Here is a 111,804-nt window from a genome sequence, read left to right on the forward strand (position 1 = left end):
CGGCCGACGGACAGCGCATCCGACGGCTCGCACGCCGCCCCTCCTGAGTGCCTGCTCAGCAGAGGCGCGACAGCAAACAACAACCCACCCCGCAGGGGTCTCACCGGGCTGCCCGCTTCGGCGGCACGTCCGGCCATGAGTCCTGCCCACAAGGAGGTTCACTCAGTGTCCAGCAACACCACTACGCCGTCCGCCGCCGCGACGCTCACTCGCTGGTTGCGTGAGCGGGAAGCAGCCGAGGTCACCGGCTTCGCGTCCGGCACGCTGCGCCAGTGGCGGCACCACGGCCGAGGCCCCGCGTTCCACCGGGTCGGTCGCACCGTGCTGTACGACCGCGCAGAGCTACACCGCTTCGTCATGGCCGGGCGGGTCGAGATGGCGATCGCAACGTGACCGTCACCGATGCTCCGCCTCGCAGGCACCTGCCGGAGACCATCGAGTCCGCTCGCACGTGGGATCGCATCCGCAACGCCTACGCCACCGCTGGGCTGTGCACCGCCGACGCTGCCGCTGCTGCATGGGGTCACGCCGAGGGCTGGACGCGGGTTACGCACGCACCCTGCGTCGCCTGTGCGCCCATCGTCGCCACCTTCCCCGAAGACACCGCCCACGGGTTCTGGCGGAAGCATCCGCGAGGCCGGGCAGAAACGGCGTCAGCGGGGTCCACAGCGTCCGGGGGTGCTGCCAGGTCCACCGAGCTGGCGACCACGTTTACGGGCGCCCTGACCGCGTGGCGCGTGTTCGGTGCCGTGTCGACCTCGGCCTGCGCGCGGGCCGAGGTGTCCCGATGACAACCTCGCGGAACCGACTGCAGACCGACATCACCACGGCCGTGGCAGCCTCCACCGGGGCTGGTCTGCGGTTCCGGGACGTGTTTGACCCGGCAGACTGGCCAGAACTGGAGCGGGAGCCCCACCTCATCGCCGGACTGCTGTCCACCACGCTCACCGTGCTGTCCGGTGCGCCGACTGCCGGGAAGACGCACCTTGCGGTCGGCATGGCTGCGGCGTTGCTCAACGGTGAGCGCGAGTTCCTGGGGCGCGAGCTATCCGGGGAGCTGAATGCCGTGGCGTTCGTCTGCACCGACGCAGACGGAGCAGCATCGGTACGCCGCCGCATCGCGCCACTGGTCGCCGCCCCAAGCCGCAAGCGGGTACGGGTGGTCGACTACTCCGCAACAGGGGATGCCGAGTGGACCGCACTCGTGCATGCGGTGACCGGACTGGCACCGGGTCTGCTGGTCGTGGACAACGTGCTGGGCGTCGTGGACGACGTCCACGACAACGGGCAAGCCAGGCGGATGATCGGACCCCTCCTGCGGCTGACTCAGCAAGGCACGGCGGTCCTACTGCTTACCCACACGGGCGAGCCCGGACCCACGGGGCCGGCTCATGGCGTGAACGCGCCCATCGGAGCACGGACGTGGACTGTTGCGGCTCGGGTGAAGGCGGTCCTGACTAGCCGGGAGAAGGACCATCGCAGGCAACTGGCCGTGCGCAGTAACGACGGCGAGCCGGTGGCCTTGAACGCCTCGCTGGACGTCATGGGAGATGCGCCGGTTTGGACTTTGTGGACTGGCGACGGCGAGCGGGAGCAGCGGAGGGAGTCAAGGACTGCACCGGCTGTCACGTGGGATGCGCTGGCTGACCGGGTGGTGCGTGAACAGCCGCGCGCGAGGTCTTTGTCTGCCCTAGGTGATCACTACGCCGCGTCTGTGAACCGTTCGCCGGTCACCGTGCGGACCTCCCTGAAGGGGCGCGTGCGGCTTTCCGGCGACCGCTGGGAGCGGACTCCCTAGCGACGGCGAGGGCCGCCGTTGGTGTTGATGGTTCCCCCTTATAAAACCCCCTCATCAACACGTGCCCAGCACTACAGCAACACAGCAACCCAGCAGGGCAGCTACCGAAGTCGGCCCCCTCCGGGGCCGGTGCATCGGCACAGCTGACAGGACTTGACCCGGGCGGACTCCGTCCGCCCCATCGGGTCAACACCAACGGCTGACCAGGTATCGGACCCGTGAGGGTCCGCCATCAGTCATGCCCGCGAACCGGCCTTCGTCATCAGGGCGAGGCCACTACCAAGGAGATCAACCCGTGAGCAACACCACCCGCAAGACCCGTACCACCCCGACCGCCGCTGAACTGTCTCGCATGGCGGTCGCGGAGGCACGGGAGTTGTACGCGATGCGTCGGGCCGCGAAGCAGCAGGCCGAGGAGGCAGCCGAGGAACTGGTCGTCCGTCTCGCCATGGGCGATGAGACCCCGACTGCTGTGGATCTGTCGCAAGCGGAGCACGAAGTCAAGCGCGCCGGTCTGCTGGTCCAGGCCGCCGAGACCAAGGTCAAGCGCGCAGAGCGTGCACAGATCAACGACGACACCCAGCTAGCCGAGCTGCTGCGCAGCGTCCTGGCGGACCTCTACGGCAAGGCTGTGCCCATCGTCGTGACTGGCGTTCCCGCTGAAGCCATGGCTGACCTGAGCGGTCAGCCGGTGCTGTACATCGTCCAGCCCAAGCCCACTACTACGGCAGGTGGCGTGCTGTCCGGGCTGCTGGACATCGTCCTGTATCGACCGTTCCTGTACGCGCCACTGGACGCCGGCCGGGTGGATGAGTCCTGCAGGACGCTCGGCTTCGCCGTCCAGACGCACCAGCTCAGCACGTCCACCACTGGCGACCTACACCGGGACGACCTGCGGCTAACCGTCAACCGCGCGTTTCACCCCGTGCCCGTTCTGGCAGCCGAGCCGACGGACGAGACGGTCCGCGAGTTTGCGCTCACCCTGAACGGCGATCTGCTGGCCTCGGTCACGACGGCCAGCCCACGACCCACAATCACGGGCCAGCCTGTTCCCGGACGGGCTTCCAGCCTCCTGCGAGATGCACGGGTGACGTCCACAGTGCCCGGCGAGGGCGGCACGGTGCGGGTCACTGTGACCACCTCGCATGAGGTCACGCGGAGCGCGGGCCTGCCAGAGCACTACGCGAACCTGCGGTTGCGTGCCGCCGTCGCTGCGCTGGACGGGCGGGTCGCCGACGGAGTCGGCCGCGTGGTCGCCGCTGAGGCGGTGGCCATCGACATGGGCAACCCCGCTCGTCCGGATGCCGCGCGGATGCCTTGGAACGTGACCACTCGGTTCGTGCTGGAGCACCGGCTTGCCTGACTGCGACCGGCACGCCAAGCCCGAGCACGTGAAAGGTGGCGAAACCCCGTGAGGGGTCTGGGTGGGGTGGCTCCCCGCCTGCTGATGAGCCAAGCCTCGTTCAGGATTCGGACCGACGCTTCGACAGGCTGACGTTTCGGGTTATTTGTCACGACTGCCGGTCCGCCTACGGCCTAGCGAACCCCCACGTGAGAGCCTTGCTTGGCCGCTGCGGCCGCCGATCCATGAACTTCCTAACCGTGGCGCGCCCGGAGCTGCTATCACGGGACGGTCTTCCGACAGACCCTAGGGGATTAGGCCCCACCCGACCTAGACACAAGGGACGCGAGAAATAGGGGAGCACCTGCTACATGCGGACTGGTTGAGTACCGCGATCATTGCGGCGAGCTTCGAGTGGCGCGAAGTAACCGGCGTTCCCCAGAAGCGTTTACGACTCCCGAAGAGACGCGCAACCCAAGTCAACTAGGGTCGGAAGCCTCATCCGGCACATCATCCACTGTTGGATTTGCCCCATGCGAGGGGAGCCCGTAACGGCTCCGATGAAAGTACACAAGCCAACCGAGCGGCGTAATGGTAGCCATAGATCGCGACGCGTTGTCGGGGTCTACGCTCCTACTGACAAGCCTAGCCTCATCGAGGGCTGTAATAGCGTTGCTCATATTCTGCTGTCGCGAAAAGTACGCCTCCCACTCACTCAATCGACACGTGCCGCCGGCTTCAGCGAGTTGATCAAAGAATTGCCAATGACGCCTTTGTATCCCCCGCGCGTCAGTGTGGGCCGCATCCGCTAGATCGGCAAGCCAAGTTGCCAACAGCGAGGCGCGTCTTTCTGTGCTCGGCAAGGGCTCCATTGGCACTATGTACTCACCGTAAAGCCACTCCGAGAATTGTTGGGCATAAGCCATGGCATCCCGGAGGTTTCGATTCAAAGCTCGATATATGAACTCGAAGCTCTTGGGTGGGACTGGAGCATAGGCACCGTCGGACCCATACTCTTCAAGTCTCCTTTCTACAGCCAAGAGAGACGAGTGATATGTCAGCGGGCCGACTCGCAGCGGAGCCTCGAAGATTCCACTGAGGCGTTCAGACCGAGCCCGCGACACAATGCCCCGGGAGCCACACAGGACCCAGCGAGTCCCTGAAAGATTGAATACCCGGTCACGCAAAGCTTCCAAGGTAGTGCGGGCCTCGCTGGTCGTCTGAAGTAGCTCAAGGTTGTCTACGAGGCAGACCATGGCGCCTGCGCCTGGCCCAGGCAAGCATCGATCTAGCTCCGCACGTACAGCCTGAGGGAAGCCTGAGCTTGCGAAGCCTTCAGAGGTATTCGGCGCCGCGCCACCCCCAGCACCAAACCCCAAGGCTGAACCTTGAGCTTGTCGGAAGGTCGGATCATTTAACCAATTGTTTAGGCGAGCCACGTCCGGGACGGTTAGACCAGCGACCCGGAAAGCGTCTACATTGGCAATCATCGCCTGAGCTATACCAAAGAAGGCTTGCGTCTCAAATTCGGCAATTGACGACGTTGCCTGCATGCTTGGCACGGGGAGGAAGAGCGTGCCCGCTTTTGCTCGCACACACTCTCGTAGCATTCGGTAGCAGGCCACCCCGATAAGGCTAGACTTGCCGACGCCAGCTGGTCCTTCTACCGTTGGGTGGGTCCCCATAGAACCAATCCGCCGCTGAAGTTGGCCGACCTCCTGGTCCCTGCCTACAAGGAGTCGATCCCCAACTGTATCGCCCGGCAGATTAAGGTTGCTGTACGGGTTCTCAGCGAACCCGAACTGGGGCCAGATGCTAAACGGATTACTCACGGCCGAGTCCTTCCGGGGGCCGGCACGGGCACCGCAGATATTAGCGATACCTCTCTTCGGTCAGCGAGCTTACGGCAGCATTACCCACGCCACAGTGACTGTGGCGCCTTTTCGCGGACTAGCCCTATTGCGCCTGACGGCAAATCGAAGAGCCGGCGCCCTCGCTGCGCAAGCCAAAATCCGCCATGCAGGCGAGGTTGTCGGGTGCAACGTCAAGGCCAGAACGTGTCCAAATCGCGGTGCCCGCAATGCTCCAGGCGTTCACGGGCCCATCGACGCACACTGGCAAGCTCGTTATCGAGCAGGTTCCGGACTCGCGTAATCCCAGGACGCGACCCCTGATATCGAACTGCGGTCCCAGTCCCGTATAAAATCCTGTAGGCGCGCTCTACCGAGCTGTAATGCCGTCGCATGGTGTAATTGGTGCCAGGCTTGTAGAGATCTACACCTGAGTGATTACTAGGGTGTCTGAACTGCGGATGAAGTTCGTCGTCCGCAGCAAACACTGCATGGGCCAGTTCGTGGGCAGCGTAGAAGATCGCAACTGCGGCCCAGGAAACGGCTACGTGCGCACCTAGCATCGCTTCCGCCGACTCAAAGTGGCTCAGTCCTCGTGCTACGTGCTCCTGAGAGTCTGACACGAGGTCAGATCTTACGCCCTGGAGGCGCCGCACTCCCCCTCGTACAAGTAGCTAGCGTCTACCAAGACTGTGAGGCGACATTCGTCCTCGAAGTGCGATAGAATCCCCGATACCCCATCACGGAGTCGCGCGTCCGCGTCACGTGGTAGGACCAGCACGACGGTGAGGACGTTACGGCTCGAGTCGTGCGATGCCTCGATGACGTCCACGTGAAGCTCTTTAAGCTTCGGCACGGTATCGTTGCCGAACGCAGCCATGATGGCTGTATCTTGTATGTCCTCTATCATGGGGCTCCCCAGCACGCGGCGGACTCTACCCGGACGGGCGTTGACTGCAACCTAGGTCCGCTACATCGGCGGGCCATGCCGTGGACTTGAGGTGCTGGTCGGGTGTGCCGTCGCTCTTCGGGGTGACCTGTGACCCCCTGCAGCCGGTCCGACGCCCCTGCATCTTTGAGGCGGACGGTGAGGGCCGCGCGCAGTGGCTGCGTCCTCCGACGGCCATCCGAACGCGACGTGAGACCGCGAGCTCCCGCGCAAGGCCAACCCCGTTGCGCGTAGTGACCGCCCTGGCTACGTCCGGCGTCCGCCATGGCGGCGGTGAGCTATTGGGCCGCAGAGCGTCAAGTGTCTGTATTCGACCGATGCTCGGCCGACTTCTCAGGCAGCGTAGCTCAACCCACGAGAAAAGCCCGATACTGGCTCGGGACCAGATCGAAAACCGCCGACAATGGGCCCGGAATACGGTAACACCCAGCGCTTTTGTTCCGCGAATCATACTGGAAGACCCGAACCAGTTCGAAGCTGTCCGGGTGCGCTTCGCTGAAGGCGACTTCATTCGGGCTAACAAAAAAGGCCGACGCGGCACCGTTGCGGGTTGTCTTCACCTCTAAGTGGCGCGCCCGTCCGTCTTCGGCAAACGACCTGATGTCGTAGCCCGCACCATCACCCTCTATGACCGACACGTGCACGACTCGTGAGGCGAGGTCGGGACGCCCTGCCTCTTTCAGCCGCCGGCGCTCGGCATGTAAAACGAGTTTCTCGCCGGCCTGGCCAAGGGCCTTGTTCCGCGCGTCCTGGTCAGGGTGCAACGCTATCTTAACGGCTCTGAATTGCACTGTCTTGGAGGGCCCTGGCGTGCTTCCAGCGGGGGGAGCGTGCTCAATTAGTCTTTACAAGGCGCCTTAGATGTCCTGCGGCGGGGAGGTAGCGGGCGAAGGAGGCTCACCCGTGGCGATGAGCTGTAAGCCCATGTAGCGGATCGTCTCCCGCGGCACCGGCCAACCCAGGAGCTGCCACTGGAAATGAACTGGCTGTTCCCTGTCTCCATCATGGGTCAGGTATGCCAAAGGTCCCATGTAGGTATAGGGAGCACGTGCTCGCGTTCGAAGAAACAGGTGTATTGTCTCACACCGATCGTCGTGCTCGATTAGGCTCTTCACGATTGGACTGTCCAGCCGCTGTTGAGGTTGCGACTGCCATGACAACACCCCGTCTTCTGTGATGGACTCATCGAAGGCATACTCCCCTTGCACACGTCCGAAGGTTACGAAGAACACGAATGAGTTGGGCCCCTCCGGAAGCCGCACGATGCCGTGCAAGCCCCAGCTCCCGGATTGAGGCGTGAATGTCGTGTCGGGCGAGAAGATGTCGTGAACTTGCTCCCGGGTGTAGGTCTGCCAAAGCTTCAAGGTTTTCATGCCTTACCTCCATCACGTCGAACCGCATATGCCAGGACATCTATCCACACCGCGTGTTTCTTTACCTATACAGGAACTACCTCCTGGACGTACGTCGCTGGGGCGTCTCCGCTGGCGAAGGGCTCAGGTTCTGGGAGGTCGGTATGCCATCAAGTCCACGGTCGAGCGTGCCTTCGTCGCGTCGTTGGCGCGAGGGGGCGACGCTTCAAAGGCCCAAATCCTGCCCCATACGGCCAGGCCAGGTCAGGAGGACGCCGGCTGCTGCGCAGACGTGGACCCAGCGAGGGTCCCGTGGGGCTCGCTCCGTTACGAGAACAGCCTTCACCGTCATGTTGGGCCGCGCTGCGCAGTAGCTCCAGTGATAGTCGAGCACCTGGCCGAGTCCGAGCCTGATTTGGTCAGCCTCGTTGTCTGCGGTCAAGCTCTTGACCTCCGCCACGTACGTGCAGGCGGACGTCATCCAGCTGATGTCGAAGTTCAACCCACCGTCCGGGTACAGCGGCTCTCCTCCGTTCGCCTCGATAAGTCGGTGAAGCGTGCGAACGACGGTCTGATGAGCCGCCGTGCCCCGCTCCAGCGCCTCCCAGTTCGGCGTGAACGTCTCGCTCCGCTGGCTCAATCCGTTGATCTCGGGAGGCGGCCCTGTGCGCCCGATCGCCCCGGAGCCGGGCGGCATCGTCCCCGAGGAACCAACCCCGCGCGTGCCGCACTTTGCCCATCGGTTGACGACCGGGTATGGGCGAGACGCCGGGTAAGACTCCATCAAAGACCGCTCGAGCGGTCGTCCCGAGCGCCGTCATGTCATGAAGCTGAGCCCAGGATGCCGCAAAGTCAGATAGAACACCTCGTAAAACGCCGGTCCACGGGCGTCTGCCTTTGGAACGAGTTGGAAGTCGCGCAGAGAGTAAATGTAGTCCCAGTCTGCGCCGCTCGGCCAAATAAAGCTGTTGCCTGGCCAGTGAACCTTCGAGGTCACGAAGCCGTAAGCGTAGACCTGGCCGTTGCCGTAGAAGAGGACAAGGTCGTCCGGCTGGATGGCGGGCCACACCCGCTGGCCGATGTGGTTGTTGCTTAGAGCCCAGATGTGGGCGGCCCCTGTGGGGTGTGCGCGGAGGAAGTTCGTGAGTGACACCTGGCCGGCGGCCTGCTGCTGGACGGCGCCCGCGAGATCGAACGGCTGGTGCAGGGTCACGAGGAAGTTGTCCTGGGCCGACAACTTCTGTTCAGGGCGACCGTAGGGCTGGGTCAAGACGTTGACGGGCACTGCGACTACTCCCTCGCGTCGTCGCCACCTGCGGCAGGTAGCTGGGTGTACTTCTCACTGTTGCCTCGGCTGCGTTCCACCGGGTAGCGGGCACGGTTCTTCGCCAGTTTCCGTCGGATGGCCGAGGTGATGTCGACACCAGTTACATCGGCAAGCCTAAGCGCGTAGATGAACACGTCGGCGAGTTCGTCTTCGAACCCGACCCGTCTCGCGGGCAAGGCAAGGTGCTGGTCAACTTGCGCGTCGGGGACCCACTGCAGCTCTGCAGCGAGTTCCCCACCTCGCCGACAAGGGCGAGGACGAGGTTCCGCGGAAGGTGGAACTGCTCCCACTCCCGCTCACTGGAGAGGGCACGGATCTCATCGAGGAGGACGCGGAGCGTTTCGTCGGAGGCCACAGTTCATGTGTAGCCGGCGACCTTCAATGTTCGGCGTGCGCACAGTCGAGGGAGCCGAAGTGGCTCCCTTGACTGTGCCTGAGCCAACGAGGTGCGTGTCCGCCGGTCAGATCTGAGCTGGCAGGCTCAGCTGATCGGGCTCGATGGCCTTGCCGTTCCAGTCGTAGACGAGCTCCTTGTCGTTGACGAGCGTGTGGCGCGCCATCCGAAGGTCGTCGAGGAGCTCGTTGCGCACCTCGACGGTGAGAGCGTCGTGGAGAAGGTGCCGGAGCAGCAGCACGGCGGTGTGCTTGCGGTCGGTGGCCATGGTCCCGCGGTAGGGGTCATAGGTGACGCCGTACCAGGGGCTGATGGGGCTGCTGACGTTGCCAAAGCCGCCGGCGCGGTCGTAGTTGTCGAGACGGGTGAACAGCTTGTTCAGCGTCTCCTGCGGCCCGTTGGGGTGGTTGTGCATGTGGCCGAGGGCGGCGGCGAGGATCTGCTGACCGATCGGGCGCAGCAGCAGGTGCCCGTCGCCGTTCGGCGGGAAGTCCCGCAGGCTGTCGATCTTGGTGCCGCTCGCGATGGCCTTGAACGCCGGCAGCTGACTGATGTGGTCGAGGAGGTCGTTCATCTCCAGGACGGCGTCGTTGATCTCGTGCTCCATCGGCCGCAAGGGGACCTCCTTGGGGCTGTCTGGCACCCAGGAGGCGTAGGAGCCGGTGGGCTTGAGGTAGTCCTCGACCATCGCGATCAGGGTGACGCTGCTGGTGATCCAGTGGCTGCCGGCCGGTAGGGCGTTGGTCTTCCAGTTGATGCGGTCGCCGGGGTGATCCTTGCGGAACAGCTTGTGATTGAAGGCCAGCCGCTTGGCCACGAGGGCGAAGCCGTTGTCCTCGTCGAGGATCGAGATCTCCCCCTTGGTGGGGGGCTGAGCGGTCTTGTTGACGTGGACGAACACCGAGCGGACCCGGATGCGGGCGTCCTCGCGGGTCTCGCCCTCCAGGACAGCGGGGATGAACTCCACGCCCATGGACTCGTCCATGATGCCGGCGATGTCGGCGTCGTCGATGCGGTAGAGCTCCATCAGGTCGTCCTTCTTTCGGACCTTCTTCCCTTCGGTGCCGTCGGCCTTCTTCTCGACGAGCATCCCGGTCATGGTCAGCTCCTCGAGCCCCTTGATGCCGAGGTAGCGGTGAGAGCCGTCGATGACGTAGCAGGTGACCCCCTTGGCCAGATCGAGAACGGCGACGCTGCCGTCCGGGGTGAGGAAGTCGAGCGGCATGGAGGTCCTCCGGGCGCGCCCCTCCTCGTCCCACTCGGGCGCCTCGAGGTTGTCGACCCAGTGCTCCTGAACCACGACGAGCATGGGCGGGAACTTCCGGCGGGGCTGGCGGAAGAGGTAGAGAGTCATCATGGTCTGGCGTAGCCAGTTCGGAGCCCGCTGCTGCAAGTCCTGGACGGACTCCTCGTCGATCTTGAACTTGCCGGACTTCTTGTCGACGTACTTCTTGAACAGCGGGAGCTGGGTGAACAGCAGCAGGTTCTGCGCGATCCAGCGGAACGAGACGCCGCCGATGTAGGAGGCGGCGCGGCCCATCTCGAGCCGCTGGACCAGGAAGCGGCTCTGGCCGCGCAGCTTGTCCTGCAGGATCGCCTGCACGATCTGGGTCTTCTGCTTTTCGGCCTCCGCGATCGCGTCGAGGTCGAATGCGGACAGGGGGTCGGTCTTGGGCATGAGACGTACCTCTTCTCTCAGTTGTGGTTGACCGTGGTGGACGGTCAGTTCTTGCGGCGGCGGTTGCCGGCGCGGCGGTTCGCGGCGGGCTTGAGGGCGTCGATGAGGTCGGCCTCGATCTCGTCCAACTCCTCGAGGGGCGCGGCGGTCCACCAGAACTCGCAGCTCTCCTGGTAGCGGAGCGCATCAAGTCCCGGGTTGGGTTCCGACCAGTGGTTGTGCTCGACGTAGCGGCGGCGGAGGTTGTTGCTCTGGCCGGCGTAGAGCCACTCGCAGGTCATCGGGAGGCCGTGGATCTTGCTGACCTTGGCGATCACGTAGATCCCACTGCTCGCCGGCACGGCACCCTCAAGGCCGGCTCCGTACTGGCAGGTGTGCCAGCGGAGCCTGCGCCGCGGCCGGGACGTGGCGGCGCTCACCACGACACCAGGCCGTGGGCCGCGAGGTAGTCCATCTCGGCGGCGAGGACCGCGAGGGTCTCTTCCTGCGGGATGGCGAGCGTGGCCTCGACGTGCGCGGCGATCTCGTCGTCGTTGACCTCAGGGGGGTGACCCCTGAGGTCGTCGCGGTCGTACCAAAGCCAGGCCGGCTCCGGGCCGTCGATCAGGCCGAGCGCGTACATGTACTCGTGCTCGACGGCCAGGACAGTGGTCACTAGGACGGGCTCCAAGCCTGTCGCGCGGACCACATATTCAGCGAGGGCCTCGGGGTTGATCGTCTTCATCGCATACCTCCACGCTAGTAGCTCGACGACGGTAGCTAGCAGTGAGATGTGCACTCTTTGCGCTAGCAAGACAACAGTGGCACAGCTCTTGGCCCTCGTCAAGCATTTGTGACAGCTCGGCGCGTCCTAGCGCTAGGATTGTGGCTCCTGAGGCGTGTCGACCGCCGCCCCTAGGTCACCCTGCGTCAGCTAGCCGACGCCCAGTTGGGGACGCCCGGTAACGTGCTCCCGGGCTAGGCCGCCTCGTTGGTCGTGATCGCGGATCTCGCAGGCCGCACTGGGTCGGTCGCGCGATGAGCACGTTTCAACGGGTATGACTGCTCACCGAGTAGACACGGGACACGTCCCGTGGTGGCACGTGGTGCTACCTGACTACCCGTTACCCCCGTAGCGTCGGCTGCCATGGGCAGAAGGGCGCTGAAGCTAGGGGAGCGCGGCGAGGTTGAGGTCACCCCTCAACGCCGCGACGAGTCGGGGAAGTGGAAGAAGGCCTCGAACAGTCGAAGTGCGCAGCGGTGGCGTGCGCGCTGCTACTACCGGGGGTACGACGGAGTACAGCGTGAACTTTCCCGAGTCGCCGCCACGAAGACCAAGGCACTGGCAGCGCTGGACGTCGGCATCGCCGAGCGGTTGAACAGCGTCGGGGACGTACCGATGAGCGCGGCGATGCCTTTTGTGGCCGCCGGGAACGTGTGGCTCGCCGGCATCCGGCGCACCGACTCCGGTCTAAGTCCTCGCACCGTCGAGGACTACGGGCGCACCTTCATCCGATACGTCGACAAGGCCGGTTCCTCGGTGCGCGGGCTGACCTTGACCGAGGCCAACAACCCCCAGCGACTCCGCACCTTCCTGCAGACCGTTGCCGACAACCACGGCACCGGGGCGGCCGCAGCCGCTCGGTCCGTGCTGATGGGCATCCTGAACCTCGCCGTCGACAACGGCACACTGCTCACCAACGCCATGCGCCAGGTTCGCGTCGTGAAGTCGCAGAGGGTTCACCGGCGACGGGAAGGCCGCGAAGCTCGCGACATGACCCGGGCCTTTACCCGTGAGGAACGGGATTCGCTCATCGCCCACGGTGACAAGCACGCCCTTGCGGAGGACGTGCTCCCACAGACGGCCCGGAAGCGTCAGGCCGTCGCGGACCTAGCGGCCTTCATGGCCTACACCGGTGTCCGCATCACCGAGGCCCGTTCCCTCCGGTGGGAAGACGTGGACCTGGAGTCGGACGGGCCGGGGCACCAGCCGAGCGTCCTGATCAAGGGGACGAAGTCCAAGTCTTCCCGGCGCCGCCTACCCCTGCCCACGAGTCTGGCTGTCAGGCTTCGTCGGCGTACGGAACAGGCCGGTGGAACCGGCTACGTTTTCGCGTCTCCTCACATGGCAGACACGGAGCGGGCGTGGGACCAATCGAACTGCGCCAAGGCGCTGGCGCAACTGTTCCTCGAGGCCGGACTCTCGTGGGCGGTTCCGCATACCTTCCGCCGCACCGTGGCCAGCCTGCTCCACGAGCGCGGGGTACCACTGGTGCAGATCGCTGATCAGCTCGGCCACGCCGACCCGGCCATGACTGCTCGGGTGTATCTCGGGCGTGACCTGATGGGTGACGGGCAGTCGGTCGCCGAGGCCCTTGATGGGTAACTATTACGGTAACGAACTATGGCTTAGCCACTCGTCGTCCACAAAACGCCAGACGGAAAGCCCGGAGGCGCGCCCGGCAGGGATCGAACCTGCGACCAAGTGCTTAGAAGGCACCTGCTCTATCCGCTGAGCTACGGGCGCTCGGGCGCCGATGATGACACCTCCCGGCGACCGGCCGCGCCCCGCCACCGACACAGCGGGGTCGTGCCGTCCACAGGGCCGGCCCCGTCCACAGCCCGCGCGCGGTGCCGCCCGCGGGCTCCCGGCGGGGTGAGGGTCGACCCGGGCCGGCGCGGTGCCGGTCCCCGAGGAACCGAGGAGCACCGTGAACGACACGCACGTCACCATGGTCGGCAACGTCGTCGACTCGCCCCGCCGCGTCAGCCTGCAGAACGGCGCGGTCACCAACTTCCGCCTGGCCTCCACCGCCCGGCGCTTCGACAACCAGAGCCAGGCGTTCGTCGACGCCGGCACCTTCTGGGTCGACGTCGAGTGCTGGAACGACCTGTCCGGCAACGTCTCCGGCAGCGTCAGCAAGGGCGACCCGGTCATCGTCCAGGGCACGCTCACCACGCACAGCTGGGAGGGGGAGAGCGGCCGGCGCAGCACCCCGCGCATCCGCGCCCTGGCCGTCGGCCACAACCTGTCCCGCGGCACCGGGGTGTTCCGGCGCACCCGGTCGGAGCGGCCGGGTGCGCCGCTGCCCGCGGGGGACGGCGACCTGCGCGGCGGCGACCTGCGCGGCGACGACCTGCCCGGCGACGCCCTGCCCGGCGACGCCCTGAGCGGGCACGAGGCCGGCCTCGTCCGCGGGCGGGACTACGAGACGGCCCCCGAGACGTTGCACGACCTGGACACCCGCGACCTCACCGCGGAGCCCGCGCACGTCTAGTCGCCCGGGCTGGGAGGATCGGCGGGGAGAACGCACGCGGGCGGGCCGGCACCCCCGGCCCGCCCGCCACTCGCGAATCGACGGAAGGCCCCCAAGCCAGTGGCTCAGTACATCTACTCCATGGTCCGTGCCCGCAAGGCGCACGGCGACAAGGTGATCCTCGACGACGTCACCCTGTCGTTCCTGCCCGGCGCGAAGATCGGCGTCGTCGGGCCCAACGGCGCCGGCAAGTCCACGGTGCTGCAGATCATGGCCGGTCTGCAGCAGCCCTCGAACGGCGACGTGGTGCTCGCGCCCGACGCCACCGTCGGCATCCTGCTGCAGGAGCCGCCGCTCAACGAGGAGCTCGACGTGCGCGGCAACGTCGAGGAGGCGGTCAAGCCGCTGCGCGACGCGCTGACCCGCTTCGAGGAGGTCAGCGCGGCGATGGGGGAGCCCGACGCCGACTTCGACGCACTGCTGACCGAGCAGGGCGAGCTCATGGAGGTCATCGAGCAGCACGACGGCTGGGAGCTCGACGCCCGCATCGAGCAGGCGATGGACGCGCTGCGCTGCCCGCCCGGCGACGCCGACGTCACCGTCCTCTCCGGTGGCGAGCGCCGCCGCGTCGCGCTGTGCCGGCTGCTGCTCGAGGCGCCCGACCTGCTGCTGCTCGACGAGCCCACCAACCACCTCGACGCCGAGAGCGTGGCGTGGCTGGAGCAGCACCTGGAGAAGTACGCCGGCACCGTCGTCGCCGTCACCCACGACCGGTACTTCCTCGACAACGTCGCCCAGTGGATCCTCGAGCTCGACCGCGGCCGGGCCTATCCCTACGAGGGCAACTACTCCACGTACCTCGAGACCAAGGCCGCCCGCCTGAAGGTCGAGGGCGCCAAGGACGCCAAGCGGCAGAAGCGGCTCAAGGAGGAGCTGGAGTGGGTCCGCTCCGGCGCCAAGGCCCGCCAGGCCAAGAGCAAGGCCCGCCTCGCCCGCTACGAGGAGATGGCCGCCGAGGCCGACAAGTTCCGGAAGCTGGACTTCGAGGAGATCCAGATCCCGCCGGGCCCGCGCCTGGGCAACGTCGTCGTCGAGACCGCCGACCTCACCAAGGGCTTCGGCGACCGTCTCCTCATCGACGACCTGACGTTCACGCTGCCGCGCAACGGCATCGTCGGCGTCGTCGGTCCCAACGGCGCCGGCAAGACCACCCTGTTCAAGATGCTGGTCGGTGAGGAGAAGCCCGACGACGGCGACATCAAGGTCGGCGAGACCGTCAAGATCGCCTACGTCGAGCAGAGCCGCGGCGGCATCGACCCCAGGAAGACGCTGTGGGAGGTCGTCTCCGACGGGCTCGACCACATCAAGGTCGGCAACGTCGAGATGCCCTCGCGGGCCTACGTCGCGGCGTTCGGGTTCAAGGGCCCCGACCAGCAGAAGCCGGCCGGTGTTCTCTCCGGCGGTGAGCGCAACCGGCTGAACCTGGCGCTGACCCTGAAGCAGGGCGGCAACCTGCTGCTGCTCGACGAGCCCACCAACGACCTCGACGTCGAGACCCTGACCAGCCTCGAGTCGGCGCTGCTGGAGTTCCCCGGCTGTGCCGTGGTGGTCAGCCACGACCGGTGGTTCCTCGACCGCGTGGCCACCCACATCCTCGCCTACGAGGGCGAGTCGAAGTGGTTCTGGTTCGAGGGCAACTTCGCCGACTACGAGAAGAACAAGGTCGAGCGGCTGGGCCCGGAGGCGGCGCGCCCGCACCGCGCCACCTACCGCAAGCTGTCCCGCGACTGAGGAAGGACCCCTCCGCCCCACCGCCCGCACGCTCGCGGCGGGCCCCTGCGGAGGGGCCGTTCCAGCAGGTCGCCAGGTCGGCGGCGGGCCCTCGCGGAGGGGCCCATCCAGCACCTCACCGACGGCCGGTCGGAGCACGCGCTCCGGCCGGCCGTCGGCGTCTCGTCGGCATGCCCGACGGCAGCCAGGGTGCGGTGTGTGCACGTCCCGCGGTCGGATCGGGTCCGAGGGCGCGGTACGTGCACACCGCGTCGTCCCAGCGTCCACGACGGCACCGTGGGCGCAGTGGGCCCCTCCGGCGGGATGCGGCAGGGTGGGCGCCGTGCGGTACACGGTGCAGGTCCCGATGCGCTGGTCGGACATGGACGCCTACGGCCACGTCAACAACGTCGTCCACCTGCAGTACTTCGAGATGGCGCGCGTCGCGCTCTTCTTCGAGCGCGCCTCGCTGGAGGAGCGCACCGGCCTGCGCCGGGGGACGGTCGTCGCCGCCCACGACATCCAGTACAAGCGGCCGGTCGTCTACTCCGCGCGCCCGCTGGACGTGCAGGTCTGGGTGTCCGGCATCCGCGCCGCCGCCTTCACCTGCCACTACGAGGTCTTCGACCACGAGCAGCTCGCCGTCACCGGCAGCACGCTGCTGGTCCCGTTCGACTTCTCGATCGACCGGCCGCGGCGGCTGACGCCCGACGAGAAGGAGTTCCTCACCCGCTGGGCCGACGGGCCCGCCGCCCCGTGACCGCGCAGCCGCCGGGCGCGCGCCCCCCGGTCGTCGACGTCTCCGCCGCCGCGGACCCGGTCGCGGCCTTCCTCGACGCCGCCGAGCGCGGCCACCTCGTGGCCCTCCGGACGTCGGGCACCACCGGCCGGGCGCGGGCCGTCGTCCGCACCCCCGCCTCGTGGACCCGCTCCTTCCCGCACGTCTCCCGGCTGGCCGGCCTGGACGCCGGAGCCCGCGTGTGGGTCCCCGGCCCCCTCGCCGCGACGATGAACCTCTTCGCCGTCGTGCACGCCCGCTGGGTCGGCGCCACGGTCGTGGCCGCACCGGAGCAGGCCACGCACGCGCACCTGACCCCCGCCGCGCTCGTCGCCGCGCTGGCCGCCGGGACCGACCTGCGCGGCCGCACCGTCGTCGTCGCCGGTGACCGGCTGGCCCGGCGGGTGGCCGACCGCGCCGCCGCGGCCGGCGCCCGCGTCCACCACTACTACGGAGCGGCGGAGCTGTCCTTCGTCGCCTGGGGCAGCGCCGAGGACGACCTGCGGCTGTTCCCCGGCGTGACGGCGCAGGTGCGTGCCGGCCGGCTGTGGGTGCGCTCGCCCTGGCTCGCGCTCGGCTACGACGGCCCCGACGGCCCGTTCGAGCGGGACGACGACGGGTTCGCCACCGTCGGTGACCGCGGCCGCCTCGACGGGGCGTCGCTCACCGTCCGCGGCCGCGGCTGCGACGCCGTCGTCACCGCCGGTGCGACCGTGCTGGTCGACGACGTCGAGTCGGTCCTGCGCCACGCCACCGGCGGCGACGTCGTGGTCGTGGGGGTGCCGCACCCGCGCCTGGGCGCGGTGGTCACCGCCGTGCTCGCCGACCCCGCCCTGCTGCCGGCCGCCCGGGCCGCTGCGCGCGCCGGTCTCGCGCCGGCCGAGCGGCCGCACCGGTGGCTGCACGCGCCCGCCTTCCCGCTCACCCCCGGCGGCAAGGTCGACCGGGCCGCGCTCGCCGCGCTGGCGGCCTCCGGGGCACTGGCGCCGGCGGCCCGGGCGTGAGCGGGCCCGCCACCGACCTCCCCGTGCTGGTGGACGCGCTGCGGACGCCGATCGGCACGGCCGGCCGGTCGCTGGCCCGCCTGACCGCCCCGGACCTCGCCGCGCCGCTCGTCGCCGCCCTCGCCGGCCGGCTGGACCGGTGCGGGATCGCGCCGGGCGACGTCCGGGACGTCGTCCTCGGCAACTGCACCGGTCCCGGCGGCGACGTGGCCCGGGTGGCCGCGCTGCAGGCCGGCCTGCCCGTCTCCGTGCCCGGTCTCACCGTCGACCGGCAGTGCGGCAGCGGGCTGGCCGCGATCGCCGTCGCCGCGGCGCTGGTGCGCGGCGAGCCGGGCGTGGTCCTCGCCGGGGGCGTGGAGTCGGCCTCGACCGCGCCGTGGCGCTCCTGGCCCCCGGAGGACGGCGGCGGGCCGGTGCGCTACGAGCGGGCACCGTTCGCGCCGGCCGCCCTCGGTGACCCGGACATGGGCCCGGCGGCCGACCTGCTCGCCCGGGACCGCGGCGTCTCCCGCGAGGAGCAGGACCGGTACGCGGCCCGGTCGCACGCCCGCGCCGTCACCACCCGGCGCGACGGGGGCTTCGACGACGAGATCCTCCCCGTGGCCGGCGTCACCCGCGACGACCGCCCCCGCGCCGGGCTGACCGTCGAGCGGCTGGCCCGGCTGCGCCCCGCCTTCCGGCCCGGCGGCACCGTCACCGCCGGCAACGCCTGCGGCGTCAACGACGGGTCCGCGCTGGTCGCCGTGGTCGACGCCGGCACGCACCGCCGGCTGGGCGTCCCGGGTCTGCGGGTGCTCGCCACCGCCACGGCCGGGGTGGACCCGACCCGGCCGGGGCGCGGCCTGGTGCCTGCCACCCGGCTGGCGCTCGACCGGGCCGGGGTGACCCTCGACGAGATCGACGTCGTCGAGCTCAACGAGGCCTTCGCCGGTCAGGTCCTCGCCTGCTGCACCGAGCTGGACCTGGACCCCGAGCGGGTCTGTCCCGAGGGAGGAGCACTCGCCCTCGGCCACCCGTGGGGGGCGTCCGGTGCCGTCCTCGCCGTCCGGCTGTTCTCCCAGCTCGTCCGCCGCCCGGGCGGCCGGCTCGGCCTGGCGGCCATCGCCGTGGGCGGCGGCCAGGGCGTCGCGATGGTCGTCGAGGCCTGCGGCTGAGGCCGCCGGCCGCCCCCACGTGCCGGCTCAGCGGGCCGGCGCCCCCTGCACCACACCGCTGCCGGCGTGCAGCCAGTCGCGCGGCGGCGCGGTGTCGACCACCCGCTTGCCCAGCGGGAACAGCCCGACGGCGGCGAGCTTGAACGACGCGATGCCGAACGGGATGCCGACGACCGTCAGGCAGAAGCCGATGCCGGCCAGGACGTGGACGAGCGCCAGCCACCAGCCGGCCACCAGGAACCAGACCAGGTTGCCCAGCGCCGAGGGGACCCCCGCGCCGGGCGCGCGCACCGTCGTCCGCCCGAAGGGCCACACGACGAAGCCCGCGAGGCGGAACGCGGCGATGCCGAACGGGATGGTCACGACGAACACGCAGGCGACGACCCCGGCGAGGGCGTAGGCCAGCGCGAGCAGCCAGCCCTGCAGGACCAGCCAGACGAGGTTGAGCAGCGTGCGGAGGGTGTCCACACCTGTTCCACGGGCCGGCGGCACGGGAGGTTCCGCACGCGCAGGGTGGCGCGCACCGCCCCCGCGGTGGCCGGCGGCCGCCTCCCTCAGCCGGCCACCGGGCGGGGGACCGGCCGGTCGGCACCCGTGGGCGCGCCGCGCTCGGCCGCCTCCTCCTCCGGCACCGGCCGGACGGCGGCGCCCTCGGCGATCCGGGCGCCGACGAACACGCCCGCGTTCACCCCGCCGCGGTGCACCATCGCCTTGACCAGCCGCGCGCCGGTGAGCCGCTCGAGGTGGGTGCACGGCGGGCAGCGCTTGGCACCGAAGAGCAGCGCGTCGCCGACGGCGAACCAGCGGCCCACCAGGGAGGGCAGGTCGACGCCGGTGGTCACCAGGTTGCGGCGGGTGTCGCCGGGCGTCAGCGGGGCGCCCACCTCGGCGGCGACCGCGGCGACGTCGGCGGCGTCGATCAGCGTCAGCTGCTTCTCCAGGTCGGGGTACTGCGCCCACGTGCCGCCGCCGAGGGCGTAGCGGTCGCCCTCCAGCCCGCGGCCGGCCAGCAGCCGCGCGGAGGCCACCCGCCGCATCGGCGCGGCCGCCGTCGGGGTCAGCCAGATCTCGGTGAGCGTGCCGGTCACGGGGCCTCCTGGGGGCGGTGGCGGGGGGACGGGTCGTCGTCGGCGCCGCGGGCGTCGAGCGCCTCGCTGACGTCGTGGGCCATCTGCAGCACCTGCACCAGCAGCGGCGCGACCGTCGTCCGCAGGGCCCGGACCCCGCGGGCGGAGCCGCCGCGGGCGGCCTGGGCGGCGCGGATCCGGTCGGCGCGCTCGACGAGCACCGGGATGAACCGCAGCGCCATCGCGACGGCCAGCCCCACCCGGGCCGGCCGGACGCCGACCAGCCGCAGCGGGGTGCACAGCGCCTCGACCACCCGGACCATCTCGCTCACCCGGGTCGTCGCCGTCACCACGGCCGCGGCCAGCACCAGCGTGAGCAGCCGCAGCGCGACGTGCGCGCCGGTGCGCAGGTCGGTGGTCAGCGCGTGCACCGCCAGCAGCGCTCCGAGCCACCACACCACCGCCCGCGCCTGCCGGGCCAGCACGGCCACCGGCAGCCGGGCCACGAGCAGCCCGACGGCGACCACCCCCGCCAGCGCGGCGCCGGCGGCCGCCACCGAGGGCAGCGCGAACAGCGCGACCGCCAGGACGACGAGGGCGAGCAGCTTGACCGCGGCCGGGAGCCGGTGCACCACGCCGGCCCCGGGGACGTAGAGGGCGAGGGTCACCGGAGCGCCATCAGCGCGCGGTAGGCGGCCACCGCCGGGCCCGGTGCGGCGTCCTCGACCACGCGGCCGCCGTCGACCACCAGCACCCGGTCGAACCCGTCCAGCAGGTCGAGCTGGTGGGTCACCACGACCACCTGCTGCTCGAGCCCCGCGATCACGTCGGCCACCCGGCGGGCGTTGATCAGGTCCAGCAGCGTGGTCGGCTCGTCGAACACGACGCGGGCCGGGCGCATGACCAGCACCCCGGCGATGGCCAGCAGCTGCTTCTGCCCGCCCGAGAGCAGGTGCGCGGGGTGGTCGGCGTGCCCGGCCAGGCCGTAGCGCGCCAGCACCTCGGCGACGCGGGCGGCGCGCTCGCCGGGCGGCACGCCCTGGTTCTCCAGCCCGTAGGCGACGTCCTCGGCCACCGTGGGGTGCACGATCTGCGCGTCGGGGTCCTGGAAGACGAAGCCCACGCGGCGCCGCACGGCGCGCACCTGGGTGCGGGTGTCCAGCCCGTCGACGAGCACCCGGCCCTCGGTGGGCACGACCAGGCCGTTGAGCAGCCGGGCGAGGGTGCTCTTGCCCGACCCGTTGGCCCCGACGACCCCGACCCGCGCCTCGGTCAGCGTCAGGTCGATGCCGTCGAGCACCACCCGCTCCCCGTACCGGTGCCCGACGCCGCGCAGCTCGATGCCGCGCGCGGGGTCGGCGGCGTCGTCCGCGGCGGGCGCCGCGCCGGGACGGCGGAACCTCACCGGGCGCCGGCGGCCCGCCGGGGACGCTCGATGACGGGGTAGCTGCGCCGGACCACGTCGGCGATCGCCGCGGCGACGAAGGCCTTGAACAGGTCACCCGGGACGAACAGCGCGGCGCCGGTCCAGAGCGCCTCGCCCCACGCCAGCCCGGTGACGACCTTGAGCACGGGGACGCCGACGGCGTAGATGACGACGATGCCGCCGACGACGTTGACCAGCGTGCCGACCAGGACGTTGTAGCGGTCCCAGGTGCGCTCGGTCAGCCGGCCGACGACGTACGCGGCGACCGGCCAGCTGAGCAGGTAGCCGGCCGTCGGCCCGGCGAGGACACCGAGGCCGCCCCGGCCGCCGGCCAGCAGCGGCAGGCCGGCCGCCACCAGCACGAGGAACAGCAGCACGGCGAGGAAGCCGCGGCGACCGCCCAGGACGGCGCCGGCCAGCATCACGCCGAGCGTCTGCGCGGTGATCGGCACCGGGCCGACGGGGATGGCCGGCAGGGTCCCCAGCACCGCGAGGATCGCGGCGAAGAGGGCGACGTAGGCGAGGTCCCGGGTCTTCACGGTGTCTCCTCCACAGGCAGCGGGCAGGGCCCGCGCGGACTCGGCGGAAGGTACCCGAGGGCCGAGCGGCGGCGGTCGCCGGGCACGTCCCGGGACCGCCCGGACGCGGTCGCCGACGGTGGCGGGGCGCTCACCTGCAGACACGCCGGTCGGTTTGCCGGGCCCGCCCGGCCCGTGTTGTCTGGGGTTCCCGAGCCCCTCGGCGAAGGCGGGACACGGCATGGCAACCGGGTGGTGGGCGTCCCTGTGGTCCCGGGGGCGCTCCGCACCGAGCGAGCTCCCCCCGGGGCCGCCTCGGGAGCCCGAGGGCGGGACACCGCCGGCCACGGCTCCCCGCCCGCTCTCCGCCGACGCCGAGGTGACCGCGCACCGCGCCCCGGCCGGGGCGACGCGCGTCCGGGCGGCCCCGGCGCCGCCCGTGCACACCGCCCGCCGACAGACGTCCGGTCCGTCCGGTCGAGCCGGGTCGCCCGCCGACCCGGTGAGCAGCACCCCGCTGCGCTTCCCCCTCCAGAGGACAGGAGCTCCATCCGTGGCACAGCTCGACAACGTCATCGCCGACCTGCTCGCCATCGAGGGCGCCAACGGCGCCGCGATCGTCGACATCGACAGCGGCATGGCCCTCGCCGCCGGCGGCACGCCCGGTTTCGACCTCAACGTCGCCGCCGCCGGCAACTCCAACGTCGTGCGCGCCAAGCTGCGCACGATCAACGACCTCGAGCTCAAGGACGAGGTCGAGGACATCCTCATCACCCTGCAGAGCCAGTACCACCTCATCAACGTGCTCAAGGGGCAGGGCAACGCCGGCCTGTTCATCTACCTCGTGCTCAACCGGGTGACCGCGAACCTGGCGCTGGCCCGGCACAAGCTGCGCGCGGTCGCGGCCACCGTGGCCGTCTGACGGTCCTCGGCACCCGCCCCGGACGGGGCCGGGGCGGGTGCCGGACGGCAGGCCCGGCGGAGCCGGCTACGCGGCGGCGGTGGCGGCCTCGACGATGCGCTCGCGCACGGAGTCCAGGGCGAGCTCGCCGGTGTCGATCCACCGGGCGACGCGGCCGCCGGCCACGATGCCGACCCGGTCGCAGCACTCGGCCAGCTCGTCGGGGTCCACCGACACCACGACGACCGAGGTGCCGTGCGCGGTGGCGTCGTCGAGCAGCTGGCGCACCTGGCGGCGGGCCCGGACGTCGAGCCCGCGGGTGGGCTCGTGCAGCACGACCACGTCGCGCGCGGAGGACATCCAGCGGGCCAGCGCCAGCTTGTGCTGGTCGCCGCCGGACAGCGCCCCGAAGACGGTGCGGATGCTCAGCGTCTTGACGTCCATCTGGTGCACGGTCCGGATGACCTCGCGCAGCGTCGCGATCTCCTTGCGCAGGTCGGTGAGCGAGCCCCAGGCCTCCTGGGTGAGGGTGCGGGCGATGGTCTCGCCGGGGTCGACCCCGTAGGCGTCCTCGTCGGGGCGGTAGACCGGCAGCCGCAGCGCCCCGGTGTCGGCCGAGGGCTCACCGTGCAGCTCGATCTCGTCGGTGATCGCCGGCAGCTCCCCGGACAGCGCGTCGGCGATCTCGCGGACGCCGGAGGAGCGGTGCCCGGTCAGCCCGACGACCTCGCCGCGGTGCAGCAGCAGGTCCACGCCCTCGACGCGGCCGGGCACGCGCAGGTTGCGCACCCGCAGGGCCACCTCGTCCGACGGCACGGGGCGGGCCGGTGCGGGTGCCGCGACGTCGTCGGGCACCGCGGCCACGGTCTCCCGGCGCACCGGGACCGACACCGGCTCGCCCACCGTCTCGGCGGCCAGCCGGACCGGGTCGAGCTCCCCGCTCGGGCTGTCCAGGGCGATCCGCCCCTCGCGCAGCACCAGCACCCGGTCGACGACCTCGAGCATCTCGGGCAGCCGGTGGCTGATGTAGAGCACGCCGCGGCCCTGCCGGCTCAGCCGGCCGGCGACGGCGTGCAGGCCGGTGACCTCGGAGGGCAGCAGCGCCGCCGACACCTCGTCGAGCACGACCAGCCGGGTGTCCTCGGCCAGCACGCGCGCGGTCTCGATCAGGCCGTGCACGAAGTGCGGCAGCTCGCCGACGAGGGTGTCGGGGTCGACGTCGAGGGTGACCTCGGCCAGCAGCACCTGGGCCTGCCGCCGCAGCTCCTCCTGCGGGCGGCCGGCCTGCGCCGTGCCGCGGAAGACGGCCCGGGCGACGGTGAGCGACGGGTCGATCCGGACCAGCTGCTCGACCACGCCGACGCCGACGTGGCGGGCGTCCGCGGCCGACAGCGGCGCGTAGGGGTGGCCCAACAGCGTCATGCGCCCGGAGTCGGCGGGGGTGATGCCCGCCACGATGTCGCCGAGGGTGGACTTGCCCGCCCCGTTGGTGCCGACGAGGCCGACGATCTCGCCCTCCGCGATGCCGAAGGACACCTCCCGCAGGACGCGGCGGGCGCCGAACGACTTCGTCAGGCCCTCGACCTGCAGCAACGTCATCGACGAGCGGACCTCCCCCGACAGGGCCACCGAACAGGCGTCGGCCGACCGTGCGTCAGCGTCCCCCGCGACGCTCCGTCACGGGACGCATGCTACCCGCGGGCCGCCGGGCCGGCTCCGTGATCAGGCCGGCACGGCGCCTACCGGTTCTGCATGCTGTGCGCGGCCATCTCCATGTACCCCCAGAGCGTGGCGTCCTGCTCCTCGGTCAGCCCGAGGGAGTCGACGGCGTCGCGCATGTGCCGCAGCCACGCGTCGCGCTCCACCGGGCCGATCGCGAAGGGCGCGTGCCGCATGCGCAGCCGCGGGTGCCCGCGCTCCTGCGAGTAGGTGGTGGGCCCGCCCCAGTACTGCTCGAGGAACCGGCGCAACCGGGTCTCGGCACCCTCCCAGTCGTCCTGGGGGTACAGCGGGGCGAGGACGGGGTCGGACCGGACGCCGGCGTAGAACCGGGCGACCAGCCGCCGGAAGGTCGGCTCGCCGCCGACCTCCTCGTAGAAGGTCCGTGCCGAGGGCAGGGACCGGCTCGCCTGGCTCATGACACCGATGGTCCCCCAGCCGGGCCGTCCCCTGCCACGGCGGGCCGGGTGCGCGCGAAGCCCAGCAGCGGCGGGACGACGGCGATCAGGCCGAGGCCACCGGCCAGCGCGACGACGGCGCCCGGCGGCACCCGCTCGGCGGCCAGGCCCGCGCTGAGGGCGCCCAGGCCCTGGACGCCGTAGAGGCCGCTCACGGCCACCCCGAAGGCCCGCCCGCGGTAGGCCGAGGGCACCGCCTGGACGAAGGAGACGTTGAGCGGGATGGACCACGAGGCGCCCAGCCCGGCCACGAACAGCAGCGCGACGACGAGCGTGTAGACCCCCCGCCCGGGTCCGGCCGCGACGGCGACGAGGCCGGCCAGCAGCAGCGGCGCCAGGGACAGCGCCACCAGCACCGGCATGAACCGCTCGCTGCGCGCCGTCCCCAGCACGCGGGCGACCACCAGCCCGCCGATGGTGACGCCGAGCGGGTTGGCCGCCAGCAGCACGCCGAGCTGGGCGGGCCCCTCGCCGAGGGAGTCGGTGAGGGGGACGGCGATGCCCTCGGCGGCGTTGGCGAACATGGTGCCGGTCCACAGCAGCGCGATGATCGCCAGCAGGCGGGGGTTGCGGCCGATGAGGCGCAGGCCCCCCGCGGTGTCCTGCCACACCGACGACGGCTCCGCGGCGTCCCCGACCGGCGTGGGCCGGCGGTCGAGCGTGGCGGCGAGCCAGACGGCGGAGACGACGAAGGTGGCCGCGTCGAGGAGCAGCACGACCGACGGGCTGAGCACGGTCACCAGCCCGCCGGCGACCACGAAGCCGACCACCTGCGCCACCTGCAGGCTCACGTTCGTCAGCGACGTCGCCACCGCGTAGCGCTCGCCCTCGAGGACGTCGGCCATCAGCGCCGAGCGCGCCGACTCGAACGGCGGGCCGAGCAGCGAGACCAGCAGCAGCAGGCCCAGCAGCACCGGCAGCGGCGTCCCGGGGACCGCCATCCCGGCGACCAGCACGGCGCGGACGACGTCGCTGGCGATGAGGACCCGGTGCCGCGGGAACCGGTCGGCGACGGTGGACAGCACCGGGCCGCCGACCGCCCACGGCAGGAAGCTCATCGCGAAGGTCAGCGCGGCCAGCAGCGGCGAGTCGGTGCGCTGGTAGACCAGGACGGTCAGGGCCACGCGGGCGAGCTCGTCACCGATCGTCGACAGCGTGTAGGTGCCGAACAGCGGCCGGAACTCGCGGACGGCGAAGACCTCCCTGAAGGTGGCCGGCCGTGGGTCGGCCTCGCTCACCGGGCGCCGGCCGCGGTGCTCGCGGCGCCGATCAGCGGCGGCGGCGTCCGGATGCCCTCGGCGACGAAGCGCTCCTTGAGGCGCATGCGCAGCTCGCGGCCGACCCGCCACTGGTCGGCGTTGGTCGAGCGCACCTGCACCCGCATGAAGACGCCCTCCGCGGTGATCTGCTCGACGCCCAGGGACTCCGGCTCGGCCAGCAGGACCGCCGCCCACTCCTCCTCGCCGTACATCGCGTCGGCGACCTCCTGCATCACCCGGCGGCAGCGCTCGAGGTCGGTGTCGTGGGCGACGGGCATGTCGATGACCACCTGGGCGTAGCCCTGGCTCTTGTTGCCCACCCGGAGGATCTCGCCGTTGCGGGCGTACCAGACGACGCCGTTGACGTCGCGCAGCCGGGTGATCCGCAGGCCCACCGCCTCCACGGTGCCGCTGGCCTCGCCCAGGTCGACGACGTCCCCGACGCCGTACTGGTCCTCGAGGATGATCCCGATCCCGGCGATGAAGTCCTTGATGAGGTTCTGCGCGCCGAAGCCGAGGGCCACGCCGACCACGCCGGCGCTGGCCACGATCGGCGCCAGGTTGATGCCCAGCTCGCCGAGGACGAGCACGACGGCGATGCCCATGATCACGAACGAGGCGAAGCTGCGCAGCACCGAGCCGATCGCCTCGGCCCGCTGCGTGCGCCGCGCGGCGATCTGCTCCAGCGGGTCGGCCGCGCCGGCCGAGCGGTTGCGCAGCGGCCGCAGGATCGTCGGCATCGCGCCGGTGGCGGTGCGGTCGGTGAGCTGGCGGACCGCCCGGTGCACGAGGTGGCGGACGCCGAACGCGAGCAGCAGGACGAGCAGGATCCTGGCCGGCTTCTCGATCAGCGCCTCGGCGTTGTTGGCCAGCCAGTCCAGCCCGGACAGCTCGTACACCTTGGCGCACAGCGTCGTCGGGTCCTCGACGCAGTCAGGGACGCTCTCGGCGAGCGCGCTGTCGGCGGCCATCACGGACGGTAGAGCAGTCATCACTCACCATCGTGTCAGAGGGATCCGGTACTGCCAGGACCCGCCGCGCCCCAGTCGGTCACACCGGTGGCGGCGGCGAGGAAGGCCAGCTGGTCGGCGGCCAGGCCCACCGTGCGGCTCACCGCCCGGGCGCCGTGGCCCACCGCCGTCTCCCGGCGCAGCACCACCGGCGCCTCGGCGGAGGTGGCCGCCTGCAGCGCGGCGGCGAGCTTGCGGGCGTGCAGCGGGTCGACGCGGGTGTCGGACTCGAAGGTGGTGAACAGCGTCGCCGGGTAGGCGGTGCCCTCGCGGACCGCGTGGTACGGGGAGTAGCCCAGCAGCCAGCCGAGCTCGACCGGGTCGTCGGCGGTGCCGTACTCGTCGTTCCAGGTGCGGCCCAGGCCGAAGCGCTCGTAGCGGACCATGTCCAGCAGCGGCGCGCTGCAGACCACGCCCGCGACGAGGTCGGGCCGCTGGGTGAGCGTGGCGCCCACCAGCAGCCCGCCGTTCGAGCCGCCCATGACCGCCAGTCGCGCGGGCGTCGTCCAGCCCTCGGCGACCAGGTGCTCACCGGCGGCGGCGAAGTCGTCGAAGACGTTCTGCTTGCGCTCGCGCATGCCCGCGCGGTGCCACTCCTCGCCGTGCTCGGAGCCGCCGCGCAGGTTGGCCACCGCCCACACCCCGCCGGCGGCGACCCAGGCCAGCGCCTGCGCCGAGTAGGCCGGGGTGAGGGACACGTCGAAGCCGCCGTAGCCGTAGAGCACCGTCGGCCGCGGGGTGTCCGGCGCGCCGGTCGCCGACAGGACGAAGAGGTGCACCGGCGTCCCGTCGCGCGAGGTGGCGTGCGTCTCGACGACGGTCACCTCCGGCACGTCGCCGGCGACGGGCGCGCGCTCGTCCTCCACCAACGCCGTGGGCGCAGCGGCGTCCCAGCGCAGCACCGACGGCGGGGTGGAGTAGTCGGTGTAGCCGACCCACGCCGTCGTCCCGCCCTCCGGCGGTGCGCTGACGCCCGAGACGCTGCCCGGCGGGAGTCCGCTCACGTCGGCCAGCCGTCCCGAGCCGTCACCGGCCCAGACCGAGAGCCGGTCGGTGGCGTCGACGGAGTGGACGGCGAGCACCTGCAGCGACCCGTCGGCGCCGTCGACCAGGGCGACGTCGGAGAGCACGCCCTCGCCTGACTCCGGGACGACGTCGGCCCAGCGCTCCGGGGTCCAGGTCGCGGGGTCGGCGGGGTCGGCGACGGCCAGCCGCCAGCGGGGGGTGCCGCGGTCGCTCATCAGCCACAGGCGGCCGTCGCGGGCGACCCAGGCGGCGGTCTGCGCGTCGACGCCGACCTGCAGGTCCCGCAGGCTGCCGTCGCCGGCCAGGTCGGCCAGCCACACGTCGTCGCGCGGCGCGGTGCCGGCCGAGGCGGAGACGACCAGCCAGCGGCCGTCGGCGCTGACCCGGACGCCGTAGTAGTTGGTCGGGTCGAGACCCTCGCCGTGCACCAGGACGTCGCCGGCGGGGTCGGCGCCGACGTGGTGGCGCCACACCCGCCGGTGGAACTGCTCCTCGCCCGCGGGGACCTGGTCCGGGGCGAGGCGGCGGACGTAGTACAGCTCCTCGCCGCCGGGCAGCCAGGCGACGGGGGAGTAGCGGCAGCGGTCCACCGGGCCGTCGAGGCGCTCGCCGGTGGCGACGTCGAGCACGAACAGCCGCGACTCCTCGTCGCCGCCGGTGGACAGCTGGTAGGCCAGCCGGTCGCCCTCCCAGGACGGCGACCAGGCGTCGAGCGTCGTCGTCCCCGACGGGTCGACCGCCATCGGGTCGACGAGCACCCGCACGGTGCCGTCGGGCTCGCGGACCCGCAGCACCGCGTGCTCCTGGCCGGGGTCGCGGCGCGTGGAGAAGGCCCGGCCGCCGCGGTGCACCGGGACGCCGACCGCGCCGGCGTGCACGAGCCGCTCCAGGCGGGCGGCGAGGCCCGCGCGGGCCGGGAGCCTGCCGAGGACGTCGGTGGCGAGCGCGTCCTGGGCAGCCGTCCACGCACGGGTGCGCGGGTCGTCGGGGTCCTCGAGCCAGCGGTAGGGGTCGGCGACGCGGTGGCCGTGCAGGTCCTCGACGAGGTCGAGCCGCTCGGCGTGGGGAGGGCGCACCCGGCCCACCGTAAACACCGTCCGGCGGGGTCCCGGGACGTGCCACCGGCTCCCCCGCGCGCCGGAGGGCCTGGCCAGGGCAGGATGGGGAGGCCCGCGGGCCGCCCCGGTACGGCGGTCCGGGGCGTCCGGAGGTGATCCGTGCCGCGTACAGCGCCCGGGTCGGTCGTGGGCCAGCCAGGTCCGCGCCGCGACCCCGTCCCCCGCCCCCGGCTGCCCGTGCCCTCGTCCGGCACGACGTCGGCGACGCTGCTGCTCAACGCCACCTACGAGCCGCTGTGCGTGGTCTCCAGCCGCCGCGCCATCGTCCTCGTGCTGGCCGACAAGGCGGTGCCGGTGGACACCGCCGCCGAGGTCGTGCACGCCGAGCGGGTGAGCCTGGCCGTGCCCGTCGTCGTCCGGCTGACCCGGTACGTGCGGGTGCCCTACCCGGCGCAGGTGCCGCTGTCGCGCCGCGCGGTGTTCACCCGCGACGGGCAGACCTGCGTCTACTGCGGCGGGTCGGCCACGAGCATCGACCACGTCGTACCGCGCAGCCGCGGCGGCACGCACACCTGGGACAACGTGGTGGCCGCCTGCCGCCGGTGCAACCACACCAAGGCCGACCGGTCGCTGGCCGAGCTCGGCTGGAAGCTGCCGCACCCGCCGCACACCCCCAGCGGCGCGGCCTGGCGGCTGCTCGGCGCGCGCACCGTCGACCCCCGCTGGCGCGAGTGGCTCGGCGTGCCCGAGAGCGTCTCCGCGTGACCAGCCCCGGCACCGCGCGGCGGCTGTGGGCGCTCGGGGAGCCGTACCACGCGGTCACCTACTTCGCCGACGAGGCGCGGGCCGCGGGCGGGGCCACCGGCCTGCGCGGCTTCTGGTCGGTCTACTTCGCGCAGCGGGCGGCGCCGCTCGGGCCGGTCGGCGCGGAGGTGGTGACGGCGACCTTCTACAACTTCGCGCCGTCCTTCGTCGCGCGGCGGGTGCCGGACGTGTGGTCCTCGACCACTCCGGCCGCGGCGCTGGAGGCCCGGCTGAGCGGGGTGGACGGCGCCGTCCGCCGCGTGCTGGGGGAGTGGGCCGACTCGCCGGAGGCCGCCGAGGCCGCGCGGCTGGCCGGTGCCGCGGCCGCCGCGGTGGACCTGCCGGGGCGGCCGCTGGCGGCGGCCAACGCCGGGCTGGAGGTCCCCGGCGAGCCGCACCTGGCGCTGTGGCAGGCGCTCACGACCCTGCGCGAGCACCGCGGCGACGGGCACAGCGCGGCACTGCTGGACCGTGAGGTGTCCGGGGTCGGGGCGCACGTGCTCGCGGCCGCGGCGGGCCGCAGCGACCGCGAGTGGCTGCAGCGGGCCCGGGGCTGGGACGACGGGGAGTGGACGGCGGCCGCCGACGAGCTCGCCGCCCGCGGCTGGCTCGACGGCGCGGAGCTCAGCGCCGAGGGCCTGGCGATGGTCACCGCGATCGAGGCCGACACCGACCGGCTGGCGCTGCGGCCGTGGCGGGCGCTCGGCGACACCGGGTGCGACCGGCTGGCCGAGCTGCTGGTGCCGCTGCGCCGCGCCGTCGTCACCGCGGGGCTGTTCCCCGACCGCAACCCGATCGGCGCCCCCGACCCGGAGTGACCCTCGTGGATCACGTGACGCGGGTGCGCTCCTCGGGGTAGGCGCGCCACCCGCCGTCCTGCAGGAGCGCGCGGAACCGGTCGACGGCGTCCCACACGTCGACGAAGCGCGTGTAGAGCGGCGCCGGGCCCAGCCGCACCCGGTCGGGCGTCCGGAAGTCGGGGACCACCCCGCGGTCGACCAGCGCCCGCGTCAGCTGCCAGGCGTGCGGGTGGGCCAGCGTGACGTGCGCGCCCCGCCGCGCGCCGTCCCGCGGGCTGGCCAGCGCCACCCCGTGCGGCGCCAGGTGCTCGTCGGCCAGCGCCACCAGCAGCGCGGACATCGCCCGCCCCTTGGCCGCCAGCCGACCGATCCCGGCCTCGGCCACCAGCCGCGCGCCGACCTCCACCGCGGCGGCGGCCAGCACCGGCGGCGTCCCGGCGGCGAACCGGTCGATGCCCGGCGCCGGGTCGTAGGCCGGGCCCATCTCGAACTGGTCCCGCTGGCCGAACCAGCCCCAGATCGGCTGGCGCAGCTGCTCCTGCAGCTCCCGCCGCACGAAGAGGAAGGCCGGCGCCCCCGGCCCGCCGTTGAGGTACTTGTACGTGCAGCCGACGGCGAGGTCGACGTCGTTCGCGGCCAGGTCGACCTCCACCGCGCCGACGGCGTGCGAGAGGTCCCAGACCACCAGCGCCCCGGCGGCCCGCGCGGCCGACGTCACCGCGGCGACGTCGGCCAGCGCGCCGGAGCGGTAGGCCACCGCCGACAGCACGACGACGGTGACCCGCTCGTCCAGCGCGGCGTACAGCACCGCGGGGTCGAGGCCCTCGTCGACGTCGGCCGGCACCTCCCGGACCGCCATGCCGCGCGCCGCGGCCACCCCGGCGACCACGTAGCGGTCGGTGGGGAAGTCGTCGGCGCAGCAGACCAGCACGTCGCGGCCCGGCCGGGCGTCCGCGGCGGCCACCAGGAGTTTGTAGAGGTCGACCGTCGTCGAGTCCGACAGCAGCACCTCGCCCGGCCGCGCGCCCAGGACCCCGGTGCCGATGACGTCGCCGACGCGCGTGCCGACGTCGATCCACGACCTCCACGAGCCGACCAGGCCGCGGCCCCACTCCTGCTCGGCCACCCGGGCCAGCGCCGCCGGGGTCTCCAGAGGCATCCGGCCCAGCGAGTTGCCGTCGAGGTAGAGCAGCCCGTCGTCGACGCCGGCGAAGCGGTCGCGGAAGCCGGCCAGCGGGTCGGCGGCGTCGAGCGCCTCGGCGGCGGAGCGCGTGAGGTCCACGGGGCCTGTCTACCGCGCGGCGCTAGCGTCGCCGCTCGTGACGCAGCTGCACGACCTGACGGCCCTGGAGCAGGCGGCCGCCGTCCGTGCCCGGGAGGTGAGCCCCACCGAGCTGGTGCGGCACGCCCTCGCCCGGGTCGAGGCGCTCGACGCCGGCCTCGGCGCCTTCGTCACCGTCACGCCCGAGCGGGCGCTGGCCGCCGCCGCGGCGGCCGATGCCCGGGTGCTGCGCGGCGGGGAGCTGCCGCCGCTGCTGGGCGTGCCGACCGCGATCAAGGACCTCAACAACACCGCCGGCGTGCGCACCACCTTCGGCTGCCCGGTGTTCGCCGACTTCGTGCCGACGGTCGACGACGCCGTCGTGACCGCGCTGGCCGCCGCCGGGACGATCAGCCTGGGGAAGACCAACACGCCCGAGTTCGGCTTCCCCTGCTACACCGACAACGCCCTCGTCGGCCCGGCCCGCACCCCCTGGGACCCGGCGCGACTGGCCGGCGGCTCCAGCGGCGGCGCGGCGGTGGCGGTCGCGGCCGGCATGGTGCCGTTCGCGCAGGGCAGCGACGGCGGCGGCTCGATCCGCATCCCGGCCAGCGTCAACGGCCTGGTCGGCATCAAGCCGGCCCGCGGCCGGGTGAGCAACGCGCCGCTCGGCGCCGACGTCACCGGGCTCGGCACCAACGGCCCGCTGGCCCGCACCGTGCGCGACGCCGCCGCGGTGCTCGACGCGATGGCCGGCCCGGTGACCGGCGACGCCACCTGGGCGCCCCCGCTGCCGCCGGGGGAGACCTTCCTCGGTTGCGCCGACCGGCCGGTGGGCCGGCTGCGGATCGGCCGCACGGTCGAGTCGCCGATGCCCGACGCCGTCCTCGACCCGGAGGTGGTCGAGGCGCTCGACGACGCCGGCCGGCTGCTCGAGGACCTCGGTCACGAGGTGGTCGACGTCCCTCCCGGCCTGCTCACGCCCGACGTGCTGGCCGCCTTCGAGCGGGTGTGGTCGCTGTCGGGGACGCTGCTGCCGGTGCCCGCCGACCGGGTGCGGGAGCTGCGGCCGCTGACCCGCGAGCTGCGCGGCCGCGGGCTGGCGCTGTCGGCCCGGGCGGCGATGGAGGCGCTCACCGCGCTGCGGCTGTTCGCCCGCCGGTTCATCGCGGCCACCGCGGACTTCGACGTCCTGCTGGCGCCGGTGACGACGATGACGCCGCGGCCGCTGGGCTGGTTCGACGCCGACGGCGACGGCGCCGCGGACTTCGAGCGGCAGAAGCGCTACGCCGCCTTCACCGCCGTCTACAACGTCACCGGGCAGCCGGCCGTGAGCCTGCCGCTGTGGTGGACCGACGGCGGCCTGCCGATCGGCACCATGCTGGTCGGGCGCCCGGCGGACGAGGCCACCCTGATCGCGCTGTCGGCCCGGCTGGAGGAGGCCCGGCCCTGGTCGCGACGCCACCCGCCGCAGTGGGACGCGCACCGATGGACGGGGACCCCGGTTGGGTAGGTTGTCGGCGTGACCGTCGTCGAGACACTGCTCGTCTTCCTCGTCGCGCCGCTGGCCGTCTACGTCCTGCTGTGGGCGCTGACCTACCTGCCCGGCGGGCGCAAGCGGCAGGGCGTCCAGTACAAGCCCGGGCAGTCCTGGGACCACGAGCCGGTCTGGTACGAGCCCCAGCCGGCGAACGCGCCGACCCACGCCGCCGGCGAGGGGGACACCCAGGCCGTCGGCTCCTCGCTGTACGGCGAGACGGCGGCCATCGGCTCCGGTGACGGCGCCGGCCCGGGGCACGGCAGCCACGGCGCCACCGCGATCACGGCCGGCGCCCCCACCCCCGCGAACGTCGGCCCGCTCGGCGGCGCCCGCGGGACCTGGTGACATGACCCGCCCGACCCCCACCCACCTCGCGACCGCCCCCGGAGGCCGTCGATGACCCGCGTCCTGCACGCCGAGCCCCACGACACGGGGACGGTGGACACCGCGCCCAACCGTGCCGACGAGGGCTACGACACCGTCTTCAGCTACCGGGAGCTGGCCCGGCTCGACGAGGCGCTCACGATGTCCTCGCGCGAGACCGGCCTGCGCTTCACGCTCTACATCGGCGACCTGGGCAAGCAGACCCGGCTGCGCGCCGAGGAGCTCCACGCCCGCGGCGGCGACCCGGCCAACTCGGTGCTGCTCGCCGTCTCGCCGGGGCAGCGGGTGATCGAGGTGGTCACCGGCCCGTCGGCCGCCCGTCGGCTGCCCGACCGGGCGTGCGCGCTGGCCGTGCTGTCGATGACGAACTCCTTCGCCTCCGGAGACCTCGTGGGCGGTGTCGTCAACGGCCTGCGGCAGCTCTCCGACCAGGCCGGCCACCCCCGCCTGGCTCGCGACCACTAGCAGAGGACCTCCTGACGAAGGCCGAACGGGAGAGGCCCAGGACCGATCGGGTCCTGGGCCTCTCCCGTTCGACCGTTCAGTCGTCGCTCGCCGCGGCGTCCCGCCGGCGGGCGCGCAGCGCGCGGGCGATGCCGTCACGGCCCTCGGACACCAGCCGGCGCAGCGGCGCCGGGTGCTCGCCGCCCTCGAGCCACGCGTCGGCCGCCTTCAGCGTCCGCTCCTCGACCACCGGCGGGAACAGGTACTGGACGGCGTTCTTGGCGATCTCGCCCGGACGCCGCTCCCACATGGGACCGATCTCGGCGAAGTAGCGGTCGACGTAGCCGGCGGTGAGCTCGCGCTGCGCCGGGTGCCAGAAGCCGGCGACGAGCGCCTCGTGGACGGCGTTCGGGATCTCCTTGTCGTGGAAGGCGTGCTGCCACGCCTCCTCCTTGGCCTCCGCCGTCGGCCGCAGCGCCCGTGCGGTCGCCGCGCGGCGGGCCCCGGTCGCGGTGGCGTCCCGCTCGACCTCGGCGTCGATCTCGGCGTCGCCGGCCGCGCCGACCGCGACCAGGCCGTTGAGGAACGCCCAGCGCGCGTCGGCGTCGACCGCCAGCCCCTCGTAGGTCCGCGAGCCGTCGAGCAGGCCGCGCAGCACCGCGGCGTGCTCCTCGGTGCGGGCGGCCGCGGCCAGCGTCCGCGACCACTGCAGCTGCTCGTCGCTGCGCGGCGCGGCCGCCGCGAGCGCCTGCAGCGCCTTGTCCGCCAGCGCCGCCCAGCCCGACCCGTCGGCCCACGCCGGGTCGGCGTAGGAGGTCAGCGCCGACTGCACCCGCGCCAGCAGCGACTGCACCACGCTGATCTCGGTCTCGGCGTCGATGCCGGCCAGCACCAGCCGTACCCACTCGCGGGCGGGCAGCTCCGCGTCGCGCGTCATGTCCCACGCCGCCGCCCAGCACAGCGCCCGCGGCAGCGAGTCGGGGACGGTGCCGATCGCCTCCCGCAGCGTGGCCAGCGACCGCTCGTCGAGGCGCAGCTTGGCGTAGGTCAGGTCGTCGTCGTTGACCAGCACCAGGTCGGCCGCCGGGTGGCCGACCAGCTCGGCGACCTCGGTCCGCGCGCCCTCGACGTCCAGCTCCACCCGGGTGGTGCGGGTCAGCCCGTCCGGCCCGCGGTCGTAGAGGCCGACGGCGAGGCGGTGGCGGCGCAGCACCGGGTGCTCGGGGACGGCGGTCTGCTCGATGGCGAAGGAGGCGTAGCGGCCGTCCTCGGTGAGCTCGTACACCGGGCGCAGCGTGTTCACCTGGCTGGTCTGCAGCCACTGCGCCGACCACTCGCTCAGGTCGCGGCCGGTGGCCTCCGACAGCGGGTCGAGCAGGTCGGCCAGCGTGGTGTTGCCGTACTCGTGGGTGCGGAAGTAGCGGCGGATGCCGGCGAGGAACTCCTCCCGGCCGACGTAGGCCACCAGCTGCTTGAGCACCGAGGCGCCCTTGGCGTAGGTGATGCCGTCGAAGTTCACCTCGACCGCGGCGACGTCGACCATGTCCGCGGCGATCGGGTGGGTGGAGGACAGCTGGTCCTGCGCGTAGGCCCACGCCTTCTCGGCGTTGGCGAAGGTGGTCCAGGCGGTCGTGTACTCGGTGGCCTCGGCCTGGCACAGGGTGGAGATGTACGTGGCGAAGGACTCGTTGAGCCACAGGTCGTCCCACCAGCGCATGGTCACCAGGTCGCCGAACCACATGTGCGCCAGCTCGTGCAGCACCGTCTCGGCCCGGCGCTCGTAGCGCGCGCGGCTGGTGCGCGAGCGGAAGACGTAGTCCTCCAGCACGGTGACCGCACCGGCGTTCTCCATGGCGCCGGCGTTGAACTCCGGCACGAACAGCTGGTCGTACTTGTCGAACGGGTACGGGTAGTCGAAGACCCGGTGGTAGAACTCGAAGCCCTGCTTGGTGACCCGGAACAGCTCCTCGGGGTCGAGGTGCTGGGCCAGCGAGGCACGGCAGTACAGCCCCAGCGGGATGCCCTCGTAGACGTCGGTGACCCGGGCGTAGGGCCCGGCGACCAGCGCGACCAGGTAGGTCGACAGCCGCTTGGTGGGCTCGAAGTGCACCAGCTGCGAGCCGCCCGGCCCGGCCTCGATGGTGCGGCCGCCGGTGTTGGAGACGACCTGCCAGTCGAACGGCGCGACGACGTGGACGGTGTAGCTGCCCTTGAGGTCGGGCTGGTCGAAGCAGGCGAACATCCGCTTGGCCTCGGCCGGCTCGAAGTGCGAGTAGAGGTAGACCTGCCCGTCCTCGGGGTCCTCGAAGCGGTGCAGGCCCTCCCCGGAGTTCGAGTACCGGCAGTCGGCGACCACCTCGAGCTCGTTGTCGGCGGCGAGGTCGGGCAGCGGCAGGCCGCCCTCCTCGGTGTAGGTGGCGACGTCGAGCGCGGTCCCGTTGAGCGTGGCCGAGTGCACCCGCTCGGCGACCAGGTCGATGAAGGAGCTGACACCCGGCTCGCTGCAGGTGAAGCGCACCGTCGTCGTCGAGCCGAAGGTGTCCCGCCCCGGGTGGCCGGAGCCGTCGGTGAGGTCGAGGTGGAGGTCGTAGCTGTCGACGGCCATCAGCCGTGCGCGGGCGGCGGCGTCGTCGCGGGTCAGGTTGGGTACGGCCACGCCCGGCAGCTTCCCACGGACTGCCGACACGCCCGGCGGCACGGGGAACAACCCCCCGGCCGGGGCACTTGGCAGCCAGCAGCGGTCCGGGCACGTCCTGCGCCCGGACGACGACGAGAGCGAGAGTGAGCGATGACTGAGGCAGTGCAGAGCGCCCCCACGAAGGCACGGGTGGACTTCTGGTTCGACCCGCTGTGCCCGTGGGCGTGGCTGACCAGCCGCTGGGTCCTCGAGGCAGCGAAGGTGCGCGACATCGACCTGCACTGGCACGTCATGTCGCTGGCGGTGCTCAACCGCGGCCGCGACCTGCCGCCGGACTACCAGCAGATGATGGAGCAGGCGTGGGGCCCGGTCCGGGTCGCGATCGCCGCCGCCGAGAAGCACGGCGATGAGGTCCTCGGCGACCTCTACACGGCCATGGGCACGCTGCGCCACCACGAGGGCAGGGAGCTCGACGAGATCGTCGCGCCGGCGCTGGAGCGCGTCGGCCTGCCCGCCGAGCTGGCCGGGGCGGCGACGTCGACCGAGTACGACGAGGCGCTGGAGAAGAGCCACCACGCCGGCATGGACCCCGTCGGTGACGACGTCGGCACGCCCGTCGTGCACATCGACGGCGTGGCCTTCTTCGGCCCGGTGATCAGCAAGGTGCCCACGGGCGAGGACGCCGGCAAGGCCTTCGACGGCGCCGTCCTGCTGGCCAACCTCCCCGACTTCTGGGAGCTCAAGCGGACCCGCACCTCCGGACCGGAGATGGACTCGGTGCCCGCCGACGCGCTGCAGCTCACCCGCCGCTAGTCCCTCCCGTGCACTCCCGCGGATCTGCACCGTGCAGATCCGCGGGAGTGCACGGCTGGCATGCTGCCGGGCGTGCCGCGACCCGTCCGCCAGCGCATCCTGATCACCGGTGCGAGCTCCGGCCTCGGCGCCGGGATGGCCCGCCGCTTCGCCGCGCAGGGCCGCGACCTCGCCCTCGTCGCCCGGCGCACGCACCTGCTCGACCAGCTGCGCGACGAGCTGCTGGCCGCCCACCCCGCGATCCGGGTGGTCACCGCCGCGATGGACGTCGACGACCCGGCCGCGGTGGCCGGCGGGGTGCCCGCGCTGGCCGCCGAGCTGGGCGGCATCGACCGGTTCGTCGCCAACGCCGGCATCGGCAACGGGAGGTCGGTGGGCACCGGCGGCGCCGCGGTGAACCGGGCGATCCTGGCCACCAACGTGCTCGGCACCCACGCGCAGTGCGAGGCCGCCGTGCAGCTGTTCCGCACGCAGGGCTCCGGCCACCTCGTCGTCGTCAGCTCGGTGGCCTCGATCCGCGGGATGCAGGGCTCGCGCACCGCCTACGGCGCCAGCAAGGCCGCGCTCAACGCGCTCGCCGAGGGCATCCGCGCCGACCTGCTCGGCACCGGCATCCGGGTCACGACGGTGCTGCCCGGCTACATCGAGACCGACATCAACGCCGGCCGCCGCGGCCCGTTCACCGTCGACCTCGACACCGGCGTCGACGCGCTGGTCGCCGCGGTCGAGCGCGAGCCGGTCCGCGCCTACGTGCCCGAGTGGCCCTGGCGACCGGTGTCGGCCCTGCTGCGCGTGCTGCCCCTCCCGGTGCTCCGCCGGCTCGCCTGAACGGCCGTCACCAGCAGATGCGCACGGGGCGGCCGCGGGCGTCGCGGGACCCGTCGCCCACGCACTCGGCCACACCGTCGGCGATCCGCCGCGCTGACCACGCCGCCGCGCACGCGTCGAGCGCGTCCACGGCCGGCACGCGTGGCGGGGCGTCGAGCAGTGCGGCGTCGACGTCCATGACCGGGCGAAGCGCCGCCAGTCGCTGCGCCAGCCCGCGGGCAGTCACCTTCGGGTCGGTGACGCCCCCGAGGCCACGGCGGAACGCCAGCTCGGGGTGGACCTCGACGACGCGCTCGACCGGTGGTTCGCCCAGCGCGTCGTCGAGCGCGCGGATCGCGCGCACCAGCTGGAACGCCTGCGCCGACAGCGATGTCCCGCCGGTGGCCGAGATCGAGAGCCGCCGCGCCGCGGCGTAGTCGTCGGTGGCGAGCACAGCCCGGACGGGCGCGGCGAAGACCGAGCTGCCCGCCTTCCCCAGGAGGGCCTTGGCGCGTTGATCACAGACACGGGGGCCGTCGTCCGAGAGGCCGATCGGCATGTCGATGCCGACCACCTCGACGTCCGGGACGGCGAGCACGGCGGGGACGTCAGCGAGGTCGAGGAACCGGACCGAGCGCCCCTGCAGGAGGGCCCCGACCCACCGGCCGCGCCAGCCGTCGACCCCCAGCACCGCCACCGTCGCAGCCTGTCAGACTCGCCGCCATGCGCGTCTTCGTCGGGACCGACCACGCCGGCCTGGAGTTCAAGGAGCACCTCAAGCAGGCCCTGGCCGAGGCCGGGCACGAGCCGGTCGACTGCGGCGCGTTCGACTACGACGCCCAGGACGACTACCCGCCGTTCTGCTTCGAGGTCGGCGAGCGGGTCGTCGTCGAGCCCGGCAGCCTCGGCGTCGTCATCGGCGGGTCGGGCAACGGCGAGCAGATCGCGGCCAACAAGGTGCCCGGCGTGCGCGCGGCGCTGGTGTGGAACCGCGAGACCGCCGAGCTCGCCCGCGGACACAACGACGCCAACGTGTGCGCGATCGGCGCCCGGCAGCACCCGGTCGAGGAGGCCACCGAGCTGGTGCTGCACTTCCTCGCCTCGCCGTGGAGCGGCGACGAGCGGCACGCCCGACGGATCGGCCTCGTCCACGACTACGAGCAGAACCGGCACCGCCCGGCCGGCGGCCTCCCGACCCGAGGTGACGTGGTGTGAGGCCCCGCTGCAGGGGCCCGCGCCGAGCGGCAGCGAGGCGTGGGGGGCAGCGGGGTCCTTCTAGAAGGTGTCCGGGCACCAGGGGCTGACCGGCCAGGACAGCGCGGTGGCGGCCAGCGTCACCGCCCCCGGGCTGACCTCGGCCACCCGCCCGGCGGCCTGCAGCGTGGCCAGCGAGACCCCGCCGAGGTAGGCCGCGGCGAGCGCGTCGGCGTCGACGACCAGGTCGGGATCGAGGTCGGTCCGGCCGCAGTAGCCGCCGGCGGGGTGGCCGGCCCACCGCCAGCGCCCCTCGTTCCAGGGGCAGAACGGGTCGCGCACCTCGACCACCAGGTCGACCGGGGCGGGGTAGCGGCGGGCGGCCAGCGCGCGGTCGACGTCGACCAGCCGCAGCCACAGCCCGTCGGTGGGCCGGGCGTGCAGCGCCCGCGGGTCGGCCAGCAGGTGGCGCAGCGGCTCGTCGGCGGCGCCCTGCGGGTACTCCAGCGTGCGGACCAGGTCGAGGTCGAGCAGGTAGCGCCACAGCGCCGCGTAGGCCGGGGTGCCGCGGCCGCGGACCTCGTCGACGAGCAGGGTGCCGTCGGGGTCGCCGTCGTCGAGGTCGCGGGCGCGCACCCGGAAGGCGGCGTAGCCGGTGACCTCGCCGTCGGCCTCCGTGTGCAGGACGAACCGGCGGGGGGTGGCGCCCCGGCGCTGGTCGGGCGGGTCACGGAGGATGCGCTCCCACCAGCGCTCGTCGCGCTCGAGCTGCCCGGGCACCCAGCGGCGCAGCGCCTCGTGCACCCGCGGTGCGGCGGCGCGGAACCCGTCGAGGTCGACCGGCGTGACCGTGCCGGTGCCGAGGTCCACGCCGGGCCGGAAGGCCATCCGCTGGGTGGGGCCGGTCAGGCTCCCGCGCACCGCCGCGGGCGCGTAGCCGAACCGCCCGTAGATGCCGCCCTCGGCCGCCCACAGCGCGGCCACCGGCTCGCGCTGCTGCTCGTGCAGCTCGGTGAGCTGGCGGCGCATGATCGCGGTGAGCACGCCGCGGCGGCGGTGGGTGGGGGAGACGGTCACCCAGGTGACGCCCGCGCAGGGCACGACGGCGCCGGGCGCGGTGAGCGTGCGGCTGTAGACGCCCGACGTCGCCGCCACCCGGTCGCCGTCCCACAGGGTCAGCGTGCGGTCGAGCTCGGCCGTGGCCGGCGGCGCCTCGACGAACGACCCGGTCGCCTCCTCGCCGAAGACGTCGAGCATCGAGCGGGCGAAGGCCGGCCACTCGTCGGCGGTGACGGGTCGCAGGGCGGCGGGGTCGGTCACCCCTGCTGTCTACCGGGCGGCCCGCGAGGCCCGCGACCGCGTTCCGTCGGCGGCCGGTGCCACGCTGCGCGGCGTGCAGGAGCTGCGGCCGGTCGGGTGGTGGGTCAGGCGGCTCGACGAGCTGCTCGAGGAGGGGCTCGACGCCGTCGTCGCCGCCGAGGACTCACCCGGCGGCACTGGCAGGTGCTGCAGTCGGCCGTCGACGGGCCGGTCGAGCGGACCGCGCTGCACGCCGCACTCGCCTCCTTCGCCGGGCCGGCGGAGGTCGACGGCGTCGTCGCCGACCTGGCCGGGCGGGGCTGGCTGCGCACCGACGGCGGACCGCTGTCGGCCACGGACGAGGGCCGGGCGGCGCACGCGCGGCTCGCCGCGGCGGTCGGCGCGTTCCGGCGCGCGGTGGCCGACGGGCTCACCGAGGAGGAGTACGCGCGCACGGTCGCCGGCCTGGCGCGGATGGTGGCCGACCTGGAGCGGGCGCTGGGCCGCTGACCTCCTCGACGGCGACGGCGACGGCGACGGCGACGGCGACGGCGACGGCGACGGCGTCGGTAGTGTGCCCTGGGAGCCGAGCGTGCCGACGGCGTCGCGCCCTCGCGCGGCCGCGTGCCCGGCGGACGGAGGTCCCCGCGTGCGACGTCGGACCGCACCCCTCGCCGTGAGCGCGCTGCTGCTGGCGGCCGGCTGCACCTCGTCGGCCGGCAGCGACGGGTCCGGGAGCGGCGACGGGTCGGCCGCCGTGGCCGCCTCCGCCCCCGACCAGCGGCTCACCGTGGTCGCCGACGCCGAGCCGGCCGCCGCCGCGGTGAGCACCAGCCGGGCGCTGTTCGACGAGGCCGGTGTCGTGGTGGTCGCTCCCGACGGCGATCCTGCCGCCACGCTGCTGGGCGCCTCCGCCGCGGTCGGCCTGGGCGTCCCGCTGCTGCTCGACCCCGAGGGCGCGGGCGGGGACGAGACGGTCGCCGCCGAGCTCGACCGCCTCGGCGCCGGCACCGTGCTCGCCGTCGGCGGCGATGCTGCGCCCGGCGGGGGCGACCGCGACGTGGTGACCGTCCCGGCCACCGCCGAGGCCGTCGGGGCCGCCACCGGCCTGGACCTCGCCGAGGCCGACCCGGTGCCGGCCGACGGCGGGGCGGCCGCCGTCGCGGGGCTCGACCCCGACGCGCCCGCCGCGCTGGTCCCCGAGGACGGCGTGGGCGGGGGCGGGGGCGAGGCGTCCGGCGAGCTGCCGGAGGTGACCCGCGCCGAGCCGCTGGAGGACACCGTCGTGCTGGCCGCCGGCACGCCGGAGTCGCTGGCCGGCGTGGCGACCGCCCGGGCGGCCGGCGCGCAGGTGCAGCTCACCGGCGGGGCGACCGACCCGCGCGCCTCCGCCGACGTCGTCGACCTCGTGGCGCAGGACCCCGCCGGCTCGGTCGTGGCCCTGGGCGCGGGCTTCGGCGCCGAGGAGGGCCTGGACTGGAAGCTCGAGACGGCCGCCACCGGGGCGCAGCTGCCCGGCGGCGGGCAGCTGCTCTTCCCGCAGCACTTCATGGTCGCCCTCTACGGTCACCCGGGCACCGGGTCGCTGGGCGTGCTCGGCGAGCAGGACGTCGACGCCAGCGTGCAGCGCGCCCGCGACCACGCCGCGCCGTACGAGGCGCTGGTGCCCGACGCCACCGTGGTCCCGGCCTTCGAGATCATCGCCACGGTCGCCTCGCAGTTCCCGACCGACGAGGGCGACTACTCCTACGAGGCGCCGGTCGAGCAGCTGCGCCCGTGGGTGGAGGCGGCAGGGCAGGCCGGCCTCTACGTCGTCCTGGACCTGCAGCCCGGCCGCACCGACTTCGTCACGCAGGCCGAGCGCTACCGCGAGCTGCTCGTGCTGCCGCACGTCGGCCTGGCCCTCGACCCCGAGTGGCGGCTCGCCCCGGACCAGGTGCACCTGACCCAGATCGGCTCCGTGCCGGTCGAGGAGGTCAACCGGGTGGTCACCTGGCTGGCCGACCTGACGCGGGAGAACCGGCTGCCGCAGAAGCTGCTGGTGCTGCACCAGTTCCGGGTGGACATGATCCCCGGCCGCGAGCAGGTCGACGTCTCCCGCGACGAGCTGTCGGTGATGGTGCACGCCGACGGCCAGGGTCCCCAGGGCAGCAAGCAGGAGACCTGGCGGGTGCTGCGCGGGATCGGCCCGGAGGGCCTGACCTGGGGCTGGAAGAACTTCTACGACGAGGACCAGCCGATGCTGACCCCCGAGGAGACGGTCGCGCAGGTCTCGCCGCGACCCCAGCTGATCAGCTACCAGTAGGCACTCTCGCGGGGGTCCCGTTCCGTCCCTGGTCCGTGGTGGACTACCGCGGCCGACGGGGATGGCGACGAGGAGAGGTGGTCCCGAGGTGACCAGCGTGCTGACCGGGGTGTCCGGCGAGATCGACCCGCGGTTGCTCGAGCACCGGCGCGAGCTGACCGGCTACTGCTACCGGATGCTCGGGTCGTCGTTCGACGCCGACGACGCGGTGCAGGAGACGATGGTCCGCGCCTGGCGCAGCCTGGCCGACTTCGAGGGCCGCTCCTCGCTGCGCTCGTGGCTGTACCGGATCGCCACCAACGTCTGCCTCGACCAGCTCTCCGGCCGCCAGCGCCGGGCGCTGCCCATGGATCTCTCCGGCCAGTCGTGGTCGCCGGTGGAGGCCTCGCTCGCGGCCACCCGGCCGGCCGAGGCCTGGGTGGAGCCGGTGCTCGACCGGCAGGTCCTGCCCGAGGACGGCGACCCCGCCGAGCGGGCGGTGGCGAAGGAGTCGGTGCGGCTGGCCTTCGTCGCGGCCCTGCAGCACCTGCCGCCGCGCCAGCGGGCGGTGCTGCTGCTGCGCGACGTGCTGCGCTGGCGGGCCGACGAGGTGGCCACCCTGCTGGAGAGCACCGTCGCCTCGGTCAACAGCGCGCTGCAGCGGGCGCGGGCGACGCTGGCCGGCCTGGGCGGCACGCCTGAGCCGCGGCCGCTGGACGCCGACAGCCGGGACCTGCTCGAGCGCTACCTCGACGCGTTCGAGCGCTACGACATCGACGCGTTCGTCGCGCTGCTGCACGAGGACGCCACCCAGCACATGCCGCCGTTCGAGATGTGGCTGGGCGGCGCCGCCGACATCGGCACCTGGATGCTCGGCCCGGGCAGCGCGTGCCGGGGGTCCCGTCTATTGCAGACCGAGGCCAACGGCTGCCCCGCCTTCGCGCAGTACCGGCCGGTCCAGGCCGGCGGTCACGAGCCGTGGGCGCTGCACGTGCTGGAGATCGAGGACGGCCGCATCCGGCACATCACCAGCTTCCTCGACCTCGACACCGGGCTGTTCGCCCGGCTGGGCCTGCCCGCGGCACTCGGGCCGCAGACCGAGCCCGCCGGCTGAGCGGACGCACCGGGGCCGGGGAGCACCCGCTCCCCGGCCCCGGTGTCGTCACGGCTGGGTGCGGCGGAGCCAGACGGTGGTGTCCGGCGGGAGCTGCCCGCCGGTCAGGGGGCCGCTGGCCAGCAGCACCTCGCCCTCGGGCAGCGCGACGGGCGCGTCGCCGAAGTTGGTGAGGCTCTCCCACCCGGTCGCGCGGCGCAGGTGCAGCAGGTGGGTGCGGGCCACCGGACCGGCGTCGACCCACTGCAGCGACTCGTCGGCCTGCAGCTCCCGGCGCAGCGCCAGCGCCGACCGGTAGAGCTCCAGCGTCGAGCCCTCCACGCCGTCCTGGGCCTCGGCCGACAGCGCGCCGAACGACGCCGGCTGCGGCAGCCACGCGCCGCCGTCCCCGAAGCCGAACGAGCTGCCCTCGCGGGTCCACGGCAGCGGCACCCGGCAGCCGTCGCGGCCCTTCTGCGCGTGCCCGGTGCGCTCCCAGATCGGGTCCTGCAGCGCCTCGGCCGGCAGGTCGGCGACCTCGGGCAGGCCGAGCTCCTCGCCCTGGTACAGGTAGGCCGAGCCGGGCAGCGCCAGCATCAGCAGCGTCGCCGCGCGGGCACGGCGCAGGCCTTGCCCGGCGTCCGGCGCGGGCTCCGCGCCGTCGGCGAGCAGCCAGGCGTCGAGGTCGGCGCCGGAGGGGAGCGCGTAGCGCGAGGCGTGCCGGACGACGTCGTGGTTGGACAGCACCCAGGTGGCCGACGCACCGGCGACCGCGGCCGCCGACAGCGCGGCGTCGATCTCCACGCGGAACTGCTCGGCCGACCACGGCTGCACCAGCAGCTCGAAGTTGAACGCCTGGCCGAGCTCGTCGGGCCGGGCATAGAGCACCCGGCGGCTGGTGGTCACCCACGCCTCGGCGACGGCCGACCGCGGCGGGTCGTAGGTGTCGAGCACCTTGCGCCACTCGCGGAAGATCTCGTGCACCTCCTCGCGGTCGAACAGCGGGTGGCTGCCGTCGAGGGGCAACTGGGTCATGGCGTCGGGGTGCACGCCGCCGTAGTCCCGCAGCGGCTCGGAGAGGTCCTTGGCCAGCGCGTGGGCGACGTCGACCCGGAAGCCGTCGACACCGCGGTCGGACCAGAACCGCAGGGTGGCGAGGAAGTCCTCGCGGACCTCCTGGTTGTCCCAGTTGAAGTCGGGCTGCTCGCGGGCGAACAGGTGCAGGTACCACTGGCCGTCGGGCACACGGGTCCAGGCCGGGCCGCCGAAGTGGCTCATCCAGTCCGAGGGCGGCTGGCTGCCGTCGGGGCCCCGGCCGTCGCGGAAGACGTAGCGGTCGCGGGCGGGGGAGCCCGGCTCGGCGGCGAGCGCCTCCCGGAACCAGGCGTGCCGGTCCGAGCTGTGGTTCGGGACGACGTCGACGACGACCTTCATGCCGAGCTCGTGCGCCTGGGCGATCATCGTGTCGGCGTCGTCGAGGGTGCCCAGCCGCGGGTCGACGTCGCGGTAGTCGTCGACGTCGTAGCCGCCGTCGGCCAGCGCCGAGGGGTAGAAGGGGCTCAGCCAGACGGCGTCCACGCCGAGCTGCTGCAGGTACGGCAGCCGGGAGGTCACGCCGGGCAGGTCGCCGAGGCCGTCGCCGTTCGCGTCGGCGAAGCTGCGCGGGTAGACCTGGTAGACGACGGCCTGGCGCCACCAGTCCGCGTCGGCGGTCCGGTTCGGGGCAGGGGAGTTCACGGGCACGGGTCTCCTGGGGAGTGGTCGCGGGGAGGAGCGGGTCTGTGCGTCGGCGCACCGGGGCGGCTGCGGTGCCGGCCGACGGGCTCCGGGCGGGGCGACGGTGCCCGGCCGGGAGCCCTCCATGGTAGGAGCCGCGGGCCCGCCCCCGCTCGGCGATCCACGGTCGTGTCCCGCACCGTGTCGCAGGGGGGTCTCGCCCGCCACGGCTCGGTGGCCGGCGAGCCCCCGACGCTGTCGCACACCGACGACCCGCGCACGGTCGCCCGCGTCCGGCTGAACGGCGTCGAGGAGGGGCGGCAACAACGCCCTGGACGGGGACGCTGGAGGTGGCGATGACCGACGGCGACCCCGTCGAGCTCTACCGGACGTTCGTCACGGTCCTGTGCTCGCCCGCGCCGTCGCCGAGTGAGGCTCAAGGCCGCGGGTTGGTGCGCGTCCAGCCGCGGTCGTCGCGGCGGGCGCCCATCCCGGCCCGGCAGCGCCGGCAGACGTCGGCCACCTCCTCGGCGTGCCGGCCCGACTCCGGCTGGACGTCGGCCCAGCTGACGTGCGGGAACCGGGCGAGGCGCGAGCGGGACAGCGACAGCCCGCAGACCGTCTCGTTGCGCCCGCGCTCCCACGCGTGGACCTCGCCGGAGGGGTAGCGGACGCCGTCGTCGGGGTCGACCCACTGACCGCCGGCCGCGACGGCCGCGCTGCGCATCGCCATGGCGTCCCGGTACCCATCCCGGGCGGCTACGCCGGGCGCGGCGCGTACATGATGACGGCGACGCCGGCGAGGCAGACCAGCGCGCCGATCACGTCGTAGCGGTCGGGCCGGAACCCGTCGGCGACCACGCCCCACGCCAGGCTGCCCGCGACGAAGACGCCGCCGTAGGCGGCGAGGATGCGCCCGAAGTGCGCGTCGGGCTGCAGCGTCGCGACGAACCCGTAGGCGCCCAGCACGACGACGCCCAGCCCGATCCACGGCCAGCCCCGGTGCTCCCGGACCCCCTGCCAGATCAGCCAGGCGCCGCCGATCTCGGCGAGCGCGGCCAGGACGAACAGCACGACGGAGCGGACGACGGCCATGCGCGGCAGCCTGCCAGCGGCCGGCGCGGTGCACGCGTGCGCCAGTCGGGGCTTACGGCCCTGTGCGCGCCACCGGCACCGCTGCCAGGGTGCCCGTGCCGAGGGCAGGGAGCCCGCGCGGAGGAGGCACCATGGCGATCACCGAGACCGGTCGGCCCGGACCCGTGCGGGACGAGGCCCTGACGGCGCTCGCCGCCGACCTGCACGGGCCCCTGCTCCGCCCGCACGACGACGGCTACGACCCGGCGCGGCGGGTGTGGAACGGCAACGTCGACCGCCGTCCGGCTGCGATCGCCCGCTGCCTCGACGCCGCCGACGTGCAGCGCGCCGTCGTCTTCGCCCGGGACGAGGGTCTGCTGCTCTCCGTGCGCGGCGGCGGCCACAGCGCCCCCGGCTACGGCACCAACGACGGCGGCCTGGTGATCGACCTGTCGCTGCTCAAGGCGGTCACGGTCGACGCCGACGCGCGCACCGCGCAGGTCGGCGGCGGCGTCCTGTGGCGCGAGCTGGACGAGGCGACGCAGCGGGTGGGCCTGGCCACCACCGGGGGCACGGTCTCCAACACCGGGGTCGCCGGGCTGACCCTCGGTGGCGGCCTGGGCTGGCTCATGGGCAAGCACGGCCTGGCGGTCGACAACCTGCTGTCGGCCGAGGTGGTCACCGCCGACGGCGAGCTGCACACGGTGGACGCGGAGCGCGAGCCCGACCTGTTCTGGGCGCTGCGCGGCGGCGGCGGCAACTTCGGCGTCGTCCCGTCGCTGCGCTACCGCCTGCACCCGGTCACCGAGGTGCTCGGCGGCATGGTCGTGCACCCGCTCGAGCGGGCCGCCGAGGTGCTCCGCTTCTACCGCGACTTCTGCCCCACGCTGCCCGACGAGGCCGAGGCCTACTGCGCGCTGCTCACCGACCCGCAGGCCGGGGTCCCCGTGATCGCCCTGCTGCTCGGCTACAACGGTCCGCTCGACGAGGGCGAGCGGGTGCTGCGGCCGGCCCGGGAGTTCGGCCCGCCGCTGGCCGACCTGGTGGCGCCCATGCCCTACGTGGCGCGCCAGTCGATGCTCGACGAGCCCAACGCCGTCCACGGGCTGCACCGCTACTGGCGCTCGGCGTTCACCGAGCAGCTGGACGACGGCCTGATCGACGCCGTCACCGCGGCCGCCGCCGGCTCCACCTCACCGCTGAGCGCCGTCATCTTCTTCTACGTGCACGGTGCGGCCACCCGCGTGGCGCCGGAGGACACGGCGTTCGCCGCCCGCCGTGCGCAGTGGGACGTCGACGTCATCGCGCAGTGGACCGAGGCCGGGGAGTCCGAGCGGCACACCGACTGGCTGCGCTCGAGCTGGGCGGCGGCCGAACCGCACATGGACGGCAGCGCCTACGTCAACCACCTGGCCACCGACGACGCACCGGAGAAGGTGCGCGCCTCCTTCGGCACGAACCTCGACCGGCTCCGGCTCCTCAAGGCCCGCCACGACCCGACCAACCTGTTCCGGCTGAACCCGAACATCGCACCGCTGACACCGCAGCCCCGCCGGTCCGCCGACTAGGCACGACGTCCGGCAGGCCGCCATCCCGCCCCCCGGGACGCGTTACTGCCGCGACGGGTGGAGCGGCCGGTGCGGGGTGGACGAGGACACGCGACGGCAGGACACGTGAAGCGGTCGGTACCGGAACGACGTGCATACGTTTCCCCGGTCATGCCAGCGGCGGATGACCCGCCACCACCCCAGGACGTGTTGTGACTGCTCAGCTGACTGCGCCCGTGAAGCTCTGCCCCCACTGCAGTGCGCAGGCCCAGACCGTGGACAAGAAGTGCCCGCACTGCGGCAAGAAGTACAAGAAGGGGAGCACCGCTCTCAAGATCCTCCTCGGGCTCGCGGTGCTGATGATCGTCGTCATCGGCGGCTGCACGGCCCTCCTCGGCGCCGGCATCAACGAGGCGGTCGAGCAGCTGAACGAGGAGCAGGCCGCCAGCGCCATCTCCCAGGAGACGTTCGACGCCATCCAGATCGGGGCCACCCGGGCCGACGTCGACGCCGCCGTGGCGCCCGCGGTCCCCCAGGACACCCAGGAGTTCGCCCAGGAGGGCGTGCTCGACGCCGCCGACGTCAACCAGTCCTGTATCTACTTCAACCGCCAGGGCGGCGAGTTCGGCGACATCTTCCAGTTCTGCTTCGACAACGACGTGCTGACGACGAAGAACTCGTACTGACGCACCGCGGGGGGAGCGGGCGGACGACGCCCGCTCCCCCCGCGAGCCGCGTGGGGGACGCGGGAGCGGAGGAACGCGAGCGCCTCCCGTGGCGCCGGGCCCGTGTCCGCTGCGATCGACGTCACAGCCGGGCGGCCGATAGGACGGTGCACCACTCCCGTCGCCGCGTGCCCGCTCGGAGCGTCCTGTGAGCGTCAAGACCCGCCTGGTCGTCAGTGTCCTGACCGTCCTCACCGTCGCCCTCGCCGGGCTGGTGGCCGTGATCGCCACGCTGGCCACCGGCCAGGCGCAGCGGGACGGGCTGCGCAACGCCACGGCGGTGGCGGTCGACCAGGCGCAGCGGTTCGAGGCCGACCTCGGCCGGCAGCGCCGCACCGCCGAGTCCCTGGCGCAGGCGCTGGCCGCCCAGACGGAGGGCCGGCGGGGTGACCGCGCCTATGCCGACGCCCTGCAGCAGCGGCTGTCGCCGCCGACCCCACGCTGATCGGGGTCTGGACGGCGTTCGAGCCGCAGGCCTTCGACGGGTCCGACGGGCCCTTCGCCGGTACGGCCGGCACCGACGCGAGCGGCCGCTACGTCCCCTACTGGTACCGCGACGGCGGCACCATCGCCGTGACCGCCCTCCTCGACTACGAGATCCCGGGGGTGGGCGACTACTACCTGCTCCCTCGGGACACCGGCCGGTCGGTGGCGATCGAGCCCTACCTCTACGAGGTGGCCGGCGAGCAGGTCCTCATCACCTCGCTGTCCACCCCGGTCACCGTCGGCGGCCGGGCGATCGGCGTCGCCGGCGTCGACGTGCCGCTGGCCGCCATCCAGGAGCAGGTCGGCGCCGTCCGCCCGTACGACGTCGGCCGCGCGACGCTGGTGTCGTCGCAGGCCCTGGTGGTGGGCAGCAACCGGCCGGGTGACGAGGTCGGTGCCGCTGCCGCGGGCCCGGTGGCGGAGGTCGCTGCGGACGCCGTGGAGGGCGGCGAGACCGTGCAGCGCACCGTCGAGGGCGACGAGGGCAGCACCGTCTACGTGGCCGCGCCGATCGAGGTGGGGGAGGGGCAGCACTGGGCGGTGCTCGTCGAGATCCCGGAGGACGCGATCCTCGCCGACGCCCACGGCCTGCGGACGACGATCCTCGCCGGGGCGCTCCTCACCCTGCTGCTCGCCGCCGGTGCCACGCTGCTCGTCGCCCGCCGGGTCGTCGCGCCGCTGGACGCGCTGCGCTCGCGGATGGAGGAGATCGCCGACGGCGACGGCGACCTGACCGCCCGGGTGGACGAGAGCCGCACGGACGAGATCGGCCGGCTCGGCGCGGCGTTCAACCGCTTCGTCGCCAAGGTGGCCGAGACGGTGACCGGCATCGGCCGGGCGTCGGGGTCGCTGGTGGAGCTGTCGGCCGGCATGTCCGGGGTGTCCGGGCGGCTCGCGGGGTCGGTCGAGCAGACCAGCGCGCAGGCGCAGCAGGTGTCCGCCGTCGCCGAGCAGCTCTCGCGCAACGTGCAGACCGTCGCGGCAGGAGCCGAGGAGATGGGCGTGAGCATCCGCGAGATCGCGTCGAACGCCTCCGAGGCGGCCCGGATCGCCGGGGAGGCGGTGACCGTGGCCCGGCATCGCGGAGCAGACCAACCTGCTCGCCCTCAACGCGACCATCGAGGCCGCCCGCGCCGGCGAGGCGGGCAAGGGCTTCGCCGTGGTGGCCACCGAGGTGAAGGACCTGGCCCAGGAGACGGCGAAGGCCACCGAGGACATCACCCGCCGGATCCAGGCGATCCAGGGCGACACCGACCGCGCCGTGGCCGCCATCGCCCGCATCGACGAGGTGGTCAGCCAGATCAGCGACTACCAGACGACGATCGCCAGCGCCGTCGAGGAGCAGACCGCGACGACCAGCGAGATGTCGCGCGGGGTGACCGAGGCGGCCCAGGGCACCGGGTCGATCGCCGACGCCGTCGTCACCGTGTCGACGGTGAGCACCGAGACCGAGCAGGACGCCCTGCAGGCCCGCACGGCCGCCGACGGTGGCCGAGGTGACCGCGGAGCTGTCCCGGCTGGTGTCGCAGTTCCGGGTCTGACGATGCGCCCCTCCGACGCGCGAGGGGCGGCCCCGGCGAGCCGGGACCGCCCCTGCGGGGTGCTGCTGCCTCAGTAGGTCGTGCAGGTGAGGTACTCGAGGCCCACCTCAGCGGCCTCGTAGGGGTCGAACTCCAGGTCGGTGAAGCGCGGGTCGTGCTCGACGACGAAGTAGCGGGTGCTGCCGCCGGCGGCCGCGAAGATCGACGGGAAGTCGATGTTGCCGAGGCCGACGATCTCGATCCGCCGGTTCAGGTCCGGGTTGAGGTCCTTGACGTGGAGCAGCTGGATCCGGTTGCCGTACTCCTCGATCACGTCGACCGGGTCGAGGCCCGCATAGGAGACCCAGTACAGGTCGAGCTGCGAGACGACGTTCTTCGCCTGCGTGTGCTGCATCAGGATGTCGAAGGCGGTGCGGTCGCCGAAGACGGTCGTGAACTCGAAGTCGTGGTTGTGGACCATCAGCGTCTGGCCGGCCTTGCGCGCCTGCTCGCCGACCGCGTCGAGGTACTGGGCGTAGGCCACCCAGTCGGCCTCGGTGCGCAGCTGCCCGATCCAGGGAGCTCCCGCGGTGCTGCCGGAGCCGAAGTACTTGATGCCGAGGGTGCGGTTGTCCTCGAGGATCTGCTCGATGTCCGCGGGGGTGAACTGCGAGCCCACGTCGACGTGGCGGGCCGAGGCCTTGAGGCCGTACTCGTCCAGGAGGGCCGCGTACTCCTCGGCGGTCCAGCCGCTGAGGGTGTAGGGCTCGACGTTGCGGTAGCCCATCTCGGCGAGGCTGCGCAGGACCTCCTCGTGGCGCTCCTGCTCGCCGGCGCCCCCGCCGATCACGCCGGCGAAGGTGTACAGCTGGACGGAGATCTTGCTGAGCGGCACGCCGCGGCCGGCGCAGTCGGAGGCCGCCTGGGCCTGGGCGGGCGGGGCGGCGCTCGCCGTACCGGCGAGGCCGACGAACAGCACCGCCGACAGGACGGCGACGAGCACGGCCCGCAGGCTGGTTGTCACTCTCATAGAACCCCCTCGATCGTCACACGGACGCACGTCATCGCCGCAGGAGCGGTCGCCCTGTGTCCCGAGGCGGTTGCCCTGCGTCGACGTTGTGCTGTGAAGCACAACCTAATGGGACTTAGGCGCTATGCAAAGCAGAAGTTGCGCAACGCCGGGCGGAAGGGGTGTGGGGAGGCCGGGTCCGCCCGAACCGTCCGCGTTCGACGCGACGCACCCGACGAGATCCGGCGTCGACCGGCGCGGAGCCCCACCGCACCGTCTCGTGGTCCCGGGCGACGGGCTGGACCGGCACCGGACTCCCTCCTACGGCGGGCCGGGCGCTTGCCACCGCACGTCGACCGCATCGAGTCCTGCGTCGGTGGGTCGGTCGCCGAGGACCTCCGGCCCCCTCGGTGTCCCCGTGTGGGTGGTCACCGGAGGCGGATCTCGGCGACCAGTTGCGCGTGGTCGGAGACGATGCGGTCGCGACGGTCGTCGCTGAGCTGGCTGTCGACCAGGTGGTCGTTGAAGTACCGCAGGACCAGGACCTCGCCGATGCGCTGCGGATTCCGCTCGTAGAACTCCTGGCTCACGAGGACGTGGTCGAGGTTCTCGTAGTGCCCGTTGAAGATGTGCGTGTAGCTGACGTCCCGCCCGGTCCGGCGGGCGGTGAGCTCGTGGGCGGAGTAGAGCAGCCGATCCCAGTAGGCCTTGCGGACGTCGGGGTCGCCCGGCCAGAAGCGTGAGGGGGAGTCGCCGGTGATGATGTCGGTGGTGACGGCGCGGGCGGCGTCGTTGAGATCGCCGAGGACGATGGTCGGCTGCGCGGTTCCGACGACCTCCTCGAGTACCAGGAAGCGCAGGGCGGCCGCCTCGGCGGCGCGGCGGATGAGCGCCCGGGCCTTGCCGAGGGCCTCCTCGCGCGGGTCGTGCTCGGGGGCCTGCGGATCGCGGATGGGTCGCTTGGACTTCAGGTGGGCGACGAAGACCGTCGCGGTCGTGCCGGACTCCGGGTCGAGGACCACGCGGGCACGCAGGACCGGACGGCTGAACGTGCCTACCGGCAGGGCGATGCCGTCGACGGCGACGTCCAGCCCGGCCGGGAAGTCGGGAACGGTCGTGACCGGCCCGTCGACGGGCAACCGGCTGGCCAGCCCGAGTCGTGGACCGCTGTCCCCGTCCGCACCCGGCGCCACGACGGTGCCGTCGCCGAACCGCTCCGACCGGGCGCAGGCGTCGCGCAGCGCGTCCTCGTGGAAGACCTCCTGGAAGCCGACGACGTCCGCGTTCATGCGGCCCAGCTGGCCGGCGATCCACGCGACCTTCTCCTCGTACTCGGCGGCGCTGTACGGCTTGTCGTCGGGGTAGAAGGGCTCGCCGGGCCGGGCGAGGTTGAGGACGTTGAACGTGCCGACCTTGACCATGTGCAGGCCATCCCTTGGCTGAGGGGAAACCAGCATCGTCGACTGACGGCGTCACGGGACCGTCACCGGGCATGGCTCGCTGAGCGGCGCTCCCGCCGCTGCGCGACCTCCGCCGAAGCCACCTGTTGGACGTGGATCCGGACGTCCAGCATGGCCGTGCCCAGGTTCGGGTGTGGTTCGGGTTCGCCGCAGGCGATCACTTCCCGACCTCGTGGCTGCCGCGGGGATCAAACTGGCATGGCCAGCTTGGAAGGCGGGACGCTGCGGGACCGTCTGCGCTGCTCAGCGGCCTATTCGAGTGTCTAGGCAGGCCCGCGTGACCACTATGTGACCAATCGCGCCAGGGCCGGCGCTAGCCCGGGCGCTCGCGCCCAAGTCGCGTCAGCTGTCCTCGTCGGGGACGAGCGTCCAAATGCGGCGCAATGGGAGCTCGGCCTGAATCTCCTGGGGCAACCGGTCGTAGACAGCCTCGACGCGGGAGATGACGTCGTCGGCGTCCCACAGCCGGAGTTGGAAGAACAGGCGCCGCGCCTCTGCACGAGCGTTCTTGGTGTAGCCACCCCAGCTGACCATCAGGCCTCGAGTCGCCCCGAAGTTGGCCATCACCCCCTGCAGCTCCCGCAGGGTGGGCGCGTCCACCACGACGCCACCGGACTTGACTTGCACGGCCAAGCCCACACCGTCGAAGCCCATCTCACCTTCGCCCGCGAGGATGTCTACTCCACCGTCGGGGCCAGCGGGGGAGACGTGCACGTACATGCCTTCCGCTTCAAGGACAGCGCCGATCAGGCGGGGGAGTTCGTGACCGGAGAAGCGCGCGCCGATGCGGCGGCGGATCTGGTCGCGGCTGAGATCGAAGAGGTCGGCGTCTGGCTGCCGGACGACGTCGCTCGCCGGCTGTTCCACCGCCGGGTCGGCGGGGAAGAGGCCTCGAGTTGTGGGGGAGCCGTCCAGCAGCGCCCTGACTCGCACCTCGGCGTCGTTGCGCTGGATCCGGCAGACGGTGAGAAACGCCCCCAACGAGAAGAGGATGTCCTGGTCGATCGACTCGCGAGGGACGTCCTCCCGTATCCACGCCACCGACCGCTGGTGCCGCATCGACTCTGGAGCGTCCGGCACGTACCGGTAGGGCCCCGTGACGCGTCCGAACGCCACCGCCGGCGTTCCTTTCAAGGGAAGCGCCACGAGGTCGCCCTCCGCCATGCGCCGCTGGAAGGCGTCGATTTGACCGACCCAGTTGGCGATCGTGGTGACCTTGGCGTCCGGGTAGCTCGTGCTGAGGTGGTCCCTGAGTTGCTCGGCGTTCGTGACACCGGAGAGGTCCCCCACCTCCGGCCAACCGATGCCGACTAGCCCTCTGGTGAGCGCCAGTTCATCGCCCTCGCCGCGCCGTCCACTGCGGACCATCCAGAGCGCCATGCCCGTCCCTCGTCGTTCTCTCTGCAGCGTTGCTGACTGGTCGTCAGCCTGTCGGCGCGCCCTGCGTGAGGCGTTGGGTCGCCGCTGCGATAGCGGAACGCCGAGCCGGGTCCTTCAACAGGTCGAGGGGGATCCCGGGTCGCCTCTTGTATGTGGCGTCACGAATGACCTCGGGCTTCAGCGGTGCCCCGGCGGCGACCAGGTCGTCGAGGAACCGGCTCAGGGCTGTCTCGCCCGCTCCGGAGGTCCACTGGAAGTTGCAGGACAGCGACGCGGGGGATCCGCAGTAGACGCTGAAGGGAGCGATCTCCACGCCCGACGCCGCGGTTCCCCAGATGGAGAAGCTCGGATGCGCGCCGGCGCCACCGCCTTGAATACGGAGACCGCTCCGAGCAAGGTCCTCGGTGAAGGCGATCACCGCGTCGGCCAGCTCGACATCGCGCTCGCGCAACCAGGGGTCGACGTCGGCAGGAGTCCACCGGGTGCCGACCCCGGCTCCTCCGCGTGCGTCCTTCTCGTCGGCCGACTCGGACCCATAGACGGTAGGCACGAGGATCTCCGTCCCGCCATGTTCCGCGCGCCGCAACTCAATGGCCAGCAGGCGCATCCCGGCTGACGTGTGCATGTTGAGGTACCGCACGATGCGTCGCAGGTCGGTGTTGATGGAGTCAACGGCAAGAACCAGGGTGAACACCCCGGCCTCGAGGTTGGCCTCGAACGCACGGCGCGACTCCTCCGGCTGGCCGTCGAAGAACTGGTCCAGTGGCTGGCCTCCGCGTCGCTGCCAGTGCTCGGCGAAGACGGTTGGAGTCAATTCCGCCAGTCGGGCGGCGTAGTCGAGCACTTGGCCGACGATGGTCCTGCGGATGTCGGGGCCGGCCGCGAGCTTGCACTCGACGATGGTGATCGTGCCGTCGGTGTCGATCATGACGACGTCAGCACGCCCGACGCTCATGGTGAGCTCACGGACGGCGATAGCACGGGAGCTGACGCCCTCGATGAGACTCGGCTGGTCGAAGAGAATCTGCTGGAGCTCCGCCTCGTTGATGTAGCCGTAGCTGCTCGGGGCAGTCCACTTCCCTCCCTGCTGCCGGACCCGGATGTCGACGGTCGCGCTCGTTAACAACACGCACGGACTCTGACACGGCAGCGAGACTGAGCCACTGAAGTCGGCATCAACTCGCTGGGCACCTCGTCGCCGAGAAGGTCCAACCGTCCGCACCAGCGGCATGTTCAGCCTGATCGCGCGACGCCGTAGGCCTAACTATGCTGGTCGGCGGCACGCTCATCTACTCGACAGGCCCATGTGACCACCGTGTCTGCCGAATCGCTTCACGGCTCCTCCGGACGCTCAGTATCGTCGCGCGCCTCGCTAATCGCACCCAGCATGGCGTCGAGGGCGCGGGCGATGTCGGCGTCGCGGTCGTCGGCGGCGTGCTGGTAGAGGAGCGCGGCGGCGGGGGAGGAGTGACCGAGCCGGCGCATCAGCTCCTTGGTGGTCGCGCCGGTGGTCGCGGCGAGGGTGGCGCCGGTGTGGCGAAGTTCGTGCGGCCGGACTGCGGGCAGGCCGATGGCGTCGGCGGCGCGGCGGAAGGTCGAGTTCCAGTTGCTGCGGGCCAGGTAGCCGCCGGAACTGGTGGAGAACACGAGCGCGTCCGGAGAAGTGGGGACGTGCTTCTCCAGGTGGTCCTCCAGTACCGCCGCGATGGCGGCGGGCAGGGCCACGGTGCGATGTCCGGCGTCGGTCTTGGGTTCGCCGACCACCCACCGTCCGCCCACGCGGCGAACCGAGCGCTCGACACGCAGCAGACCGTTCCCCAGGACGTCGGAGCGCCGCAGCGCGGTGGCCTCACCGAAGCGGAGTCCGCCGAAGGCCAGCACGAGCACGAGTGCGCGGTAGCGCTCCGTTCTCCGGTCCCGCCCCAGTTGTTCGCCCAGCTGCAAGGCCTCTGTCGCCGTGAGTGCGCGGGACGGCCGGGAGGCCTTCGGTGTGCCGGCGCCACGCAACCGGCAGGGGTTGGAAGCGATGGCCTCGTCGGCGACCGCGACGTTGAGGATGGCCCGCAGGAGCCGGTACGCCTGCGCCAGTGCTGTTGGGCCAGTCGTCTGGCCGGCCTTGGCGTGCCAGGAGCGGACGGCGGCGGGGGTGACCTCGTCGACGGGGACGTCCGTCCATGGCGTAGCGAGGTGGTGACGCCACAGGCCTCCATAGAGGACGCGGGTGCTCCCGCGGAGGTCGTTGCGGGCCAGGTACTCCTGGGCATACTCGCCGATGGTCCGGCTACTGGCGTTCGGTGCTCGCCAGCTCTTGCGGAGGAGGTCGGTCTGCTGGCTGGCCAGCCACGCCCAGGCGTCAGCCTTGGTGTTGAAGATCTTGGTGTGCCGCTGACCATCGGGGCCGAGGTACCGGGCGCGGTGGCGGCCGCTTGGGAGCCGGTCGACCGACCCAAACGTTCGCTTGGTCATGCCGCGACTCTGTCGGGAGCGTCGGCGATTCTCCGCCTTCGTTACCGCTGACTGTGGACGCGGCTGGCATCCACAAAGGCGTCTAGCGTCGAGCGCTCGAGACGCACATACTTGCCCACTTTGACGTAAGCGATCCGTCGCTCGGTGATCAGCCGGCGGATGAAGCGCTCCCCGGTGCCGAGGAACTCACCGGCCTGAGCGACGGTCAGTAGCGGGCCGCGATCGACGTCTTGCCCCTTCGCTGCTTGCATCGTCATGGGATCGAGCGTCGCTGCCCTTCTGCAGCGCTTCTCTGGTTGTCCCCCCGATCACCAACCTTCCGGGTAACCATGTGACTTCAGAATGCGGACGGAGGTCTTGAGGTCACGAGGGTGCCGACGGGAACATCGCATCGCAGAAGTTGGCGCCACTGGTGCGCACGTGAATAGCGTGGCCCAGTCGAGCGACCGCAAACGCAGGGTTATTGGTTCGAGTCCAATCGGGGGAGCATAACCGCAGGTCAGGGCCTCGTGAGCGAGGCGAGCGTCCTAGCCATCCATGACAAACCCCTGAAATAGCCGACGGGCCACCGCCGTTCTGGGTGCTCCGGCGAGACGGCGTAGCGCGGCTAGCCACGCCCGACGACCGTCGGGTGTGACCGCTCCGGCGGGAGCACAGATGTCTCCAACGCGCGGCTGCGCCGACCTCCTGTCCTCCAGGGTCCTCACCGCCAACCGCGGCCAGTCGCCGGCAGGGCGCATCCTCCAGTTCCGCTCCTGTAGTTCCCCGGTTGCTCGGTCCGGTCGTGCCGGCGCGCAGCGCCGGAGGACCGGGACGGCACCGGGCGCTAGGGTTCGGCGCCACGGGCGGGTTGTCCACCGAACGGGTGATGGGGGACTGCCGTGGCGCGGCCACTGCTGCGAGGCGACCGCCTGCAGGCTGCCCGCGAGGCCATGGCGCTGACCCGAGAAGAACTGGCCACGCGACTCGAGCTGTCGAGCCCGTCGCGCATCCGGGTCTGGGAGACGGGACTCGAGCGTCCACGACCCCGCTTCGTGCCCCGGCTGGCGGCCGCGCTGGGTGTCGAGCCGCTGTATCTCCTCGACGTCGATCCCGATGACCCGCCCCTGGCGGCCCTTCGCCTGGCGGCCGGGCTGGCGACCAACGAGGTGACCGCTCCCGGCTTGTCCGTCATGACGTACGTGCGACTGGAGGATGGCCGTCCCGGCGCGGATCCTTCGACCAGGCTCACCACCGCCATCGCCGACGTTCTGGGTGTGGACGTCCCCCGCGTGGACGCCGCCGTCCGTCGCTCTCGACGCGACCACCTCGCCGTGGCGTCCTTCGGGGCCTGAACAGGAGAGTTACTGGAGGAAGAGATTGCCTCCACGGGCGATTGCGGTGGTAATTTCCCGCATCCGCTGCCCGGGAGGTGTCATGGCTCACACGGCACAGTCGCGCGTGGCTGGGGCTGGCGCGGTGTCAACTGTCGGTCAGCGACCGCGTCCGGGCGTCGTCGGACCCGTGCGTGTGCCGAGGAACGACCGTCGCGCGCGTAGGACGCTGCCGCAATGACGGCGCGGGGACGGGTGACGGGTGTGCTCCTGCCTGCCTTTCTGGCCCTCACCGGCTGCACGGCGGAGACGGAATCTCCGCAGAGCTCCTCATCGAGCGAGGCGACCCCGTCGCGGCCGAGCGCGGTGCCGTCAACTACGACGTCGGAGACCCCAAGCCCGGATGAACAAGCAGCCCAGACCGCCATCGAGACCTTCGAAGGCCTGCTGCAGATCAGTGATGCGGCCAGCCGTGAGCCGAACGCCCGAGACTGGGAACCCGAAATCCGCCGGTATGCCGCCGATCCGGCGGCTCTCCTCACCGTCCAGTCGGTGCGTGACTACGGCACCCTCGGGCTTCGGCAAGACGGCGATTCCGTCGTAGACCTGCAGGTCACTGGTGTCGACCTGTCTGGGCCCGAAGGGCCAACAGTGAGGATCACCGGCTGCTACGACAGCCAGAGTGCCCGGACGATCAACGTCGCGACTGGTGAGGTTGTGCCGCCCGGTACACCGCCCCACTACGTCTGGGACATAGCAGTCGTCCAGTTCATGGCAGAGCCCGGGGAGCCCTGGTTGGTCACCCGTCTGGAGCCTCTGCCGGACCGGCCATGCTAAGGCGGATCCTTCGTACCTCGGTAGTTGTCACGGCCGTGCTGATCGGAGTGACGTCTCCAGGCACTGCCTCCGCAGAGCCAACGGTCGAGTGCTCCAAGACGAATCCCCGCACTGGGGCCTGTCTGCTGTGGGTCTCGACGCCAGGAGACAGCGGAGCCGCTGGCGATGTGAGCACGGGGAGTGCCCCCGTCACGGAGGGCAGCGCAGAGCGGGACGGCCAAGACGAGGCATCTGCGAACCCGTGTACATACAGCGTGGCCGAGCCGCAGCCGGCACCGGACAGCGTCATCTGGCAGGGGAAGACGGCCGCCGATGGCGTGGTGTACGTGCAGGTCTGCCCGCGCGGGGACGGGTCGGGTCTCGCCGCGGTCCTCGTCTTCGTGGCGAACGGCTCCGCGGCACCGGCGCCTGCGGTGGATCCGCGAGTCCTGGCGGAGCAGGCGATTGCCGCGCTGGTGATGCGCGCGCCGGAGATCCGGATGGCTCCGCCGCCGGGCTCGACCAGTGGCCTGGTCGGCCTGCCGGTGTGGATGTGGACCGAGCGCGGTGAGCAGTTCCTCGGCCCGGCCCGGCAGTCGGTGTCGGCCGGTGGGGTCACGGTCACCGCGGTCGGTGAGGTGAGCCGCATCGCCTGGGACATGGGGGATGGCACCACGGTCGTCTGTGGCGCCGGGACGCCGTACGTGCCGGGGGCGGGAGAGGAGTCCCCGGACTGCGGCCACGTCTACGCGCAGGCGTCGACCCGGCACGTACCCGGTGGCGCGTGGCCGGTCACGGCGACGAGCACCTGGACGATCACCTGGTCCGGTGGCGGCCTGTCGGGCACCGAGACGCTGGAGCTGTCGTCGTCGACGGAGTTGGTCGTCGGGGAGCTGCACGTCCTCAACCAGGACGGCGGTCGCCGATGACCCGCACGCATCCACCGCGGACCGGCGCGCCGGGTCGTGCGGTGGTCAACGGGTCGTCCCCGGCGCCGATGCTGCCGCCACCGCGCCGGCGCCGTCGTCCGGCACTGTTGGCGCTGGCGGTGGCCATGGTGGTGCTCGGGGCGCTCGGTGCCGCCTACCTGGCCACCTCGCTGGGACGGACGACGCCGGTGATCGCGGTCGCGCGCGAGGTGCCCTGGGGGCAGCAGATCACCGCCGCCGATCTGGTGGAGGCGCGGGTGTCCGCCCATCCGGCGCTGGATCCCATCCCCTACGGCGACCGCGACCAGGTGATCGGCATGGTCGCCGCCACCACCCTGACGCGGGGATCCCTGCTCACCCGCGCGGCGCTCACCGCGCAGCCGCTTCCGCCGCCCGGTCAGCAGCTGGTCGGCGTGGGGGTGTCGGCGGTCCAGCTGCCGACGACGTCCCTGCGGCCCGGTGACGACGTGCTGCTGGTCCCGGTGACCGGCAGCGGTGCGGCGGGAGCGCCGGGCACGGCGGGGACGTCCGGCCCGGTGGAGGCCACGGTGGTCCGGTCCGGACCGCCGGGCACCGACGGGCTGCGGGTGGTCGACGTGCTCGTCGACGCCGCCGACGGGCCGGACGTCGCGGCCCGCGCGGCCGCGGGACTGGTCGCCATCGTCGTCGTGGCCGGCGAGTAGGCGAGGACGGCCGCCGTGTTGATCGCGCTGTGCTCGGCCAAGGGCGCCCCCGGCGTGACCACCGCCGCGCTGGCCCTGACGCTGTCCTGGCCGCGCGGCGCGGTGCTGGCCGAGCTGGACCCGGCCGGTGGCGACGTCCTGGCCGGCTACGGACGCGCGCGGCTGTCCGCCGGCGGGCTGACCGAGCTGCAGCTGGCGGCGCGGCGCGGCGGGCTGGCCGGGCAGCTGGACGCCCACCTCGTGCAGCTGGACGCCACGGGGCGGGCGCGGCTGCTGCCCGGCCTGTCCGATGCGGCCACCGCCCGGCACGTGAACTGGGAACGGCTGGCCGCGGCGCTGGCGTCGGTGGAGGACGGCGCCGTCGACGTGCTGGCCGACTGCGGGCGGCTGCGGGCCGAACACTTCCCGGCCGCGGTGCTCCGCCGGGCGGCCGCCGTGGTGGTGGTGACCGGGTCGACGCTGCGGGCGGTGCGCGCGGCGGCCCAGGCGGTCGCCGAACTGCGCGACGAGGGAGCCGGTCTGGCCCCGGGTGCCGGCGTGCTGGCGGCGCTCGTCGTGGGGCCGGGTGAGCCGTACGGCGAGCGGGAGATCGGCGAGGTGCTGGGCGTTCCGGTGGTGGGCGTCCTGCCGCGGGACGCCCGGGCGGCGGCGGTGCTCAGCGAGGGCGCACCGGCCGGGCGGCTGTTCGCCCAATCGGCGCTGCTGCGGGCCGCCCGGTCCGCGGCGGTCCGGCTGGCCGAGTTCGCCGCCGCGCACGAGGTCCGGCTAACCCCGCCGCCGACCCCGGCGTCGGCGGCCACCGCCGGAGGCCGCCGTGACCGCTGATCCGCTCACTGACGGGACGGTCGGGATCCCCGTTCGAGGACCGGACGCGTCCGCCCGACCCGTCGACTGGGCGCTGGTGCGCCGGCTGCACGAGACCACCGGGACGGCGCTGGCCGAGGAGCTCAAGCGCCGCCCCGCGCTGACGGCCAGGGCGCAGCAGGAGCTGGCCCGCACCCTCATTCAGGACGGGCTCGACGAGCTGGTCCGAGAGCGGATGCGGACCGGTCAGGACGTGCCGTCGGCGGCCGAGGAACGGGCGATCGCCGAGGCGGCGTTCGCCGCCCAGTTCGGGCTGGGCCGGCTGCAGCCCTACGTCGATGACCCGCAGGTGGAGAACATCGAGGCGCACGGCTGCGACAACGTCTGGATCGGCTACGCCGACGGACGCGACGTCCGGGTCGGCCCGATCGCCGACTCCGACGAGGACCTGGTGCGGCAGCTGCAGCACATCGCCGCCCGGCTGGGCCGCGCCGAGCGGACGCTGACCACGGCCAGCCCGCTGCTGACCATGCGGCTGCCGGACGGGTCGCGACTGGCGGCGGTCATCGAGACGGTGCCCCGGCCGCAGCTGGTGATCCGCCGGCACCGGATCCGCAACGTCGACCTCGAGGACCTGGTCGGCCTGCGAGCGATCGACCGGCCGCTGGCGGAGTTCCTGCGGGCGGCGGTCCGCGCGCGGAAGAACATCGTCGTTACCGGGGGCCAGGGTGCCGGCAAGACCCTGCTGCTGCGCGCGCTGGCCAACGAGCTCCCCGCCAACGAGAACCTGGCCACGATCGAGAAGCACTTCGAGCTGCTGCTGCACGAGCTGCCCGACCGGCATCCCCGGGTGGTGCCCTTCGAGGCGCGGGAGGGCACCGGTGAGCGCGGCCCGGACGGCCGCCGCCTCGGCGAGGTGACGCTGACTGAGCTGGTGGAGCACGCCCTGGTGATGAACGTGAGCCGGGTCTGGCTGGGCGAGGTCCGCGGCGAGGAGGCCTGGCCGCTGATCGAGGTGATGGAGGCCGGCGAGGGCGGCTCGGCCTGCACCCTGCACGCCCGCTCGGCCGCCCACGCCTTCGAGCGGCTGGCGAACCTGTGCATGCGCGGTCGCGCGGGAGTGACCCCCGAGCACGCCTACCGGTCGTGTGCGTCGGCGATCGACCTGGTCGTGCATCTGTCCACCGTCGACGAGCGGTGGATCGGGGGGCAGCGCCACCGGTTCGTCAGCCAGGTCGTGGAGTGCAACGGCATCGGCGAGGGCGGGCGCCCGGCGCTCACCGAGGTGTTCGCCCCGGGCCCGGACGGACGGGCGGTGGCCGAGCACGATCCGGTGGCCCTGGCCGACTACACCCGCGTCGGCTTCAATCCCGACTGGCTGCGATCTGCCTCCGCGCGCTGGGCCGGCGCGGCCGGGAGCCGGCGATGAGCGGCGCGGGACTGCTGGCCGGTACGTGCGGGGCCCTGGTGATCGGCGGCCTGCTGCTGGCCGCCCACGCCGTCACCGCCCCGGCGGCAACGGCTAGGCCGCCGCGCCGCTGGCCCCCTTCCACCGGGCCGGCCGATCCGCGGCGGGTCCGGCGACAGGGGGTGCTGTGGAGCACCGCTGCCGTCGTGGCGGCCGGGGTGTGGCTGGTGTCCGGATGGCCGGTCGGCGGCGCGCTTGCCGGAGGAGCGGTGGTCGGCGTCCCGTGGCTGCTGGCGCAGTTCGCCGGCGGCAACGCCGCGGTGGAGCGGCTGGAGGCGCTGCAGGAGTGGGTGCGCCGCAGCTCCGACGTGCTTGCCGCCGGCGGCGGTCTGGAGCAGACGCTGATCCGCTCCGCGCGCACCGCGCCGGAGCCGATCTCCGCCGAGGTGGCGACGCTGGCCGCCCGGCTGCAGGCCCGGTGGCCGACGTCGCGGGCGCTGCTCGCCTTCGCCGACGACCTCGACGACGCCGCCGGCGACCTGGTCGTCGCCGCGCTGCTGCTCGGTGCGGAGCTCCGCGGGCCCGGGCTGGCCCGCGTGCTCACCGAGTTGGCGGGAAGCCTCACCGAGGAGGTCACCATGCGCCGCAAAGTCGAGGCTGACCGCGCCAAGCCCCGCGCCAACGCCCGGTGGCTGCTGCTGATCACCCTCGCCGCGGCCTGCCTCGCCGCCCTGAATGGCGACTACCTGGCGCCCTACGGCACCGTCGTCGGACAGCTGGCGCTGGCCGCCATCGCCGCGCTGATCGTCGGCTGCTTGCTGTGGATGCGCCGACTGACCGCCGCCGCACCGTCCTCCCGCTTCCTGGCCGACCGCGACCGCAACCGCCGCACTGAACTTGGGTCGACGGAGGTGCCGGTGTCGTGAGCGGCATCCAGGCGGCGCTGATCGGCTCCGGCGCCCTCGTCGGGCTCGGGGTCTTCCTGCTGCTCCGGGCGGTCCTGGTGGTCGAGCAGCCCCGGCTCACCGACGCGCTGGCCCGCCTCGACGGACGGTCGGCCGCCGCACCGACCCTGCCCCTGACGCAGGCAGGAGACAGGTGGGGACGGATAGCCGGCCGGGCGGGAACCTGGGCCGCCGGCCGGCTGCCCGCCGCCGGACCGCGGACACCGGCGCAGACGCTGGCGCTGATCGGCTGGACACCGGAGGGCTACGCCGCCCGCAAAGTCGGCCTGGCTGCGTTCGGCGCGCTCTTCGTGCCGCTGCTGACCGCCGTGCTGGGCGCTACCGGCGTCCGGCTGCCGGCCGCGGTGCCGGTGGCCGGGTCCCTGGCGCTGGCCGGGGTCCTGTTCCTCGTCGTCGACCTCGTCGTGCGCGATCAGGCCGCCGAGGCCCGCGGGCAGATGCGCCGGGCGCTGTGCTCCTACCTGGACCTGGTCAGCCTGCGGCGCGACGCCAGCGAGGGACCCACCATCGCCCTGGAGCGGGCCGCCGCCCTCGGGGAGGGCGGGGTGTTCCGGCGGATCGCCGACGCGCTCGTCACCGCCCGGCTGGCCGGCGAGCCGCCGTGGGACGGGCTGCGCCGGCTGGCCGCCGACACCGGCGTCGGGGAGCTCGCCGACGTCGCCGACATCGCGGTGGTCGCCGCGCAGGAGGGCGCGTCGATCGCCCCCACGCTGCGGGCCCGTGCCTCCTCGCTGCGCGTGCAGCTGCTCGCCGAGGAGGAGGCGGCGGCCAACACGGCCAGCGAGAAGCTCACCGCTCCGGTGGCTCTGCTGTCGATCGCGTTCCTCCTGCTGTTCCTCTATCCCGCCCTGGCCCGCCTCCTGGCCACCTGACCGCACGCCCCGACCGAGAAGGACAGCCCGATGACACCGTTGATCAGCATCCTCACCGCCCTCGGGGCGGCGCTGCGCGACCGGCTCCGCGCGGTCCGCGCCCAGCCGGAGCGGGGCTCCTTGTCGGTCGAGCAGGTGATCATCACCGTCGCCCTCATCGGCATCGCCGTCGCCCTGGTGGCCGTGATCGCCAACGCCGTCACCTCCCGCTCGTCCTCCATCCAGTAGCGCTCCCGTGGTCCCCTCCGCCGGCTCCCGCGGGCCCACCCCGCCGTCGCGGTCCGGCCGTGCCCGGGGCAGCCGGACCGGCGGCGCGGCGGGTGGACGGCTGTCGGGGGAGCGCGGCGCGGCGTCGGTGGAGCTGGCGGTCACCTTTCCCGTGGTGCTCCTGCTGGTGATGACGCTCATCCAGGGGGCGCTGTGGTTCTACGCCCGCTCCCTCGCGCTCGGGGCCGCCCAGGAGGGCGCCCGCGAGGGCCGAGTCCAGCCCGCCTCCACCGCCCGCGCCCAGTCGGCCGCCGAGGGCTTCCTCGACCAGACCGCCTCCGACCTGCTCACCGGACGCGACGTGACGGTGAACGGCTCGCCGGCCACCATCTCGGTGACCGTGACCGGCACCTCGCTGAGCCTGTTCCCCGGCCTGTCCGGCTGGTCGGTCACCCAGACCGCCGTCGGCCCCGTCGAACGGCCCGCCCCATGAGCGCTGAGACGGGGGAGCGGGGAGCGGTGTCGGTGGAGCTGGCGCTGCTGGCCCCGGCGCTGCTGCTGCTGCTGTCCTTCGCGGTCTTCGCCGGACGGACCCAGATCGCCGAGGGCGCCGTGCAGGAGGCCGCCCGCGCCGCCGCCCGGGAGGCCTCCCTCGCCCGTGACCCCGCCACCGCCGCCGCCCTGGCCGGCGCGCAGGCCGAGCAGACCCTGGCCGCCCAGGACCTGCGCTGCCAGACCACCAGCGTCGACGTCGACACCGCCGGGTTCTCCGCGCCGCCCGGCCAGCCCGGCGACGTCACCGTCACCATTGCCTGCGCCGTCGGCATGGCCGATCTGCTGGCGCCGGGCCTGCCCGGATCGGTGACCGTCGAGGCGGTCTTCACCAGCCCCGTCGACGCCTACCGCGAACGATGAGCACGCGACAGCACCTCGGGCGGGTGCACTCCGAGCGGGGGGCGATCAGCGTCTTCCTCGCCGTCCTCGTGCCCGGGCTGCTGCTGATCATCGGTCTGGCCGTCGACGGCGGCGCCAAGGTGGCCGCCACCCAGCGCGCCAACGCCGTCGCCGACGAGGCCGCCCGCGCGGGCGGCCAGGCGCTCGACGTCGCCGCCGCGCTCGCCGGGGAGATCCGGGTTGACCCGGCCGCCGCGGTCGCCGCTGCGCAGGACTACCTGGACCGCAACGCCGTGGCCGGCGCGGTGACCGTCGTCGACGGCGACACCCTGCAGGTGACCACCACCCTCACCGAGCCCACCACCTTCCTCGGCCTGATCGGCATCGCCACCCTGACCGTCGAGGGCACCGGCACCGCGGACCTGATCACCGCCGAGAACGGAGGAGCCGGCCCATGACCGCGTCACCTCGCCCCCTCGATCCGCTGCGGCGCGCGTCCGCCCTCGTGCTCCTGGTGATCGGCGTCGCCGGCGTCCCCGTCGGCCTGTGGCGGCTCGGCGGCGCGTACCTGCCCGAGCGGTTGCCCTCCTGGGCGCAGGTCACCGCCGCCCTGAGCGGACCGGACACCGGCGCGCTGTTCCTCGGGCTGCTGGTCGCGGTCGGCTGGGCCGCGTGGGCGCTCTTCGCCGTGTCGGTGGCCGTCGAGCTGATCGCCCAGCTCTGGGATCTCCCGCCGCTACGGCTGCCTGGCCTCGCCGCGCCGCAGCAGCTGGCCGGCCTCCTGGTGGCCGCTGTCGTCGGTGTCGGCGGCGCACCGCTGCTCGCCGGCCCGGCGCTGGCCGACCCACCGGTCGTCGCCGAGCAGCCGACCGAGGAGCCTCCGCCGGCGCCCGCTCCGGCGCCGGAGAGCCAGCCGGCTGCACCCGCCGCGGCCGGGCCCGTCTACACGGTGCAGCCGCGGGACACCCTGGGTCGCATCGCCGCCCGGCACCTGGGTGACTGGGCGCGGTTCGAGGAGATCCTCGAGCTCAACCGGGGCCGACTCCAAGCCGACGGCGGTGCGCTCTCCGACCCGGGGATCATCCGACCCGGGTGGATCCTCGTGCTTCCTCCCGACGCCACCGTCGCGGCGGCCGGGCCGACCGCCGGAGAGGTGGTCGTCCAGCCGGGCGAGACCCTCGCCGACATCGCCGAGCGGCACGGCCTAAACAGCTGGCAGCCGATCTTCGACCTCAACGCCGGCGAGCCGACGCCCGGCGGCGCCCGGTTCACCGATCCCGACCTGATCCGCCCCGGCCAGGTCCTCGACCTCCCACCCGCCGATGCACCGGCCCCCGCGCCGGTCCCCCCGATCGAGCCCGAGCAACCGGCGCCGGCCCGGCCGCGCGAGAACGAGCCCACCGCGCCCACCTCACCGCCGCCGTCACCGGCTCCGGCGACGACGGCGAGCCCATCCGGTGACACAGGTCCTGATCCGGCGGCCGAGGCCGAGGTGCCGGACACCGACGAGGACCAGCCTGCGTCTGAGCTGGCGATCGTGCTCAGCGGCGGCGGAGCCCTGCTCGCCGCAGGCCTCGGCGCCGCCTGGCTCACCCACCGCCGGCAGCGCCTGCGTCGCCGCCGTCCCGGCCGCAGGCTCGCGGCCTTGCCGGCCGGGCTCTCCGCCACACAGGCGGCGGTCACTGCCGCGGCCGGTGCCGGCCGGGCCGACTACGCGGCGCTCGACCGGGCCCTGCGCGGCCTGGCGGTGCTGATCTCCGAGGAGCCCGACGGCCGGCTTCCCGACGTCGTCGCCGCCCGGCTCGACGGCGATCGCCTGGACCTGCGGCTGCACGCCACCACCGACCGACTGCCGCCCGGGCCGTGGACCGCGGACGAGACGGGCCTCTGGTGGTCCCTAGAGCTGGGCGAGGACCCGGACATCGGCCCCGACGAGGCCCGCGGCCGCCTGGCGCCGTTCCCGACGCTGGTCACCCTCGGCACCGAGGGCGGGCGACGCTGGCTGCTCGACCTGGAGCGTGTCGGCGTCCTGCGGGTGACCGGTCCGGCGGACCGGTGCGAGGACTTCGCCCGGCATCTGGCCGCCGAGCTCGCCGTCAACGGCTGGTCGGACCTGCTCACCGTCACCACCGTCGGCTTCGGTGAGGAACTCGTCGACCTCGCCCCCGATCGGATGCAGCCGGTCGAGGCCTCCTCTACTGCCGACCTACAGACCGAGTTGACAAAAGGCGTCGACCGCGACGGCGAGGACGTGCTGGCGGGGCGGCTGCACGCGGCGACCGGAACCGGCTGGATGCCGCACGTCGTCCTCGCTCCGCATCAGCCGGACAGTGACCAGATCGCCGAATCAGCGAGCGCGCTCGAAGGTCGTAAGGAGCGCACTCCGACCGTCGTCGTGCTCGCTATCGAGCCGACGCAGGGGAGGGACGACTGGCTGCTCACGCTGACCGAGGACGGGTCGCTGCTCGTTCCCGCACTCGACCTGCAGCTACCGGCGCCGCAGTTGACCGCCCAGCAGGCCCGCGACATCGCCACGCTGCTGGCCTTCGAGCGCGACACCGCAGACCAGCCCATCCCCGCCGCCGAGGGCGAGCGACCCTGGCAGGCACACACGGACGCCGGCGGCGCCCTGCGCGACGAGGTGCTCCTGCGCGGGAGCGACGAGTCCCCCGGGCCCGCTTCCCTGCACGGGTCAACCCGACACCGCTCATCAGCTGCGCAGGACAACTCCGCGCCAGCGCAGCCGGCCAGGGGCGGAGCATCTGCTGGGCCCACGGCCGACGACGTGGCATCGCTCGACCTCCCTCGGGCGACCGGATTGCGGCAGAGGATCGAGAACGACCTGGAGCAACTCGACCGCGACCTCGCCGATTGGTGGGATCCCGACTGCACCCGGCCGCGCCTGACCTTGCTCGGCCCGGTCACGCTGCGCGCGCACGGCAACGAGCAAGCCGTCGCCAGGTCCGGGCTGCGCCGCCGCTACGAGGAGACGATCGCGTACCTCGCCACCCGCCCGCACGGCGCGACCGTCGACGAAGCCGCCACTGCCCTGCAGCCGGCCCGCGGTGGCAGGACCGACCCGGCCAGCGCACGTGCCTACGTGCACCGGATCACCGCCGGCGCCCGCGCCTGGCTCGGTACCGACCCCGCCACCGGCGACAAGCACCTCAGCCCCGGCCACCGTGGCCCTTACACGTTGACCAACGTCCTCGTCGACGCCGATCTCTTCCGTCAGTTGCGCGCCCGCGCCGCCGTGCGCGGCAGTGACGGCATGCCCGACCTGTTGGCCGCCTTGCAGCTGGTGTCCGGACAGCCCTTTGCCCAACGTCCCAGCGGCTACGAGTGGCTCGACGGGCTGGACCTCACCCTCACTGCGGCCATCTGCGACGTCGCCCACCAGGTCATCACAGCAGCACTCGCTCATGACGACCTGGACGCCGCCCGGACCGCCAGCGCCACCGCGCTGCTCGTCGCGCCCGACGACGAGAGGGTCCTGCTCGACGCCATCTGCGTCGCCTACCGCGGAGGCAACCGCGCCGAAGCCGAGACCTACGTCGCGCGCATCGTCGACGTCCATGACGGCGACGACGAGATGGACCTACCCCTCAGCACCGCCGAGGCCATCAACCGCGCTCGCCGTCAGTATCTCGATCGCGCCTCATAAGACACATGCACGCGACCGGACGGATGCCCGGCCGGTGTAGCCGCCCGGGCGCCCAGCTCTACTAGCTTCAGCAGATGTTGGCGAACATGCGGAAGACGGCCCGGCGGTACCTCTCAAAGTCGTCAGGACTGCGGCCGCTGTCCTACGGGCGCTGGGCGCTTATTACCGGCGCGGCTGTGCTCGCCAGCGGTGCCGTCGTGGCGCTGGCTGTCACGTTCGGCCGGGATGAGTCGGGCACGCAGGCGGCGGCTGTCCCGCGACGCCAACCGCGGAAGCCCGTCCAGCCGCTGGGCTCCGTGACCTTCCGCATGACGCGTTCGTCGGGTCGCCATACGTCCATGTCTTCCCCGGCGTCGGCTCGGATGACCTGATGGGCAGCGGGACCTTATGGATGGTCGGACACCACCACCCGGCCGTCTGCCGGACGACGGGCCGGGTGGTGGTGTCCGACCCGAGCGTCGGCGAGCGGGCGCGGCAGGTCGACGTCTGGGTGCAGGTCATCGGCTCGCGCGGGCTGACGCAGTACGCGCCGCTCACCTACGGCGAGATCGCGGCCAATGACCTCGACCGGCTGCCGAGCTGCTGAGGCAGGAGGACACGTAACCGAGGGGACAAACTTGCGGAGCGGTGCGTGTCGGGGGAGACGGCAGCGGTCAGCAGCCCCTAAGTTCGCGCCGCCTGGCACCACTGGCGCCAGGATCGCAACCGACACGGGGGTCCTCATGGGTCTGCGCCGCGCTTGCCTCAGCCTGATGGCCTCCAGCGCGGCGGCGGCCGCATTCTTCTCGCCGGTGGCCGCGACAGCGGACACCGTGCCGGGCACCCTTCCCGAGTCCCTGAGCGAAGCGCCGCAGGCCTTCTCAACGCAGGCAGCCGACAGCTCGCCGCAGGGGTTGCAGGTCATCGTCAACGAGCGTGGGCGCATCTCCACCTCCTCCGACGCCGCTGGGCTTATAGGCACAACCGGCTCATTGACCATTGACAAGCCAAGTGGCGCCACGGTCCGCAGGGCAGTGTTGCTGGCGGCATCCACCGGCGGACGGGGCCCGATGCAGGGTGAGATCACGCTTGATGGAGCGCCGGTGGCGCTCGGCCATGAGACCGCCTCGTACATCGGGTCAAGCAACTACTGGGCCGATGTAACGTCCGCCGTCAAGGCCAAGCTGGACACTGCGCCGGCCGGCGCCGTCTCCTTCACGCTCGGGGAAAGCGCCTCGGGGTCGCTTGATGGCGAAATCCTCAGCGTCATCTTCAACGACCCTAACCAGGGCGCCGACCGGTCGGTGACCTTCCTCTTCGGTGCCACCCAGACGGCCGGCGACAACTTCACCCTGCAGCTGTCCGGTCCGATCGATCCGCTGGCGCCGAGCACGATCGCCCAGATGTCGCTGGGAATTTCCTACGGGTACCAGAGCGACGGCATACAGCAGTACAGCACGGTTGACGTCAACGGTCGGCGGCTGACGTCATCGGCCGGCGGCGAGGACGACGGTCAAGGATCCGACGGCGCCCTGATCACCGTCGGCGGCCATGGCGACCTGCCCTTCAATGCCGACGCGCAGCTGCCTCCATCCGGGCCGCGCTCGGACGATGAGCTGTACGACCTCAAGCCCTTCGTGCGGGCTGGCGACACGGCCATCAACGTGACGACCGCCAACCCGTCGAACGACGACAACATCTTCTTTGCGATGTTCATGACCAACCCGCCGGTGACCGACGTCATCACGCCGGGCGACCCGCAGCTCGGCCCCTTCAAGTACGTCGCGCTGGGCGATTCCTTCTCGGCGGGCGAAGGCGTCGAGCCATTCTTCGAGCCGAACAACAAGTGCCACCGCTCGACACAGGCGTACTCGACGCTGGTGCAGGTCCCCGGTGCCGACGCCACGCTCCAAGAGCTGAGCCGCAACCCGGACACCGGCGTGGCCTGGGGCTTCCAGGCGTGCAGCGGAGCGGAGGCCCGCAACCTGCTTAATGACGGAGCCGGACGCTACGGCGACCCGCTCGGTCAGCTGGAGCTGAACCGCTCCGCTGATACCGGCAACGCCAACGACCTGCCGGTCGACGCGGATACGGATCTAGTCACCGTGACGATCGGCGGCAACGACGCCTCCTTCGCGGACATCGTGACCTTCTGCGCCACCACCCCCAACTGCCAGACCGCCCGCTACCAGGGCAAGACGTTGGACCAGTTCCAGCGTGAGGCGCGCGACCGGCTGGCGCCGCAGCTGTCGGCGATTTACGCACGGGTCCACGAGCAGGCGCCGCAGGCCCGCATCCTGGTGCTGGGCTATCCGCAGCTTTTCCCAGCGTCGGCTGCCGAGCAGAACTGCGCCAAGCTGCGCGAGCAGACCGTGTATGTGAGGGCGAGCGCAGCCGGCAGAGGCGCGGTCGTGCCGGTCGCCAACATCGGCTTCACGAACGCTGAGCAGAACGCCATGCGCCGCTGGACGTCCGAGCTGAACCAAACGATCGCCGACCGGGTCAACCGCGACGGCTCGGGCTACGTTGAGTTCGTCCCCGTTGACGCCGCCTTCGCGGGCCACGAGGTCTGCGGGAACGCCGGCGAGTGGATCAACGGTCCGACCCTGGCGACGATCGCCTCCATCAGGGGGCGGAGCCCGGTGGCCAATAGCCAGTCATTCCACCCAAACGCGGCTGGCCAGGCGGATGGCTACGCCGCGGCGGTCAATGAGCGGTTGGGGCTGCCGCACTTCTAAACCAGCCGACGGCCTGCTACCGGATGATCGGCCGGCTGATGCCGGTCCGACCCGGACGTCGGAGAGGACCTTCAGCAGTCCGACGTCTGGCTCCGGATCGACGCCCAGCCCGGACGCGACGCCCTACGCCACGCGGGTCTACGGCGACATCGACCCGGCTGCCCCGGAGCGGTTGCCTCAGTGCTGAGGCGGCTCAGGCCGTCATGTCGGCCCGGCAGTCGACTGCGGCTGACCAGGCGAACCAGGCGCGACCCCGGGCATCGACCGTCGGGTCGAGCGCCGTAACCGTGAAGGTCGACCAGTCCGGACGCAGCCCTCGGTCAATGGCCAGCAGTCGCAGCTGGGCCCGGAGGCCGGCAGCGGCGCGCCCGGGCTGATTGAAGGGCAACGCGGCGGTGGCCGACAGGACGGGCATGGCACCAGCGTCACGGACGGATCATGCGGCTGATAGCCCGGTTGCCGTTGGCCTCCCACCGTTGAGTAGGGCTGGCAGCCACGCCGCGAGCCTCAATAGCCCAGAAACGTCTCACCATTATGTTAAGATGGGATAAATGTCTGGCCAGTCATTCCTCACCATTACGGCACGACGTCAGGGGTTCCAGTGGTCCTAAAGAAGTCCGACCTGTATAGCTCGCTGTGGCGCAGCTGCGATGAGCTGCGCGGAGGCATGGACGCCTCGCAGTACAAGGACTATATCCTGACGCTGCTCTTTGTAAAGTATGTGACGGATAAGGCCAAAGATCCGAACAGCCTGATTGACGTGCCGGTCGGCGGATCCTTCGAGGACATGCTGGCCGCCCGCCAGGACAAAGAGATCGGCGACAAGCTCAACAAGGTCGTCACCGCCCTCGCCGAGGCCAACAACCTCGTTAACGTAATCGACCTCGCCGATTTCAACGACGAGGAGAAACTCGGCAAGGGCAAGGAGATGGTCGACCGGCTGAGCAAGCTGGTCACTATCTTCGACGAACTCGACTTCAAGGGCTCGCGGGCCGAAGGCGATGACCTGCTCGGTGACGCCTACGAGTACCTGATGCGCCACTTCGCCACTGATTCCGGCAAGAGCAAGGGCCAGTTCTACACGCCGGCCGAGGTCTCGCGCATCTTGGCCAAGGTCGTCGGCATCGGTGCCGACACTCGCCAGGACCAGACGGTCTACGACCCGACCTGCGGCTCCGGCTCGCTGTTGCTCAAGGTGGCCGATGAGGCGCCGCGCGGCATCACCATCTATGGCCAGGAGAAGGACAACGCCACCTGGGCGCTGGCCAAGATGAACATGATCCTGCACGGCGACCCAGTGGCTGCCGAGGGCATCATGAAGGGCGACACCATCACGAGCCCGGCCTTCACGCGGAACGACCAGTTGACGACCTTCGACTTTGCCGTCGCTAACCCGCCGTTCTCGGTCAAGTCGTGGAGCAATGGCCTCGAGAAGACCTACGACCGCTTTGAGTACGGCCGTCCGCCAGAGAAGAACGGTGACTACGCCTTTTTACTGCACGTCCTGAAATCGCTTAAGAGCACTGGCAAAGCTGCGGTCATCTTGCCTCACGGCGTTCTCTTCCGCGGCAACGCGGAGGCCACGATCCGCCGCAACCTGCTCAAGCGCGGCTTCATCAAGGGCGTTATCGGCCTGCCACCAAACCTGTTTTATGGCACTGGGATCCCGGCCTGCATCGTGGTGATCGATAAGGAGAACGCCGCTGGCCGAGCGGGTGTATTCATGATTGACGCCTCCAAGGGGTACATTAAGGACGGCAACAAGAACCGCCTACGCAGCCAGGACCTGCACAAAATCGTCGATACCTTCAATAAGCAGATCGAGATCGATCGCTACTCGCGCATGGTGCCGATGAGCGAGATTGCTAAGCCGAAGCACGACTACAACCTCAATATCCCGGGCTACATCGACTCCTCCGAGCCCGAGGATCTGCAGGACCTGAGTGCCCACCTGCGTGGCGGCATCCCCGACCGCGACCTCGATGCCCTGCAGAACTATTGGGACGCCTTTCCACAACTCCGCAGCCAGATCTTCAGCCCCAACCGTCCCGGCTACAGCGACCTCGCCATCGATGTCGGCGCGGTGCAGCAGGCCATCTTCGACGCCCCAGGCTTCCACAAGCTGCGCGACGAAGCCGCAGGCATCATCGAGGACTGGTTCGCCGCGCACCGTGACGCGCTCGCCGGCATCACTGCAGACACAAAGCCGAGTGATCTGATCACCACTCTCGGCGACAATCTTCTGGCACGCTTCAAGCCGATGCCGCTACTCGACGAGTACGACGTCTACGAGCAACTCATGTCCTACTGGCACGACACCATGCACGACGACGTCTATCTCATCATGAGCGACGGCTGGCGGGACGCCGCTATGCCCCGGACGGCCATCGAGGATAAGGAGCGCAAACTCTCCGAGACACCTGATCTAGTGGTTGGTGCTGGCCGCAGTGCCGCCAAGTACAAGATGGACCTCATTCCGCCAAACCTGGTTGTCGCGCGCTACTTCGCCGACGAGCAGGCCAAACTCGACGAACTCACCGTTGCAGCAGCGGAAGCCTCCCGCGCCGTCGAGGAGTACGTCGAAGAGCACGCCGTTGAGGAGGGACTGCTCGCCGACGCCATGGATGATGACAAGATCTCGAAGGCTCTCGTCGCAGCACGTCTCAAGGCCGTCACGGCCGGCGGTGATTCCGACGAAATAGTGGCGCTGCGACGCGCCACTACGCTGTATAACGCGGAGGCGGATGCCAAGAAGGCAGCCAGGGATGCAGAGGCGGAGCTCAACCTTGCGACTATCAATAAGTACGGCGATCTAACCGAGCCCGACGTTAAGCAGCTCGTGCTTGACGACAAATGGAGGGCTGTTGTATCGCACCGAGTGGTCGGTGAGGTTGAGGCTCTCACGCTTGATCTTGTCGCACGCATCAAGCAACTAGGTGACCGCTATGCGGCGACTGTAAGTGCACTGGATGCCGAATTGAACGGTCTTGAGCTGAAGGTTGCACGGCACCTCTCCGCGATGGGGGTCGAAGTATGACTTCGACATGGGCGACGTCGACCGTAGGCGAGCAATTCGACGTGCAGCTTGGGAAAATGCTCGACGCGGCCAAGAATGTCGGAGTGCCAAAACCATATTTGGGAAACCGGGCTGTTCAGTGGGGACGGATTGATGTCTCGGCTGGCGGCGTTGTGCCCATGAGCCGGGCAGATATTCAGCGCTACCGATTGCGAGACGGCGACCTCCTAGTCTGTGAGGGTGGTGAAGTCGGACGAGGCGCGATCTGGCGAAACGAGTTGGCCGAATGCTACTTCCAGAAGGCCCTCCATCGGCTTCGTGCCAAACATGGCTACGATGTTCGCCTGATGCAGGCGCTGCTGGCTTACTGGTCCTCAACGGGCGCCTTCGCCGACTTCGTAACGCAGACGAGTATTGCGCACCTTCCACGTGAGAAGTTCATCCAAATGCCGCTGCCCCTGCCGCCACAGCCGGAGCAGGGCAAGATTGGCGACGTACTACAGGACGTCGACGACCTGATCGGCACCCTTGAGCGTCTAATCTCGAAGAAGCTTGCGATCAAGCAGGGCATCATGCAGCAGCTCCTGACTGGCAGTGTTCGCCTCCCAGGCTTTACTGAGCCGTGGCGAGAGGTGGCCGTCGCAGAGCTACTGGAGTTCAAGAACGGCCTCAATAAGGCGAGTCAGTTCTTCGGACGTGGAACTCCCATCGTCAACTTTATGGACGTCATGAACGGCCCCATCATCACGGCCGCGGACGTGGCGGGGCGGGTCACGCTTACGCGTGACGAGACTAAGCGGTTCTCCGCGCGATGCGGTGACGTCTTCTTCACAAGGACGTCTGAAACAATTGAAGAGGTTGGCACGGCTGCGGTGCTTGTAGACGACATACCTGACGCGGCGTTCAGTGGGTTCATCTTGCGAGGACGACCGCGGTCTACTTCGTTTGACTCGCGGTTCCTCGCTTATCTATTCCAGCTCGATGATGTCCGACGACAGGTCACGGCGTCGGCCTCGTACACGACGCGAGCGTTAACCAACGGGAAATCATTGAGTCGCGTTCGCCTACTGACGCCGCGCTTGGATGAACAGCGTGCCATCATGGTCGCGGTCCAGGATGCTGAGCACGAAATCCGCATGCTCAGCGCAAGGTTGAGCAAGACGTTGTCGGTAAAGCAGGGGATTATGCAGGAGCTATTGACGGGCAGGACACGGCTACCGAACCAGGTGCAGCCGGCATGAGCGACGTCGGCCAGATTGAGCGGAAGACGCAGAACCGCGTCGTCGCCCTAATGCGGGACGGGCTGGGCTACGATTACCTCGGCAACTGGGAGACCCGTGCCGGCACCGCGAACATCGAGGTCGAGCTACTCGCTCAGAACCTGCGGACCCGCGGCCACGACGACAACCTAATCACCAAGGCGCTCGACCAGTTGAAGAAGGCGGCTGCCCTGGGCGGCAGCCGCGACCTCTACGAGGCGAACCGGGCCGTCTATGACCTGCTGCGCTACGGCGTGAAGGTCAAGCCGGGCGCCAGCGAGCACTACGAGACCGTCTGGCTCATCGACTGGGCCAACCCGCAGGCCAACCACTTCGTCGTCGTCGAGGAGGTGACCGTCCTCGGTCAGCACACCAAGCGGCCGGACGTGGTGCTGTACGTCAACGGCTTGGCGCTCGTCACCCTCGAACTGAAGCGCTCGACTGTCTCGGCGTCCGAGGGCATCCGCCAGACGATCGGCAACCAGAAGCCGGAGTTCATCCGCCCCTTCTTCTCGACGGTCCAGCTGACGCTGGCCGGCAACGACTCCGAAGGCCTGCACTACGGCGTCATCGACACGCCGGAGAAGTACTGGCTGCACTGGCGGCTGACCGAGGACATCGATCCGGCCACGCGCGCCCAGCTCGACGCCGAGGGTGCCGGCGTCGAGGGACGCCTCGATGAGGCGCTGGTGCAGCTCTGTGCCAAGCATCGCTTACTCGAGGTCATCCACGACTTCATGGTTTATGACTCGGGCGTCAAGAAGACCTGCCGGCCGAACCAGTACTTCGGCGTCAAGGCAGCGCAGGCCCGCATCGCGACCAGGGAGGGCGGGATCATCTGGCACACCCAGGGCTCCGGCAAATCCCTGACGATGGTCTGGCTGGCCAAGTGGATCCGCGAGTCGCAGGTCGGCACCAACCCGCGCGTCCTGCTCATCACCGACCGCACCGAGCTCGACGAGCAGATCGAGGGAGTCTTCAACGGCGTCAAGGAGCAGATCTATCGCACGGACAGCGGCGCGGACCTGCTAGCCACCCTCAACTCGTCGGCAGAGCCCCTAATCTGCTCGCTGGTTCACAAGTTCCGCGGTACTGGCGACGAGGCGGTCCGGGACGATGCCGAGCGCGACTTCCTGGCCGAGCTGAACGCCAAGCTGCCGAAGGACTTTCGGGCCAAGGGCAATCTGTTTGTCTTCGTCGACGAGGCGCACCGCACCCAGTCCGGCAAGATGCACGACGCGATGAAACAGCTCCTGCCAGGCGCGCTGTTCATCGGCTTCACTGGCACGCCGCTGCTGAAGGCGGACAAGGCGACCAGCATCGAGACCTTCGGGTCCTTTATTCACACCTACAAGTTCGACGAGGCCGTCGAGGACGGCGTCGTGCTTGATTTGCGCTATGAGGCGCGCAACATCGACCAGGACCTGACGTCGCCGGAAGCGGTCGACAAGTGGTTCGACGTCAAGACCAAGGGCATGACCGACCTGTCGAAGGCCGAGCTGAAGCGACGCTGGGGCACCATGCAGAAAGTCGTCTCCAGCGAGCCCCGGGCCAAGCAAATCGTCAACGACATACTGCTTGACATGGAGACCAAGCCCCGCTTGATGGACCGGCGCGGCAACGCCATCCTGGTCGGCGCCAGCATCTACCAGGCTTGCAAGTTCTACGAACTGTTCTGTAACGCCGGCTTCAAGGGCAAGTGCGCCATTGTGACGAGCTACGCCCCGAACGCCGGGGACATCGCCAAGGAAGACGCCGGCGCGGGCAAGTCGGAGAAAATTCGGCAGTACGACATCTATCGCCGGATGCTGGCCGACCACTTCGGCGAGCCGGAAGACGTCGCCATGACGAAGGTCGAGGAGTTCGAGAAGGACGTCAAGAAGCGCTTCATCGAGGAGCCGGGCCAGATGCGCCTGCTCATCGTCGTCGACAAGCTGCTGACCGGTTTCGATGCGCCAAGCGCCACCTACCTGTACATCGACAAGAAGATGCGTGACCACGGCCTCTTCCAGGCCATCTGCCGCGTCAACCGTCTGGATGGCGACGACAAGGACTACGGCTACATCGTCGACTATCAGGACCTCTTCAACAGCCTCGAGTCGGCCATCACCGACTACACGAGCGGCGCCCTGGACGGCTACGACGACGAGGACATCAAGGGACTCCTAACCGACCGCGTCGCCAAGGGCCGGGAGGAGCTTGACGCGGCGCTGGAGCACATCCGGCTCCTGTGTGAGGCGGTGGAGTCGCCGCGTAACACGCTGCAGTACCAGCACTACTTCTGCGCCGTTGATGCCGGCAACATTGAGCAACTGAAGGCCAACGAACCGAAGCGAGTCGAGCTGTACAAGGCAGTCGCAGCGGTCACCCGAGCGTTTGCCAACATCGCCAACGAGCTCGACGCGGCGGGCTACACCGACGCCGAGGCGACAGCCATCAAGGCGGAGATCGCGCAGTACGTCGCCATCCGAGATGAAGTCAAGCTGACGGCCAAGGAGAACGTCGACTTCAAGCAGTACGAGGCGGGCATGCGCTTCCTGCTCGACACCTACATCCAAGCCGGGGCCTCCAAGGTGGTGTCCGACTTCGAGGACACCGGCCTGATCCAGCTCATTGTGCAGCTCGGCGCTGGCGCCATTGACAAGCTGCCCCCGGGCATCAAGCAAGACAAGACGGCCGTCGCCGAGGCGATCGTCAACAACATGCGCAAGGTCATCGTCGACGAGCGGGCGCTCAACCCGAAGTACTACGACAAGATGTCCGAGCTCCTCAGCGCCCTCATCGAGGAGCGTCGTCAGGGGGCGCTCGACTACCAGGCATACCTGGCCAAGCTGCTCGAGGCTGCCAAGCAGCTCGGCAGCAAGGAGTCGGACACCAAGTACCCCGACTGGGCGGACAGCGGCGCCAAGAAGGCGCTACTGGACTTCTTCGAGGACCAGCCTGACCTGGCGAGGGCGGTCGATCGGACGGTGCGGGAGTCGAAGCCGGACTCGTGGGTCGGCAGCGCGATCAAAGAGCGCAAGGTCCGGAACGCCGTGAAGGCCGCACTGCCTGCCAACTTCGACCGGCTGGAGGAGCTGCTCGACCTAGTCAAGGCGCGCCATGAGTACCGCTAGCGCCTACCTGACCGTCGGCGGCATCGACGTCGACGTCGTCTATAAGGACATCAAGCATCTCCACATCGGCGTCTACCCGCCGATGGGCCGGGTGCGGGTGGCGGCGCCGCGTCGTCTTGACGAGGACCAGATCCGACTGGCCGTCATCCAGCGGCTGCCTTGGATCAAGCGCAAGCGTGGCGAGTTGCGGAGCGCCCAGCGCCAGTCCGAGCGGGCGATGGTCTCAGGTGAGTCCCACTACGTCTGGGGCGTCCGCCGCCGGCTGCGGGTGATCGAGCGACCCGGTCGGGGCCACATCGAGCTCGATGGCGACCGACTGCTGCTGTACGTGCCGCCTGAGACCAACACCGAGGCACGGCGCAAGCTATTGGAGGCCTGGCAACGTCGGCAGCTCCGCGAGGCCATCCCGCCGCTGATCCGCCACTGGGAGCCGGTGGTGGGCCGAGAGGTGCCGCGCTGGAGCATCCGCCACATGAAGACGAAGTGGGGCTCCTGTAACCGGGAGACGGGCCACATCTGGTTCAACCTGGAGCTCGCCAAGAAGCACCCGCGGGCGCTGGAGTACATCGTCGTGCATGAGATGGCGCACCTGCTTGAGCGCAACCATGGCGAGCGTTTTACGACACTGATGGATGGCTTTCTCCAAGACTGGCGTTCTCGTCGTGACGAACTGAACGCCGCACCGCTTGCAGACGAGGCTTGGACCCATCCTGCCCAGGAGGGCAGCTGACTATATGTCGCCACGACCCGGAGGTGAGGCCGACAAGTATGGCAACCGCTACGAGGGTGCCTGGACGGTGCGCCATGTCCTCTATGTCCTCATGGGCAGGGCCGACTCAATTACCGTTGAGGACGTCGAAGACTTAGCGCTGGGATCGGAGTTCACTTACCGCCGCAACGGGGCGGTCGAGGCCCACCAGCTGAAGCGGCAGAACAAGCTGGTCAACAGCTGGTCCGTACGGTCGCTCGCCAACCTCGAAATCTGGCCGAACGCCCGTTATCACGTCCTGGCCGGCCGCGAATTCCACTTCGTCTCCGAGGTGCCGTCCCGGGTCCTAAGCGAGCTCTCCGGCAACGCTCGGCGCTCGGCATCGCTCGATGCCTTCACCAAGGACTGGCTGCCTAACCAGCCGATGCGCGACGCCTTCACGGAGCTGTCCTCGCCGAAGATTCTCGGGTCGGCCGAGACCGCGTGGCAAGTACTGCGGGGCACCTGGATCGAGTGGCCGGATGAGCGTGAACTTATCGAGGGAAACGCGGCGCTCTCCGGGCTGCTGCTCGATGGTGCAGACGGGCGGCTCGCTGCGGCCGGCCTGGGTGACCTCGTCGTCCACAACCTCGGCGTCGAGCTGACCGCGGCGGCTATCACTCATCGGCTCGCGGGCTATGGGCTGCGGCGTGCGACGGCGGTGCGTGGCGCAGCCATCACCGACCAAGTCAACGCCGTCACCGCGGGCTGGTCGGCAGCTGTCAAGACAGAGTTGCTGGAGCCCGTAATTCCGCGTGACGAGGCAACCGAGCTACAGCGGCTCGCTCTAGGCGAAGGCGACGATTTACTCGTCGTCGTCGTCGGCGCTGCGGGCGGCGGCAAGACGGGCGTGCTCCATCAAGCGGTTGAGGAGGTACAGGCCCAAGGGTTGCTGGTGCTGGCTTTCCGGCTTGATCGGCTGGAGCCCTTCGCATCAACGGCCGAACTCGGGAGTCGGCTCGGCCTCGAGGTGTCGCCTGTGGCCGCGCTGGCTGCTGCAGCCGGCGAGCGACCGTCGCTGCTCGTCATTGACCAGCTAGACGCGGTCAGTCTTGCCTCGGGACGGATGCCCGGAACCTTCGATGTCATCGCCGCTGTCATCCGCGAAGCGACAGTCTTCCCGGACATGCGGGTCGTCATGGCCTGCCGCAAGTTCGACGTCGACAACGACGAGCGGATCCGCGGTCTGGCGACGCGGCCGGGCTCAGCGATCGTCGCAGTCGGCCCGTTGACCGACGCTCAGGTCGACGCTGCCGTCACTGCCATGGGCCTCTACGCCGAGGCCCTCACGGCTCAGCAGCGGAAGCTGCTGCAGGCACCGCTTCACCTCGTCTTGCTCGCCACCGTGGCTGGCGAACCGAACGCCCTGGCATTCCAGACTGGCGGCCACCTCTTTGATGCCTACTGGGACCGCAAGCGCCGGAACGTAGCGGCGCGGCGGACAGGCGCGCGCTTCGAGCCGGTGGTCTCGGCCGTCGCCGAAGCGATCAGCCGGCGCCAGCGCTTATCAGTGCCGATGACCGTGCTCGATCGGGATGACCTAGCGAATGATGCCGACGTCTTGGTGTCCGAGCATGTGCTTGTCCGCGACGGCCGCGAGATCGCCTTCTTCCACGAGACCTTCTTCGACTACGCCTTCGCCCGGCATTGGGTCGGCCGCGACGAGTCGCTGGTCGATTTCCTAACCCAGGGCGAACAGGAGCTGTTCCGGCGCGCGCAGGTGCGGCAGATCATCACCCACCTTCGGGACGCCGAGCCGGACCGCTTCAAAGAGGAGGTCCGGGCACTCTTGGCCAGCGATGGCATCCGTTTCCATATCAAAGATGCGGCCTTGGCAGTGCTGGGCAATGTCAGCGACCCGACTACGGTGGAGGCTGACCTGCTGCTCAACGTCGCGGCCAGCCATCCGCCGTACGAGGACCGGCTGTGGAGTCACCTGAGGACGCCGGCCTGGTTCGCCCGGCTTGATGCCGACGGCCAAGTCGGCGGGTGGCTTCGTGGCGGGGAAGTCGCCCAGACACGCGCTCTGACCTTCATGACGAGCGCCGGTCGCACGTCGCCGGACCGGTTGGCCGAGCTTGTGGCAGAGCACCGGGAGGCGCCGACGTACCCGGCCTGGCTGCGCTGGGTGGCATGGCGTGCGCCGCTACCGCAGAGCCGTCGGCTCTTCGACCTGTTCCTCGAAGCCATCAGGCAAGGCCAATACGACGGCTTCGAGCATGACCTTTGGCTATCGGTGCACGGCCTGGCTGAAGAGCGTCCCGACTGGGCCGTCGAGGTACTCGCCGCCTTCCTCCTTCACCGGGCGGACCCCTTCGCGCTGACGGAGCGCGGCAAGGTCCGCGCTCTCGAAGCGCGCGAGTATGAGGCGGCGGAGCTGGTCCGGCAGGCGGCTGCCGGTGCGCCCCGTGCGTTCACTGACACTCTGCTGCCATACGTGCTCCAGGTCATCGCGGTGACCGCCTACGAGGCACGTGAGGGCCACGAAGGGCCGCTTCCGGACGCCCAGTACACCCATCGTTTTCCCGGATGGGAGTCCGACACCGACCTAGATGACGTGCTCCTCGCCGGTCTGACGTCAGCGATTCGCGCGCTGGTTGCAGCTGATCCAAGGGCGATGCGCGCGACGCTCGAGCGACTGGCTGGCGATCCGCATGACACCGCCCAGTGGCTGCTCTACCAGGGCCTGGTAGCTGGTGGAGCAGCGTACGCCGAGTGGGCGGCCGAGCTTCTGCTGGAGGAACCGCATCGACTGCTGTCCGGCAACGTGTCCAACGTCGTCTGGATGACCCGTGAAGTCCTACAAGCGATCAGCCCTCATGTCAGCGAAGAATTGTTCGGACGCCTTGAAGCCGCCGTCCGAGACCTGCGCTTCTCCTGGGAGGCGCGGCGTCCCGGCTGGTACGCCTTCAACCTGCTGTCAGCCCTTGACGAAGGGCGGCTGTCGGAGGTGGGCCGTCGCCGCCTCCTGGAGTTACGACGCGCTTCCGGCATGCAGCAGCCCTCGGAGCCAGCAGGGGTGACGTCCGGAACGATTGGTTCGCCGATCGCCCCGGAGGCGGCGCGGCACATGAAAGACAACAACTGGCTCAAGGCCATGGCCACGCATGCCAGTGAGCGCGAGGACTTCCGTACCTTCACCGGCGGGGCCGTCGAGTTGTCGCGCGTCTTGCGTGAGGAGACAAAGCTAGCGCCTGACCGCTTCGCCCGCTTGGCGCTCCAACTGACACCGGGGACCAATCCGGCCTATGGCGATGCCATTCTGATGGGACTCGGTGACGCGGAGCCGATTGACGATGAAGGTGCGGTCTTCGACGCTATTCGGCACATCGCGTCCTTTGGTCATGACGATAATGACCGCTGGTTGGGCTGGGCGCTCCGGCCGTACGTGAAAACGACGCCGATCGACATGGTTGAGCTGATCACGGAGCGCCTGGCTGTGGCCGCCGATCCCGGCGATGACGGCACGCGTGTTTGGAGCGACGATGGTACTGGCCGTCAGGTGGCGGATATTCGCGGTTCTGGCATTAATACGGCCCGCGGCAGCTTGGCCGAGGCCCTAGCCAACCTCCTCGTCTTTGACAGCGATGGAGCGCGTACGGAGGTCGTGGCGCCGCTCCTGAACCAATTGGCCGCAGACCCCTCCGTCCCGGTCAGGTCATGCGTCGCCCGACTCATCGGGGCGGCGATGCGCCATGCACGTCAAGCGGCAATCGAGGCATTCTGGCAGCTGATTGAGACAGACGACAACCTGCTTGCCACGGATTCCGTGCTGAGCATCCTGGTCTTCCTGGGCAACGAGGAGCCGGACGCGGTCCGACCGGTGATCGAGCGGATGCTGGCGTCAGACGACGCGAAGGTGCGCGAAGCTGGCGGCGAGGTGGCGGCCTTCGCGGCTATGGAGTGGAGCTCAAGCGAGTATCTCGACGCCGTACTGATTGGGAGCGACGCGGCCGCCAGGCAGGGTGCAGCCAGCACATGCGCCCTGCGCCTTCCGCATACCGACAATACGGACGTAGCGGTCGCTGCCCTAGCTGCCCTGCTGAACGACGGGGATGACGGTGTGCGTAAGGAAGCCGCCGTCGTCGCAGGCGTGCTGCGCGGCCATGCGCTGGGCCGTTACGACGGCGTACTGACGACGCTCATTGCTTCGCCGGCCTACGCCGACGCTTTGCCCCAATTGCTCATCACGCTGGAGCGGGCCCCTGATCAGGTCAACCATCTCGTGTTGTTGTGTGCTCGTCGGTTCGTCGAGGCTCTCGGCCCGGAGGCTGGCGATATCCGCACCAGCGCCGCCGGAGACGCCCATGAGGTGAGCTCGTTGATCATCCGCGGGATGGCCCAAGCTCGTACTGCGGCAGAACGGTCGGCGCTGCTCGATGTACTCGATCAACTGCTGATGATTGGTGCTTACGGAGTGGATGACGTTATCAGCGCATCCGAGCGGTCAATGCAGTAGGCGCGGCAGTGCCGCCACGGCCAGCGACTGTTGAGTGCAGTTGCTGACGGCAGGGACCCACCTCGGGTCGTGCAACCGCGTCGCTTTAGTCTGGTGCCAAGTTGGATTCGGGTGCCCATGCTATTGCTCCAGAACTTTCCGCTTCCGCTTCTCCAACGTCGCTAGCTCATCAATGATGAGTGACGTATGCGTCAAAAGGGCAAGGGCTCGAGCCTTGGGTACATCCTGGCGCGCGTGTGCGAACTCATTGCGAACGAACTTAATCGCGGTGCGTAAGCGCCCTCGAAGCGACCGAGTATAGGAGTCAGGTGTCAGTCGTAGCTCTCGTATCCGTTCGACCACGAATGGAACGAGCTTCTGGCCGTAGCCGTTCACGTTATCAGCAAACGAACGCATGCGGTCTTCGAGTAGCACGCCCACTTCACGGATCGCCGTGTCGTAATAACCCAAATCGACGAGGGATCCCAAGCGATCGTCTGCACTGTACTCTGTAAAAGCACTGGCCAGTTCGGCGGTAGCCCTATCCCACCCTTCTTGAGTAAGGCGGATGGATCGCCCAGGGCTTACGATCGTGAAGGGTCGAAAATCCCACTCCTCATCAGTATCGTCGTCCGACTCCTCTTCTTCTGGCGGAAACTCGACACGCTTGTAGGTCCCATCTTCTAGCTGAACGTACAGAGAGTTGAGCGGATCGTCGTCCTCAGGTATCTCATGTTCGTCCTTGTGACGCAGTTCCCTGATGTGCTCCCTGAGAAGGTCCTTCTGGCGTTGTCGCCACTCTCGCTCGTTGGCTGGCGAGGCGCCGCTGATGTATCCCTGTTCAGCTAACCAGTTGAGGTCCTCGTGCCAGAGTGCAATGTGATAGGCATCCTTATGCCAGGGATCTCCGTCTGCGGTCGAGGGGACGTGAAACAAGAGGCTGCGGTCTATATCGTCCAGCTGAATGAACTCTGTCCCGAACGGATACTGAGCCAAATCGATGAGGCTGTGCGCGCCATTCGGTGCGCAGGGATAGGCCGGCCAATCCGCATGAATGGCGAAGACGAATTTGCCGTCAGTCTCGAAGCCTAAGTATCCTGGGTACTGTTTCCAGTGTAATTCTTCTTCGTGGTTCAACATCGAAGCTCCTAACACTGCGGACTAGCGAGGTGTCCGACCCACTGGTCATTAAAGCCTCTCCCAAGGCTTGCGGAGCCGGATGTTGGCCTTCTTGAGTGTCTGGCGCACCGTCTCGTCGTCACAGCCGTAGCGCTCAGCCAGTCGCTGACAGGACCATCCCTCGCCGTACAACCGGACGGCTTCCTGCAGCCTGTCAGGCGGCAGGCCTTGTCGCCGAAGCTCGACACCAGCGCGTCGCAGCTGTGCGGCGACGGTCGCCCGATGCATCCCCCACCTGGCTGCCAGGGCCTTCATGTCGGCCCCGGCCTCGTACGCGCGCACGAGCGCGGTGACCTGGTCGGCGGTCAGCCGCCGCTGCACCCGCCGCGGTGACCGTTGCCGCGCTGGTGCTTCCTTGCGGCGCAGGATCCGGGGAAGCTCGACTGACAAGCGCGTGTACAGGCCGTTGAGCTTCGAGCGTCCTCCCCTCAGGGCCACCACAAGGGACTTGAAGCCCCAACCTCACGGCCGGAAGAGGACCTCGGCAGACGAGCTGCGACGAATCCTCTGACCGAACCCGCTCCGGGCTATGCGTCCCGATCCGGCCCCATCAGGTTGGGACGGCATGGGAGGCCGGAGCTGAGCTCGCCGTCCTCCAGTGATTCATCAGTGGCGCTGCTGAGTGCGCGAACCCTTCCGGGACGCGCTTCGTAGTTGTCCCGCACTGAGGCGCGGGACAACGGCCGTTGGCGTGGAGACCGGCCAGCTGACGACAACTGGAGGATGACCGGAGACGCGTCGGCACGGTCGGCGGCATGTACTTCCACGCAGCGTCGTCCGGAAGCGACACCACACCGGGCCCCGCGGGTCGTTCCACGATGTTCCCGGCGTCGGCGACAGCCACCCATCCCCCCGGCATCCGGGAGCCACGGCCTCTGACAGTTGAGGCGATGAGAGCGGCCGTCCTCGCGATCCGGGCTGGCGTGTTCGACGGCCGAGGCAGCACTGCTGCCGTCGGCGACGGTGCGCTGGGCGCCTCGATTGAGCTCCGAACGTCTCACTTCGATGGAATACGCCTGCCCTGGGCCGACGCCGACAACAGCGGTCCCGTCGTGCTGGTCCTGGCGGGGCATGCCGGTGCCGGCGCGTCGACGGTCGCGCTGGCGATCGCGGAGGGCCTGGCCCTCAACCGGTCGGTGCAGCTGGTCGACTACGCACCGCCCGCGCAGTCGGGGCTGTCGGTGGCGTCGAGCATCGAGCTGGGCGCGGACGGTGCCGGGTGGCGTCAAGGCCGGCGCGGGCATCTCGACGTCTTCCGCCTGGCCCGACGCGCCGGCAGGGAGGGGCTTCCGCGGCTTCCTGCGGCGGACGACGCCGAGCGGGCCTCAGTGGTCGACGTGGGGTGGCCCCTCGCGGTCGCGCGGCTCGAGGCCGCCGACGGGACATCCGAGCAGCGCCTCTCGTACGTGGTCGTGACCCGGGTGACGGTGCCGGCCCTCCGGCAGGCCGAGCACGCCTTGTCCGCGCTCGGCGGCGAGCCCGTGGTGGCCGCGGTGGGACCGGCCCGGTGGCCGCGGATGGTGGAGGCCGGCCGCGGGCCGCTACTGAGCGACCTGCGGTCCCGTGGCCGGGTCGTGCGGGTTCCCCTCGACCGGCGGCTGGCGGTCACCGGCCTCACCGGGGACCGGCTGCCGAAGCCGGTGGCGTCCGCCGGGCGGGCCCTCGCGGCGCTGCTCGCGCCCCGCCTGCCCCCGGCTCCCCGGCACCGCCGGCAGGCCGCCGCACCCAAGGGAGAGCAGCGGTGACGGCGGCGGTGCGCGTCCTCGTCACCGCGCCCGCCCTCGTCCGGGTGGCCTCGGCCGTGGTGCTCGGTGTCCCCGAGACGGCCGGGGTGGCGCTGTGGGCGCTCGTCGAGGAGCCGGGGGAGGAGCCCGCGACCGTCTGCCCGCAGGCGCCCCCCGGCATGCAGGCCTTCGCCGATGACGTGACGGCGTGGGTGAAGTGGGGCGTGCTGGCGCTGATCGTCATCAGTGCGGTGGTGTCGCTGGGCGCGATCCTCGCCGGGCGGATCTTCTCCCACCCGCACGCCTCCCGGTACGGAGCCATGGGGGTCGCGGTGGTGGTGCTGGTGGCCATCACCTACACGGTCATCCTGGTGATCCTCGACTCGATCACCGGCAGCGGGTGCACCTGATGCGCCGCCGAAAGAATCACGACGCGGACGGTTCCGCGGAGTGGAGTTCGGCCAGGCTGCTGGCGGTCGCCGTGGTCAGCGCGCTGGTCGCGGTGGCGGTACTGGCCGGGGTCGTCCTCGCGGTCGTCGCCGTCCTGACCGACGAGGCGCCCACCGCGCCGACGGCCGGACGAGGGGCCCTGCCTCCCTCGACGCTGTCCCGGCAGGACGCGCTGGCGGCCGTGCCGATGCCGAGCGCCGATCCGGACGACGCGCTGTCCGGCCCCGTCTCGACGCAGGCCGCCGACGTCCTCGACCTGCCGCGCGCCACCGGCGTCGGCGCGGCCGACGTGCCCACCGGCTTCCCGCGCACGCCGGAGGGTGCGCTGGCGCAGCTGGCCGCCATCGACGTGACGGCGATGGAAGGCGGGTCGATGGACGGCGTCCGGCGGGTCATCACCGGATGGGCGGCGCCGGGCGGGCCGACCGCGGAGACGTGGAGCGGCGTGCGCGGCATGGCCCGGCTGCTGTCGGCGGCGGGCCTGTCCGGTGCCGGATCGCCGCAGCTGGCCGTCGTGGTCCGCCCGGCGATGGGGCTGATCAAGGGCACCGTGGGCCCGGACTTCGCGGTGGTCTGCGTGGACCTCGAGTTCACCGTCACCGTGGAGCAGACCGCGCGCACCGCGATCGCCGACTGCCAGCGGATGGTGTGGACCGGCGGGCGGTGGGTGATCGGCCCCGGGCTGGAGCCGGCGCCGGCACCGTCGATCTGGCCGGGCACCGAGGCGGCGATCGCCGCCGGTTACCGGGAGCTGCGCCATGGCTAGGCCGGCGCCCGGACGGCGCCCCGCCGTGCCCGCCCGCCGGGTGCTCGCCGTCGCCCTCCTGCTCGCGTTGGCCGACGCGGTGGCGACCGCCGGTCCGGCGTCGGCCGCGCCGGCGGTGCTGGCGTTCCCCGCGGACCCGGCCGCGGGGGAGGAGGTCCTGCCGTGCCTGCCGACCGACGTGTTCTGCGTGGCCGGCGAGGCGGCCGGCGCCGTGGTCAGCGACGTGTGGACCGCCGCGATGTTGGCGCTGTGGGACGCCGGGCTGTGGCTGCTCGGTCTGGCCTTCTCCGTGGTGGACGCGCTGACCACGCCGGACCTGTCCGCGGACGGCCCGCTGGCCGGGATCTATCCGGTGACCTTCGGCATCGGCGCCGCCGTCGCCGCGGTGACCGGCCTGGTGCAGCTGGGCGCGGCGGCGCTGCGCCGGGACGGGCAGACCCTCGGCCGGCTGCTGGTCGGGCTGGCGCAGTTCGGCCTGGTCTGGACCGGCTACGTCGGGGTGGCGGCGCTGCTGGTCACCGGCGTCTCGGGGCTGACCGCCGGCCTGCTGCGCGCCCTGCTGGACATCGACTCCCTGGCCGCCTTCGACCCGTCGATCGACGTGGGCCGTGACGCGGTCGACGGCACGGTCGCCACCGTGCTCGGGATCAGCTCGGTGTTCCTGCTGGTGCCGGCGAGCGTGGGCTACCTGCTGCTGATGCTGGTCCGCGAGGCGGCGCTGCTCGTGCTGGCGGCGACGTCGGCGATCTCGGCCGGTGGCCTGCTGGCGCAGGCCTCGAGCGCCTGGTTCTGGCGCAGCCTGCGCTGGTTCCTGGCCGCGCTGCTGGTCTCCCCGGTCGCCGTGCTGGTCCTCGGGGTCGGGGTGACCATCACCGAGGGCGTGGTGACCGGCGCCGAGGAGACGAGCACCGGGTCCGCGGCCGGCACGGCGGTGGTCGGCTGCCTGCTGATCCTGCTCGGTGCGGTCTGCCCGCTGGCGCTGTTCCGGCTGCTGGCCTTCGTCGATCCGGGGACGTCGAGTGGTGCGGCGCTGCGTTCGTCGCTGGCGGCCTCCGGCGGGCTGCTGGGCGCGCTGCAGAAGGTCGGCGGCGGCGGGGCTGCGGGAGCCGCGGCCGCCGGCTCCGCCGGCGGGGCGGCCGCCTCGGGGGCGGCGGCCCGGACGGCCGGGGACCGGGCGCAGGGGGAGTCGACCGCCGACGCGGTAACCGGCGGCCGGTTCGCCGGCGCGCTGCGCGCGCTGACTGTCGGTAGCGCCCAGGCGGGGCGGGTGGCGGCCGGGGTCGCGGCGTCGGCGGCCGACGTGCTGTCGGTCGCCGGGGTGGGGCACTCCGCGCCCTGGTACGGGCAGCCGCCGGCCGGCCGGGGACCGGTGCGGGGCACCGGCTCGCCGATCCGGACGGGCGCCTCCGGGACCCCGCGCCGCGGCGCCGGTCCCGACGACGGCGGACCGCCGCCGGCGGAGACGGGGAGCCCCGGCGGGACGTCGCCCGCCGCCTGGCCCGCCCAGTCCCTCGACCACGTCGCACCCGACCGGCCCGGTGAGGTCGAGCGCCTCGACGGTTCCGACGAGGACGGTGTGCGGTGACCGCGGTCCGCTACGGCGACTACGCGCGCGACGTCGCCGGCTGGTTCCTCGGTATGACCGGTGTCCAGCTGGCGCTGGTCACCGGCGCCGGCATCCCGGCGCTGCTGGCGCTGAACGCGCAGGCGTGGGGGCTGTTGTTGGTGTGGCTGCCGGTGTGGGCGCTGCTGGCCGCGGTGCTGCTGGTGCCCGTCCGCGGCCGGGCGGCCGGCCGCTGGTTCACCGACCTGTGCCTGCACGCGGTCGGGCAAGCGCTGGGCTGGACGGTGTTCGGCTCGAAGGCCGCCGCCGGCACCGCCGAGGATCTGGCGGCGGCCGACCTGCCGGGGGTGCTCGCCGCCGTCCGCACGCACGACGGGCCGCCGTACGGACACGGCGTCGACCGGCCGGTGATCGTGCAGGACCGGGCGGCGCGCACCTGGGCGGCGGTGGCCCGCATCGACCATCCCGGCATCGGGCTGGCCGAGCCGGACGAGCGGAACCGGATGGGCGCCGGGCTGGCCGAGCTGGTCGAACTGGCCGCCCGCACCGAGCTCGTCGACACCCTTGCCCTGCAGGTGCGCACCGTGCCCGACGACGGCGCCGAGCGCGCCGCCTGGGAACGCGCCCACACCCACCCCGGCGCGCCGGGCCTGGCCGCGCGGGTGAACGCGCTGCTCGGCGCGGCCCTGACCCCGGCGGCGGTGCGCACCGAGGCGTTCGTGACCGTCGTGGTCGGCGAGGGCCGGATCGGCCGGGCGGCGCGGGAGGCCGGCGGCGGGGTGGACGGCCGCGCCCGGGTGCTGCACGGGGTGATGGCCGAGGTCGAGGCCGCGCTGCGCGGGCCGGTCGGCTGCACCGCGGTGACCTGGCTGGACTCCGCCGCCCTGGCGGCCGCGGTGCGTACCGGCTTCGCGCCGGGGGACCGCGGCCAGGTGATCGCCGCCGACCTGGCCGCCGCCGACGGGCATCCGGTGGCCACCGGGGTGCCGATGGCCGCGGCCAGCCCGACGGGGGCGCGGGCGGAGGTGCGGCACTACCGGCACGACGCGTGGGCGTCGGTCACCGACACGGTCCTGCTGCCCGACTCCGGGGCGGTGCTCGGGGCGCTGGCGCCGGTGCTGGTGCCCACTCAGGCGGGGGAGCGGCGCTGCCTGACGGTGTTCCTCGCGCCGCTGCCGCTGCAGCGGGCCACCCGGCTGGTGGGCCGGGAGGTGATGAGCGCGACCACCGGCAACGAGCTGCGCGCCCGGATGGGGTTCCGGACCCGCGCCCGGCAGCGGCGGGACACCGAGCGGATCGGCGTCGCCGACGAGAAGCTCGCCGCCGGGCGGGCGCTGGTGCGCCCCGCGCTGGCCGCCTGCGTCACCGTGCCGTCGACCTGGCCGGTGGCCGAGTACGGCCGCCGGCTGGACGCGTCCATCCGCGGTGCCGGGTACGTGCCGCTGCGGCTGGACCTGGCGCAGGACTCCGGCTTCGCCGCCGCGGCCATCCCGCTGGGCATCGGGCTGCCGGACCGCCGGGGGCGACGGTGATCCGCCGCGCGGCCCGGTCGGGACGGGACGTGGCGGTGCTTCTCGACGACTTCGGCCACCGGCTGCCCGCCGTCCCCGCCCCGCCGCGGGCGGCGCGCGACCGCGGACCGTTCGCCGAGCTCGTGCCGCGGCGCGGCCCGCGGGGCTGCGGCCGGGGGCGGGCGGCGACGCCGGCGCCGCTGTCGGTGTGGCGGATGACCTCGGAGCAGGCCCCGGTGGTGTGGCCGCTGATCGCCACCTCCGGGCTGCCGCCCACGGGTGCGCAGATGGGCATCGACCTGCTCTCGGGCGGGGCGTTCTACTGCGATCCGGTCGGCTGGGTCACCGACGAGGCGATCCCGGTCACCAATCCCAACGTCGTCGTGTTCGGCAAGCCCGGCCGCGGCAAGTCCGCCACGGTCAAGGCGTTCGCGCTGCGGATGCTCGGCTACGGCTACCGCACCCTGGTCCTGGGCGACACCAAGGACGAGTACGAGCCGCTGTGCCGGGCGCTCGGCGTCGAGCCGTTCGTCGTCGGCCCCGGCCTGCCCGCCCGGGTCAACCCGCTGGCCTTCGGCCCCCTCGGCCACGGCTGGGACGCACTCGACGCCGCCGAGGCCCGCCGCCGCGAGGCGGTCGTGTTCGCCCGCTGGCTCGTGCTCATCCGCGGCCTGGTCGGCTCGCAGGCTGTGCCGTTCGGCCCGGTGGAGGAGACCGCGGTGGGGGAGGCGCTGCGGCTGCTCACCGGCTACCGCACCGCCGCCACCCGGCTGACCGAGCCGACCATCCCGCGGCTGTGGCGGGCGCTGGACGAGCCCCCCGACGAGCTCGTCGCCTGCTGCCGGTACGCCGACCGCCGGCACTTCCTCGACGCCACCCGCCTGCTGCGCGACGCGCTCGGCGCGCTGGTCAAGGGCTCCCTGGCCGGGCTGTTCGACGACCACACCACCGTCGCCGTCGACTGGCGCGCCCCGATCCAGTCGCTGTCACTGTCCCGCCTCGAGCCGCTCGGCGACTCCGCCGTGGGCATCGCGCTGACCTGCCTGAACTCCTGGGGGCAGGCGATGCGGGAGATCGCCGACCCCGGCGACCTGCGGATCGTCATCCGCGACGAGACCTGGCGGCAGATGCGCCTGGGGCCCGAGGCGATGAAGAGCCTGGACGCCAACCTGCGGCTGTCCCGCCGCGACGCCGACGTGCAGATGCTGCTGGCGCACAAGCCCTCGGACATGCTCACCGCCGGCGACGCCGCCTCGCAGGCGGTCGCCATCGCCCGCGACCTGCTGCACCTGTGCGACGTGAAGGTGCTGCACGGCCAGGACCAGGCCGTCGGCGACGAGCTCGGCGCCTCACTCGGCCTGACCCCGATCGCCCAGCGGGTGGTCACCGGCTGGGCGGTCGCCGGCAAGGGCCGGGCGCTGTGGCTGGTCGGGGACCGGGCGTTCCAGGTGCAGACCGTCCTCACCGCGCCCGAGCTGCGCCTGACCTACACCAACGAGGCCCTCACCGGCGGCCCGGCATGACCGGCACGGCGCAGCGCGCGGCGCGGGCCTGGCTGTGGAGGGCCGCGGCCCCGGTGGCCGTGCCGGTGCTCGCCGCGCTCACCGTGCTGCTCGTCCCGCTGGCGGTCCTCGCCGCGCCCGAGGCGGGCTCCCCGGCGGCCTCGTCGGCGTGCTCGGTCGCTGGCACCGGCACCACCGTGGCCGGTACCGCGCTGGACGCCGTCCAGATGGGCCACGCGCAGACCATCGCCGACCTCGCCGCCGCCCGGGGACTGCCCGCGTACGCGGTGACCGTGGCGCTGGCCACCGCCTGGCAGGAGTCGCGGCTGCGGATGCTGGCCAACGACGGAAGCAGCCCGGAGCTCACCGCTGAGCAGGCGGCGGTGACCGCGACCAGCCTCACCCTCCCGCACGACGGGGTCGGCTCGGACCACGACAGCGTCAACCTCTTCCAGCAGCGCTGGCTGGCCGGCTGGGGCACCGTCGCCCAGCTGATGGACCCCGTCTACGCCGCCGAGGCCTTCTACCGCCGGCTGGTCGCGGTGCCGAACTGGCGGACGATCCCGCTGACCCGCGCCGCGCAGGCCGTGCAGGTCTCGGCCGCGGGCGGTGCCTACGCCCGCTGGGAGCCGTTCGCCCGCGAGCTGTCCGCGATGCTGTGGCCGGCCGCCCGGGCAACGGCCGCCGACCCGGCCGGCGGGGCGAGCGGGATCTGCCCGGGCCTGGCCGTGGCCGCGGGGTCGTGGATCCGGCCCACCGCCGGCACGGTCACCTCCGGCTACGGCACCCGCTGGGGCACCCTGCACGCCGGCGTCGACCTCGCCGGGCCCCGCGGCACCCCGGTCTACGCCGCCGCCGACGGCACCGTGGTCCGGGCCGAGTGCACCAGCGCCTACTGCGACCGCGACGGCGGCCTCGGCCTGGCCGGCTACGGCAACCTCGTCGAGGTCGATCACGGCGCCGGCGTGACCACCCGCTACGGCCACCTGTCGGCCTTTACCGTCCGCGCCGGGCAGCCGGTGCGCGCCGGGACGCTGCTCGGCTACCAGGGCTCCACCGGCAACAGCACCGGCGTGCACCTGCACCTGGAGGTCCGCGTCGACGGCGTCCCGGTGGATCCGGTGCCCTGGCTGGCCGGGCGCGGCGTCGACCTGTCCGCGACCACTCCCGCCGGCTGACTGGCCCCCAACGCAGGACCTCGAGGAGGAGATCGTGCGCATTCCCGGAGCCCGATCCGCACCGGCCGGACTCCGGTCGCGCGCCGACGTGGGCCCGGCCGGCTGGGAGATCCCGGCCGCCGCCGCGCTGACCTGGCTGACCGCCGCCGCGCTGCTGCTGCCGGCCGCGCGCGGGGTCACCGCCGCGGTGGCCGGCGGCGGCTGGGTGTGGCCGACCGGGCCGAGAGCCCTGGCCGCCGCGGTCGGCGGGCTGCTCACCGGCGACGCCACCGCCGGCCTGAGCGCCGCCCAGGCCGCGGCCGTGCCGGCGCCCGGCGTCGTCCACACCGCCGTCGCCGTCGCGGTCGCGGGATTCCTGGCCGCCACCGCAGGAGCGGTCCGGGTGGGGCGGCGCGTCCTCGGCGGGCCCACGGGCCTGGCCACCCGCGGCGAGGCCGCGCAGGTGCTCGGCCGCTTCCGCCTGCACTCGGTGGCCGCGGTGATCCGGCCCGACCTGTCGCCGGCCCCCCGTGACCGGACCGGACGACGGCGGACGCCCGACCCGTCCGCGGTCGGGTGGCGGCTCGGCCGCGGCGCCGACCCCGCGGCGGGAGAGCTGTGGGTGCCCTTCGACCGGACCACCGGCGTCTACGGCCCGCAGGGCTCCGGCAAGACCCTCGACCTGCTCGCCCCCGCGCTGCTCGGCGCCCCCGGCGCGGCCCTGGTCACGCTGACCAAGGCCGAGGACCTGCTGCTCACCGTCGACGCCCGCGCCGCCGGCGGCCGGCCGGTGGCCGTGCTCGATCCGTTCGGCGCCGTGCCCGGGCTGCCGGAGCTGGTGTGGGACCCGGTCGCCGGCTGCGCCGACCCGATGGTCGCCGAGCGCCGCGCCAAGGCCTTCGCCGGCGGCACCGTGACCGGCGCCGTCGGCGGCGGCAGCGCCGACAGCGCGGCCCGCTTCTACGCCTTCGAGGCGGCCAAGGTGCTGCAGGCCTGGTTCCACGCCGCCGCGCTCACCGGCCGCACCATCGAGGACGTCCTCGCCTGGGCCGCCCATCCGCAGGCCAGTCCACAGCCGGCCGACATCCTGCGCGGCCACCCGGACGCCGCCCCGCTGTGGGACGGGCTGCTGCACGGCGCGCTGCACGGCGACGACCGCACCGCCGGCAACACCGCCACCACCGTGCAGCAGGCGCTGGGCCTGTTCTTCCAGGCCGACATCCGCCGCCGCTGCACCCCCGGCCCCGGGCGGCCGGCCACCGACCTCGCCGCGCTGCTCGCTGCCGGCGGCACCGTCTACCTGCTCGGCCGCGACGATCCCTACGCTTCGGCCGCGCCGCTGATGACCGCGCTCGCCGAGCACGTCCTCGACACCGCCCTGACGCTCGCCGACGCCGCGCCCACCGGGCGGCTGTGCCCGCCGCTGCTGGCCTGCCTCGACGAGTTGCCCTCCACCGCGCCGCTGCCCACCCTGCGCACCCGGATGGCCAACGACCGCGCCCTCGGCGTCGGCTTCCTCTACGCCGCGCAGACCTGGCGGCAGCTGGTGATCGTCTACGGCGAGGACGAGGCCCGCGCGCTGTTCGGGCTGACCAACGTCGTCGTCGCCTTCGGCGGCGGCAAGGACGGCGGCTTCAACCGCGAGCTCGCCGAGCTCACCGGCACCACCCGGGTGCGGCGCACCAGCTACACCTACGGCCGCTTCGGCTGGGGGCGTTCCACCCACGGCGAGGACGTGCCGGTGCTGCGGCCGGAGGAGATCCGCCGGCTGCCGCCCGGCCGTGCACTGGTCATCGCCGAGCACGCGCCGCCGCTGATCGCCGCACTCGACCGCTGCCTCACCGGCCGCCGCGGGCGGGCGCTGCTGGCGGCCCAGGCCGCCGCCCGCTCGCGGGTCGCCGCCGCCCGCGCGGCCACGGCCCGTGCGGGGGAGCGACCCGGCCGGGTCCACGCGGCGGCCGCCCGGATCGGCCGCGCGCCCGGCGGGGAGGAGGCAGCATGACCGAGCTGGTCGTTCCGTTTCCGGCGCCGCCGCGATCGGTGCGCACCGCCCTGGAGCACCTCCGCCAGGCCGAGGACGCCGGCCTCGAGCCGGCCGGCCTGCCGCTGCTGGACCGGCCGTGGGATCCGGCCGGCTGCGCACCGCACCTGCGCGCGCAGCTGTGGCCGTGGCTCGACGACGTGGCCGGCTGGCTCAACGCCACCTACGCCTGGCAGACCACCCATTCCATCCCCGCCTGCTGGGCCGCCCATCCGCACCTGGTCGCCGAGCTCGCGGTGCTCGCCTGCCTGCGGCTCGTCGCCGGCGAGGCCGCCACGCCGCACGCGCTGGAGGAGTGGCACCGCTACGCCCTCCCCGCCTTCCACACCCGGATGGCCGAGCGGCTGGGCATCGGCTGCCCACCCGGGCGGCACCTCGACTGGCCGGCCCGCTCCTGGGCCGCCGCGTACGACAGCGCCGAGGCGGCCCAGGCGCGCCGGGACCTCTTCGACGGCGACACCGGCCGCGGGCGGTCCGCCGCCGGGACCGGCCCGTCGGCCCGGCACCCGCGGGCGGTGACCCCGTGAGCGGCGAGGACGGTCCCCGGCCCAGCCGCGGCGACTGGGTGACGCTCACCGGCGGCGTCCGGGTCAGCCGGACCTGGATGACCCGGCACACCCCGCGCCTGCTGGCCGCCTGGTGCGACGCCACTTCCGGCGAGGAGCGGCGCGCGGTCGCCGCCCGCATCCTGCAGATCGCCGGCGGACTGGAGAGCGAGCCCGACGGCGACCGGGAGCCGGCCGGGCGGGCCTGGGAGGTCCTCGCCGCGCGGATCGACCCGCGCCTGGTGTGCGGCCCGGACTGGCCGCCGCTGGCCGCCGCGCTGGATCGCGCCGCGGCCGCCGGCTACGACGTCGCCGGTCGGCTCCCCGCCCTGGCCGCGGTCGCGCCGCTGCCCGACCGGCACCCGGCGCGGGAGCTGCACTGGCGGCTGCTCGACGACTGCCCGGCCGCCACCCCGCGACGCCGCGGCGCTGCGGGCCGGCCACCGCTCGTGGACCCGTGCCCCGGGGCGTCCACAGCAGGACCACCCCTCCACAGGCCCCGCCGATGCCACCGCGCCCCGGGCCGGCGGCGAACCGTCGACCCCTACCCAGCGCAACGACTAAGGAGCCAGGCGATGACCGCCAACACGACCACCGATCCGCTCGACTACGCCGCCGCGCTGCTCGACGCCGTCGGCGCCGACCGGGCACAGGTTCCCGCCGAGATCGCCCTGCACTGCCTGTACGCCGCGGAGCTCCTCGAGCTGGCCGGCGCCCGCCCCGCGCCGACGGAGCTGATCGACGGCAACCCGCGCATAACCCTGCGGGTGGCCATGGCAGCGCTCGCCGACCTGCATGAGGACGTCTTCGCCAGCTCGCCGTTCCTCGACGCCGCCCGCGCCGCCCGCCGTGCCCTGCGCCGATTGGGCTGAGCGGTGGCCACCTCGGTGCAGCAGCTGCTCGACGACCTCACCGCCCGAAGCAGCGCCGCCCCGTCGACGGCGACGATCGAGGACATCACCGGAGCCCTGGCCCACCTCGGCCGGGCGCTGACCGGACTGGCCGCCGACGGGCTCACCCCGGCGGCGAGTTCCCGGCAGCGGACCGCCACCGGACTCGCCGAGGCCTGCACCGCAGCGGGCCGGCTGTGGCCGCCCGGCGGCGGGCCGCTTACCGACCTCGCCGGCGCCGCCGCCGACCTCGTCGGCCGCGACCGAGACGTCATGGGACGCGCGCACCGGTGGGCCGCCACCGTGGAGCTGGCCGCGGCGGCCGACCACTGCGCCCGGCTCGGTCGCCGGCTGCTGCCCCCGGGGGCGGCTCCGGAGCTGGCCTTCGTCCGCTCCTCGGCCGCCGACGTCGAACACGACGCCCAGGCCAATCCGCCGACCGCCGACGGCTACGCGGTGCTCGACCGCCTGGTTCCGCTGCCCATCCCGTCACCCGGCGCGGCGCAGGTGCCCGCTCTGGATGCCGCCGTGGCGCTCGTCGCTGCCCTGAACCGGGCGCAACGGGCCGGCGACCTGACCCTGCGCGACTTCCGCGCCGCCGTCGCCGCCGCCGAGATCACCAGCCGCTATGCCGCCGCGACCGCCGGCCCGGCCGGCGAGGACGCCGGGCCGCGGGTGCTCGCCGGGCTCGCCTGGCAACTGGTCGGGCGCTCCAGCATGGTCTTCCACGACGGGCGCCAGCGGCAGCCGGGCGACCGCCGGGGCGTCGTCGCATCGTCGCAGGCGCTTGTCGGCGCGCTCCGCGACCAGGTCGGCGTCCACGCCGACACCCCCGGACCGGACGAGGGACGCGCATCGCCGAGCCAGGCCGCGGCGGTCCAGCAGGTCGCCGACCAGTTGCCGGCCCTCGCCGACCGACTCGCCGCCGCTGTCGACCGCTGGTCTTGCACCGGCCGCCTTTACGCGAACGCACGAGACCTGCCGCCGATGGAGGACATGCCCGCAGATCGGGTAAGGGCGGTGATGGCCGGACGCCACGTGCAGGCTCACGGCGCGGATCTCGACCGCCTTCGGCTGACCGTCGGTCGAGCCGCCGTCCTGACGACCCGGCCGGCCAGCGCGCGAGCCGGTGCGGACGCGCCAAACCGGCGCGCGGACCACCCCGCGGCCGCCCGACACGCCCCGAGATCTCGGGCGCCCGTGGTGACCGAGCGGATGCCCCGCCCCACCGCGACCAGGTACCACAACCTCTCGACGATCCGGCATGCGCGTCAGGCGCCGCGGGAGGTCCCGCCGTCGCGATAGGGAATCGGCCCGCGGGACGAGTCACGTGGCGGCGACAGGGCGGCGTCGTCAGCCCGCGCGATGAACGGCCTCGTCCAAGACCCGTCGGACTCAGTCGGACCGGTGGGGGGTTTCTGATCGGTCGGATAGACGGCTTGACTTCCTCACCCACGGACCGAAGGGACCTTGTGACAGCGCACGGACGGAGTCCCGATGAAGATAACTGCTTACGGTAGGCGGGCTGATCCAGCTAGCTATTCAGGTGAGTGCTTCGGTGTCACTGGCCAGTGGATGGGACGCGACCGGGGACGTCCGCGCCCAGTGCTCGGTGTCGTCATTGACCTTAGCCTCGCAGTGGACGGCAATGGCTTGCGCGCGCTCGCGGAGGTTGATCCTGACGTCATCGTCCTGACCCACGACGACGAGGACCACACCGGCGGTGCCCCCGCCGCGTTGAGCTCACTCACTCCTAGCCTCCACCGTCAGATCTGGCTGCCGGCCGACTGGTGGTTCGTCGTCTCTGCATGGGCCCAGGCCGCTGGTATGAGGCCGCTGCCTGGAACAAACCAGCTTCCGCTGACTTCGGGGCAGTTGGCCGACATGGCTGGTATTGACGACGAACCGCTTCCTCTGGCGGGCGACTTGGGAGACCTCGACGAGTCCTCGATCGCCCGGAGCCATGGCGCGACGTCCAAGCACGACTCGGCTGCTTTCGATGACGATGTTCATTTTGTTCAGGAATGGGCTGACGACGCCACTGTCCCAAGTTGCGCAGAGTATGACTTCTTTGCCGAGTGGGACGATGCACAACCCGTCAGTGCGGACATCCGGAGCCGGGTCGAGACGCTGCGCAGGTGGCTCGACGCGCTTGACCCAAACGTTGCACCCACCGGCATCTCAGAGGAGCAGATCGCTTCGTCGATCCGACGCGCCGGACGGCTTGGGCCCGGCCTTCCCTACGGTTCGGAGTTCGATGGAGACCCCGATAAGGTGGCGGAGCGCGTGATTAGGCGGGCCAGCCACATCGTCCGCATCGTGCAGATCGCGGCCAGGAAGGCCGAAATCCGGTGGTTTGCCTTTGACGGCAACCTCCAATCTAGGCCCCGGTACTTAGACGAGGGCATACCGCGAGCCGTCACCGTCGTCAACGCGAGGGAGATCGCGCTACCGAGCCTCGTAATCGCCTCGGCTGCCGACGTTCTCCTGCAGGCGTTACGACTGACGGTGCAGAACCGCCGTGCACTGGTCACGTTCGTATGGCCGGAGCCTTGCGGCGACCTCACTGGCGGCTTTCTGGGATGGAGCGACTCGGCGGGAGCAGGATGTGATCCGCTGACCACCATGGCGGGTGCCACACCGTGGGAATGGGTCGATGTCATGTCGGCGCCCCATCACGGTTCAGCGGCGATGGGGACACGCGGCTGGGAGGTCCACCGAGACATCTGGGAAGGCCGACGCCTAAGTGGACGGGGCATCTACGTGCTGCTCTCAAACAACATGCACGCCACGACCCGCTGCCTTCGGGGCATCTCGGCGAACTCGCGCGGCTCTACCCAATTTGATCGTGGGACCTTGGCGCGGCGCGGGCACCCGACGCCGGTGGACGCCGGAGCTGAGTGGCGCTCCGACCGCTGGCGGCTCTGGGGCTGCTGAAGTGCAGGGAGCCTGACCCGGTTTCCTGGACACCTATCCCGAGGCGGGAATCGAAAGACGACGTGCATGAATGCATGGCATATCAGCGTGTGTCGGTAGCGGCTGCGCGCCCGGCCGCCGTCGGCATGACAGTTGATCTTGCCCACCGAGGAACTAATGCAACGTCTTCTTAGCCACCGTCCCAGGCGGGGAGAACCACCGACCCCTCTCTGGGTGGTCCAGGAAGAACTGCTCGCTCAGTTCGAATCTCACCTCGGTGCCTGAGACGCGAGTCCACGTCAAGGTGAGGTCATCTTCGACCAGGCGGCGAACTAGGGGCCCTCGCTCCAAGAGGATCACCATGCCACCGGTGCCGTCTGGGGTGTGCTGCTGGACATCGTCGAGCACTCCAGAATCCTTCGCGTCGTCGGCGATCGGACTCTTACCCAGGAAGCGGCATGCTCCTCCAAGTCTTTCTACAGCCCGATTGAGCGTCTCCTCGTCGAGCCTGCCGGCGTGGAGTTGCTTGCTCTTCAACAAGTGACAGACGGCGGCCCGTTCGCATTCATGCGCCTTCTCCGCGAAGGACCTGAACCGCCAGCGCAGATGATCGTCGGACTGCTCAAAGAGGTCTCTCGCCGTCGTTTGCTCGGCTAGGGCGATCTCGTAGGCCCAGTCAATGTTCGCCCTCAGACGGCTTAGTGCAGGGCGGCCGTAGAAGGGGATTCTCTCGAATGGTGCCAGCCGTCGGTATGGCATGGGAGTCTCATCCCTGATGACCGGCACAAGGGAGCTGAGCACTGGTCTCTTAGCGAGCCCGGCTTTGACTGCTTCGCGCAGCAGGGGAAGCTTGTCGTCCAGGATCTTGTCGACGCGGTCAGTCACGCACATCCTCCACACTGGTGAGCGAGCGGCGCAGGCTGATGAAACGAGGGTGCTGCGCCACGTTAACCAAGTCCGGATCTTTGCCAAGCCAGCGCTCGTTCATCTGTTCTGCGCCCGGTCGCGAGCGTGCAATCTCCAACCACGAGAGCGCATCCTCTGTCAGTCCCTGCCTGGCGTAATAGCAGCCGAGGTTGTAGCTCACTTGCCATGACGAACGCGGGTGTCGGGCCCAGCCTAGTACCGCGGAGAGATCCTCTGTTGCAGGTTTGCGGCGCTGACTCTCGATTGCGACCTCATTGACCAGCGCTGCGGACTTGGCTGTCCAGTGAATCCGGCGGGCGAAGTTGTCCCCGCGAAAAACCTCCTTCCACAGCTCACGTTCACTGCGCCTGGCCATGCCGGTTAGGTAGCCGTAGCCCGACCACCACGGCGTGCTCCGAACTATCTCCCTATAGTGCTGGCGAGCTAGCTCTTGGAACGCCTCGCTAGTCGGTGACGATGGGCCGACGGTGCGGGGTGCTCGGACGAGCTCCTCCACCCGTCTCTGGTCAGTAAGGCCGAGAGTCTGCCGAGCGCGGCGCAACTCCTCCGTGATCCGTCGGCGCTCCGAGGTGGATCGCTGGAACCACGTCTCAGTGGCATCACCCGCCTGTAGGCCCAGCGAGGCTGCCAGGCGATAGCGAGCGACCAGATACCGGGGATGCACGGCGACAGCTCGAGCGTAGTGAGCCAGCGCCTCGGCGTGCTGACCCGCGATGTCGTATTCAAAGGCCAGCTTCACCAATAGCAAGCCGCTTGTCGGGGCCAGCGCAACCGCCCCTTTCAGCGTGGTGCAATCTCCTTCCTTAGCGTCGTCCGCCGCAGCGAGCGCATTTGCAGTGTCCCCCGACCAATGTGACCAACTTGGAACCCGGGGGCTGCGGGCCAATATGGTTCCGGCAGCCCAGTAGCCGGCCGCCCGGCACGCCGTCGCCGCATCCTTTCCGGTCAACTCGCGTACCGCCACCTGCTGACCAGTGGTGAGGTCAGTGAGCCGGACCAAGACACGCCAGGCTGGCTCCTCTTCGTCCTGCTTCATCTCCGTGCCCTTATTCGCGGTTGCAGAGGCGACGACGTCCGCATCGGCGCGATAGCCACCCTGGGTGGACAGGGCACTTCCGACAACGGTGATGAGGGGCTTGAGCCATGACGGTGCGACGGTGTCAGCCAGCTGGGCGAGGTCGGTGACCGCAGCGGCGTGGGTAGCTCCAGGGGCAGCTGCAGGCACGCTTACGTTTTTCAACAGTGCCGTTCGGAATACCGCGTTCTGATCTACGGTGCTCTCGTCGGTGTTCGGGGCGGTGGCAGTCTCAAGCTTCGGCTCGACGGGGCCGGGCATCTGGCGCGTGCTACGCACCTCAAGGTGGCGCCACCCCAGGAGTGCCGCCCCGCCGAGCGCAATCCAGGCGATAGCGCCCAATTCGTAAGAGCCGACCAATGTGTCGGCGCCCGCCTCTATCGCGTCGACGAGGTCCGCAGACGGTTCATCGGTACCACTCGCTGATGCGAGGGCGTCGGTCAGTGCGGATTCGGCCTCGGTCACTGCGGCTGCGTCCAGGTCGCGGCCAAGCAGGTCCTGACGGTACTCGGCAACCGCTAGTCGCGCCGCGGCCAAGGCGACGCCGAGCTGCACGGTAGACGGGTCGCCGTTGCACGCAATTGGGCGACTGATCTGGGCGCTCTCCGATGCGGTGATACACGCTTCCGACAGGGCGGAGTCGGCTGCAGTTCGGTCGGGATCGACGTCTGCCCGCGCTGCCGCCTGCGCTGCAACGTCGACTGCCGCGCGCAGTCGCTCGTCAAACTCGCTGGCCTGGTTGGCGACGTAGGCCTCATCGAAGGCGTCGAGGGCCGCTCGACGGGCCTCCGGATCGCCTCCCTCGGCCAGTAAGTCCGGTAACAGGCGAGCGGCGTCCAGCGCTTCAGTGCGGACCGTTGCGATGTTTATGTGGGCGGCAAGAGTCTCTAATGCTGCGGTTCGGGAGTCCTCGGCCTGTTCTTCAAGTTCTTGCTCTCGGGCCGAGAGGTTCTCCGTGATGGATCGAAGGTCCGCTATCTCCTCCAGGGCTTCACTCCCCGTTTCCGCGGCGAGGTACGTGCGTCCGATGTCAGCAACCGTGAGGAGGAGGAGGAGAAGGCCGGCAGCACCGAGGATGCGCAGCCATCGTCGGGTCCACTCCCTTGATGCCGCTACTAGTGCCGCGCCGAGCACAGCCAGCGACGCTCCCACCCGCTGCCAGGGTGTCAGACTGTCGAGGCACAGCGCGCTCGCCTCGACGATCAATGCGAGCGCCGCCAGTACAAGGACGCCCCATCCTCTCGTGGCTTCGCGCTCGCCAAGTTCCAACGTGGCTCGGGCGCGTCCCCACAGTCGTGGGGCGCTTCCCCGCAGTCGTTGAGCCCCGCTACCCGTCCTCGCCATGTGCCCCCCAAGCAGGGCGCACGGTAGTGCTCGACCCGTCCTAGTCACTACGTCCTTTCGCGCCGCTGCGGCTCCTTTCCGTCGGCTCCGCCCGGGTGCTCTACGGGTGGCATCCTGCTAGGTGGTGTGAGTCCAGGTCGCGGTCGCTATGGTCGGCAGCGCGGACGTCAGACGCTCCGATGGTGTCGGTTGCGGTGGTGACATGGGGGCCGAAAGGCTCGCCTGCCGCCGCGGCATGAAGCTGTAGCTGCTCGACGAGGGCTCGGTGATCGGCCTGGCGTTGAGCACGGCCATGTGGACGGTGCCCGGCGGCACGGGCAGGGCCTGGGTCACCCGGTCGATGCGGTTCAGCCATCGGGCCGGGGACGAGGCGGCGATGATGGCTGCCGCGTCGCGGACCGCTTTCCGTACAACAGCAGGGCTCGTGTCGTGTGCGGTCGCCGGAAGGCGGGCGTCGAGGAGGCGCTCGGCAAGGGTGCCGGCGGACCGGATCGCGACCCGGAGCGCTGCGGCGCCCTCGCGGTGGAGGAGGTCGGCGGGGTCGAGCCCGCCCGGCAGGGTGAGCAGCCGAGGGTCGTCGCCGAGGGCGGTGAGCTTCCAGTACATCTGTTCGGCGGCCCGCTGGCCGGCGTCGTCGGCGTCGGTCGCCACGAGAACGCCGGGGCCCTCGCCGCGGATGACGGGGCGGAGCAGGTCGGCCTGCCGGTCGGTGAGGGCGGTGCCGAGGAGGGCGACGCCGACGGTCTGCCCGTCTCCGGCCAGGGTAAGGGCGACGGCATCCAGCGGCCCCTCCACGAGCGCCGGGGCGGCGCCGGCGGTCAGGGCTGGGAGACCCTCGTGCAGCCCGAGCAGGTGCTCGCCCTTGCGGTAGAGGTCGGTGCCGGGGGTGTTGAGGTACTTGGGGCCGGCGCGTCCGTTGTCGGAGGCAGCAGGGTTGCGGCGGGCGATGAAGCCGCGGACGACGCCGTCGACGTCGCGGATGGGGAAGGTGAGCCGGTCGCGGAACCGGTCGATCAGGGTCCCGGTCCGCGCGCGCTGGGCCAGACCGGCGGCGAGCAGCTCGCCCTCGGTGGCACCCCGGCCGCGCAAGTGGTCGACCAGCGCGGTCCAGCCCGCCGGCGCGTAGCCGGGGGTGAAGCGCGGATCGGCGGTGGGATCGGTGCCCAGCCGTTTCCGCAGGTACTCGGGCGCCCAGGAGCCCGGGTAGGAGTCGGTGAAGAAGGCGGCGGTCATGGTGTTCAGCTCGATCAGCCGGTCGCGGCCGACGGCGGCGGTGGCCCAGAAGTGCTGCTCGAGCAGGTAGTCGGCGTTGTCGACGTCGGTCGGGGCGAAGGGGTCCGGCGTGACGTACCGCGACGCGACCGGTGGTGGGGGAGTGTCGTGGCCGGGATCGAATGGCACGTCGGGGTCATCGGGGGGCGGGTCCGCCGAATCAACGGTGACGGCAGCGGCCTGGTCCTCAAGGGGGAGGAGCAGCTGGTCGGCATCGTCAGGCGGCTGCAGGTCAGCCGGCAGCGGCTCGGGAGTCCGGACGGGCGCGGGGTCGGTGAGGGCGGCGACACGGAAGACGAGCGCCTCGGCCACCCCGGTTGCAGTCAGGTCACTCCCTGTCCCGGTGGGGAGGCCGGCGACCGCGGCGGCGAGCAGATCGGCGGGGGACCAGCCACCGCGGATCCCGGTGGTGACCGCTGCGACCAGGGCTGGCCACGCAGGGGCGGCCAGCACCCGCCGTCCGTGGTCGTCGGGCAGCAGCGCCAGCAGCGTGGTGCACCAGTCCGGGCGCAGCCCGGCGCCCTCGGGGCCGGCGGCGACGGTGGCCGGGGTGAGGTGGGGCGCCAGCCGCCACCACAGCGCGGCGGCGGGCAGCTCGTCGGGCAGCGGCCGCTGCACCGTCAGCGCTGCGAGCAGGCCGGCGGCGTCGAGGCCGGCGCGGTCGGCGGCGGCCACCCGGTCGGCGAGCGCCGGCCAGTGCGGATCGCGGCGCAGCCGGGGATCGATGCTGTCGGCCAGCGCCGCCCACACCGCGCCGCTCCGCGTCGGGGCGGTCGCGGCGAGGGCCGCCTCGAGCCGTCGTTGGTGGCGGCGTTCGGTGGTGGCGGGGTGGGGTGGTCCGGTGGGGCACCGGTCGTCGTTGGGCACTGCGTGTGCGGCGCGCCAGACGGCGAGATCGGCGCGGAGCGACGCGGAGCCCGGGTCCAGCAGCGGCTGTGCCCATTCCGGTGCGGTGGCCGGGGTCATGGCGGCGGCGGTGCCGGTGACCCGGGCCGCGCACGCGGTGAGGTGGTCGGCGCGGACAGCGAGGTAGGGCCCCCAGTGCGGATCATCGGCCAACGCCACCGGCACGCCGGGCAGCCACGGCAGCGGACCCGCGGCACCCGGCGCGGGCAGCCGCCAGTCCAGCACGGCCGCCGGGTCGTGCGCGCTGCCCAGCTCCCTGACCGCGGCCGCGGTGTGCAGGGCGGCGACGGGGTCGGCGCCGGAGAGGGCGTGCAGCGCCAGGTGGCCTCGCAGCGTCGGCCACGCCGCCGCGGCGGTCAGCCCGGGGTGGAGCTGCTCGGCGGCGTTCTCCAGTTCTTCGCCGGTCGCCGCGCCGAGGCGGTGCTCGGCGGCGACGCGCAGCGCATCGGCGTACCGGGTGGCGGCGGCGTGCAGGCGCACGGCCGGATCGGCCAGCGCCCGTCGGGCGCCGGTGGCCGAGGTCTGGGCGCCGTCGCGGCCGAGCATGGCGACCAGCAGGTCGGTGGCGGTCGGCGGGGACACCGCGGCGGGCGCGACGATGCTGTGCGGGTCCCCGTCGCCGACGGTGGCCACATACAGGTGGTTGGCCGCGCGGCCGCGGGTGAGCGCGACGTAGAGCAGCTGCCGGGACTCGGTGCCGGTAAGCACGGTGTGGCAGGTGTCGGCGGTGACGCCCTGCGCGCCGTGCACCGTGGTCGCGTAACCGAGCTGCACGTGCTCGCGCACGTAGGCCGCCGGCAGAATGATCCGCCGTCCGGTGCCGGCGTGGGCGACGGCGAGGGCGCCGTCCCCGCCGACGGCGGTGACGGTGAAGCGGTCACCGTTCTTCACCCAGTCGGCGGCGGTGATCGGCAGCGCCCGGTCGTTGGCCCGGGTGATGACCGGGTCCCCGGTGCTCGCCCAGGTGCCGTCGCCCAGCGCCACCTCCGCACCCGCCGGCTGCCCGAGCGCGGCGAGGCGGTCGGCGCGGGCGCGCTCGTTCAGCTGCTGCACGGCCTCGCGGGTGGCGGCCAGCAGCAGCGTGTCGGCGCCACGGGCCCGGTCGGCGGCCCAGGCGGTGTAGGCCTGCTCGGCGCAGGTGGCTCCGTCGCCGACGTGCACCCGGCCGCAGTCCAGGTAGAAACCCAGCGCGGTGGTCTCCCCGTCGCGCAGGGCGACGGTGGCCGCGGCCTCGGCCGGATCGGCGAAGCGCACCAGCTGGGTCAACGTCACCGCGCCGTGCGTCGCGGCGATCTCCGCCAGCACACCGCCGGCGGCCACCGAGGCGAGCTGCTGGGAGTCACCCACCAGCCGCACCAACCCGCCCCGCCCCAGCACATAGGAGACGGTGCGCGCGAGGTCGAGCGTGCCGGCCATGCCCGCCTCGTCGACGATCACCAGCGTGCCCGGCCCGATGCCGGCCACCCAGTCGGGCAGGTTCCCGGTGTCCAGGGACCAGCTCAGCTTGGCGAGGGTGTCGCACCGCGAACCGATGGCCTCGCGCAGTCCGGCGGTGGCAACCGCCGAGGGGGCCAGGCCCAGCACGCTGCCCCCGCCGGCGGACCAGGCCCGGGCCAGGGCGGCCAGCGCGGTGGTCTTGCCCGTGCCGGCCGGGGCGAGGGCCAGCTGCACCCGCGCGCGGCTGCCGGCCAGCTCCCGCACCAGCTGCGCCTGGCCGGGGTTGAGGTCGATGCCGTTGGCCGCGGTCTCCAGCAGCGCCAGCTCCACGACGGCCGGGTCCGCGCGGCGGCCGTCCGTCCGGCCCGCCGCAGCCAGCAGCGCGGCCTCGGCGTCCAGCACCGCCGGGGAGGTGTGCAGCCGGGCGCCGGCGACGGTGTAGACGCTGGCCCCGTCCGCGCGGCGCTGCTCCGCCGGCTCAACCACCGGATCCGGATCGCCCAGCGGGATCGACAGGGCAGGGGAGAGGGCGCGCTCGGTGATCCGGGTGACGGCGGTGTCCACGTCGGCCGGCGCCAGGTCGGCGGCGCGGACCCACCGTTCGGCCTCGGCGCGCACGTGCCAGACCTGCCAGGTCGCCCGCTGCCCGGCCACCGCGTCCAGCACCCGGACGGCGGCCGACTGCACCCACGCCGTGGTGAGGCGAGGAGCCGCGGCGGCGCGCGGGCGCAGGACGTCGTCGAGCATGCCGGCGACCGCGGCCGGCCCGCCGAGAACGCCGAGCGCCTGCCGCCGCCAGGTCGCCCGCTGCTCGGCGAGGGAGCGGGGCTCGTGCTTGGCCTCGCGGGTCTCCAGGGTGGCCCGCTGGGCTAGCGCGATCGCCTCGGGGGCCGTCGGGGTCCGCCCGTGCTCGTCCTGGAAACCCGTGGCCAGCGTCCGGCGGCGGGTCTCGATCGCCTGCCGCCGCGAGGACCAGGCGGCGAGCAGCCGCGGGTCCATGCCGACGATCTCGCGCACCGGCCGCCGGCCCGGCTCCCGGCCGGGACGCGCGGCGAACCGGACCCCGAGCCGGACGGCCAGCTGAGCCTGCAGCCGGGTGTCGTACCGCTCCGAGGCGGCCACCGCGGCCTTGTGCAGCACCCGCCCGTCCAGTGCCCGCCAGCGCCCGTCACGGCCCTGCACCTTGTTGCTCACCGCCACGTGGCTGTGCAGGTCCGGATCCCCCGCGCGGGAGTCGCGGTGGATGAACACCGCCGCGATCAGCCCCCGGGTCTCCACCTGCCGGAGGCCGCCGTGGCCGGTGCGGGTGAAGCCGGCGTGCCGCTCGAGCCAGTCCAGGACGTCGGCGACGGCGGCGTGATGGGCGTCCTCGATCTGCTCGGCCACCTCCCGGGCCGCCAGTGCCCACAGCGCCGACACCGACTTGACCGGGGAGAAGGTCAGGTCGTAGCCGGCCACCGCGCGCGTGGCCGGCCGCGAGGCGCGGGCGATGAACCCCGACAGCTCCCGGGCGTCGGCCGCCGGACGGCCGTACGCGGCGGCGAACAAGCGCCGAGCCACCTCGCTGCGGATCCGGGCGCGCTCCTCCGCCGGCAGGGGCGCGGCGCGCGGCAGGCCACGCGTGGCGTTCGCGGCGGCGAACTGCCGCGCGCACCGCACCCGGAAGCCGCCCGGACGAGTGGTGTACCGCAGGAACGGCAGGCCGAGCGCGCCCGCGGCCCGCGCCTCGGGCGGCGTCCCTCCCGCGGCCAGAGCCTCCCGCTCCAGGCGCTCCGCGTCCGGATGACGCCCGTGGCCGAACAGGGCCTGCATCTGCTCCTCACCGACCGGGTGCCCGGCGCCGATGCCGGTCAGTCCGGCCAGGCCGCCGCCGGCCCACGTCCCGGGCGACTCGCCGCGCTGCGCGTAGTAGTCACCCAGGCCGAGGTGGCCCCGCTCGGTGGCATCCAGCGCCGCCACCTGCCGCGTGAGGTAGGTGTAGCCGTCCCCGGCGGTCAGCTTGTGCAGGGACATCACGGTCGCGGACGGTAGGAACGCCTCCTCCAGTCGGGGACCGGATCTTCTCCAGTCCCGTGACCCTCCGACCGGTGCCTCGACCCGCCCGCCCACCGGCTTAGCGACGGCCGAGGCGGACCTCCGGTCGGGCATCCGGTCAGCGCCGTCAACCTGGCGGCCGACGACGGGCTCGGCCGTGGGTCGTTACCGTCCCGCCGTGCCGTATCCGCCTCGCACGGAGCTCCGGCCGGTGCCCGCCTTTGCGGGCACGGCATTTCCACGCCCGGACCCTGTCGTGCAGGCGCAGGTGGAGCGGTTCGTCATCGAGCAGTACGCGTCGGGTCGTTCACTCAGGGAGTTGGCGGAGCTCACCGACCGGTCGTTCTCCGCGGTGCGGAAGATCCTCGACCGGCACGGGGTCCGGCGGCGCGGCGTCGGCGCGGCCCGGCTCGGCGCCGAGCCGCCCGCCCCGCCGGCCCGATAGCCAGCCCGCGGCTCGACGTCGTCGGCACGGCCACCTGCTCTCCTTGAGGGGCTCACCGAACCCGACGGTGAGCTCCTATGTGCAAGGGCTCGGCGGTAGCGTTTCGGCTGGCGGTGGGTGCGGTGGACTGGCCGTAGCGAAGAGCAGGTCAGGGACTGCGAACCTGTCGCGCAGCTGGCTTCGGCCGTGAAGACGTGTCCCGTTTGCCGCTGCCGCACTCACCGTCCTGACCGGAGGCCGGCTGGAGCTGCTGTGCTGCGGCGAGATCGTCGTGCATCGTCTTGTAGATCAGGTCGGAGAGCCGTCGTTTCAGGCAGCGCAGAGCCTCCCGGCCGGTCTTGCCTTCGGCGCGTTTGCGCAGGTAGTAGGCGCGGCCCTCGGTGTCGGCGCGGATCTGGGTGATCGCCATGGTGTAGAGCACCCGGTTGAGGGTGCGGTTGCCTGAGCGGTTG

94 protein-coding genes, 1 tRNA gene and 2 pseudogenes are annotated in these 111,804 nt (G+C 71.9%); 59 read left to right on the top strand and 38 right to left on the bottom strand.

Annotation, left to right across the window (positions count from 1 at the left end; genetic code table 11):
• The first annotated feature begins 165 nt into the window (after window positions 1-165).
• The 3 genes from BMZ33_RS15590 to BMZ33_RS23405 all read left to right on the top strand — a co-directional run bounded on the left by BMZ33_RS15590 (window position 166) and on the right by BMZ33_RS23405 (window position 3,161).
• A complete protein-coding gene (locus BMZ33_RS15590; protein WP_169064396.1) occupies window positions 166-393 on the top strand; it encodes a helix-turn-helix transcriptional regulator in 228 nt (75 codons plus the stop codon).
• A 394-nt stretch (window positions 394-787) separates the two neighbouring features.
• A complete protein-coding gene (locus BMZ33_RS15595; protein ID WP_169064397.1) occupies window positions 788-1,798 on the top strand; it encodes an AAA family ATPase in 1,011 nt (336 codons plus the stop codon).
• Window positions 1,799-2,093: 295 nt separating this feature from the next.
• Window positions 2,094-3,161 (top strand): hypothetical protein, encoded by a 1,068-nt coding sequence (locus tag BMZ33_RS23405; protein ID WP_091112399.1) that lies wholly within the window; start codon window positions 2,094-2,096, stop codon window positions 3,159-3,161.
• A gap of 3,125 nt (window positions 3,162-6,286) precedes the next feature.
• On the opposite strand, the gene BMZ33_RS15610 is transcribed toward BMZ33_RS23405, so the two are convergent.
• The 7 genes from BMZ33_RS15610 to BMZ33_RS15645 form a co-directional block, all read right to left on the bottom strand.
• Window positions 6,287-6,703 carry a protein NO VEIN domain-containing protein gene (locus BMZ33_RS15610; protein ID WP_169064398.1) on the bottom strand — a complete coding sequence of 139 codons (417 nt, stop codon included), beginning with the start codon at window positions 6,701-6,703 and terminating at the stop codon, window positions 6,287-6,289.
• 93 nt (window positions 6,704-6,796) lie between these two features.
• Window positions 6,797-7,312, bottom strand: coding sequence for a DUF3427 domain-containing protein (locus BMZ33_RS15615; RefSeq protein WP_091112409.1), 516 nt, complete (start codon window positions 7,310-7,312; stop codon window positions 6,797-6,799).
• Window positions 7,313-8,108: 796 nt separating this feature from the next.
• Window positions 8,109-8,576, bottom strand: a complete 468-nt coding sequence (locus tag BMZ33_RS15625; RefSeq protein ID WP_091112416.1) for a hypothetical protein — start codon at window positions 8,574-8,576, stop codon at window positions 8,109-8,111.
• Window positions 8,577-8,581: 5 nt separating this feature from the next.
• On the bottom strand, window positions 8,582-8,908 hold the full coding sequence (locus BMZ33_RS24695; RefSeq protein WP_425283688.1) for a MazG-like family protein: 327 nt from the start codon (window positions 8,906-8,908) through the stop codon (window positions 8,582-8,584).
• Window positions 8,909-9,079: 171 nt separating this feature from the next.
• Window positions 9,080-10,690, bottom strand: a complete 1,611-nt coding sequence (locus tag BMZ33_RS15635; protein WP_091112419.1) for a ParB N-terminal domain-containing protein — start codon at window positions 10,688-10,690, stop codon at window positions 9,080-9,082.
• A 44-nt stretch (window positions 10,691-10,734) separates the two neighbouring features.
• Window positions 10,735-11,031, bottom strand: coding sequence for a GIY-YIG nuclease family protein (locus BMZ33_RS15640; RefSeq protein ID WP_136697311.1), 297 nt, complete (start codon window positions 11,029-11,031; stop codon window positions 10,735-10,737).
• Window positions 11,032-11,105: 74 nt separating this feature from the next.
• Entirely contained in the window at window positions 11,106-11,468 is a 363-nt protein-coding gene (locus BMZ33_RS15645) for a hypothetical protein (protein WP_136697312.1), read from the bottom strand.
• Window positions 11,469-11,816: 348 nt separating this feature from the next.
• On the opposite strand from BMZ33_RS15645, the gene BMZ33_RS15650 reads away from it, so the two are divergent.
• Window positions 11,817-13,055, top strand: a complete 1,239-nt coding sequence (locus BMZ33_RS15650) for a tyrosine-type recombinase/integrase (protein ID WP_091112430.1) — start codon at window positions 11,817-11,819, stop codon at window positions 13,053-13,055.
• A gap of 68 nt (window positions 13,056-13,123) precedes the next feature.
• Here BMZ33_RS15650 and BMZ33_RS15655 read toward each other — a convergent pair.
• Window positions 13,124-13,196, bottom strand: a tRNA-Arg gene (locus tag BMZ33_RS15655).
• A gap of 184 nt (window positions 13,197-13,380) precedes the next feature.
• Between BMZ33_RS15655 and BMZ33_RS15660 the strand changes: the two genes are divergently transcribed.
• The 5 genes from BMZ33_RS15660 to BMZ33_RS15680 all read left to right on the top strand — a co-directional run bounded on the left by BMZ33_RS15660 (window position 13,381) and on the right by BMZ33_RS15680 (window position 18,632).
• On the top strand, window positions 13,381-13,947 hold the full coding sequence (locus tag BMZ33_RS15660; RefSeq protein ID WP_091112433.1) for a single-stranded DNA-binding protein: 567 nt from the start codon (window positions 13,381-13,383) through the stop codon (window positions 13,945-13,947).
• A gap of 99 nt (window positions 13,948-14,046) precedes the next feature.
• Entirely contained in the window at window positions 14,047-15,717 is a 1,671-nt protein-coding gene (gene ettA, locus BMZ33_RS15665) for an energy-dependent translational throttle protein EttA (RefSeq protein WP_091112437.1), read from the top strand.
• A 322-nt stretch (window positions 15,718-16,039) separates the two neighbouring features.
• Window positions 16,040-16,456, top strand: a complete 417-nt coding sequence (locus tag BMZ33_RS15670; protein WP_091112756.1) for an acyl-CoA thioesterase — start codon at window positions 16,040-16,042, stop codon at window positions 16,454-16,456.
• Window positions 16,453-17,478, top strand: a complete 1,026-nt coding sequence (locus tag BMZ33_RS15675; protein ID WP_169064401.1) for an AMP-binding protein — start codon at window positions 16,453-16,455, stop codon at window positions 17,476-17,478. Before BMZ33_RS15670 ends, BMZ33_RS15675 begins: the two co-directional genes overlap by 4 nt.
• Window positions 17,475-18,632 carry a thiolase family protein gene (locus BMZ33_RS15680; RefSeq protein WP_169064402.1) on the top strand — a complete coding sequence of 386 codons (1,158 nt, stop codon included), beginning with the start codon at window positions 17,475-17,477 and terminating at the stop codon, window positions 18,630-18,632. The genes BMZ33_RS15675 and BMZ33_RS15680 overlap by 4 nt, the downstream gene beginning before the upstream one ends.
• Before the next feature lie 27 nt (window positions 18,633-18,659).
• On the opposite strand, the gene BMZ33_RS15685 is transcribed toward BMZ33_RS15680, so the two are convergent.
• From BMZ33_RS15685 to BMZ33_RS15705, 5 genes are all read right to left on the bottom strand, one after another.
• Complete coding sequence (locus tag BMZ33_RS15685) at window positions 18,660-19,100, bottom strand: YccF domain-containing protein (protein WP_091112441.1); 441 nt, start codon at window positions 19,098-19,100, stop codon at window positions 18,660-18,662.
• 86 nt (window positions 19,101-19,186) lie between these two features.
• A complete protein-coding gene (locus BMZ33_RS15690; RefSeq protein ID WP_169064403.1) occupies window positions 19,187-19,720 on the bottom strand; it encodes an MOSC domain-containing protein in 534 nt (177 codons plus the stop codon).
• A complete protein-coding gene (locus BMZ33_RS15695; RefSeq protein ID WP_091112445.1) occupies window positions 19,717-20,367 on the bottom strand; it encodes an energy-coupling factor transporter transmembrane component T family protein in 651 nt (216 codons plus the stop codon). Before BMZ33_RS15695 ends, BMZ33_RS15690 begins: the two co-directional genes overlap by 4 nt.
• Window positions 20,364-21,104, bottom strand: coding sequence for an energy-coupling factor ABC transporter ATP-binding protein (locus BMZ33_RS15700; RefSeq protein ID WP_091112449.1), 741 nt, complete (start codon window positions 21,102-21,104; stop codon window positions 20,364-20,366). Before BMZ33_RS15700 ends, BMZ33_RS15695 begins: the two co-directional genes overlap by 4 nt.
• Window positions 21,101-21,664: a biotin transporter BioY gene (locus BMZ33_RS15705; protein ID WP_091112453.1), complete on the bottom strand. Its 564-nt coding sequence runs from the start codon at window positions 21,662-21,664 to the stop codon at window positions 21,101-21,103. Before BMZ33_RS15705 ends, BMZ33_RS15700 begins: the two co-directional genes overlap by 4 nt.
• Window positions 21,665-22,196: 532 nt before the next feature.
• On the opposite strand from BMZ33_RS15705, the gene BMZ33_RS15710 reads away from it, so the two are divergent.
• Window positions 22,197-22,565, top strand: a complete 369-nt coding sequence (locus BMZ33_RS15710) for a hypothetical protein (protein WP_091112456.1) — start codon at window positions 22,197-22,199, stop codon at window positions 22,563-22,565.
• A 66-nt stretch (window positions 22,566-22,631) separates the two neighbouring features.
• Here BMZ33_RS15710 and BMZ33_RS15715 read toward each other — a convergent pair whose 3' ends face one another.
• From BMZ33_RS15715 to BMZ33_RS15735, 5 genes are all read right to left on the bottom strand, one after another.
• Window positions 22,632-24,143, bottom strand: a complete 1,512-nt coding sequence (locus BMZ33_RS15715; RefSeq protein ID WP_091112770.1) for an ATP-binding cassette domain-containing protein — start codon at window positions 24,141-24,143, stop codon at window positions 22,632-22,634.
• Between the two features lie 140 nt (window positions 24,144-24,283).
• Window positions 24,284-24,682: a globin gene (locus BMZ33_RS15720; protein WP_091112462.1), complete on the bottom strand. Its 399-nt coding sequence runs from the start codon at window positions 24,680-24,682 to the stop codon at window positions 24,284-24,286.
• Window positions 24,679-25,959 carry an MFS transporter gene (locus BMZ33_RS15725; RefSeq protein WP_136697313.1) on the bottom strand — a complete coding sequence of 427 codons (1,281 nt, stop codon included), beginning with the start codon at window positions 25,957-25,959 and terminating at the stop codon, window positions 24,679-24,681. Before BMZ33_RS15725 ends, BMZ33_RS15720 begins: the two co-directional genes overlap by 4 nt.
• Window positions 25,956-26,951 (bottom strand): mechanosensitive ion channel family protein, encoded by a 996-nt coding sequence (locus BMZ33_RS15730; RefSeq protein ID WP_169064404.1) that lies wholly within the window; start codon window positions 26,949-26,951, stop codon window positions 25,956-25,958. Before BMZ33_RS15730 ends, BMZ33_RS15725 begins: the two co-directional genes overlap by 4 nt.
• A 35-nt stretch (window positions 26,952-26,986) precedes the next feature.
• Complete coding sequence (locus BMZ33_RS15735; protein ID WP_091112780.1) at window positions 26,987-29,092, bottom strand: prolyl oligopeptidase family serine peptidase; 2,106 nt, start codon at window positions 29,090-29,092, stop codon at window positions 26,987-26,989.
• Window positions 29,093-29,233: 141 nt separating this feature from the next.
• Here BMZ33_RS15735 and BMZ33_RS15740 point away from each other — a divergent pair, with 141 nt between their 5' ends.
• A complete protein-coding gene (locus BMZ33_RS15740; RefSeq protein WP_169064405.1) occupies window positions 29,234-29,839 on the top strand; it encodes an HNH endonuclease in 606 nt (201 codons plus the stop codon).
• Window positions 29,836-30,696 carry an SCO6745 family protein gene (locus BMZ33_RS15745; RefSeq protein WP_091112465.1) on the top strand — a complete coding sequence of 287 codons (861 nt, stop codon included), beginning with the start codon at window positions 29,836-29,838 and terminating at the stop codon, window positions 30,694-30,696. The genes BMZ33_RS15740 and BMZ33_RS15745 overlap by 4 nt, the downstream gene beginning before the upstream one ends.
• Window positions 30,697-30,706: 10 nt before the next feature.
• Here the strand turns inward: BMZ33_RS15745 and kynU are convergent, their stop codons facing one another.
• Entirely contained in the window at window positions 30,707-31,960 is a 1,254-nt protein-coding gene (gene kynU / locus BMZ33_RS15750; RefSeq protein WP_091112469.1) for a kynureninase, read from the bottom strand.
• A gap of 37 nt (window positions 31,961-31,997) precedes the next feature.
• Between kynU and BMZ33_RS15755 the strand changes: the two genes are divergently transcribed.
• Genes BMZ33_RS15755 through BMZ33_RS15765 form a run of 3 tightly spaced genes read left to right on the top strand, consistent with a single transcriptional unit; the run spans window position 31,998 to window position 34,328 of the window.
• Entirely contained in the window at window positions 31,998-33,452 is a 1,455-nt protein-coding gene (locus BMZ33_RS15755; RefSeq protein WP_091112472.1) for an amidase, read from the top strand.
• A 9-nt stretch (window positions 33,453-33,461) separates the two neighbouring features.
• Window positions 33,462-33,824, top strand: a complete 363-nt coding sequence (ctaJ, locus tag BMZ33_RS15760; RefSeq protein WP_091112475.1) for an aa3-type cytochrome oxidase subunit CtaJ — start codon at window positions 33,462-33,464, stop codon at window positions 33,822-33,824.
• A gap of 51 nt (window positions 33,825-33,875) precedes the next feature.
• Complete coding sequence (locus BMZ33_RS15765) at window positions 33,876-34,328, top strand: DUF5130 family protein (RefSeq protein WP_091112479.1); 453 nt, start codon at window positions 33,876-33,878, stop codon at window positions 34,326-34,328.
• Between the two features lie 76 nt (window positions 34,329-34,404).
• On the opposite strand, the gene pepN is transcribed toward BMZ33_RS15765, so the two are convergent.
• Window positions 34,405-36,963 (bottom strand): aminopeptidase N, encoded by a 2,559-nt coding sequence (pepN, locus tag BMZ33_RS15770; RefSeq protein ID WP_091112483.1) that lies wholly within the window; start codon window positions 36,961-36,963, stop codon window positions 34,405-34,407.
• A gap of 132 nt (window positions 36,964-37,095) precedes the next feature.
• Between pepN and BMZ33_RS15775 the strand changes: the two genes are divergently transcribed.
• Together BMZ33_RS15775 and BMZ33_RS15780 are read left to right on the top strand one after the other, a co-directional pair.
• Entirely contained in the window at window positions 37,096-37,758 is a 663-nt protein-coding gene (locus tag BMZ33_RS15775) for a mycothiol-dependent nitroreductase Rv2466c family protein (protein WP_091112487.1), read from the top strand.
• A gap of 72 nt (window positions 37,759-37,830) precedes the next feature.
• The gene (locus tag BMZ33_RS15780; RefSeq protein ID WP_091112787.1) at window positions 37,831-38,586 is read left to right on the top strand and encodes an SDR family oxidoreductase; all 756 of its coding nucleotides are present in this window, start codon (window positions 37,831-37,833) and stop codon (window positions 38,584-38,586) included.
• A gap of 7 nt (window positions 38,587-38,593) precedes the next feature.
• On the opposite strand, the gene BMZ33_RS15785 is transcribed toward BMZ33_RS15780, so the two are convergent.
• Window positions 38,594-39,262, bottom strand: coding sequence for a DUF429 domain-containing protein (locus BMZ33_RS15785; RefSeq protein WP_091112490.1), 669 nt, complete (start codon window positions 39,260-39,262; stop codon window positions 38,594-38,596).
• A 26-nt stretch (window positions 39,263-39,288) separates the two neighbouring features.
• Between BMZ33_RS15785 and BMZ33_RS15790 the strand changes: the two genes are divergently transcribed.
• Window positions 39,289-39,780 carry a ribose-5-phosphate isomerase gene (locus BMZ33_RS15790; RefSeq protein WP_091112494.1) on the top strand — a complete coding sequence of 164 codons (492 nt, stop codon included), beginning with the start codon at window positions 39,289-39,291 and terminating at the stop codon, window positions 39,778-39,780.
• 60 nt (window positions 39,781-39,840) lie between these two features.
• On the opposite strand, the gene BMZ33_RS15795 is transcribed toward BMZ33_RS15790, so the two are convergent.
• Window positions 39,841-41,079: a GNAT family N-acetyltransferase gene (locus tag BMZ33_RS15795; RefSeq protein WP_091112497.1), complete on the bottom strand. Its 1,239-nt coding sequence runs from the start codon at window positions 41,077-41,079 to the stop codon at window positions 39,841-39,843.
• 183 nt (window positions 41,080-41,262) lie between these two features.
• On the opposite strand from BMZ33_RS15795, the gene BMZ33_RS15800 reads away from it, so the two are divergent.
• The 3 genes from BMZ33_RS15800 to BMZ33_RS15810 all read left to right on the top strand — a co-directional run bounded on the left by BMZ33_RS15800 (window position 41,263) and on the right by BMZ33_RS15810 (window position 44,456).
• Complete coding sequence (locus tag BMZ33_RS15800; RefSeq protein WP_136697314.1) at window positions 41,263-41,568, top strand: MarR family transcriptional regulator; 306 nt, start codon at window positions 41,263-41,265, stop codon at window positions 41,566-41,568.
• 166 nt (window positions 41,569-41,734) lie between these two features.
• Window positions 41,735-43,363, top strand: coding sequence for a hypothetical protein (locus tag BMZ33_RS15805; RefSeq protein WP_169064406.1), 1,629 nt, complete (start codon window positions 41,735-41,737; stop codon window positions 43,361-43,363).
• 88 nt (window positions 43,364-43,451) lie between these two features.
• A complete protein-coding gene (locus BMZ33_RS15810) occupies window positions 43,452-44,456 on the top strand; it encodes a sigma-70 family RNA polymerase sigma factor (protein WP_169064407.1) in 1,005 nt (334 codons plus the stop codon).
• Window positions 44,457-44,504: 48 nt separating this feature from the next.
• Here BMZ33_RS15810 and BMZ33_RS15815 read toward each other — a convergent pair whose 3' ends face one another.
• The 3 genes from BMZ33_RS15815 to BMZ33_RS15825 all read right to left on the bottom strand — a co-directional run bounded on the left by BMZ33_RS15815 (window position 44,505) and on the right by BMZ33_RS15825 (window position 47,246).
• Entirely contained in the window at window positions 44,505-46,172 is a 1,668-nt protein-coding gene (locus BMZ33_RS15815) for a glycoside hydrolase family 13 protein (protein WP_169064408.1), read from the bottom strand.
• 415 nt (window positions 46,173-46,587) lie between these two features.
• Window positions 46,588-46,884: a hypothetical protein gene (locus BMZ33_RS15820; protein ID WP_091112510.1), complete on the bottom strand. Its 297-nt coding sequence runs from the start codon at window positions 46,882-46,884 to the stop codon at window positions 46,588-46,590.
• Between the two features lie 26 nt (window positions 46,885-46,910).
• Window positions 46,911-47,246, bottom strand: coding sequence for a YnfA family protein (locus tag BMZ33_RS15825; RefSeq protein ID WP_091112512.1), 336 nt, complete (start codon window positions 47,244-47,246; stop codon window positions 46,911-46,913).
• A 131-nt stretch (window positions 47,247-47,377) separates the two neighbouring features.
• On the opposite strand from BMZ33_RS15825, the gene BMZ33_RS15830 reads away from it, so the two are divergent.
• The 5 genes and pseudogenes from BMZ33_RS15830 to BMZ33_RS24705 all read left to right on the top strand — a co-directional run bounded on the left by BMZ33_RS15830 (window position 47,378) and on the right by BMZ33_RS24705 (window position 51,601).
• The gene (locus BMZ33_RS15830) at window positions 47,378-48,793 is read left to right on the top strand and encodes an FAD-binding oxidoreductase (RefSeq protein ID WP_091112516.1); all 1,416 of its coding nucleotides are present in this window, start codon (window positions 47,378-47,380) and stop codon (window positions 48,791-48,793) included.
• A 215-nt stretch (window positions 48,794-49,008) separates the two neighbouring features.
• The gene (locus BMZ33_RS15835) at window positions 49,009-49,458 is read left to right on the top strand and encodes a hypothetical protein (RefSeq protein ID WP_091112520.1); all 450 of its coding nucleotides are present in this window, start codon (window positions 49,009-49,011) and stop codon (window positions 49,456-49,458) included.
• A gap of 187 nt (window positions 49,459-49,645) precedes the next feature.
• On the top strand, window positions 49,646-49,942 hold the full coding sequence (locus tag BMZ33_RS15840; RefSeq protein WP_091112523.1) for a hypothetical protein: 297 nt from the start codon (window positions 49,646-49,648) through the stop codon (window positions 49,940-49,942).
• Window positions 49,942-50,778: pseudogene (locus BMZ33_RS24700) on the top strand (PDC sensor domain-containing protein); the annotation flags it as partial. The gene BMZ33_RS15840 and the pseudogene BMZ33_RS24700, both read left to right, overlap by 1 nt.
• Before the next feature lie 322 nt (window positions 50,779-51,100).
• The gene (locus BMZ33_RS24705; RefSeq protein ID WP_425283689.1) at window positions 51,101-51,601 is read left to right on the top strand and encodes a methyl-accepting chemotaxis protein; all 501 of its coding nucleotides are present in this window, start codon (window positions 51,101-51,103) and stop codon (window positions 51,599-51,601) included.
• Here the strand turns inward: BMZ33_RS24705 and BMZ33_RS15855 are convergent.
• The 6 genes from BMZ33_RS15855 to BMZ33_RS15880 all read right to left on the bottom strand — a co-directional run bounded on the left by BMZ33_RS15855 (window position 51,595) and on the right by BMZ33_RS15880 (window position 58,075).
• Window positions 51,595-52,527 carry a sugar phosphate isomerase/epimerase family protein gene (locus BMZ33_RS15855; protein ID WP_169064410.1) on the bottom strand — a complete coding sequence of 311 codons (933 nt, stop codon included), beginning with the start codon at window positions 52,525-52,527 and terminating at the stop codon, window positions 51,595-51,597. The two genes, BMZ33_RS24705 and BMZ33_RS15855, sit on opposite strands and share 7 nt — an antisense overlap.
• A gap of 413 nt (window positions 52,528-52,940) precedes the next feature.
• Window positions 52,941-53,933: an endonuclease/exonuclease/phosphatase family protein gene (locus BMZ33_RS15860; protein WP_169064411.1), complete on the bottom strand. Its 993-nt coding sequence runs from the start codon at window positions 53,931-53,933 to the stop codon at window positions 52,941-52,943.
• Window positions 53,934-54,314: 381 nt separating this feature from the next.
• On the bottom strand, window positions 54,315-55,352 hold the full coding sequence (locus BMZ33_RS15865; protein WP_091112537.1) for a restriction endonuclease: 1,038 nt from the start codon (window positions 55,350-55,352) through the stop codon (window positions 54,315-54,317).
• A 43-nt stretch (window positions 55,353-55,395) separates the two neighbouring features.
• The gene (locus BMZ33_RS15870; RefSeq protein ID WP_091112540.1) at window positions 55,396-56,481 is read right to left on the bottom strand and encodes a PDDEXK family nuclease; all 1,086 of its coding nucleotides are present in this window, start codon (window positions 56,479-56,481) and stop codon (window positions 55,396-55,398) included.
• A gap of 203 nt (window positions 56,482-56,684) precedes the next feature.
• Window positions 56,685-57,818: a site-specific integrase gene (locus BMZ33_RS15875; RefSeq protein WP_091112542.1), complete on the bottom strand. Its 1,134-nt coding sequence runs from the start codon at window positions 57,816-57,818 to the stop codon at window positions 56,685-56,687.
• A 41-nt stretch (window positions 57,819-57,859) separates the two neighbouring features.
• The gene (locus BMZ33_RS15880; protein WP_169064412.1) at window positions 57,860-58,075 is read right to left on the bottom strand and encodes an excisionase family DNA-binding protein; all 216 of its coding nucleotides are present in this window, start codon (window positions 58,073-58,075) and stop codon (window positions 57,860-57,862) included.
• Between the two features lie 624 nt (window positions 58,076-58,699).
• Between BMZ33_RS15880 and BMZ33_RS15885 the strand changes: the two genes are divergently transcribed.
• From BMZ33_RS15885 to BMZ33_RS15955, 15 genes are all read left to right on the top strand, one after another.
• Window positions 58,700-59,152, top strand: coding sequence for a helix-turn-helix domain-containing protein (locus BMZ33_RS15885; RefSeq protein WP_091112546.1), 453 nt, complete (start codon window positions 58,700-58,702; stop codon window positions 59,150-59,152).
• 243 nt (window positions 59,153-59,395) lie between these two features.
• Window positions 59,396-59,968: a hypothetical protein gene (locus BMZ33_RS15890; RefSeq protein ID WP_169064413.1), complete on the top strand. Its 573-nt coding sequence runs from the start codon at window positions 59,396-59,398 to the stop codon at window positions 59,966-59,968.
• 254 nt (window positions 59,969-60,222) lie between these two features.
• Window positions 60,223-60,876, top strand: coding sequence for an ATP/GTP-binding protein (locus BMZ33_RS15895; protein WP_169064414.1), 654 nt, complete (start codon window positions 60,223-60,225; stop codon window positions 60,874-60,876).
• Window positions 60,873-61,559 (top strand): SAF domain-containing protein, encoded by a 687-nt coding sequence (locus BMZ33_RS15900; RefSeq protein ID WP_091112556.1) that lies wholly within the window; start codon window positions 60,873-60,875, stop codon window positions 61,557-61,559. Before BMZ33_RS15895 ends, BMZ33_RS15900 begins: the two co-directional genes overlap by 4 nt.
• Before the next feature lie 15 nt (window positions 61,560-61,574).
• Entirely contained in the window at window positions 61,575-62,384 is an 810-nt protein-coding gene (locus BMZ33_RS15905) for a hypothetical protein (protein WP_091112562.1), read from the top strand.
• Window positions 62,374-63,792, top strand: coding sequence for a TadA family conjugal transfer-associated ATPase (locus BMZ33_RS15910; RefSeq protein WP_091112565.1), 1,419 nt, complete (start codon window positions 62,374-62,376; stop codon window positions 63,790-63,792). Before BMZ33_RS15905 ends, BMZ33_RS15910 begins: the two co-directional genes overlap by 11 nt.
• A complete protein-coding gene (locus tag BMZ33_RS15915; protein ID WP_091112568.1) occupies window positions 63,789-64,697 on the top strand; it encodes a type II secretion system F family protein in 909 nt (302 codons plus the stop codon). The genes BMZ33_RS15910 and BMZ33_RS15915 overlap by 4 nt, the downstream gene beginning before the upstream one ends.
• Complete coding sequence (locus tag BMZ33_RS15920; protein WP_091112571.1) at window positions 64,694-65,608, top strand: type II secretion system F family protein; 915 nt, start codon at window positions 64,694-64,696, stop codon at window positions 65,606-65,608. Before BMZ33_RS15915 ends, BMZ33_RS15920 begins: the two co-directional genes overlap by 4 nt.
• 30 nt (window positions 65,609-65,638) lie before the next feature.
• The gene (locus BMZ33_RS15925; protein ID WP_091112575.1) at window positions 65,639-65,836 is read left to right on the top strand and encodes a hypothetical protein; all 198 of its coding nucleotides are present in this window, start codon (window positions 65,639-65,641) and stop codon (window positions 65,834-65,836) included.
• Window positions 65,837-65,843: 7 nt separating this feature from the next.
• On the top strand, window positions 65,844-66,308 hold the full coding sequence (locus BMZ33_RS15930) for a TadE/TadG family type IV pilus assembly protein (protein ID WP_169064415.1): 465 nt from the start codon (window positions 65,844-65,846) through the stop codon (window positions 66,306-66,308).
• The gene (locus BMZ33_RS15935; RefSeq protein WP_091112579.1) at window positions 66,305-66,730 is read left to right on the top strand and encodes a TadE/TadG family type IV pilus assembly protein; all 426 of its coding nucleotides are present in this window, start codon (window positions 66,305-66,307) and stop codon (window positions 66,728-66,730) included. The genes BMZ33_RS15930 and BMZ33_RS15935 overlap by 4 nt, the downstream gene beginning before the upstream one ends.
• Entirely contained in the window at window positions 66,727-67,167 is a 441-nt protein-coding gene (locus BMZ33_RS15940) for a TadE/TadG family type IV pilus assembly protein (protein WP_091112582.1), read from the top strand. Before BMZ33_RS15935 ends, BMZ33_RS15940 begins: the two co-directional genes overlap by 4 nt.
• 47 nt (window positions 67,168-67,214) lie before the next feature.
• Entirely contained in the window at window positions 67,215-70,373 is a 3,159-nt protein-coding gene (locus BMZ33_RS15945; RefSeq protein WP_169064416.1) for an AfsR/SARP family transcriptional regulator, read from the top strand.
• Window positions 70,374-70,743: 370 nt separating this feature from the next.
• Window positions 70,744-70,959 (top strand): hypothetical protein, encoded by a 216-nt coding sequence (locus BMZ33_RS15950; RefSeq protein WP_169064417.1) that lies wholly within the window; start codon window positions 70,744-70,746, stop codon window positions 70,957-70,959.
• A gap of 166 nt (window positions 70,960-71,125) precedes the next feature.
• Window positions 71,126-73,090, top strand: a complete 1,965-nt coding sequence (locus tag BMZ33_RS15955; RefSeq protein WP_169064418.1) for a GDSL-type esterase/lipase family protein — start codon at window positions 71,126-71,128, stop codon at window positions 73,088-73,090.
• 193 nt (window positions 73,091-73,283) lie between these two features.
• Here the strand turns inward: BMZ33_RS15955 and BMZ33_RS15960 are convergent, their stop codons facing one another.
• Entirely contained in the window at window positions 73,284-73,505 is a 222-nt protein-coding gene (locus BMZ33_RS15960) for a hypothetical protein (protein WP_091112596.1), read from the bottom strand.
• Between the two features lie 186 nt (window positions 73,506-73,691).
• On the opposite strand from BMZ33_RS15960, the gene BMZ33_RS15965 reads away from it, so the two are divergent.
• The 5 genes from BMZ33_RS15965 to BMZ33_RS15985 are packed head-to-tail and all read left to right on the top strand — an operon-like array spanning window position 73,692 to window position 85,688.
• Window positions 73,692-76,127: a type I restriction-modification system subunit M gene (locus BMZ33_RS15965; protein WP_091112599.1), complete on the top strand. Its 2,436-nt coding sequence runs from the start codon at window positions 73,692-73,694 to the stop codon at window positions 76,125-76,127.
• Window positions 76,124-77,347 carry a restriction endonuclease subunit S gene (locus tag BMZ33_RS15970; protein WP_091112603.1) on the top strand — a complete coding sequence of 408 codons (1,224 nt, stop codon included), beginning with the start codon at window positions 76,124-76,126 and terminating at the stop codon, window positions 77,345-77,347. The genes BMZ33_RS15965 and BMZ33_RS15970 overlap by 4 nt, the downstream gene beginning before the upstream one ends.
• Window positions 77,344-80,481 (top strand): type I restriction endonuclease subunit R, encoded by a 3,138-nt coding sequence (locus BMZ33_RS15975; protein WP_091112607.1) that lies wholly within the window; start codon window positions 77,344-77,346, stop codon window positions 80,479-80,481. Before BMZ33_RS15970 ends, BMZ33_RS15975 begins: the two co-directional genes overlap by 4 nt.
• Window positions 80,468-81,211, top strand: coding sequence for a M48 family metallopeptidase (locus BMZ33_RS15980; RefSeq protein WP_091112610.1), 744 nt, complete (start codon window positions 80,468-80,470; stop codon window positions 81,209-81,211). The genes BMZ33_RS15975 and BMZ33_RS15980 overlap by 14 nt, the downstream gene beginning before the upstream one ends.
• Window positions 81,212-81,215: 4 nt before the next feature.
• Complete coding sequence (locus BMZ33_RS15985) at window positions 81,216-85,688, top strand: NACHT domain-containing protein (protein WP_091112614.1); 4,473 nt, start codon at window positions 81,216-81,218, stop codon at window positions 85,686-85,688.
• 120 nt (window positions 85,689-85,808) lie between these two features.
• On the opposite strand, the gene BMZ33_RS22770 is transcribed toward BMZ33_RS15985, so the two are convergent.
• Window positions 85,809-86,807 (bottom strand): hypothetical protein, encoded by a 999-nt coding sequence (locus tag BMZ33_RS22770; protein ID WP_136697315.1) that lies wholly within the window; start codon window positions 86,805-86,807, stop codon window positions 85,809-85,811.
• A gap of 48 nt (window positions 86,808-86,855) precedes the next feature.
• Entirely contained in the window at window positions 86,856-87,167 is a 312-nt protein-coding gene (locus BMZ33_RS15990; protein WP_091112618.1) for a helix-turn-helix domain-containing protein, read from the bottom strand.
• Window positions 87,168-87,736: 569 nt separating this feature from the next.
• Here BMZ33_RS15990 and BMZ33_RS15995 point away from each other — a divergent pair.
• From BMZ33_RS15995 to BMZ33_RS16055, 12 genes are all read left to right on the top strand, one after another.
• Window positions 87,737-88,591: a hypothetical protein gene (locus tag BMZ33_RS15995; protein WP_169064420.1), complete on the top strand. Its 855-nt coding sequence runs from the start codon at window positions 87,737-87,739 to the stop codon at window positions 88,589-88,591.
• Window positions 88,588-88,980 (top strand): hypothetical protein, encoded by a 393-nt coding sequence (locus BMZ33_RS16000; protein ID WP_091112622.1) that lies wholly within the window; start codon window positions 88,588-88,590, stop codon window positions 88,978-88,980. The genes BMZ33_RS15995 and BMZ33_RS16000 overlap by 4 nt, the downstream gene beginning before the upstream one ends.
• A complete protein-coding gene (locus BMZ33_RS16005; protein ID WP_091112625.1) occupies window positions 88,980-89,786 on the top strand; it encodes a hypothetical protein in 807 nt (268 codons plus the stop codon). Before BMZ33_RS16000 ends, BMZ33_RS16005 begins: the two co-directional genes overlap by 1 nt.
• Window positions 89,779-91,371: a hypothetical protein gene (locus tag BMZ33_RS24510; RefSeq protein WP_091112629.1), complete on the top strand. Its 1,593-nt coding sequence runs from the start codon at window positions 89,779-89,781 to the stop codon at window positions 91,369-91,371. The genes BMZ33_RS16005 and BMZ33_RS24510 overlap by 8 nt, the downstream gene beginning before the upstream one ends.
• Window positions 91,368-92,882, top strand: coding sequence for an SCO6880 family protein (locus BMZ33_RS16015; protein WP_169064421.1), 1,515 nt, complete (start codon window positions 91,368-91,370; stop codon window positions 92,880-92,882). The genes BMZ33_RS24510 and BMZ33_RS16015 overlap by 4 nt, the downstream gene beginning before the upstream one ends.
• Window positions 92,879-94,384, top strand: a complete 1,506-nt coding sequence (locus BMZ33_RS16020) for an ATP-binding protein (RefSeq protein WP_091112633.1) — start codon at window positions 92,879-92,881, stop codon at window positions 94,382-94,384. Before BMZ33_RS16015 ends, BMZ33_RS16020 begins: the two co-directional genes overlap by 4 nt.
• The gene (locus BMZ33_RS16025; RefSeq protein WP_091112637.1) at window positions 94,381-95,541 is read left to right on the top strand and encodes a M23 family metallopeptidase; all 1,161 of its coding nucleotides are present in this window, start codon (window positions 94,381-94,383) and stop codon (window positions 95,539-95,541) included. Before BMZ33_RS16020 ends, BMZ33_RS16025 begins: the two co-directional genes overlap by 4 nt.
• Before the next feature lie 34 nt (window positions 95,542-95,575).
• On the top strand, window positions 95,576-97,522 hold the full coding sequence (locus BMZ33_RS16030) for a type IV secretory system conjugative DNA transfer family protein (RefSeq protein ID WP_169064423.1): 1,947 nt from the start codon (window positions 95,576-95,578) through the stop codon (window positions 97,520-97,522).
• Window positions 97,519-98,088 carry a hypothetical protein gene (locus BMZ33_RS16035; RefSeq protein WP_169064424.1) on the top strand — a complete coding sequence of 190 codons (570 nt, stop codon included), beginning with the start codon at window positions 97,519-97,521 and terminating at the stop codon, window positions 98,086-98,088. The genes BMZ33_RS16030 and BMZ33_RS16035 overlap by 4 nt, the downstream gene beginning before the upstream one ends.
• Window positions 98,085-98,978, top strand: coding sequence for a hypothetical protein (locus tag BMZ33_RS24175; RefSeq protein WP_169064425.1), 894 nt, complete (start codon window positions 98,085-98,087; stop codon window positions 98,976-98,978). Before BMZ33_RS16035 ends, BMZ33_RS24175 begins: the two co-directional genes overlap by 4 nt.
• Before the next feature lie 3 nt (window positions 98,979-98,981).
• Complete coding sequence (locus BMZ33_RS16050) at window positions 98,982-100,301, top strand: hypothetical protein (RefSeq protein WP_091112640.1); 1,320 nt, start codon at window positions 98,982-98,984, stop codon at window positions 100,299-100,301.
• A gap of 333 nt (window positions 100,302-100,634) precedes the next feature.
• Complete coding sequence (locus BMZ33_RS16055) at window positions 100,635-101,933, top strand: hypothetical protein (protein WP_136697317.1); 1,299 nt, start codon at window positions 100,635-100,637, stop codon at window positions 101,931-101,933.
• Between the two features lie 153 nt (window positions 101,934-102,086).
• Here the strand turns inward: BMZ33_RS16055 and BMZ33_RS16060 are convergent, their stop codons facing one another.
• The 3 genes from BMZ33_RS16060 to mobF form a co-directional block, all read right to left on the bottom strand.
• Window positions 102,087-102,797, bottom strand: coding sequence for a hypothetical protein (locus BMZ33_RS16060; RefSeq protein WP_091112647.1), 711 nt, complete (start codon window positions 102,795-102,797; stop codon window positions 102,087-102,089).
• Window positions 102,790-105,183: a TPR end-of-group domain-containing protein gene (locus tag BMZ33_RS16065; protein WP_136697319.1), complete on the bottom strand. Its 2,394-nt coding sequence runs from the start codon at window positions 105,181-105,183 to the stop codon at window positions 102,790-102,792. The genes BMZ33_RS16060 and BMZ33_RS16065 overlap by 8 nt, the downstream gene beginning before the upstream one ends.
• A 192-nt stretch (window positions 105,184-105,375) precedes the next feature.
• On the bottom strand, window positions 105,376-110,886 hold the full coding sequence (gene mobF / locus BMZ33_RS16070; RefSeq protein ID WP_091112814.1) for a MobF family relaxase: 5,511 nt from the start codon (window positions 110,884-110,886) through the stop codon (window positions 105,376-105,378).
• A gap of 277 nt (window positions 110,887-111,163) precedes the next feature.
• Between mobF and BMZ33_RS16075 the strand changes: the two genes are divergently transcribed.
• Window positions 111,164-111,352 (top strand): helix-turn-helix domain-containing protein, encoded by a 189-nt coding sequence (locus BMZ33_RS16075; RefSeq protein WP_169064427.1) that lies wholly within the window; start codon window positions 111,164-111,166, stop codon window positions 111,350-111,352.
• A gap of 148 nt (window positions 111,353-111,500) precedes the next feature.
• Here BMZ33_RS16075 and BMZ33_RS24180 read toward each other — a convergent pair.
• A pseudogene (locus tag BMZ33_RS24180) lies at window positions 111,501-111,804 on the bottom strand (hypothetical protein); the annotation flags it as partial.

The sequence above is a fragment of the Geodermatophilus dictyosporus genome, from assembly GCF_900115505.1.
GTDB classification, from domain to species: Bacteria; Actinomycetota; Actinomycetes; order Mycobacteriales; family Geodermatophilaceae; genus Geodermatophilus; species Geodermatophilus dictyosporus.

Excerpts from the sequence above, each read along its gene's own strand:
- BMZ33_RS15595 (WP_169064397.1), top strand. The coding sequence starts at position 788 with ATGACAACCTCGCGGAACCGACTGCAGACCGACATCACCACGGCCGTG.
- BMZ33_RS15615 (WP_091112409.1), bottom strand. The coding sequence starts at position 7,312 with ATGAAAACCTTGAAGCTTTGGCAGACCTACACCCGGGAGCAAGTTCAC.
- BMZ33_RS15635 (WP_091112419.1), bottom strand. The coding sequence starts at position 10,690 with ATGCCCAAGACCGACCCCCTGTCCGCATTCGACCTCGACGCGATCGCG.
- BMZ33_RS15650 (WP_091112430.1), top strand. The coding sequence starts at position 11,817 with ATGGGCAGAAGGGCGCTGAAGCTAGGGGAGCGCGGCGAGGTTGAGGTC.
- BMZ33_RS15715 (WP_091112770.1), bottom strand. The coding sequence starts at position 24,143 with ATGACGTTGCTGCAGGTCGAGGGCCTGACGAAGTCGTTCGGCGCCCGC.
- BMZ33_RS15720 (WP_091112462.1), bottom strand. The coding sequence starts at position 24,682 with ATGAGCCAGGCGAGCCGGTCCCTGCCCTCGGCACGGACCTTCTACGAG.
- BMZ33_RS15730 (WP_169064404.1), bottom strand. The coding sequence starts at position 26,951 with ATGGCCGCCGACAGCGCGCTCGCCGAGAGCGTCCCTGACTGCGTCGAG.
- BMZ33_RS15765 (WP_091112479.1), top strand. The coding sequence starts at position 33,876 with ATGACCCGCGTCCTGCACGCCGAGCCCCACGACACGGGGACGGTGGAC.
- BMZ33_RS15775 (WP_091112487.1), top strand. The coding sequence starts at position 37,096 with ATGACTGAGGCAGTGCAGAGCGCCCCCACGAAGGCACGGGTGGACTTC.
- BMZ33_RS15790 (WP_091112494.1), top strand. The coding sequence starts at position 39,289 with ATGCGCGTCTTCGTCGGGACCGACCACGCCGGCCTGGAGTTCAAGGAG.
- BMZ33_RS15820 (WP_091112510.1), bottom strand. The coding sequence starts at position 46,884 with ATGGCGATGCGCAGCGCGGCCGTCGCGGCCGGCGGTCAGTGGGTCGAC.
- BMZ33_RS15825 (WP_091112512.1), bottom strand. The coding sequence starts at position 47,246 with ATGGCCGTCGTCCGCTCCGTCGTGCTGTTCGTCCTGGCCGCGCTCGCC.
- BMZ33_RS15830 (WP_091112516.1), top strand. The coding sequence starts at position 47,378 with ATGGCGATCACCGAGACCGGTCGGCCCGGACCCGTGCGGGACGAGGCC.
- BMZ33_RS15860 (WP_169064411.1), bottom strand. The coding sequence starts at position 53,933 with ATGGTCAAGGTCGGCACGTTCAACGTCCTCAACCTCGCCCGGCCCGGC.
- BMZ33_RS15865 (WP_091112537.1), bottom strand. The coding sequence starts at position 55,352 with ATGGCGCTCTGGATGGTCCGCAGTGGACGGCGCGGCGAGGGCGATGAA.
- BMZ33_RS15875 (WP_091112542.1), bottom strand. The coding sequence starts at position 57,818 with ATGACCAAGCGAACGTTTGGGTCGGTCGACCGGCTCCCAAGCGGCCGC.
- BMZ33_RS15880 (WP_169064412.1), bottom strand. The coding sequence starts at position 58,075 with ATGACGATGCAAGCAGCGAAGGGGCAAGACGTCGATCGCGGCCCGCTA.
- BMZ33_RS15900 (WP_091112556.1), top strand. The coding sequence starts at position 60,873 with ATGACCCGCACGCATCCACCGCGGACCGGCGCGCCGGGTCGTGCGGTG.
- BMZ33_RS15915 (WP_091112568.1), top strand. The coding sequence starts at position 63,789 with ATGAGCGGCGCGGGACTGCTGGCCGGTACGTGCGGGGCCCTGGTGATC.
- BMZ33_RS15925 (WP_091112575.1), top strand. The coding sequence starts at position 65,639 with ATGACACCGTTGATCAGCATCCTCACCGCCCTCGGGGCGGCGCTGCGC.
- BMZ33_RS15935 (WP_091112579.1), top strand. The coding sequence starts at position 66,305 with ATGAGCGCTGAGACGGGGGAGCGGGGAGCGGTGTCGGTGGAGCTGGCG.
- BMZ33_RS15940 (WP_091112582.1), top strand. The coding sequence starts at position 66,727 with ATGAGCACGCGACAGCACCTCGGGCGGGTGCACTCCGAGCGGGGGGCG.
- BMZ33_RS15950 (WP_169064417.1), top strand. The coding sequence starts at position 70,744 with ATGGGCAGCGGGACCTTATGGATGGTCGGACACCACCACCCGGCCGTC.
- BMZ33_RS15955 (WP_169064418.1), top strand. The coding sequence starts at position 71,126 with ATGGCCTCCAGCGCGGCGGCGGCCGCATTCTTCTCGCCGGTGGCCGCG.
- BMZ33_RS15960 (WP_091112596.1), bottom strand. The coding sequence starts at position 73,505 with ATGCCCGTCCTGTCGGCCACCGCCGCGTTGCCCTTCAATCAGCCCGGG.
- BMZ33_RS15970 (WP_091112603.1), top strand. The coding sequence starts at position 76,124 with ATGACTTCGACATGGGCGACGTCGACCGTAGGCGAGCAATTCGACGTG.
- BMZ33_RS15975 (WP_091112607.1), top strand. The coding sequence starts at position 77,344 with ATGAGCGACGTCGGCCAGATTGAGCGGAAGACGCAGAACCGCGTCGTC.
- BMZ33_RS15980 (WP_091112610.1), top strand. The coding sequence starts at position 80,468 with ATGAGTACCGCTAGCGCCTACCTGACCGTCGGCGGCATCGACGTCGAC.
- BMZ33_RS15985 (WP_091112614.1), top strand. The coding sequence starts at position 81,216 with ATGTCGCCACGACCCGGAGGTGAGGCCGACAAGTATGGCAACCGCTAC.
- BMZ33_RS22770 (WP_136697315.1), bottom strand. The coding sequence starts at position 86,807 with ATGTTGAACCACGAAGAAGAATTACACTGGAAACAGTACCCAGGATAC.
- BMZ33_RS15995 (WP_169064420.1), top strand. The coding sequence starts at position 87,737 with ATGAGAGCGGCCGTCCTCGCGATCCGGGCTGGCGTGTTCGACGGCCGA.
- BMZ33_RS16005 (WP_091112625.1), top strand. The coding sequence starts at position 88,980 with ATGCGCCGCCGAAAGAATCACGACGCGGACGGTTCCGCGGAGTGGAGT.
- BMZ33_RS24510 (WP_091112629.1), top strand. The coding sequence starts at position 89,779 with ATGGCTAGGCCGGCGCCCGGACGGCGCCCCGCCGTGCCCGCCCGCCGG.
- BMZ33_RS16025 (WP_091112637.1), top strand. The coding sequence starts at position 94,381 with ATGACCGGCACGGCGCAGCGCGCGGCGCGGGCCTGGCTGTGGAGGGCC.
- BMZ33_RS16035 (WP_169064424.1), top strand. The coding sequence starts at position 97,519 with ATGACCGAGCTGGTCGTTCCGTTTCCGGCGCCGCCGCGATCGGTGCGC.
- mobF (WP_091112814.1), bottom strand. The coding sequence starts at position 110,886 with ATGTCCCTGCACAAGCTGACCGCCGGGGACGGCTACACCTACCTCACG.